Source organism: Leclercia sp. AS011, assembly GCF_037152535.1.
Taxonomy (GTDB): Bacteria; Pseudomonadota; Gammaproteobacteria; order Enterobacterales; family Enterobacteriaceae; genus Enterobacter.
Genome location: NZ_JBBCMA010000005.1, coordinates 113,649 through 228,559, shown reverse-complemented (window position 1 = coordinate 228,559; position 114,911 = coordinate 113,649). Strand labels below are relative to the sequence as shown.

Annotated in this window: 105 protein-coding genes and 1 tRNA gene (2 of these 106 cut by a window edge); 59 read left to right on the top strand and 47 right to left on the bottom strand. The window is 57.2% G+C overall.

The window, feature by feature from the left end:
- A protein-coding gene (locus WFO70_RS18565; protein ID WP_337018240.1) for an acyltransferase crosses the window boundary here: on the top strand, positions 1-742 show its 3' portion. The gene continues 254 nt to the left of window position 1, outside the view; only the last 742 of its 996 coding nucleotides appear in the window; the start codon falls outside the window, past its left edge; the stop codon is at positions 740-742.
- Positions 743-821: 79 nt separating this feature from the next.
- Here WFO70_RS18565 and xylB read toward each other — a convergent pair whose 3' ends face one another.
- Both xylB and xylA read right to left on the bottom strand, forming a co-directional pair.
- Complete coding sequence (gene xylB / locus WFO70_RS18560; protein WP_337018238.1) at positions 822-2,276, bottom strand: xylulokinase; 1,455 nt, start codon at positions 2,274-2,276, stop codon at positions 822-824.
- A 59-nt stretch (positions 2,277-2,335) separates the two neighbouring features.
- Positions 2,336-3,658 carry a xylose isomerase gene (gene xylA, locus WFO70_RS18555; protein ID WP_106995493.1) on the bottom strand — a complete coding sequence of 441 codons (1,323 nt, stop codon included), beginning with the start codon at positions 3,656-3,658 and terminating at the stop codon, positions 2,336-2,338.
- 370 nt (positions 3,659-4,028) lie between these two features.
- On the opposite strand from xylA, the gene xylF reads away from it, so the two are divergent.
- The 4 genes from xylF to xylR all read left to right on the top strand — a co-directional run bounded on the left by xylF (position 4,029) and on the right by xylR (position 9,014).
- The gene (xylF, locus tag WFO70_RS18550) at positions 4,029-5,021 is read left to right on the top strand and encodes a D-xylose ABC transporter substrate-binding protein (protein ID WP_337018236.1); all 993 of its coding nucleotides are present in this window, start codon (positions 4,029-4,031) and stop codon (positions 5,019-5,021) included.
- A gap of 71 nt (positions 5,022-5,092) precedes the next feature.
- A complete protein-coding gene (locus tag WFO70_RS18545) occupies positions 5,093-6,634 on the top strand; it encodes a xylose ABC transporter ATP-binding protein (RefSeq protein WP_337018234.1) in 1,542 nt (513 codons plus the stop codon).
- The gene (gene xylH / locus WFO70_RS18540) at positions 6,612-7,793 is read left to right on the top strand and encodes a xylose ABC transporter permease XylH (RefSeq protein WP_337018232.1); all 1,182 of its coding nucleotides are present in this window, start codon (positions 6,612-6,614) and stop codon (positions 7,791-7,793) included. Before WFO70_RS18545 ends, xylH begins: the two co-directional genes overlap by 23 nt.
- A gap of 42 nt (positions 7,794-7,835) precedes the next feature.
- Entirely contained in the window at positions 7,836-9,014 is a 1,179-nt protein-coding gene (xylR, locus tag WFO70_RS18535; protein ID WP_337018230.1) for a D-xylose utilization transcriptional activator XylR, read from the top strand.
- Positions 9,015-9,050: 36 nt separating this feature from the next.
- Here xylR and WFO70_RS18530 read toward each other — a convergent pair whose 3' ends face one another.
- Positions 9,051-9,875: a protein bax gene (locus WFO70_RS18530; protein ID WP_337018228.1), complete on the bottom strand. Its 825-nt coding sequence runs from the start codon at positions 9,873-9,875 to the stop codon at positions 9,051-9,053.
- Positions 9,876-10,188: 313 nt separating this feature from the next.
- On the opposite strand from WFO70_RS18530, the gene WFO70_RS18525 reads away from it, so the two are divergent.
- Together WFO70_RS18525 and avtA are read left to right on the top strand one after the other, a co-directional pair.
- Complete coding sequence (locus WFO70_RS18525) at positions 10,189-12,219, top strand: alpha-amylase (protein WP_337018226.1); 2,031 nt, start codon at positions 10,189-10,191, stop codon at positions 12,217-12,219.
- Between the two features lie 175 nt (positions 12,220-12,394).
- Complete coding sequence (avtA, locus tag WFO70_RS18520; RefSeq protein ID WP_337018224.1) at positions 12,395-13,651, top strand: valine--pyruvate transaminase; 1,257 nt, start codon at positions 12,395-12,397, stop codon at positions 13,649-13,651.
- A gap of 4 nt (positions 13,652-13,655) precedes the next feature.
- Here the strand turns inward: avtA and WFO70_RS18515 are convergent, their stop codons facing one another.
- Complete coding sequence (locus WFO70_RS18515) at positions 13,656-14,126, bottom strand: 4Fe-4S binding protein (protein WP_337018223.1); 471 nt, start codon at positions 14,124-14,126, stop codon at positions 13,656-13,658.
- Between the two features lie 127 nt (positions 14,127-14,253).
- Positions 14,254-15,072: a helix-turn-helix domain-containing protein gene (locus tag WFO70_RS18510; protein WP_337018221.1), complete on the bottom strand. Its 819-nt coding sequence runs from the start codon at positions 15,070-15,072 to the stop codon at positions 14,254-14,256.
- A gap of 226 nt (positions 15,073-15,298) precedes the next feature.
- On the opposite strand from WFO70_RS18510, the gene WFO70_RS18505 reads away from it, so the two are divergent.
- Positions 15,299-16,699, top strand: coding sequence for an MFS transporter (locus WFO70_RS18505; RefSeq protein ID WP_337018219.1), 1,401 nt, complete (start codon positions 15,299-15,301; stop codon positions 16,697-16,699).
- Positions 16,700-16,709: 10 nt separating this feature from the next.
- The gene (locus WFO70_RS18500; RefSeq protein ID WP_337018217.1) at positions 16,710-18,665 is read left to right on the top strand and encodes a glycoside hydrolase family 127 protein; all 1,956 of its coding nucleotides are present in this window, start codon (positions 16,710-16,712) and stop codon (positions 18,663-18,665) included.
- A 51-nt stretch (positions 18,666-18,716) separates the two neighbouring features.
- Here the strand turns inward: WFO70_RS18500 and WFO70_RS18495 are convergent, their stop codons facing one another.
- Positions 18,717-19,457 (bottom strand): MipA/OmpV family protein, encoded by a 741-nt coding sequence (locus WFO70_RS18495; protein ID WP_337018215.1) that lies wholly within the window; start codon positions 19,455-19,457, stop codon positions 18,717-18,719.
- A 119-nt stretch (positions 19,458-19,576) separates the two neighbouring features.
- On the opposite strand from WFO70_RS18495, the gene WFO70_RS18490 reads away from it, so the two are divergent.
- Complete coding sequence (locus tag WFO70_RS18490) at positions 19,577-20,566, top strand: LysR family transcriptional regulator (RefSeq protein WP_337018214.1); 990 nt, start codon at positions 19,577-19,579, stop codon at positions 20,564-20,566.
- On the opposite strand, the gene aldB is transcribed toward WFO70_RS18490, so the two are convergent.
- Positions 20,536-22,074, bottom strand: a complete 1,539-nt coding sequence (gene aldB / locus WFO70_RS18485; protein WP_337018213.1) for an aldehyde dehydrogenase AldB — start codon at positions 22,072-22,074, stop codon at positions 20,536-20,538. The two genes, WFO70_RS18490 and aldB, sit on opposite strands and share 31 nt — an antisense overlap.
- A gap of 166 nt (positions 22,075-22,240) precedes the next feature.
- On the opposite strand from aldB, the gene WFO70_RS18480 reads away from it, so the two are divergent.
- Entirely contained in the window at positions 22,241-23,128 is an 888-nt protein-coding gene (locus tag WFO70_RS18480; protein WP_337018211.1) for an ROK family protein, read from the top strand.
- On the opposite strand, the gene selB is transcribed toward WFO70_RS18480, so the two are convergent.
- The 5 genes from selB to WFO70_RS18455 all read right to left on the bottom strand — a co-directional run bounded on the left by selB (position 23,125) and on the right by WFO70_RS18455 (position 28,663).
- Positions 23,125-24,981, bottom strand: coding sequence for a selenocysteine-specific translation elongation factor (selB, locus tag WFO70_RS18475; protein WP_337018209.1), 1,857 nt, complete (start codon positions 24,979-24,981; stop codon positions 23,125-23,127). The two genes, WFO70_RS18480 and selB, sit on opposite strands and share 4 nt — an antisense overlap.
- Complete coding sequence (gene selA, locus WFO70_RS18470) at positions 24,978-26,363, bottom strand: L-seryl-tRNA(Sec) selenium transferase (protein WP_337018208.1); 1,386 nt, start codon at positions 26,361-26,363, stop codon at positions 24,978-24,980. The genes selB and selA overlap by 4 nt, the downstream gene beginning before the upstream one ends.
- 102 nt (positions 26,364-26,465) lie before the next feature.
- The gene (locus WFO70_RS18465; RefSeq protein WP_337018207.1) at positions 26,466-27,074 is read right to left on the bottom strand and encodes a glutathione S-transferase; all 609 of its coding nucleotides are present in this window, start codon (positions 27,072-27,074) and stop codon (positions 26,466-26,468) included.
- A 93-nt stretch (positions 27,075-27,167) separates the two neighbouring features.
- Positions 27,168-28,304 carry an HlyD family secretion protein gene (locus tag WFO70_RS18460; RefSeq protein ID WP_337018206.1) on the bottom strand — a complete coding sequence of 379 codons (1,137 nt, stop codon included), beginning with the start codon at positions 28,302-28,304 and terminating at the stop codon, positions 27,168-27,170.
- 2 nt (positions 28,305-28,306) lie between these two features.
- The gene (locus tag WFO70_RS18455) at positions 28,307-28,663 is read right to left on the bottom strand and encodes a DUF3302 domain-containing protein (protein ID WP_337018204.1); all 357 of its coding nucleotides are present in this window, start codon (positions 28,661-28,663) and stop codon (positions 28,307-28,309) included.
- Between the two features lie 660 nt (positions 28,664-29,323).
- Between WFO70_RS18455 and WFO70_RS18450 the strand changes: the two genes are divergently transcribed.
- The 8 genes from WFO70_RS18450 (at position 29,324) to trmL (ending at position 37,980) form a co-directional block, all read left to right on the top strand.
- Positions 29,324-31,231 carry a PTS mannitol transporter subunit IICBA gene (locus WFO70_RS18450; protein ID WP_337018202.1) on the top strand — a complete coding sequence of 636 codons (1,908 nt, stop codon included), beginning with the start codon at positions 29,324-29,326 and terminating at the stop codon, positions 31,229-31,231.
- Positions 31,232-31,331: 100 nt separating this feature from the next.
- Entirely contained in the window at positions 31,332-32,480 is a 1,149-nt protein-coding gene (mtlD, locus tag WFO70_RS18445; protein ID WP_337018200.1) for a mannitol-1-phosphate 5-dehydrogenase, read from the top strand.
- A complete protein-coding gene (gene mtlR, locus WFO70_RS18440) occupies positions 32,477-33,067 on the top strand; it encodes a mannitol operon repressor MtlR (RefSeq protein ID WP_337018198.1) in 591 nt (196 codons plus the stop codon). Before mtlD ends, mtlR begins: the two co-directional genes overlap by 4 nt.
- Positions 33,068-33,126: 59 nt before the next feature.
- Complete coding sequence (locus WFO70_RS18435) at positions 33,127-33,489, top strand: YibL family ribosome-associated protein (RefSeq protein ID WP_337018196.1); 363 nt, start codon at positions 33,127-33,129, stop codon at positions 33,487-33,489.
- A 271-nt stretch (positions 33,490-33,760) separates the two neighbouring features.
- Positions 33,761-35,416, top strand: a complete 1,656-nt coding sequence (gene lldP, locus WFO70_RS18430; protein ID WP_337018194.1) for an L-lactate permease — start codon at positions 33,761-33,763, stop codon at positions 35,414-35,416.
- A complete protein-coding gene (gene lldR / locus WFO70_RS18425) occupies positions 35,413-36,186 on the top strand; it encodes a transcriptional regulator LldR (RefSeq protein WP_337018192.1) in 774 nt (257 codons plus the stop codon). Before lldP ends, lldR begins: the two co-directional genes overlap by 4 nt.
- Entirely contained in the window at positions 36,183-37,370 is a 1,188-nt protein-coding gene (gene lldD / locus WFO70_RS18420) for an FMN-dependent L-lactate dehydrogenase LldD (protein WP_337018190.1), read from the top strand. The genes lldR and lldD overlap by 4 nt, the downstream gene beginning before the upstream one ends.
- Positions 37,371-37,506: 136 nt before the next feature.
- Positions 37,507-37,980 carry a tRNA (uridine(34)/cytosine(34)/5-carboxymethylaminomethyluridine(34)-2'-O)-methyltransferase TrmL gene (trmL, locus tag WFO70_RS18415; RefSeq protein WP_337018188.1) on the top strand — a complete coding sequence of 158 codons (474 nt, stop codon included), beginning with the start codon at positions 37,507-37,509 and terminating at the stop codon, positions 37,978-37,980.
- Here the strand turns inward: trmL and cysE are convergent.
- The 5 genes from cysE to WFO70_RS18390 all read right to left on the bottom strand — a co-directional run bounded on the left by cysE (position 37,977) and on the right by WFO70_RS18390 (position 41,091).
- Positions 37,977-38,795 (bottom strand): serine O-acetyltransferase, encoded by an 819-nt coding sequence (gene cysE, locus WFO70_RS18410; RefSeq protein ID WP_106995462.1) that lies wholly within the window; start codon positions 38,793-38,795, stop codon positions 37,977-37,979. The genes trmL and cysE overlap by 4 nt on opposite strands.
- Positions 38,796-38,873: 78 nt before the next feature.
- Positions 38,874-39,893 (bottom strand): NAD(P)H-dependent glycerol-3-phosphate dehydrogenase, encoded by a 1,020-nt coding sequence (gpsA, locus tag WFO70_RS18405; RefSeq protein ID WP_337018186.1) that lies wholly within the window; start codon positions 39,891-39,893, stop codon positions 38,874-38,876.
- Positions 39,893-40,360 carry a protein-export chaperone SecB gene (secB, locus tag WFO70_RS18400; RefSeq protein WP_032615746.1) on the bottom strand — a complete coding sequence of 156 codons (468 nt, stop codon included), beginning with the start codon at positions 40,358-40,360 and terminating at the stop codon, positions 39,893-39,895. The genes gpsA and secB overlap by 1 nt, the downstream gene beginning before the upstream one ends.
- Before the next feature lie 33 nt (positions 40,361-40,393).
- Positions 40,394-40,645: a glutaredoxin 3 gene (gene grxC / locus WFO70_RS18395; protein WP_103177738.1), complete on the bottom strand. Its 252-nt coding sequence runs from the start codon at positions 40,643-40,645 to the stop codon at positions 40,394-40,396.
- Positions 40,646-40,659: 14 nt separating this feature from the next.
- Positions 40,660-41,091 carry a rhodanese-like domain-containing protein gene (locus WFO70_RS18390; RefSeq protein WP_333852713.1) on the bottom strand — a complete coding sequence of 144 codons (432 nt, stop codon included), beginning with the start codon at positions 41,089-41,091 and terminating at the stop codon, positions 40,660-40,662.
- A gap of 248 nt (positions 41,092-41,339) precedes the next feature.
- On the opposite strand from WFO70_RS18390, the gene gpmM reads away from it, so the two are divergent.
- The 3 genes from gpmM to WFO70_RS18375 are packed head-to-tail and all read left to right on the top strand — an operon-like array spanning position 41,340 to position 45,128.
- Positions 41,340-42,887, top strand: a complete 1,548-nt coding sequence (gpmM, locus tag WFO70_RS18385; protein ID WP_337018184.1) for a 2,3-bisphosphoglycerate-independent phosphoglycerate mutase — start codon at positions 41,340-41,342, stop codon at positions 42,885-42,887.
- Between the two features lie 33 nt (positions 42,888-42,920).
- On the top strand, positions 42,921-44,180 hold the full coding sequence (gene envC, locus WFO70_RS18380) for a murein hydrolase activator EnvC (RefSeq protein WP_337018292.1): 1,260 nt from the start codon (positions 42,921-42,923) through the stop codon (positions 44,178-44,180).
- 3 nt (positions 44,181-44,183) lie between these two features.
- A complete protein-coding gene (locus WFO70_RS18375; RefSeq protein ID WP_337018182.1) occupies positions 44,184-45,128 on the top strand; it encodes a divergent polysaccharide deacetylase family protein in 945 nt (314 codons plus the stop codon).
- A 23-nt stretch (positions 45,129-45,151) separates the two neighbouring features.
- Here the strand turns inward: WFO70_RS18375 and WFO70_RS18370 are convergent, their stop codons facing one another.
- The 3 genes from WFO70_RS18370 to kbl form a co-directional block, all read right to left on the bottom strand.
- A complete protein-coding gene (locus tag WFO70_RS18370) occupies positions 45,152-45,952 on the bottom strand; it encodes a glycosyltransferase family 2 protein (protein WP_337018180.1) in 801 nt (266 codons plus the stop codon).
- Between the two features lie 139 nt (positions 45,953-46,091).
- Positions 46,092-47,117: an L-threonine 3-dehydrogenase gene (tdh, locus tag WFO70_RS18365; RefSeq protein WP_039030152.1), complete on the bottom strand. Its 1,026-nt coding sequence runs from the start codon at positions 47,115-47,117 to the stop codon at positions 46,092-46,094.
- A 9-nt stretch (positions 47,118-47,126) separates the two neighbouring features.
- Positions 47,127-48,323 (bottom strand): glycine C-acetyltransferase, encoded by a 1,197-nt coding sequence (kbl, locus tag WFO70_RS18360; RefSeq protein ID WP_337018178.1) that lies wholly within the window; start codon positions 48,321-48,323, stop codon positions 47,127-47,129.
- 215 nt (positions 48,324-48,538) lie between these two features.
- Here kbl and rfaD point away from each other — a divergent pair, with 215 nt between their 5' ends.
- The 5 genes from rfaD to WFO70_RS18335 are packed head-to-tail and all read left to right on the top strand — an operon-like array spanning position 48,539 to position 53,719.
- Entirely contained in the window at positions 48,539-49,471 is a 933-nt protein-coding gene (gene rfaD, locus WFO70_RS18355; protein WP_337018176.1) for an ADP-glyceromanno-heptose 6-epimerase, read from the top strand.
- A 9-nt stretch (positions 49,472-49,480) separates the two neighbouring features.
- Positions 49,481-50,527: an ADP-heptose--LPS heptosyltransferase RfaF gene (rfaF, locus tag WFO70_RS18350; RefSeq protein ID WP_337018174.1), complete on the top strand. Its 1,047-nt coding sequence runs from the start codon at positions 49,481-49,483 to the stop codon at positions 50,525-50,527.
- A 3-nt stretch (positions 50,528-50,530) separates the two neighbouring features.
- Positions 50,531-51,517, top strand: coding sequence for a lipopolysaccharide heptosyltransferase RfaC (rfaC, locus tag WFO70_RS18345; RefSeq protein WP_337018172.1), 987 nt, complete (start codon positions 50,531-50,533; stop codon positions 51,515-51,517).
- Positions 51,510-52,613: a putative lipopolysaccharide heptosyltransferase III gene (gene rfaQ / locus WFO70_RS18340; RefSeq protein WP_337018170.1), complete on the top strand. Its 1,104-nt coding sequence runs from the start codon at positions 51,510-51,512 to the stop codon at positions 52,611-52,613. Before rfaC ends, rfaQ begins: the two co-directional genes overlap by 8 nt.
- On the top strand, positions 52,610-53,719 hold the full coding sequence (locus tag WFO70_RS18335) for a glycosyltransferase family 4 protein (protein WP_337018168.1): 1,110 nt from the start codon (positions 52,610-52,612) through the stop codon (positions 53,717-53,719). The genes rfaQ and WFO70_RS18335 overlap by 4 nt, the downstream gene beginning before the upstream one ends.
- Here WFO70_RS18335 and WFO70_RS18330 read toward each other — a convergent pair.
- The gene (locus WFO70_RS18330) at positions 53,698-54,801 is read right to left on the bottom strand and encodes a glycosyltransferase family 4 protein (protein WP_337018166.1); all 1,104 of its coding nucleotides are present in this window, start codon (positions 54,799-54,801) and stop codon (positions 53,698-53,700) included. The genes WFO70_RS18335 and WFO70_RS18330 overlap by 22 nt on opposite strands.
- Positions 54,802-55,057: 256 nt before the next feature.
- On the opposite strand from WFO70_RS18330, the gene WFO70_RS18325 reads away from it, so the two are divergent.
- The 7 genes from WFO70_RS18325 (at position 55,058) to coaD (ending at position 62,850) form a co-directional block, all read left to right on the top strand.
- Positions 55,058-56,428 carry an O-antigen ligase family protein gene (locus tag WFO70_RS18325; protein ID WP_337018164.1) on the top strand — a complete coding sequence of 457 codons (1,371 nt, stop codon included), beginning with the start codon at positions 55,058-55,060 and terminating at the stop codon, positions 56,426-56,428.
- Between the two features lie 124 nt (positions 56,429-56,552).
- On the top strand, positions 56,553-57,536 hold the full coding sequence (locus tag WFO70_RS18320; protein ID WP_337018162.1) for a glycosyltransferase: 984 nt from the start codon (positions 56,553-56,555) through the stop codon (positions 57,534-57,536).
- Between the two features lie 8 nt (positions 57,537-57,544).
- Positions 57,545-58,516: a glycosyltransferase gene (locus WFO70_RS18315; RefSeq protein WP_337018160.1), complete on the top strand. Its 972-nt coding sequence runs from the start codon at positions 57,545-57,547 to the stop codon at positions 58,514-58,516.
- An 18-nt stretch (positions 58,517-58,534) separates the two neighbouring features.
- Positions 58,535-60,169, top strand: coding sequence for a sulfatase-like hydrolase/transferase (locus WFO70_RS18310; RefSeq protein ID WP_337018159.1), 1,635 nt, complete (start codon positions 58,535-58,537; stop codon positions 60,167-60,169).
- A 153-nt stretch (positions 60,170-60,322) separates the two neighbouring features.
- Complete coding sequence (waaA, locus tag WFO70_RS18305; RefSeq protein ID WP_337018157.1) at positions 60,323-61,597, top strand: lipid IV(A) 3-deoxy-D-manno-octulosonic acid transferase; 1,275 nt, start codon at positions 60,323-60,325, stop codon at positions 61,595-61,597.
- The gene (locus tag WFO70_RS18300) at positions 61,597-62,367 is read left to right on the top strand and encodes a glycosyltransferase family 2 protein (RefSeq protein ID WP_337018156.1); all 771 of its coding nucleotides are present in this window, start codon (positions 61,597-61,599) and stop codon (positions 62,365-62,367) included. The genes waaA and WFO70_RS18300 overlap by 1 nt, the downstream gene beginning before the upstream one ends.
- Positions 62,368-62,370: 3 nt before the next feature.
- A complete protein-coding gene (gene coaD / locus WFO70_RS18295) occupies positions 62,371-62,850 on the top strand; it encodes a pantetheine-phosphate adenylyltransferase (RefSeq protein ID WP_077226466.1) in 480 nt (159 codons plus the stop codon).
- 49 nt (positions 62,851-62,899) lie between these two features.
- On the opposite strand, the gene mutM is transcribed toward coaD, so the two are convergent.
- The 4 genes from mutM to radC all read right to left on the bottom strand — a co-directional run bounded on the left by mutM (position 62,900) and on the right by radC (position 65,090).
- The gene (gene mutM / locus WFO70_RS18290; protein WP_333852679.1) at positions 62,900-63,709 is read right to left on the bottom strand and encodes a bifunctional DNA-formamidopyrimidine glycosylase/DNA-(apurinic or apyrimidinic site) lyase; all 810 of its coding nucleotides are present in this window, start codon (positions 63,707-63,709) and stop codon (positions 62,900-62,902) included.
- A gap of 72 nt (positions 63,710-63,781) precedes the next feature.
- Positions 63,782-63,949, bottom strand: coding sequence for a 50S ribosomal protein L33 (rpmG, locus tag WFO70_RS18285; RefSeq protein ID WP_003024094.1), 168 nt, complete (start codon positions 63,947-63,949; stop codon positions 63,782-63,784).
- Positions 63,950-63,971: 22 nt separating this feature from the next.
- Positions 63,972-64,208 (bottom strand): 50S ribosomal protein L28, encoded by a 237-nt coding sequence (gene rpmB / locus WFO70_RS18280; protein ID WP_002436699.1) that lies wholly within the window; start codon positions 64,206-64,208, stop codon positions 63,972-63,974.
- Positions 64,209-64,424: 216 nt separating this feature from the next.
- On the bottom strand, positions 64,425-65,090 hold the full coding sequence (gene radC, locus WFO70_RS18275; protein ID WP_337018153.1) for a RadC family protein: 666 nt from the start codon (positions 65,088-65,090) through the stop codon (positions 64,425-64,427).
- Positions 65,091-65,264: 174 nt separating this feature from the next.
- Here radC and coaBC point away from each other — a divergent pair, with 174 nt between their 5' ends.
- The 3 genes from coaBC to slmA all read left to right on the top strand — a co-directional run bounded on the left by coaBC (position 65,265) and on the right by slmA (position 67,626).
- Positions 65,265-66,476, top strand: a complete 1,212-nt coding sequence (coaBC, locus tag WFO70_RS18270; RefSeq protein WP_337018291.1) for a bifunctional phosphopantothenoylcysteine decarboxylase/phosphopantothenate--cysteine ligase CoaBC — start codon at positions 65,265-65,267, stop codon at positions 66,474-66,476.
- On the top strand, positions 66,454-66,912 hold the full coding sequence (gene dut / locus WFO70_RS18265) for a dUTP diphosphatase (RefSeq protein ID WP_337018151.1): 459 nt from the start codon (positions 66,454-66,456) through the stop codon (positions 66,910-66,912). Before coaBC ends, dut begins: the two co-directional genes overlap by 23 nt.
- 117 nt (positions 66,913-67,029) lie before the next feature.
- Positions 67,030-67,626, top strand: coding sequence for a nucleoid occlusion factor SlmA (slmA, locus tag WFO70_RS18260; RefSeq protein WP_106995437.1), 597 nt, complete (start codon positions 67,030-67,032; stop codon positions 67,624-67,626).
- Positions 67,627-67,667: 41 nt separating this feature from the next.
- Here slmA and pyrE read toward each other — a convergent pair whose 3' ends face one another.
- Both pyrE and rph read right to left on the bottom strand, forming a co-directional pair.
- The gene (gene pyrE / locus WFO70_RS18255) at positions 67,668-68,309 is read right to left on the bottom strand and encodes an orotate phosphoribosyltransferase (protein WP_337018148.1); all 642 of its coding nucleotides are present in this window, start codon (positions 68,307-68,309) and stop codon (positions 67,668-67,670) included.
- 70 nt (positions 68,310-68,379) lie between these two features.
- On the bottom strand, positions 68,380-69,096 hold the full coding sequence (gene rph / locus WFO70_RS18250) for a ribonuclease PH (RefSeq protein ID WP_032615700.1): 717 nt from the start codon (positions 69,094-69,096) through the stop codon (positions 68,380-68,382).
- A 124-nt stretch (positions 69,097-69,220) separates the two neighbouring features.
- Between rph and WFO70_RS18245 the strand changes: the two genes are divergently transcribed.
- The 3 genes from WFO70_RS18245 to WFO70_RS18235 all read left to right on the top strand — a co-directional run bounded on the left by WFO70_RS18245 (position 69,221) and on the right by WFO70_RS18235 (position 72,680).
- Entirely contained in the window at positions 69,221-70,084 is an 864-nt protein-coding gene (locus WFO70_RS18245) for a YicC/YloC family endoribonuclease (protein ID WP_337018146.1), read from the top strand.
- 204 nt (positions 70,085-70,288) lie between these two features.
- Positions 70,289-70,906 carry a trimeric intracellular cation channel family protein gene (locus tag WFO70_RS18240; RefSeq protein ID WP_337018144.1) on the top strand — a complete coding sequence of 206 codons (618 nt, stop codon included), beginning with the start codon at positions 70,289-70,291 and terminating at the stop codon, positions 70,904-70,906.
- 121 nt (positions 70,907-71,027) lie between these two features.
- The gene (locus WFO70_RS18235; RefSeq protein ID WP_337018142.1) at positions 71,028-72,680 is read left to right on the top strand and encodes a phosphoethanolamine transferase; all 1,653 of its coding nucleotides are present in this window, start codon (positions 71,028-71,030) and stop codon (positions 72,678-72,680) included.
- Here WFO70_RS18235 and ligB read toward each other — a convergent pair.
- Complete coding sequence (gene ligB, locus WFO70_RS18230; RefSeq protein ID WP_337018140.1) at positions 72,677-74,347, bottom strand: NAD-dependent DNA ligase LigB; 1,671 nt, start codon at positions 74,345-74,347, stop codon at positions 72,677-72,679. The genes WFO70_RS18235 and ligB overlap by 4 nt on opposite strands.
- Before the next feature lie 251 nt (positions 74,348-74,598).
- Between ligB and gmk the strand changes: the two genes are divergently transcribed.
- From gmk to recG, 5 genes are read left to right on the top strand one after another with little or no spacing between them, the layout of a single operon-like run.
- The gene (gmk, locus tag WFO70_RS18225) at positions 74,599-75,222 is read left to right on the top strand and encodes a guanylate kinase (protein WP_337018139.1); all 624 of its coding nucleotides are present in this window, start codon (positions 74,599-74,601) and stop codon (positions 75,220-75,222) included.
- Positions 75,223-75,276: 54 nt separating this feature from the next.
- On the top strand, positions 75,277-75,552 hold the full coding sequence (gene rpoZ / locus WFO70_RS18220; RefSeq protein WP_032615688.1) for a DNA-directed RNA polymerase subunit omega: 276 nt from the start codon (positions 75,277-75,279) through the stop codon (positions 75,550-75,552).
- Positions 75,553-75,571: 19 nt separating this feature from the next.
- Positions 75,572-77,686, top strand: coding sequence for a bifunctional GTP diphosphokinase/guanosine-3',5'-bis pyrophosphate 3'-pyrophosphohydrolase (gene spoT, locus WFO70_RS18215; protein ID WP_337018137.1), 2,115 nt, complete (start codon positions 75,572-75,574; stop codon positions 77,684-77,686).
- 4 nt (positions 77,687-77,690) lie between these two features.
- Positions 77,691-78,380, top strand: coding sequence for a tRNA (guanosine(18)-2'-O)-methyltransferase TrmH (trmH, locus tag WFO70_RS18210; protein ID WP_337018136.1), 690 nt, complete (start codon positions 77,691-77,693; stop codon positions 78,378-78,380).
- A 2-nt stretch (positions 78,381-78,382) separates the two neighbouring features.
- The gene (recG, locus tag WFO70_RS18205) at positions 78,383-80,461 is read left to right on the top strand and encodes an ATP-dependent DNA helicase RecG (RefSeq protein ID WP_337018134.1); all 2,079 of its coding nucleotides are present in this window, start codon (positions 78,383-78,385) and stop codon (positions 80,459-80,461) included.
- Here the strand turns inward: recG and gltS are convergent, their stop codons facing one another.
- Positions 80,462-81,664 (bottom strand): sodium/glutamate symporter, encoded by a 1,203-nt coding sequence (gltS, locus tag WFO70_RS18200; protein WP_337018132.1) that lies wholly within the window; start codon positions 81,662-81,664, stop codon positions 80,462-80,464.
- A gap of 224 nt (positions 81,665-81,888) precedes the next feature.
- On the opposite strand from gltS, the gene WFO70_RS18195 reads away from it, so the two are divergent.
- Positions 81,889-83,280: a nucleobase:cation symporter-2 family protein gene (locus WFO70_RS18195; protein WP_337018130.1), complete on the top strand. Its 1,392-nt coding sequence runs from the start codon at positions 81,889-81,891 to the stop codon at positions 83,278-83,280.
- A 119-nt stretch (positions 83,281-83,399) separates the two neighbouring features.
- Positions 83,400-85,100, top strand: coding sequence for an AsmA family protein (locus tag WFO70_RS18190; protein WP_337018128.1), 1,701 nt, complete (start codon positions 83,400-83,402; stop codon positions 85,098-85,100).
- A 135-nt stretch (positions 85,101-85,235) separates the two neighbouring features.
- Here the strand turns inward: WFO70_RS18190 and yicI are convergent, their stop codons facing one another.
- Complete coding sequence (gene yicI / locus WFO70_RS18185) at positions 85,236-87,554, bottom strand: alpha-xylosidase (protein WP_337018126.1); 2,319 nt, start codon at positions 87,552-87,554, stop codon at positions 85,236-85,238.
- Between the two features lie 12 nt (positions 87,555-87,566).
- On the bottom strand, positions 87,567-88,961 hold the full coding sequence (locus WFO70_RS18180; RefSeq protein WP_337018125.1) for a glycoside-pentoside-hexuronide family transporter: 1,395 nt from the start codon (positions 88,959-88,961) through the stop codon (positions 87,567-87,569).
- A gap of 283 nt (positions 88,962-89,244) precedes the next feature.
- Here WFO70_RS18180 and WFO70_RS18175 point away from each other — a divergent pair.
- The 3 genes from WFO70_RS18175 (at position 89,245) to WFO70_RS18165 (ending at position 92,185) form a co-directional block, all read left to right on the top strand.
- A tRNA-Sec gene (locus tag WFO70_RS18175) sits at positions 89,245-89,339 on the top strand.
- Positions 89,340-89,516: 177 nt separating this feature from the next.
- The gene (locus WFO70_RS18170; RefSeq protein WP_337018123.1) at positions 89,517-91,079 is read left to right on the top strand and encodes a DUF3696 domain-containing protein; all 1,563 of its coding nucleotides are present in this window, start codon (positions 89,517-89,519) and stop codon (positions 91,077-91,079) included.
- A 2-nt stretch (positions 91,080-91,081) separates the two neighbouring features.
- On the top strand, positions 91,082-92,185 hold the full coding sequence (locus WFO70_RS18165; RefSeq protein WP_337018121.1) for a hypothetical protein: 1,104 nt from the start codon (positions 91,082-91,084) through the stop codon (positions 92,183-92,185).
- Between the two features lie 8 nt (positions 92,186-92,193).
- Here the strand turns inward: WFO70_RS18165 and WFO70_RS18160 are convergent, their stop codons facing one another.
- Positions 92,194-92,385: a toxin-antitoxin system HicB family antitoxin gene (locus WFO70_RS18160; RefSeq protein WP_337018119.1), complete on the bottom strand. Its 192-nt coding sequence runs from the start codon at positions 92,383-92,385 to the stop codon at positions 92,194-92,196.
- 125 nt (positions 92,386-92,510) lie between these two features.
- Here WFO70_RS18160 and WFO70_RS18155 point away from each other — a divergent pair, with 125 nt between their 5' ends.
- The 4 genes from WFO70_RS18155 (at position 92,511) to WFO70_RS18140 (ending at position 97,835) form a co-directional block, all read left to right on the top strand.
- Entirely contained in the window at positions 92,511-92,801 is a 291-nt protein-coding gene (locus WFO70_RS18155) for a SymE family type I addiction module toxin (RefSeq protein ID WP_333852639.1), read from the top strand.
- A 278-nt stretch (positions 92,802-93,079) separates the two neighbouring features.
- Positions 93,080-94,441, top strand: a complete 1,362-nt coding sequence (locus tag WFO70_RS18150; RefSeq protein WP_337018117.1) for an MFS transporter — start codon at positions 93,080-93,082, stop codon at positions 94,439-94,441.
- Between the two features lie 17 nt (positions 94,442-94,458).
- A complete protein-coding gene (locus tag WFO70_RS18145) occupies positions 94,459-96,813 on the top strand; it encodes a beta-glucosidase (protein WP_337018115.1) in 2,355 nt (784 codons plus the stop codon).
- 59 nt (positions 96,814-96,872) lie between these two features.
- Positions 96,873-97,835 (top strand): AraC family transcriptional regulator, encoded by a 963-nt coding sequence (locus WFO70_RS18140; RefSeq protein ID WP_337018113.1) that lies wholly within the window; start codon positions 96,873-96,875, stop codon positions 97,833-97,835.
- A 56-nt stretch (positions 97,836-97,891) separates the two neighbouring features.
- On the opposite strand, the gene WFO70_RS18135 is transcribed toward WFO70_RS18140, so the two are convergent.
- The 5 genes from WFO70_RS18135 to galB are packed head-to-tail and all read right to left on the bottom strand — an operon-like array spanning position 97,892 to position 101,799.
- The gene (locus tag WFO70_RS18135) at positions 97,892-98,329 is read right to left on the bottom strand and encodes an acetyltransferase (protein ID WP_337018111.1); all 438 of its coding nucleotides are present in this window, start codon (positions 98,327-98,329) and stop codon (positions 97,892-97,894) included.
- A 60-nt stretch (positions 98,330-98,389) separates the two neighbouring features.
- The gene (locus tag WFO70_RS18130; protein WP_337018109.1) at positions 98,390-99,259 is read right to left on the bottom strand and encodes an NAD(P)-dependent oxidoreductase; all 870 of its coding nucleotides are present in this window, start codon (positions 99,257-99,259) and stop codon (positions 98,390-98,392) included.
- The gene (locus tag WFO70_RS18125; protein WP_337018107.1) at positions 99,256-100,347 is read right to left on the bottom strand and encodes a 4-oxalomesaconate tautomerase; all 1,092 of its coding nucleotides are present in this window, start codon (positions 100,345-100,347) and stop codon (positions 99,256-99,258) included. The genes WFO70_RS18130 and WFO70_RS18125 overlap by 4 nt, the downstream gene beginning before the upstream one ends.
- 1 nt (position 100,348) lies before the next feature.
- Positions 100,349-101,062 carry a 4-carboxy-4-hydroxy-2-oxoadipate aldolase/oxaloacetate decarboxylase gene (locus WFO70_RS18120; RefSeq protein WP_337018105.1) on the bottom strand — a complete coding sequence of 238 codons (714 nt, stop codon included), beginning with the start codon at positions 101,060-101,062 and terminating at the stop codon, positions 100,349-100,351.
- The gene (gene galB / locus WFO70_RS18115; RefSeq protein WP_337018103.1) at positions 101,059-101,799 is read right to left on the bottom strand and encodes a 4-oxalmesaconate hydratase; all 741 of its coding nucleotides are present in this window, start codon (positions 101,797-101,799) and stop codon (positions 101,059-101,061) included. The genes WFO70_RS18120 and galB overlap by 4 nt, the downstream gene beginning before the upstream one ends.
- 127 nt (positions 101,800-101,926) lie before the next feature.
- Here galB and WFO70_RS18110 point away from each other — a divergent pair, with 127 nt between their 5' ends.
- Positions 101,927-103,144, top strand: coding sequence for a LysR family transcriptional regulator (locus tag WFO70_RS18110; protein ID WP_337018101.1), 1,218 nt, complete (start codon positions 101,927-101,929; stop codon positions 103,142-103,144).
- Here WFO70_RS18110 and WFO70_RS18105 read toward each other — a convergent pair.
- The 4 genes from WFO70_RS18105 to WFO70_RS18090 form a co-directional block, all read right to left on the bottom strand.
- Positions 103,141-104,400 (bottom strand): gallate dioxygenase, encoded by a 1,260-nt coding sequence (locus WFO70_RS18105; protein ID WP_337018099.1) that lies wholly within the window; start codon positions 104,398-104,400, stop codon positions 103,141-103,143. The genes WFO70_RS18110 and WFO70_RS18105 overlap by 4 nt on opposite strands.
- Before the next feature lie 13 nt (positions 104,401-104,413).
- Positions 104,414-105,784, bottom strand: coding sequence for an MFS transporter (locus WFO70_RS18100; RefSeq protein ID WP_337018097.1), 1,371 nt, complete (start codon positions 105,782-105,784; stop codon positions 104,414-104,416).
- 158 nt (positions 105,785-105,942) lie between these two features.
- Positions 105,943-106,959 carry a class I SAM-dependent methyltransferase gene (locus tag WFO70_RS18095; protein ID WP_337018095.1) on the bottom strand — a complete coding sequence of 339 codons (1,017 nt, stop codon included), beginning with the start codon at positions 106,957-106,959 and terminating at the stop codon, positions 105,943-105,945.
- Between the two features lie 75 nt (positions 106,960-107,034).
- The gene (locus tag WFO70_RS18090) at positions 107,035-107,559 is read right to left on the bottom strand and encodes a lipocalin family protein (RefSeq protein ID WP_337018093.1); all 525 of its coding nucleotides are present in this window, start codon (positions 107,557-107,559) and stop codon (positions 107,035-107,037) included.
- 115 nt (positions 107,560-107,674) lie between these two features.
- Between WFO70_RS18090 and WFO70_RS18085 the strand changes: the two genes are divergently transcribed.
- The 4 genes from WFO70_RS18085 to WFO70_RS18070 all read left to right on the top strand — a co-directional run bounded on the left by WFO70_RS18085 (position 107,675) and on the right by WFO70_RS18070 (position 111,207).
- Positions 107,675-108,400, top strand: coding sequence for a MerR family transcriptional regulator (locus tag WFO70_RS18085; protein WP_337018092.1), 726 nt, complete (start codon positions 107,675-107,677; stop codon positions 108,398-108,400).
- A 99-nt stretch (positions 108,401-108,499) separates the two neighbouring features.
- The gene (gene uraH / locus WFO70_RS18080; protein ID WP_337018090.1) at positions 108,500-108,913 is read left to right on the top strand and encodes a hydroxyisourate hydrolase; all 414 of its coding nucleotides are present in this window, start codon (positions 108,500-108,502) and stop codon (positions 108,911-108,913) included.
- A 102-nt stretch (positions 108,914-109,015) separates the two neighbouring features.
- Complete coding sequence (locus WFO70_RS18075) at positions 109,016-109,975, top strand: YbgA family protein (protein ID WP_337018088.1); 960 nt, start codon at positions 109,016-109,018, stop codon at positions 109,973-109,975.
- 143 nt (positions 109,976-110,118) lie between these two features.
- Positions 110,119-111,207, top strand: coding sequence for an AAA family ATPase (locus tag WFO70_RS18070; protein ID WP_337018086.1), 1,089 nt, complete (start codon positions 110,119-110,121; stop codon positions 111,205-111,207).
- A gap of 28 nt (positions 111,208-111,235) precedes the next feature.
- On the opposite strand, the gene WFO70_RS18065 is transcribed toward WFO70_RS18070, so the two are convergent.
- From WFO70_RS18065 to WFO70_RS18040, 6 genes are all read right to left on the bottom strand, one after another.
- The gene (locus WFO70_RS18065; RefSeq protein WP_337018084.1) at positions 111,236-112,189 is read right to left on the bottom strand and encodes a GlxA family transcriptional regulator; all 954 of its coding nucleotides are present in this window, start codon (positions 112,187-112,189) and stop codon (positions 111,236-111,238) included.
- Positions 112,190-112,215: 26 nt separating this feature from the next.
- Entirely contained in the window at positions 112,216-112,995 is a 780-nt protein-coding gene (locus WFO70_RS18060) for an MBL fold metallo-hydrolase (protein WP_337018082.1), read from the bottom strand.
- Positions 112,996-113,133: 138 nt separating this feature from the next.
- Entirely contained in the window at positions 113,134-113,937 is an 804-nt protein-coding gene (nlpA, locus tag WFO70_RS18055; RefSeq protein ID WP_337018080.1) for a lipoprotein NlpA, read from the bottom strand.
- Positions 113,938-114,103: 166 nt separating this feature from the next.
- Entirely contained in the window at positions 114,104-114,502 is a 399-nt protein-coding gene (locus WFO70_RS18050; RefSeq protein WP_337018078.1) for a type II toxin-antitoxin system VapC family toxin, read from the bottom strand.
- A gap of 3 nt (positions 114,503-114,505) precedes the next feature.
- Positions 114,506-114,766: an antitoxin gene (locus WFO70_RS18045; protein WP_337018076.1), complete on the bottom strand. Its 261-nt coding sequence runs from the start codon at positions 114,764-114,766 to the stop codon at positions 114,506-114,508.
- Between the two features lie 117 nt (positions 114,767-114,883).
- Positions 114,884-114,911 carry the end of an MDR family MFS transporter gene (locus WFO70_RS18040; RefSeq protein WP_337018075.1) on the bottom strand. It continues 1,472 nt past the right edge of the window, so only the last 28 of its 1,500 coding nucleotides appear in the window; its start codon lies off the right edge, out of view; it ends in the stop codon at positions 114,884-114,886.

The window sequence follows — 114,911 nt, the reverse complement described above, 5'->3', positions numbered from 1 at the left end:
TTACAGCACCGTGGCGTTCCTCTACATCGTGCTGTTTACCTCGATCAACAGCGAGCTGTCCCTGAGATACCTGCTGCAAAAGCCGGTGTTCTATCACCTGTGGTTTTTCTTCGCCATTATCGTCATTTACCTGCTCTCGCCGCTACTGCAGGTGAAAAGCGCCAACGGCAAAATGCTGCTGGCGCTGATGATCGTGATTGGCATTGTGGCCAACCCCAACACCGTCTCGCAAAAAATGGGCGGATTTGAATGGCTACCGATCAACCTCTATATCAACGGCGACACCTTCTATTACGTGCTGTACGGCATGCTGGGACGCGCCCTGGGGATGATAGATACCCGCAAACGCTGGATGAATGGTATTTGCGCCGCACTGTTTATTGCTGCGGTTGCGATTATCTCCCGCGGTACATTGCATGAGCTGCAGTGGCGCGGCACCTTCGCCGATACCTGGTATCTCTACTGCGGTCCGATGGTGTTTATCTGCGCGGTTTCATTATTTACCCTGGTGAAAAACACGCTGAATGCACGCCCCCTGCCGCTGCTGGGGTTAATTTCACGTAACTCGTTGGGGATCTACGGTTTTCACGCGCTGGTGATCCACGCCCTGCGCACGCGTGGTGTGGAGTTAAAAAGCTGGCCGCTGCTGGATATCGTCTGGATCTTCTCGGCCACGCTGGTGGTCAGTCTGCTGCTGTCGATGCTGTTACAGCGGATTGATACGCGCAGGTTTGTCAGTTAAGTGCGGCTTGTTTGCCCGGCGGCGCTTCGCTTGCACGGGCCTACAGATACGTGCAAACGAAATGCCACCCGGCGCTGTTTCACGACATCAGCGGTAAAAGCTGCTGATAGATATTGCGGAACACGTCGCGTTGCGCGGCATAGCGGGCATGACGCCCGGCATCCGGGGTGTGCTGCTGTTCCAGCGCCAGCTGTGGCAGTAACGCCGACAGCGGTTTGCCAGGATTCACCGCGATCTGCGCCAGCCGCGCGGCACCCAGCGCAGGCCCCACGTCCCCGCCGGTACGGTAATCCAGCTGCTGCCCGCTGATATCTGCCAGCATCTGACGCCAGTACGGGCTGCGTGCCCCGCCGCCAATAAGCGTAATGCTGGTTGGTTTAAGCCCGCACTCATGCACCACATCCATGCCATCGGCCAGGGCATAGCCCACCCCTTCCAGCACCGCACGCGCCAGTTCTGCCGGGCCATGCTGATGGGTTAAGCCAAAGAACACCCCTTTTGCCTGGGGATTGTTATGCGGCGTGCGCTCACCGGAAAGATAGGGCAGGAACCAGAGGGTACCCGCGTTTTCATCGGCCTGCTGCGCGGCATCAAGCAGGGCCGGAACAGTGTTTAATCCGGTCAGTTTAGCTGCCCAGTCCAGGCAGGACGCTGCGCTGAGCATCACCGACATCAGGTGCCATTTACCGGGTAATGCATGGCAGAAGCTGTGCACCGCGCTGTCAGGATTACTGCGATAGCCATCGCTCACGGCAAAGTAGACGCCGGAGGTGCCCAGCGACAGCATCGCCTGCCCGGCATCGGCCATCCCGACACCCACCGCGCCCGCGGCGTTATCTCCGCCCCCGGCCACGACCGGAACGGCCGGCATATTCCACTGCTGCGCGACCGACGGCAGCAGCGTGCCGGTCTGCTCACAGCCTTCGAACAGGGCGGGCATATGGTCACGGGTGAGATGGCAGGCGTCGAGCATCGTCTCGCTCCAGTCGCGTTTTGCAACGTCGAGCCACATGGTGCCTGCCGCATCGGACATATCGCTGGCATACTCGCCGGTCATCCGCAGACGCAAATAATCTTTTGGCAGCAATACCTTCGCTACCTGGCGAAAAATCTCGGGTTCATGACGCTGGACCCACAGGAGTTTTGGTGCGGTAAAACCGGGCATCATCAGGTTGCCGGTGATCTCCCGCGATGTCGGCACGCGCGCCTCAAGCAGGGCACACTCTTCCCCGCACCGGCCATCGTTCCATAAAATTGCCGGGCGCAGCACGCGGTCGTTCTTATCCAGCAGCGTGGCGCCATGCATCTGTCCGGCAATCCCCAGGGCTTTGACGTCAATCAGCGCGTGCTGCTCGCCAAGCGCCTTCAGGGCACGATCCGTTGCCAGCCACCAGGCTTCAGGATCCTGTTCTGACCAGAGCGGGTGTGGCCGTGAAACCTGCAATTTTTCTGTTTGCGTTGCCAGCACCTCGCCCTGCTCATTTAACAGAATGGCTTTCACGCCCGATGTGCCAAGATCGATCCCGATATACATTCCCTGGACTCCTTAAAAATTGTGGGCCGGGCAAGCGTAACGCCGCCCGGCGATACCCGTTACTTATCGAACAGGTAATGATTCACCAGGTTTTCCAGCAGCTCCTGATGACCACTCTGGTGCTGCGGTGCCAGGTTATGCTGTTCAGCGTACTTCGCCAGCTCCGTCAGCGATAACTGGCCTTTCAAAATTTGCTGACCCAGCTCACTGTTCCAGCCGCCATAGCGTTTCGCCACGCGCTTATCCAGCTCACCGTCTTCAATCATGCGGGCAGCCACTTTCAGCGACAGCGCCATGGTGTCCATCGCCCCAATATGACCATAGAAGAGATCGTATTTATCGGTACTCTGACGGCGCACTTTGGCGTCAAAGTTCAGGCCGCCGGTGGTGAACCCACCTGCTTTGATGATTTCGTACATTACCAGCGCGTTCTCTTCCACGCTGACCGGGAACTGATCGGTATCCCAGCCCAGCTGCGGGTCGCCGCGGTTGGCATCCACGGAGCCGAAAATACCCAGCGCGATAGCGGACGCGATCTCGTGGTGGAACGAGTGGCCGGCCAGGGTCGCGTGGTTGGCTTCGATATTAACTTTGATCTCTTTTTCCAGCCCGAACTGCTTGAGGAAGCCATACACCGTTGCCACGTCGTAATCGTACTGATGCTTGGTCGGCTCCTGCGGTTTTGGCTCGATCAGCAGCGTGCCCTGGAAGCCGATTTTGTGTTTATGCTCCACCACCATCTGCATGAAGCGGCCAATCTGCTCGCGCTCCTGGCGTAAATCGGTGTTGAGCAGCGTTTCGTAGCCTTCACGCCCGCCCCACAGCACGTAGTTTTCACCGCCCAGCTGATGGGTTGCGTTCATCGCTGTTACCACCTGAGTGGCCGCCCAGCTGAACACTTCCGGGTCCGGGTTGGTGGCAGCCCCTGCGCCATAGCGCGGGTGGGTAAAGCAGTTGGCGGTGCCCCACAGCAGCTTCACGCCGCTCTGCTGCTGTTTCTCGGCCAGCACGTCGACCATCTGCGCGAAGTTATTCAGATACTCTTTCAGCGACGCGCCTTCCGGGGAGACGTCCACATCGTGGAAACAGTAGTACGGCACGTTCAGCTTGTGGAAGAACTCAAAAGCGACGTCCGCTTTACGCTTCGCCAGCTCCAGCGCTTCGCCCGGCTGTTGCCACGGGCGATCGAACGAGCCCACGCCAAACATATCGGCTCCGTTCCAGCAGAAGGTATGCCAGTAGCAGGCGGCGAAACGCAGGTGATCTTCCATGCGCTTACCCAACACCAGCTCGTCCGGGTTGTAATGACGAAACGCTAAAGGATTTGAGGATTTCGGGCCTTCATAACGAACGCGATCGAGTTGATCGAAATAAGCTTGCATATTGAGCTCCATAATCAGGGGTGCGGCGAAAAGTAGATACTGGAGTAATACTGAATAGTGATCGCAGGTTGCTCAATTACGTTATTTCACACTGCTATTGAGAGAATGCACAAACGTGCGCTGGCTCGCAAAATCAATTTGCAGCCAAACGAATTTCGCAGCGTAAATTCCAGATTCATGTGTAATTAATAAGTTATGTAATTTAAAATCAGATCGCGGTCATAAATTCGAAAATAAACCAAATATCATAACGAGAAGATAAAAATCTGTAATTGCCAGTCTGCCGTTCCCCGTTAAGAATTTGCTACGTCTCTTGCAATGATTGTTTCTTTTATCTCAGCAACCTAACCCTACAAAAGGCAATACAATTATGAAGATAAAGAACCTGTGCCTCACTCTTTGTGCATCGCTGCTGCTGGCGAGTACGGCGAGTCATGCAAAAGAAGTCAAAATCGGCATGGCGATTGATGACCTCCGTCTGGAACGCTGGCAAAAAGATCGCGATATTTTTGTCAATAAGGCAGAAGCATTAGGCGCAAAAGTTTTTGTCCAGTCAGCCAATGGCAATGAAGAAACTCAGATGTCGCAAATCGAAAATATGATAAACCGCGGCGTCGACGTGTTGGTTATTATTCCCTATAACGGCCAGGTTTTAAGTAACGTGGTAAAAGAAGCCAAACGCGAAGGCATTAAAGTGCTGGCCTATGACCGCATGATTAATAACGCCGATATCGATTATTATATTTCTTTCGACAATGAAAAAGTCGGTGAATTACAGGCGCAAAGCCTGGTAGCGAAAGTGCCGCAGGGCAACTATTTCCTGATGGGCGGCTCGCCAGTGGATAATAACGCCAAATTATTCCGTGCCGGGCAGATGAAAGTGCTGAAGCCCTATATCGACGAAGGCAAAATTAAAGTGGTTGGCGATCAGTGGGCGGATGGCTGGTTGCCAGAAAATGCGCTGAAAATCATGGAAAACGCCTTAACCGCCAACAATAACAAAATTGACGCCGTGGTCGCCTCTAACGACGCCACCGCGGGCGGCGCTATCCAGGCTCTCAGCGCCCAGGGGCTGGCCGGCAAAGTGGCGATCTCCGGGCAGGATGCGGACCTTGCCGGGGTGAAACGTATCGTGGCCGGTACCCAGACCATGACGGTCTATAAACCGATCACCCAGCTGGCCATCACCGCTGCGGAAATTGCCGTTGAGCTCGGCAACGGCCAGCAGCCTAAAGCGGACGCCAGTCTGAACAACGGCCTGAAAGATGTGCCTTCCCGACTGCTGACCCCTATCGAAGTCAATAAAGAGAACATTGACGCCACCGTGGTGAAAGACGGTTTCCATAAAAAGAGCGAACTGTAATCCATCATCGCCCCTGCCTGGCGGGGGCGCATCGACGTGTACTGTTTTCCTTCGGGTCATGTGGGGCAGTTATGTCTTATCTCCTTGAAATGAAAAGTATCACTAAGGCGTTTGGCGCGGTGAAGGCCGTGGATAACGTCAGCCTGCGCTTAAATCCCGGCGAGATCGTCTCGCTGTGCGGCGAAAACGGTTCGGGCAAATCCACCCTGATGAAGGTGCTGTGCGGCATTTATCCCCACGGCAGCTATGAGGGCGAAATTGTGTTTGCCGGCGAAACCCTGCAGGCCACGCACATCCGCGACACCGAGCGCAAAGGCATCGCCATCATCCATCAGGAGCTGGCGCTGGTGAAGCATCTCACGGTGCTGGAGAACATTTTCCTCGGCGCTGAGATTACCCGCCACGGGGTGCTGGATTACGACACCATGACCCTGCGCTGCGAAAAGCTGCTGGCACAGGTGAGTCTGGCGATCTCCCCCGATACCCGGGTGGGCGATTTAGGTCTGGGACAGCAGCAGCTGGTGGAGATCGCCAAAGCACTCAATAAACAGGTGAGGCTGCTGATCCTCGATGAGCCAACCGCCTCGCTGACGGAACAGGAAACCGCGGTATTGCTGGACATCATTCGTGACCTGCAACACCACGGTATTGCCTGCATTTATATCTCCCACAAACTCAACGAAGTGAAAGCCATATCTGACACGGTCTGCGTTATTCGCGACGGGCAGCATATCGGCACCCGCGAAGCGCAGGGGATGAGCGAGGACGACATCATTACCATGATGGTGGGCCGCGAACTGACTGCGCTCTACCCGAATGAGCCGCACACCCTCGGGGACGAGGTGCTGCGCGTGGAGCATCTCACCGCCTGGCATCCGGTCAATCGCCATATTAAACGGGTGAACGACGTCTCCTTCTCCCTGCGTCGCGGTGAGATCCTTGGCGTGGCCGGGCTGGTCGGTGCCGGGCGTACCGAGGCGGTGCAATGCCTGTTCGGCGTCTGGCCCGGGCGTTGGGAAGGGAGCATCTTTATTGACGGGCAGCAGGTCGACATCAAAAACTGCCAGCAGGCCATCGCCCACGGCATCGCCATGGTGCCGGAAGATCGGAAAAAAGATGGCATTGTGCCGGTGATGGCGGTGGGTAAAAACATCACCCTCGCCGCCTTAGACCAGTTCAGCGGCAAGCTGAGCAGCCTGGACGACGCCGCCGAGCAGCACTGCATTTTGCAGTCCCTGCAACGGCTGAAGGTCAAAACGTCTTCGCCGGACCTCGCCATTGGTCGTCTCAGCGGTGGTAATCAGCAGAAGGCGATCCTCGCCCGCTGCCTGTTGCTCAACCCGCGCATCCTGATCCTCGATGAACCCACCCGTGGGATCGATATCGGTGCGAAATACGAAATCTACAAGCTGATCAACCAGCTGGTTCAGCAGGGGATCGCGGTGATCGTGATCTCCTCGGAACTGCCTGAGGTGCTGGGTCTGAGCGACCGGGTGCTGGTGATGCATGAAGGAAAACTGAAAGCCAACCTGAACAACCAGAACCTGACGCAGGAACAGGTGATGGAAGCCGCATTAAGGAGCGAACGCCATGTCGAAAAGCAATCCATCTGAGTTAAAAGCCACGGCGCCCGCACCGGGTCTGTTTTCAGGGTTAAAGGGGCTTAATCTGCAGGTTTTTGTCATGATCGCGGCCATTGTGGCGATCATGCTGTTCTTCACCTGGACCACTGACGGCTCGTACCTCAGCGCCCGTAACGTCTCCAACCTGCTGCGTCAGACCGCCATTACCGGCATTCTGGCGGTGGGGATGGTGTTCGTCATTATCTCAGCGGAGATCGACCTCTCGGTGGGTTCGATGATGGGCCTGCTCGGCGGCCTGGCGGCCATTTTCGACGTCTGGCTGGGCTGGCCGCTGCCGCTGACTATCGTGGTCACCCTGCTGCTCGGCTTGCTGCTCGGGACCTGGAACGGCTGGTGGGTTGCCTACCGCAAAGTACCGTCGTTTATTGTCACCCTGGCGGGGATGCTGGCCTTCCGCGGCATTCTGATTGGCGTGACTAACGGCACCACCGTCTCCCCCACCAGCGCCTCTATGTCGCAGATTGGGCAGAGCTATCTCTCCAGCGGGGTCGGTTTTAGCCTCGGCGCGATTGGCCTGATGGCGTTTGTGGCCTGGCAGTGGCGGAGCAGAATGCGTCGTCAGAGCCTGGGATTAGCCACGACGCCATCCACCTCGGTTGTCGGACGCCAGGCGCTGACGGCGGTGATTGTCCTCGGGGCGATCTGGCTGCTGAACGACTATCGCGGCGTGCCGACGCCGGTGCTGCTGCTGGTTCTGCTGCTGCTCGCCGGGATGTTTATGGCTACCCGCACCGCCTTTGGCCGCCGTATTTATGCCATTGGCGGCAATCTCGAAGCCGCACGCCTGTCCGGTATCAACGTTGAGCGCACCAAGCTGGCAGTCTTTGCCATCAACGGCCTGATGGTTGCCGTTGCCGGGCTGATCTTAAGCTCGCGCCTGGGGGCGGGGTCGCCGTCGGCGGGGAACATTGCCGAACTCGACGCCATCGCCGCCTGCGTCATTGGCGGGACCAGTCTGGCGGGAGGAATAGGTAGCGTTGCCGGGGCGGTGATGGGGGCCTTTATTATGGCCTCGCTGGATAACGGAATGAGTATGATGGACGTCCCGACATTCTGGCAATATATCGTTAAGGGCGCCATTCTGTTGCTGGCGGTTTGGATGGATTCCGCGACCAAACGTCGCGCCTGAGGATGCTTTATCGTCTGTCACTGATTCTGGAAAAATAGCGCCATGTTTGAGAAGCGTCACCGCATTACGTTGTTATTCAATGCCAATAAAGCCTATGACCGCCAGGTTGTAGAGGGTGTGGGTGAATACTTGCAGGCGTCGCAGTCCGAGTGGGATATCTTCATCGAAGAAGATTTCCGCATGCGTATCGATAATATCAAAGACTGGCTGGGCGACGGCGTCATCGCGGATTTTGACGATGCCGTCATCCAGCAGCTGCTGGTCGATGTCGACGTCCCCATCGTCGGCGTCGGCGGCTCCTACCACAAGCCGGAAAACTACCCTCCCGTTCACTATATCGCAACCGACAACCACGCCCTGGTGGAGAGCGCCTTTCTCCATCTGAAGGAGAAGGGGGTGCAGCGCTTCGCCTTTTATGGCCTGCCCGTGTCCAGCGGCAAAGGCTGGGCGGCGGAACGAGAGCATGCGTTCTGTCAGCTGGTGGCGAAGGAGAAGTATCGCGGTGTGGTCTATCAGGGGCTGGAAACCGCACCTGAGAACTGGCAGCACGCGCAGAATCGTCTCGCCGACTGGCTGCAAACCCTGCCGCCACAGACAGGAATAATTGCCGTCACCGATGCCCGCGCCCGGCACGTGCTGCAGGTGTGCGAGCATCTGCACATTCCGGTGCCGGAGAAGCTGTGCGTTATTGGTATCGATAACGAGGAGCTGACGCGCTACCTCTCACGGGTGGCACTCTCCTCCGTGGCGCAGGGCACGCGTCAGATGGGCTATCAGGCAGCCAAGCTACTGCACCGTTTGCTGGATAACGAAAACCTGCCCCTGCAGCGCCTGCTGGTGCCGCCGGTGCGCGTTGTGGAGCGGCGCTCAACCGATTACCGCTCGCTGAACGATCCGGCGGTGATTCAGGCGATGCACTACATTCGTAACCATGCCTGTAAAGGCATTAAAGTCGATCAGGTGCTGGATGCGGTTGGGATTTCGCGTTCAAATCTGGAGAAGCGTTTTAAAGAAGAGGTGGGCGAGACGATCCATGCGGTTATTCATGCCGAGAAGCTGGAGAAAGCCCGCAGCCTGTTAATTTCGACCTCGCTTTCCATTCACGAGATTTCGCAGATGTGCGGTTATCCGTCGCTTCAGTATTTCTATTCGGTATTTAAAAAAGAGTATGACACCACACCGAAAGAGTATCGCGATCGCTACAGTGAAGTGCTGGTGTAAATAAAAAAGCCTTCCACAGGGAAGGCTTTTTTAATATTACATATGTGCAGCGATTAAACGCTGGTTATCCTGGTACATCGCAAACAGATAGTTGTTATAGCGTTGACCCTGAGTTGAATAACCTTTCAGCTTATGAATCATCGTGCTGGCCGTCACTTCCTGGTCTGCTTTACGCAACTGCGCGCGCGACTTACGGAAGGATTTATACGCCGGGTGCGTGTTCAGATTCACAACATACGCATTCACGGAATCTTTTACCGATTCAAACTGTGAGTAGCCTTTTACTTTGCCCGGTGCATTGTTACAACGACCTTTCGAGCATTTCATGCCGAAGAGGTTGTTATTGCTGCGCGCAAGCTTTGAGGTACCCCAGCCACTTTCGGCTGCAGCCATCGTTGCGACCATGCTGCCTGGGATAATATCCACACGCTCAAGCAAAGTGTTCCAGGGCACACGACGTGTGTTCCCGTTCCAGCTCACTTTGTAGCTTTTGGCAATCTCTTTCAGGCGCGCACGCTCGGACGGCGACCAGCGGCTGTCGTACTGCTTGGAAATAAGCCAGTTACGATCCGCCGTAATCGCGGCATTTTGACTTGTAATGTAAGGCATTACCGTCCGGAGAAACGCTTTTTTCCTTGGTGTCCCGGAAGGGTATTTTCGCAAATCAGGAAGTGAACTACTCTTTGCACTATTGCGAGAATACTCTTGTTTACTGCTAACCTTACTACTTGTCGTCTTTATGACGTGGGCCTTTTTACTCGTTGTGTCCGTGTGCGTCTTCGCAAGCACCTCACCCGAAAATGCCATGGTGAGTAACATGAGTATCGCGGCCCCATATCGTCGGATGGGAGTCGATATCATTAGGTCTCCTGGTCGGATAGAAACATTCCAACACCTTATTTTTTTCGTAAAATGAGAAGTGAATCTCAGATCCTAGCAAAAATAGACGAGAAGAGCATCCAAAGAAATAGTCTAAATCCGAAACCCTGTCATCTGAAAATCGCTCGCTTAAGCATCATTTTCACCAAAATGTGCTCAATATCGCAGTTAAACCGCTCTTTTAGCGTGAGATCACTCATCCTCAGCGCTCCTCCCTGCGCGATAGCGCCAGGGGATGAGGTCGCCTTCTACACTTGAGGGCAAACTGAACAAAATGCTGTGACAGGAAACCGGTATGAAACGTTCCGCTCTCGCTCTTCTCCTCTTGCCTGCCATGGCCAGCGCCGACTGGTCAGCCCCGGGTTTTCCGACCTTTACCGCTGAAGGCTCGGGAGTCTTCACGGCACAGGCAAAGCTGACGAAGGGTACCCGCCCGCTCAGGGTGAATTTTGACAAGACGTGCTGGCAGCCTACAAACGCGATAAAACTCAATGAGATGATGTCACTTAAGCCGTGTGAAGGCGATCCGGTGCAGTGGCGTCTGTTCCGCGACGGCGACTATCAGGCAAGGATCGATACCCGCTCCGGCACGCCCACTCTGATGTTGACCGTTGCCAGCGAGAGCGAAAAAGCGGTGACCAACGTGGTGCGCCAGTGCCCGAAATGGGATGGCACCCCTCTGACGATCGACGTCAGCAGCACTTTCCCGGAGGGGAGCGTGGTGCGTGATTTTTACAGCAAACAGACCGCCACCGTGCAGCAGGGGAAAATTACCCTGCAACCTGCGCCGGGCAGTAACGGCCTGCTGTTACTGGAGCGTGCCGAGACGGACAAACCCGCCCCGTTCAGCTGGCAAAATGCCACCGTCTATTTTGTCCTCACCGACCGGTTTGAGAATGGCGATCCGGCCAACGACAACAGCTACGGACGCCATAAAGATGGCATGCAGGAGATCGGCACCTTCCACGGTGGCGACCTGAAAGGACTCACCAGCAAACTGGACTATCTGCAACAGCTCGGCGTTAACGCCCTGTGGATCAGCTCGCCGCTGGAGCAGATCCACGGCTGGGTCGGCGGCGGTACCAAGGGTGATTTCCCCCATTACGCCTATCACGGTTATTACACCCAGGACTGGACCCGGCTCGATGCCAATATGGGCACGGAAGACGATCTACGCCAGTTAGTGGACGAAGCCCATCGCCGGGGGATCCGCATCCTGTTTGACGTGGTGATGAATCACACCGGTTACGCGACGCTGGCTGACATGCAGGAGTATCAGTTCGGCGCGCTCTATCTGCAGGGTGATGAGCTGAAGAAAACCCTCGGCGAGCGCTGGACCGACTGGAAACCTGCCGCCGGGCAGAGCTGGCACAGCTTTAACGACTACATCAATTTCAGCGATAAAGCGGCATGGGATAACTGGTGGGGTAAAAAGTGGATACGCACCGACATTGGCGATTACGACAACCCCGGTTTCGACGATCTGACCATGTCCCTGGCCTTCCTGCCGGATCTGAAAACTGAAACCACCACCCCCTCGGGCCTGCCGAATTTTTATCGCCATAAGCCTGATACCCGGGCAAAAGCCATCGATGGCTACACGCCCCGGGACTACCTCACGCACTGGCTGAGCCAGTGGGTAAGGGAATACGGGATTGACGGCTTCCGCGTTGACACCGCCAAGCACGTGGAGCTGGCGGGCTGGCAGCAGCTAAAAGATCAGGCCAGTGAGGCCCTGAATGCCTGGAAAGCGGCCAACCCGGAGAAAAAACTCGACGATGCCCCCTTCTGGATGACCGGTGAATCCTGGGGGCACGGGGTGATGCAGAGCGATTACTATCGTCACGGCTTCGATGCGATGATCAATTTTGATTATCAGGAGCAGGCGGCGAAAGCGGTGGATTGCCTGGCCGACATCGACCTGACCTGGCAGCAGATGGCAGAGAAGCTGCAGAGCTTTAACGTCCTGAGCTACCTCTCCTCTCACGATACCCGCCTGTTCCGCGAGGGCGACCAGCGTGCGGCTGAGCTGCTGTTACTGGCCCCGGGTAGCGTGCAGATATTTTACGGCGATGAATCCGCCCGACCGTTCGGCCCGACGGGCTCCGACCCGCTACAGGGCACGCGTTCGGACATGAACTGGCAGGATATCAGCGGCGCGCAGGCGGCAACGGTTGCCCACTGGCAGCAGCTCGGGCAGTTCCGCGCCCGCCATCCGGCGGTGGGCGAAGGGACGCAGACCACGCTGACGATGCCTCAGGGCTACGGCTTTGTGCGAGAGCATCAGGGCGATAAGGTCATGGTGGTATGGGCGGGTAATCGCTGAAGGTGACGTGCAGACTCCCTCTCCCGCACGGAGAGGGAAACGCAGCATAATTTACTGCCTGATGGCAAACCGGCAACACAAAACCACCCTTCTTCGTTTCCACCCTGATTTGCACCCGCGCAGTTGTAGCGTTATGGTGAGCCACACTTAGAACAAGCCCGACAGAACACCTGCTATGACTTTTTCACTTTTCGGCGACAAATTCACCCGCCATTCAGGCATTACCCGCCTGATGGAGGATCTCAACGACGGGCTGCGCACACCGGGCACCATCATGCTCGGCGGGGGTAACCCGGCACAAATTCCTGAGATGAACGCCTATTTTCAGACGCTCCTCGCGGACATGCTGGAAAATGGCAAAGCTACTGATGCGCTGTGCAATTATGACGGCCCGCAGGGGAAAACCGAGCTGCTCGCAGCTCTGGCAGAGATGCTGCGCGACACCCTCGGCTGGGAGATCGAACCACAGAATATTGCACTGACTAACGGCAGTCAGAGCGCGTTTTTCTACTTATTTAACCTCTTCGCGGGCCGACGTGCCGACGGCACCACCAAAAAGGTGCTCTTCCCGCTGACGCCAGAGTACATCGGTTACGCCGATTCCGGCCTTGAGGACGACCTTTTCGTCTCCGCACGCCCGAACATCGAGCTGCTGCCGGAAGGCCAGTTCAAGTATCACGTCGATTTTGAACACCTGCATATTGGCGAAGAGACCGGAATGATCTGCGTCTCGCGGCCCACCAACCCGACCGGGAACGTGATCACCGACGAAGAGCTGATGAAGCTGGATGCGCTGGCAAACCAGCACGGCATTCCGCTGGTGATTGATAACGCCTATGGCGTGCCCTTCCCGGGCATCATTTTCAGCGAAGCCCGTCCGCTGTGGAACCCGAACATTGTCCTGTGCATGAGCCTTTCCAAGCTCGGCCTGCCGGGCAGCCGCTGCGGGATCATCATCGCCAATGAGAAAATCATCACCGCCATTACCAATATGAACGGCATTATCAGCCTGTCTCCGGGCGGGATTGGCCCGGCGATGATGTGCGAGATGATTAAACGCAACGATCTGCTGCGCCTGTCGAATGAGGTGATTAAACCCTTCTACTATCAGCGCGTACAAGAGACGATCGCCACGATTCGCCGCTACTTACCGGAAAATCGCTGCCTGATCCATAAGCCGGAAGGGGCGATTTTCCTCTGGCTGTGGTTTAAGGATCTGCCGATCACCACCGAGCTGCTGTATCAGCGTCTTAAAAAGCGCGGGGTATTGATGGTGCCGGGGGATTACTTCTTCCCGGGGCTGGATAAACCCTGGCCGCACACCCACCAGTGCATGCGCATGAACTACGTGCCGGACCCGGAAAAAATCGAAGCCGGGGTGAAAATCCTGGCCGAAGAGGTTGAGCTTGCGTGGCGGGAAAACGGCCAGTAACGATTTAAGCCAGATATCGCAGCCGTTCGGCGCGTAACCGGGCAGGATCGACGCAGCTTAACGCGTGAGTGGGACAGGCCGCCACACAGGCCGGTCCCGCTTCGCGATGCGCGCAGCGATCGCACTTCAGGGCCTGAACCTGCTCAGCACTTCCCGTCACCTGCATCGCCCCGAAAGGACAGGCGACCATACAGCTTTTACAGCCGATACAACGCGCCTGATCCACCCGCCACACCCCTAACTGCTGCTGGATAGCCTGCGTCGGACAGACGTTGGCGCAGGGCGCGTCTTCACACTGATGACAGGTGACCGCCGTGGTAAAGGTCCCGCCTTTTACCACCCGAATGCGGGAGGTAAAGGTGCTTGCCGTCACCGCCGCACAATTCTGATCTTCCTGATGCGACACCACGCAGGCCACTTCGCAGGTGCGACAGCCAATACATTTCGCCGGGTCGGCAACAATAAAGGGGTTCATCGCCTGCTCCATCCTTGCTGAAAAAAAATCAGGTTGCCAGAGTGTTCGGGGCGAGCGCCTTGATCAGACAGGGTAAAAGGCCCGATTTGTGCACCCTGCCGTTAAAACTGGCCATCTGCCCCAGGACTCAGGCGGAGTTGATATGCTCTTTGCAATACCGGCGTTTCCATACGCCGGGCGTTAACCCCGTATGCTTGCGAAAGATCTGCCGGAAGTAGCCCGCGTCGTTAAACCCGCACCGCACCGCCACCTCTTTCAGCGAGACAGCATCGTTGAGCAGCAGCTTTTCCGCCGCCCGCACGCGCTGGCGGTGGATCGCCTCGGTCAGGGTGAGATTGAAGACCCGCCGGAACACCCGCCCCAGATAGTCCGCATTGCAGTGCAGCTCTTTGGCAAGCGTAGAGGTGGAGAGCGGCAGGTGAAACTGGGTGCCGATCAGCTGCCGCGCCTTCCACGCCAGATTCACTCCCGCCTCATCCGACGGCAGTTCCTGACTGGCCGCCCGGGAGAGCTGTTGCAGGATCAGCAGCAGAATAAATTCCAGCGCCGGGCTGCGCTGAAGCTTCTCCTGCTCGGTCAGAAACTGGCGGAACAGGGCAACCATCGCCTGCGGATCGCCGCTTTTTCCGTGCTGCTGCACCGACAGTAACGTGCTCCAGGCGGAAGGCGAACTCTGCTCGTCGACCTCAAAATGCAGCCAGTAAAAGCGTAAATCGGCGGGAAAATCCTCGATGCCCTTATGCCGACGATGCGGCCAGAGCAGCAGGCTCTCTCCGGCATGTACCTCGAAACCGGTTCCCTCCTCCTGGATCGTTAATGTCCCCTTTTCGACAAAAATCACCTCCCAGGAATCGAGCCTGCGCGCCGGATGTCGTCCCACGCCCCGGGAGATGAAATACCCACCATTCTGAACCCTGATCGGAAGTGCTATGGATAATTCGAGCATCGCTATTCACTTTCCCGCTATTAACAGACAATTTATGAAGCTTTATCACTGATTATTAACAGGTATTCTCCTTTCGTCCCGATCGAAATCACATTTTGAACACGAGGTCGGAATCCTCACCTTTTTATACTTTTCCCTTCCCTTGTTGAGGCCGGGATTCGGTGCAAAATTAATCGGGTACCTGAAAGAACAACATAAAAAATTCGATAACCCGAGGAGTTACCTCATGACTTCCACTCCGATTACACAGACAGAGATTGCCCGACAGGCCGTCAACGATCGCCTCTCGGTGCGAGAAAAAATCGGCTACGGCCTGGGCGACGCGGGCGGGACGGTGATCACCTGTCTGATCATGAATTTTCTTACCTTCTTCTATACCGATGTCTTTGGCTTAACCCCGGCGCTGGTCGGCACGCTGTTTATTGCCCTGCGCATTTTCGACGCCATATCCGACCCGGTGATGGGGATCATTGCCGACCGCACCCAAAGCCGCTGGGGACGTTTTCGCCCATGGCAGCTGTGGGTCGCCCTGCCGATTGGCGTGATCGGGGTACTGACCTTCACCGTGCCGGATGCCGGGATGGGGGTCAAAATCGCCTGGGCGTTCGGCACCTATCTGCTGCTCTCGGTGGGCTATACCGCCATCAACGTGCCGTATTGCGCGCTGATCAACACCATGACTACCCGTCACAGCGAAGTCCTCTCCTGCCAGTCCTGGCGTTTTGTCCTGTGCGGCGTGGCCGGTTTCCTGGTCTCGGTCGGCCTGCCGTGGCTGGTCTCTGCGCTCGGCCAGGGCGACACGGCCCGGGGGTATCAGCTTGGCGTGGGGGTGCTGTGCGCCATTGCGGTGGTGATGTTCCTGTGCTGCTTCTTCTGGGTACGCGAGCGTGTGCCGTTGGCGATGATGGGCAAATTCACCCTTAAGGAGCACCTCGCCGGCCTGCGTCAGAACGACCAGCTGCTGCTGATGCTGGTAATGTCCTTCCTGTTGATTAACGTCTTCAACATCCGTGGCGGCGGCTACATGTATTTCATCACCTACGTGCTGGAGGGCAGCACCGCCTACACCTCGCTGTTCTTCACCATGGTGACCTTTGCCGCCATTCTCGGGGCGGTGATCGTCAACCTGCTGTCGCGCCGCAGCGATACCGTCAGACTCTACTACTACACCAACCTGGTGCTGGCGGTACTGGCGGCGGGAATGTGGTTCCTGCCCGGCGGCCCGGCGCACCAGACCCTGTGGCTGGTGGTGATTCTGGCGAACGGGGTGATCCTCGGCTTTACCCTGCCGCTGCACTTCGCCTTGATGGCTTTTGCCGACGACTACGGCGAGTGGAAAACCGGGGTGCGTTCGTCCGGGATGAACTTCGCCTTTAACCTGTTTTTCATCAAGCTGGCCTGGGCCTCCAGCGCCGGGATCATCAGCCTGGTATTTATCTTTGTCGCCTATCAACCGGGGGCGGGAAACCAGACGGCCGCCTCGCTGCAGGGCATCACCACCATGGAGACCCTGCTGCCTGCCCTTTTCCACCTGCTGCTGGCGCTGGCGATCCGCAAGTGCCGACTCAATAACCCGATGATGGGGCGTATTGCCACCGACCTGCGCCAGCGTCACGCTCACGCCTGAGGAGAACATGATGTCTATAATGGAACCCGACCTGCACAAACTGAAAATCAGCGACCCGTTTCTGGGCCAGTATCAACAGCTGGTGCGGGATGTGGTTATCCCCTACCAGTGGGATGCCCTGAACGATCGCATCACCGAGGCCGAACCGAGCCATGCGATCGCCAACTTCCGCATTGCCGCAGGCCAGCAGAGCGGCGAATTTTACGGGATGGTCTTTCAGGACAGCGACGTGGCGAAATGGCTGGAGGCGGTCGCCTGGTCGCTGTGCCAGAAACCCGACCCGGAGCTGGAAAAGACCGCCGACGAGGTGATCGACCTGGTGGCCGCCGCGCAGTGCGAGGATGGTTATCTGAATACGTACTTCACGGTAAAAGCCCCCAACGAGCGCTGGACAAACCTGGCGGAGTGCCATGAGCTCTACTGCGCCGGGCACATGATTGAAGCGGGTGTGGCTTACTTCCAGGGCACCGGCAAGCGCCGTCTGCTGGAGGTAGTCTGCAAGCTGGCCGACCATATCGACCGCGTCTTTGGTCCAGGCGAGCAGCAGCTGCACGGCTATCCCGGCCACCCGGAGATCGAACTGGCCCTGATGCGCCTGTTTGATGTCACCCAGGAGCCGCGCTATCTGGCGCTGGTGAAATATTTCGTCGAGCAGCGCGGGACCCAGCCGCACTTCTACGATATCGAATATGAAAAGCGCGGCAAAACGTCGTACTGGAACACCTACGGCCCGGCGTGGATGGTGCAGGACAAAGCCTACAGCCAGGCGCACCAACCGCTGGCCGAACAGCAGACGGCCATCGGCCATGCGGTGCGCTTCGTCTATCTGATGACCGGCGTCGCCCACCTGGCCCGCCTGAGCCAGGATGAAAGCAAGCGTCAGGACTGCCTGCGGCTGTGGAACAACATGGCCCAGCGCCAGCTGTATATCACCGGCGGGATTGGCTCCCAGAGCAGCGGCGAAGCCTTCAGCAGCGATTACGATCTGCCGAACGATACCGTCTATGCCGAGAGCTGCGCCTCAATCGGCCTGATGATGTTCGCCCGACGGATGCTGGAGATGGAGGCCAACAGCCAGTACGCCGACGTAATGGAGCGGGCGCTGTACAACACCGTGCTCGGCGGTATGGCGCTGGACGGGAAGCACTTCTTCTACGTCAACCCGCTGGAGGTGCATCCGAAAACGCTGAAGTTTAACCATATCTACGATCACGTGAAGCCGGTTCGCCAGCGCTGGTTTGGCTGCGCCTGCTGCCCGCCGAACATCGCCCGGGTACTGACCTCAATCGGCCACTATATCTATACCGTCCGCGAAGATGCGCTCTTTATTAACCTCTATATCGGCAACAGCATGGCCTTCCCGGTGGGCGAACAGGAGTTGCAGGTGCGGATCAGCGGCAACTACCCGTGGCAGGAGCAGGTCAACATCGAGATCACCTCTCCGGTAGCGATCGACCATACCCTGGCCCTGCGTCTGCCGGACTGGTGCGCCAACCCACAGCTGACGCTGAACGGCGAAGCGGTCACCGGCGAGGTGCGCCAGGGTTATCTCTACCTGACCCGCCGCTGGCAGGAGGGCGACAGACTGCAGTTAACCCTGCCGATGCCGGTCCGTCGGGTTTACGGTAATCCGCAGGTGCGCCAGCAGGCAGGGAAAGTGGCGATTCAGCGCGGGCCGCTGGTCTACTGTCTCGAAGAGGCGGATAACGGCGCCGGGTTGCATAACCTCACTCTGCCTGCCGACAGCGAATTTACGCTCATTGAAGGCAAAGGGATTTTTGCCCACAAGATGCTGATCCAGACCCAGGGGTATGCCCGTCACACCGCAAATGCAGAACAGCAGCCGCTGTGGCAGTACGATCGCGCCCCGACCACGCAGCAGGCGCAGACCCTGACCTTTATTCCGTGGTTTAGCTGGGCGAACCGCGGCGAGGGGGAGATGCGGATCTGGGTGGATGAGGCGTAAGAAGAAAGCGATTGAGGCTGCCCTCGTCCCTGAGGGCAGCGCTCTGGAAACCTAGAACTTCCAGGAGAGGCCGGTCATCAGCGCGAAGCTGTCGTCCCGGTCGATCATCGGGCTGTTTTTCACCTCGTCAGGCAGCACGGTGTAGACCGCGCTGGCGTTGAGATACAGGTTCTGCGTCAGTTGATATTTCGCCGCCACGCCCACGTACGGGGTGACGCTTTCGTCAGCGCTATACTGCTGCAAACCGCTGCGGCGGGACTCTTTCTCCGAGACGCCGTAGTAGTAATCGTTGAAGCTGTCGTCGTAGTAGAACACCCCCACTGACGGGGTAAGGGTCAGGCGTTCCATGCGGATCGGATGGAAGTACGACATCTCGCCCACGACCCCGCCGCTCTCATCCATCGCGTCGGCTGCCAGGGCAAACTTCAGGCTCCCCCAGCTTTCGTGGCGATAATATGCTCCGCCCAGCATCGCGGAGGCTTTACGCTCATCCAGCTGCTTCATGGCGTGGTCGTCATTATCATCCGGGTCGAAATGCAGCGGCATCCAGGAGGCGGTGAGGCTGAGTTCGTTTTTGCCATCTTTCCACAGGATCCAGCCACCGGTGGTCTGACGCACGTAGAAGTGCTCGCCTTCGTAGCTTATTAACGGGACCGCGGAGACGTTTTCGTTATAGCCTTTATAGGGTGATTCATTAAAAACTGCGCCAGCGCCAACTGAAAAGTCATCGGCCATTGCGGAAGTCGCCGTAAATAACGCGGCCGCGATAAGTAAATTCTTTTTAAACTTCATTGTTTGCAATCCATTAAATGTCATACGACCCGGCGCATAATAATGGTTACAAAAATCGCGATGCAATGCGGTTATTTGTATAATATTATATATAAATTCATATAGATGGGCGTCGGGCAATGAACAAGCTGCAAATCAAACCACGAGAATTAAAAATTATTTCTGTTATTGCCGCGACCCACAGCATTGGCGATGCGGCTGCATTGCTGGGGATGGCCCAGGCTAACGTCAGTAAATATCTCGCTGATTTCGAAACCCGCGTCGGGCTGAAGGTTTTTGAGCGCACGACGCGCCATCTGGCGCTGACCCAGTTTGGCGAATCGCTGCTGCCGTTCATCGAGTCATCGCTGGAAAAAAACGAACAACTCATTAATTTTATTGCTGATTACAAGCACGAAAAACGCGGCAGGGTCACTATTTATGGCCCGACCGGGATCGTCACTTATCTTGCCCGTCACGTAGTGCATGAGATCGACAATATTGGCGATATTCGTATTAGCCTGAAAACCTACAACCTGGATAAAAATGAGTTTTTCGAAGGGGTCACGTTTCCCGATGACTGCGATATTTTAATTACCTACGCCCAACCGAAAGATGAAAATCTGGTGGCCAGCACCTTAACGAAATATTCAGTGACCGCTTTCGCTACCCCGGAATATATTAAACAGCACCCTATTAGTCATCCTGATGAGCTTATTAACCACTCCTGTATACTTATCGACTCAATGATAATCGACGATGCTAACATCTGGCGTTTTCGCGTGAATAATAGCGAGCAGGTGCTCGATTATAAAGTCACGGGTAACTATATTTGCGACAACACCCAGACGGCGCTGGAGCTGGCCCGCAATCATCTGGGGATCGTCTTTGCGCCAAAAGAGAGTCTGCTCCGGGAGATAGAGCAGGGCTCAATGGTGCCCTGCTTCACCCATCAGGAGGAGTGGTGGCTGGATCTGGTGGCGATCTTCCGCAAACGTGACTATCAGCCGTGGCGGGTGCAGTTTGTACTGGATGGGGTGCTGAATACCCTGCGCAAACAGATTGGGCAGGCCGCGCTGGGGCGGCCTGCCCTGGACAATCAGAACAGGCCCAACGGTTTATCGGAGTAGCTGACCAGCAGGCATTTCGTCTGCTGGTAATGTTCCAGCATCATTTTGTGAGTTTCACGGCCAATGCCCGACTGCTTGTAGCCGCCAAACGCAGCATGGGCCGGATAGGCGTGATAGCAGTTGGTCCACACGCGTCCGGCCTGGATCCCGCGCCCCATCTGATAGGCCAGATTGCCGTTGCGGCTCCAGACTCCCGCCCCCAGGCCATACTGCGAATCGTTAGCCAGCTCCAGCGCCTCCTCCATGGTTTTGAAGGTGGTCACCGCCAGCACCGGGCCAAAGATCTCCTCCTGGAAGACGCGCATGTTGTTCTTGCCGGACAGAATGGTCGGCTCGAGGTAGTACCCCTCTTTCAGCTCGCCGTCCAGCTGCTTGCGCCGTCCGCCGGTTAAGAGCTCCGCCCCCTCTTTTTTGCCGATATCGATATAGTTGAGGATGGTCTCCAGCTGCCCGTGCGATACCTGGGCCCCCATCTGGGTAACGCTGTCCAGCGGGTTGCCGCTGCGGATGGACTCCACGCGACGGATGGCGCGCTCCATAAAGCGCTCGTAGATCGACTCCTGCACCAGCGCCCGGCTTGGGCAGGTGCAGACTTCGCCCTGGTTGAAGGCAAAGAGGGCAAACCCTTCCAGGGCCTTATCGAAGAAGGCATCCTCTTCGTCCATCACGTCGGCAAAGAAGATATTCGGGGATTTGCCGCCCAGCTCCAGCGTCACCGGAATGATGTTCTGGGTGGCGTACTGCATGATCTGCTGGCCCACTTCGGTGGAGCCGGTAAAAGCGACCTTGGCGATGCGTCTGGAGGTCGCCAGATATTCACCGATTTCGCCCCCGGCACCGTTGACCACGTTGACCACCCCCGGCGGGAGCAGGTCGCCCACCACTTCCATCAGCAGCAGGATCGACAGCGGCGTTAAGCGCGCCGGTTTTAGTATCACGCAGTTCCCGGCCGCCAGCGCGGGCGCCATTTTCCAGGCGGCCATCAGCAGCGGGAAGTTCCACGGGATGATCTGCCCGACCACGCCCAGCGGCTCATGGAAGTGATAGGCGACGGTGTCTTTATCCACCTCGCTGATGCCGCCCTCCTGGGCGCGAATACAGGAGGCGAAATAGCGGAAGTGGTCAATCGCCAGCGGCACGTCGGCGGCCAGGGTTTCGCGGATCGGTTTGCCGTTGTCCCAGGTCTCTGCCGTGGCCAGCAGCTCCAGGTTCTGCTCCATGCGATCGGCAATTTTAAACAGGATAGCGGCGCGATCCTGCACCGAGGTATGCGCCCATTTGTCTTTGATCTTGTGGGCGGCATCCAGTGCCAGATCGATATCGCGCTTCCCGGAGCTGGCGATCTCGCACAGCGGCTGGCCGGTGACCGGGGTCAGGTTCTGGTAGTAATCGCCGTCGGCCGGGGGAACCCAGTCGCCGCCGATAAAGTTGTCATAACGGGCTTTCAGTTTGAGGGGGAAACCATATTCGCCGGGCAGGATACGTGCTGAGGGAGGGTTATTCGTCATGACTGTCTCCTTGCGTGAAGTGTCCTTCAAAGGTAGACCGCGGCGGTGAAAATATCGCCAGTCGTCGCCTGCTTTGCGAGCCCCTTCACGCATTACCTTACTTTACGTTTGGTTTCCCGCCCTGAGCCATACTTAAAGCGCACAACTCTGGCAGAGGGAAGGATAAATGCGGCTTTTTATCGGCTTCGACGTGGGCGGAACCCACATTAAACACGGCGTGATTGACGAGGACGGCAACGAACTCACCACCGATCAATTTGATACGCCGGAGGATGAAGAGAGCTTTAAGCAGCAGTGGCGCGAGGTGGTCGAAGCGTACCAGCAAGAACACGAGATCACGGCGATTGGCGTCAGCATCCCCGGCCACATCAATACCCATACCGGCGACGCCGCAAAGGCAGGCGCGCTGGAGTACCTGGATAACGTCAACCTGTACGAGCTGTTCGCGGAGCTGACCGACCTGCCGCTGGTGGCCGACAACGACGCCAGCTGCGCTGCGCTGGGCGAGCGCTGGCGCGGCGCAGGGCGTGACTATGAGAATTTTGTCTGCATGACGCTCGGCACCGGGATTGGTGGCGGGATTGTGCTCGGGGGCGATCTCTATCGCGGCTCGCACTACCGCGCCGGGGAGTTCGGGGTTATCCCGGTCGGCAAACACGGCGAAGGGATGCATGAGGTGGCCTCTGCCAAAGGACTGATGGAGACCTGCCGCCGGGCATTAGGGGTGTCCGGAGAGGAGATGCCGAAAGGCGAAGAGCTGTTCGAGCGGATGGAGAACGATCTGCACCTGCGCGAAGCGGTGGAAGAGTGGGCCCTGTTTCTGGCCCGCGGGGTCTACAGCGTCATCTCGATGTTCGACCCGCAGGTAGTACTGATTGGCGGCGGCATCAGCGAGCAGGAGAAAATCTATACCCTGCTCGACAGGCACCTGCGAACCTTTGAAGAGTGGGAGTCGCTGCAGGTGCCTATCCTGCCCTGTCAGCTGGGGAACCAGGCGGGCAGGCTGGGAGCCGTATGGCTGGCGAAACAGAAGTTCGCCAGCAAAAAGGATTAACGCGGTTGCCCCTCGTCGGCAAAGAGCAGCGCATCCCGCAGGAGGTGATCGTTACCGCGGCGGCGGGTAAAGCCAACGCGGTTGAAGTACTCAAGGATCTGGATCGCCAGCTTACGCCCGACGTTCAGCCGGTCACGGAAATCCGCCGCGCAGGTGGAGCCGCGCTCGTGGTCCAGGGCGCGGATCAGGTTGGCAAAGGTGACGATCCGGTGGTGACGGTAGTAGCGATCTTTGACGATCGCGGTGATCAGCCCCTGCTGCGCCGCATGCTTCAGCACCTGACGCATGGTCTGCTCGTCGGTGGCGGTTTCACGGGCCAGGTCGCGCACCCACCAGGGTTCATCGCCAAACAGCGCGTCCGCTTTTTCCCAGATGGCCTGCTGCGCCGGGGTAAAGCCCGCCTTGTGATCCGGCAGATGCAGCCAGCCGTGGTAGCTTTGCAGCGCCCCGCTCTCGCGCATCCGCTCGATCAGCAGCAGGACCTGAGCCTCATCCTCCATCGGCAGCGCCATGCGCCGCAGGCGCTCGCGCCCCGGACCGGGTTCATCCTGATGCTGTTGATGATAGGTCGCCAGCACCTCCAGAATCTTACGCTGCCAGCGCGCCGCGACCTCGGTGTTTAACAGGCTGGAACCGGCCTGAATAAACCCCGGCTGTTGGGTGAGCTGACGCAGCCCTTCCCGGCTGAGCTGACGTGCCCAGCCAAACGCCTCCAGATTCACCGCGCCGCGCTCAAGATGGGCCAGCAGGGCGGCGTGGTCATCCGCCGCCGGGGCCAGCGTTGCCAGCCAGTGCAGATACTCCGGCTTACGCTTTCCGCGACGCGGCGGGTTGAGGGTGACGACCCGCGCCCCGGCGAGGGTGACGCGGGCAGAGATATCGCGCAGCACCAGCCGATCGTTGTCGGCCAGCCACAGCGGAGCATCGAAGACCAGCTCCGCCAGGTTGCCCTCCAGCAGCGAGACGCGGCCCGTGACGTGGCTGGCGGCATGGTGAATATGCAGCGGCTGCCACTGGGCCAGCGGCACGTCGCCTTGCAGGGTGACAATCACACGCGTCGTCGGATCCGGCGGCGCATCGGCCAGCAGCCAGTCTCCGCGGTTCAGCGCCGCTTTCTCGGTGTCGCCCACCAGGTTCAGGGCAATGCGCTGGCCGGCGTGAGCCTGTTCAACCGGCTGGTTTTGCGCGTGCAGGCCACGAATGCGTACCGGTTTATTGACCCCGGTCAGCCACAGGCTGTCGCCCACCCGCACTTCACCCGACAACGCCGTGCCGGTAACCACCAGACCGGCCCCTTTTACGGTGAAGGCCCGATCGATAGCCAGACGGAAGCGATGGTGCTCCGCATGGGCGCGGGCCGGGAGCTGTTGCAGATGGGCGCGCAGGGCATCAATGCCCCGCCCCTCGGTGGCAACGGTGACAAACAGCGCCGCATCGGCAAAGCCAAAGTCGCGCAGGGTAGCGAGCACCTCGTCGCGCACCACCTCCACCCGGGCCTCGTCGACGCGGTCGGCTTTGGTCAGGGCCACCGTCAGCTGCGGGTTGCCGGTCAGCTGGAGGATCTGCAGATGCTCGCGCGTCTGCGCCATCACCCCGTCATCGCAGGCCACCACCAGCAGGGCGTGGTCGATCCCGCCGACACCGGCCAGCATGTTGGACAAAAACTTTTCGTGCCCCGGCACGTCGATAAATCCCAGCACCCGGCCATCCGGCTGGGGCCAGTAGGCATAACCCAGATCGATGGTCATGCCGCGCTTTTTCTCTTCCGGCAGGCGGTCGGCGTTGACGCCGGTGATCGCCTGCAGCAGGGTGGTTTTGCCGTGGTCAACATGACCGGCGGTGGCAATAATCATTTCAACAACATCTCCAGAAACTGTGCTTCATCTTCCAGACAGCGTAAATCCAGCCACAGACGTCCGTCCTTTATCCGGCCAAGCACCGGCACAGGCAGGGATCGCCAGCGTAACGCCAGCGCCTCCAGCGGTGCGCCACGTCCATCGTGCGGAGTAAAGGTCAGGGCCGCGCCCGGCAGGCGATCCACCGGCAGCGATCCGCTCCCCGGCTGTGACAGGCAATCTTCCACGCGAACCTCAAAGTCAGGGTAGTGCGGCGCGATTTCGGCCTGCAACCGCTCCCCCTGACGATGGATCGCGGCGGCGTCGCGGCTCAACAGGCGCAACGTCGGTAAGCGTTCGGCCAGCGTCTCCGGATGGAGATACAGACGTAAGGTGGCCTCCAGCGCGGCGAGGGTCATTTTATCCGCGCGCAGGGCGCGTTTCAGCGGGTGCTGTTGCAATCTGGCAATCAGGTCACGCTTGCCGACGATAATTCCGGCCTGCGGACCACCTAATAATTTGTCGCCCGAGAAGCTCACCAGGCTGACGCCAGCGGCGATGAGCGCCTGCGGCATCGGCTCTTTCGGCAGGCCATAGCGGCTGAGATCCACCAGCGAGCCGCTGCCCAGATCGACCACCACCGGCACGCCCTTCTCCTGCCCGATGCGCACCAGATCCGCCTCATCAACGGCATGGGTGAAGCCTTCAATGTGGTAATTGCTGGTATGCACTTTCATCAGCAGGGCGGTGTTGTCATTGATGGCCGCCGCGTAATCCCGGTCGTGGGTGCGGTTGGTGGTGCCCACTTCCCGCAGCAGGCATCCGGCCTGGGTCATCACATCCGGAATGCGAAACGCCCCGCCAATCTCCACCAGCTCGCCCCGGGAGACCACCACCTCTTTCCCGCTGGCGGTGGCGGCCAGCATCAGCAGCACCGCCGCGGCGTTGTTATTCACAATGCAGGCATCTTCCGCGCCGGTGAGCTGGCACAGCAGCGCCGCCAGCGGGCGGTCCCGGTGCCCACGTCCGGCACCATCAAGATCGTACTCCAGCGTCACCGGCGTCTGCATCGCCTGGGTGACTGCGGCTACCGCCTCCCGGGCCAGCAGCGCGCGCCCCAGATTGGTGTGCAGCACCGTGCCCGTCAGGTTGATGACCGGGCGCAGGCCCGGGGCGTCCTCCTTCGCCAGCCGTTTTTCGGTCTCCTGCGCCCAGTCGTCACACCAGGCCGGCAGGCAGTTGTCGGTGCGGATCCCGGCGCGGGCCTCGTCCTGCAACAGGCGTAAGGTCTCCACCGTTCGGCTGTGACCAAAGCGGGCAATAACGGAGGTAAGACGGGCGTCGCGAAGCAGACGATCGGTCGCGGGAAGTTGGCTATAGAGAGCGTGCTGAGTAGTCATGAAAGCGCCTGACGGTTGGGTATCTTCCCCCCTCCCGACGGGAGAGGGAGTCAATGTCAGGCCGATTGTACCGCGTCCGGCAAGGAAGTGTTATCGACGACATCAAGCCTTTGGCGGTTCGGTGCGGGCAAAGCTCTCACGCTGGAACAGGGTTTCCGCCAGCTTGACCAGCAGCGGACGATCGACGCACCAGCCCGGCGAGACGCGACGGAAATTGAGGTAGCCGATGGCGCAGGCAATGGCGATAGTCGCCAGGTTAACGCTGTCGGTGGCAATTTTCCCTTCCCGAATCAGCTGTTCACAGTGATCCAGACTGCGGGTGATTTTCTCCCGCTGACGCAGCAGCTCGTTTTCCGACTGCTGTGCCGCCGGACGCGCCTGCTCGCGCACCGAGGCCAGGGCCGCATCCATGATCCCGTCCGCCAGCGCCTCGATTTGTCGGATCGCCAGCGCGGCCTTAGGCTCGCGGGGGATCATCGCCGGGGCGATATCCAGCAGCTCGATATAGCTGGCAACGATCGGCGAGTCGAACCAGTACTCCCCGTCATCGGTGACCAGCGCCGGGACTTTCCCCAGCGGATTGTACTGCGCGACCCCGGTGTCGGCCTGATAGGGTTGTTCATTCACAAATTCAAAGGTGATGCCTTTCTCCAGCAGGAGAATGGAGATTTTACGCACGAAGGGACTGGTATAACTGCCGATGAGTTTCATTGCCTGCTCCTTTTCCGCCAACAAAAGGATAAGTATGGCTCAGGCAAGGAAAAAAGGCAGGCCTTGCGTATCGCAAGCCTGCCCGGGAGGGGATTAATGATCGAGATAGAGATAGTGCATCCAGCTGGTCATACGCAGCAGGACTTTACGCATCACCGAAACGTGCGCGAAGTGGTCGGAATAGACCGCGACCTGGGCGTAGATACCGTCAGGCAGCGCGTCCACTTCGGCGTTCGGCTCCAGCTCGATGGTACCCAGCACGCCATCGGAACCCGGCACCATTGTCAGGGACTGCAACGCCCCCTGCGCCTGGTAGGAGCCGCCCGGCACTACCGGCAGAATGCTGGTCAGCTTACCCGGGAAGACCTGGCCTGGCAGCGCGCTGAACACCACTTCCGCTTCGTCGCCAGGCTTCAGACGCAGGAGTGAGTTCTGGCGGAACTGGGCTACGATCATCCGTTTCTGCTCAGGGATAAACACCATCACCGGACGCAGCGGCAGCGAGGCGGCGTAGGTCCCCGGGCGAATCAGCACCTGAGTGACATAGCCGTTGCTTGGCGCACGGACGATGGTCTGATCCAGGTTGTAGGTGGCTTCGGCCAACTGGGCACGCAGGGAGGCGATCTGCGACTGCTCACCGTTGACCATACTGTCTAACTGGCTCTGAATCTGCGTCTGTTCAGCAACGGAGCCCTTCACCATGGCATCCTGTGCCAGATAGTTCTGGCGCGCGTTGTCGATATCGCTCTCAGAGAACGGATTGACTTTCGCCTGACTGCCTTTCAGGTAACGCTGATAATCTTTAAACAGTCGGTCACGCTCAGCGGAGACGCGCGTGGTATTGGCTACGGCTTCTGAAAGCTGCGCCTTCAGATTGTCAATATTGTGGGTGGCGGTAACCAGGTCAGCCTTTAATCTGTCGACACGGGCCTTATACCTGCCTGGATCGATTTTAAATAACACCTCGCCCTTTTTAATAAGCTGGTTATTTTTATCCGTCACTTCACTGACCACCCCTGTTACCTGTGGGGTAATAGGAATAGAGATGACCGCTTTTTGCGCCGTGAACGTATAAGGGTGGTTATAGTTCATTAATAGAATGAGCCCGGCCACAAGAAATACGCCGCCCAGCGTCGCGGTTGCCAGCGTCCATTGGTTTACCGGAATACGAAATATTTTAAAGATGGCCCAGGCAAAGGCGACATAGGTCAATACGATCAACAGATCCATGATTATTGCTCCGACGTGTTCTTATCAGCCACGGGGGGCACCGCGGCCAGTTTTTGTTCCAGCTCGGCGACGCGCTTTGCCAGCGCATCAACGTCGGGGTCGCGTTCTGGCGGCTGAATGTGGTTCTGCATTCCCCAGCCACGCTCCGGCTGGTAGAGGGTGGCCCAGATCCACAGAAACGGCCAGATGGCATGCAGCGTAAACAGGCTTATCCATCCCGCCGTATGGATCGCATCGGCATGAGGATGATTGCGCTTTTTGGCCATGTTATAGGGAATATCATGAATAGCGATGATTCCATAAAAAAGAACCACGAAGACAAAGATCAACACACCCAGCGCAAAATAGTTGAGAAACATATTTGCCTCACTAAATAGATCATAAACTCATTAAAATAATTAAATGGTAAGCAGCCATATTAATTCACTGATAAGTACAAGGGGGTTGCACTCATTATTTAAGAGCCGGGGAGTATGATTTTTTCTTATATCTCCATGCAAGTTTATAAGCGTGACAAAATATATCCTGAATAATAATAGACTTAAGTTTACAGTATGAGCTTAATCTACCCTGGCACTTTTCGCCATACCACATTCCCATTTCGATTTTTTAGCTATACGTGTTGCTCACTTACATCCTGGCGTCGAACCGTTAAACAGATGTTGCCGTCGATCACATCCAGAGAATTCCGCATAAAAATATTTTGTGGTTTTGATCACACTCCAGAAACAAACTCACGACAATGAAATGTGATTTATTTCACATTTTAGGGGTCAAACTGCTGCATTTACGGTCATTGTATTTTTTTTACACTTCATTTTTGTGACACATATCACTTCATTCATTGCCAGACCCCCTGCCTTTGCGTGACTCAGATCACACTATTTTTGCCTGTCTGGACAGTTAAAGTATTAAGTGCCAAATTTCACGACATCAGAACAGGGCTGGGCAACCTCTGCCACCGCATTTACAACAAACCTCGGGCCGAAGGCCTGCGTAAACAGAAGAAGGGGTGTTTTATGTCATCCGATTTCAAGATCAAAGTACAAAGCTTTGGTCGATTCCTTAGCAACATGGTGATGCCAAATATCGGCGCGTTTATCGCGTGGGGTATCATCACTGCGTTATTTATTCCGACAGGGTGGTTGCCTAACGAAACGCTGGCGAAACTTGTTGGCCCGATGATTACCTATCTGCTGCCGCTGCTCATCGGTTATACCGGTGGTCGTCTGGTGGGCGGAGACCGCGGTGGCGTGGTCGGTGCGATCACCACCATGGGTGTGATCGTCGGTGCGGATATGCCGATGTTCCTCGGCGCGATGATTGCTGGCCCACTGGGCGGCTGGGCAATCAAGAAGTTCGACGTCTGGGTTGATGGCAAAATCAAATCCGGCTTCGAAATGCTTGTGAACAACTTCTCTGCCGGCATCATCGGCATGATCCTGGCGATTCTGGCGTTCCTCGGCATTGGCCCGGCAGTTGAAGTGCTCTCCAAAATTCTGGCGGCGGGCGTTAACTTCATGGTTGCCCACGACATGCTGCCGCTGGCGTCCATCTTTGTTGAACCGGCGAAAATCCTGTTCCTCAACAACGCCATCAACCACGGTATCTTCTCGCCGCTGGGTATTCAGCAGTCTCACGACCTCGGCAAATCTATCTTCTTCCTGATTGAAGCTAACCCGGGTCCGGGTATGGGCGTCCTGCTGGCGTACATCTTCTTCGGTCGCGGGAGCGCGAAACAGTCTGCTGGCGGTGCGGCGATCATCCACTTCCTCGGTGGTATCCACGAAATTTACTTCCCGTACGTGCTGATGAACCCACGTCTGATCCTCGCCGTTATCCTCGGCGGTATGACTGGCGTGTTCACCCTGAGCGTGCTGGGCGGCGGCCTGGTGTCTCCGGCCTCTCCAGGTTCTATCCTGGCGGTACTGGCGATGACCCCGAAAGGTGCCTACTTCGCCAACCTGGCCGCTATCTTCGCCGCTATGGCCGTCTCCTTCGTGGTTTCTGCCATCCTGCTGAAAACCAGCAAAGTGAAAGAAGAAGACGATATCGAAGCGGCAACCCGTCGTATGCAGGACATGAAAGCGCAGTCTAAAGGGGCGACCCCGCTGGCGGCTGGCGATGTCTCTAACGACCTGAGCCACGTGCGTAAAATTATCGTTGCCTGCGACGCCGGTATGGGTTCCAGCGCCATGGGTGCGGGCGTCCTGCGTAAGAAAGTGGCAGATGCCGGCCTGACGCAGATCTCAGTTACCAACAGCGCCATTAACAGCCTGCCGCCGGATGTTGACCTGGTCATCACCCACCGCGACCTGACCGAGCGTGCGATGCGCCAGGTTCCGCAGGCGCAGCACATTTCGCTGACCAACTTCCTCGACAGCGGCCTGTACACTAACCTGACCGAACGTCTGGTGGCGGCACAGCGTCACGAAGACAACGAAGTGAAAGTGCGTACCAGCCTGCAGGACAGCTTTGACGAGAGCAATGCCCACCTGTTTAAACTGGGTGCGGAGAACATCTTCCTCGGTCGCACAGCGGCGACCAAAGAAGAGGCGATTCGCTTTGCCGGTGAGCAGCTGGTGAAAGGCGGCTACGTGCAGCCGGAATATGTTGAAGCGATGCTGGAACGTGAAAAGCTGACGCCAACCTACCTGGGCGAATCCATCGCGGTGCCGCACGGTACGGTTGAAGCGAAAGATCGCGTCCTGAAAACCGGCGTGGTGTTCTGTCAGTACCCGGCAGGCGTGCGCTTCGGTGAAGAAGAGGACGACATTGCCCGTCTGGTGATCGGTATCGCCGCTCGCAACAACGAGCACATCCAGGTGATTACCAGCCTGACCAACGCCCTGGACGATGAGACCGTTATCGAACGTCTGGCTAACACCACCAGCGTCGAAGAAGTTCTCGCGCTGTTGAACAAATAACTGTACTCCTCCCTCTCCCCTCTGGGGAGAGGGCTGGGGTGAGGGGAAAAAGTTCCTCACCCCAGCCCTCTCGGGTCACAACATTGATAAAGGTAATACGATGAAAGCATTACATTTCGGCGCAGGTAATATCGGTCGTGGTTTTATCGGCAAACTGCTGGCAGACGCGGGCATTACGCTGACATTCGCGGATGTGAATCAGACGGTACTGGATGCCCTGAATGCCCGTCATAGCTATCAGGTGCATGTGGTAGGTGAAAACGAGCAGGTGGAAACCGTGACCGGCGTGAATGCGGTCAGCAGCATTGGCGATGAGGTTATCGACCTGATCGCCAGCGTTGATCTGGTGACTACGGCGGTGGGCCCGGTGGTGCTGGAGCGTATCGCCCCGGCCATCGCCAAAGGGCTGGCAAAACGTAAAGCCCAGGGTAACAACACCCCGCTGAACATCATCGCCTGTGAAAACATGGTGCGCGGCACCACCCAGCTGAAAGGCCATGCGATGGCCGCCGTGGCTGACGAAGATAAAGCCTGGGTTGAAGCGCACGTGGGCTTTGTTGATTCCGCCGTGGACCGCATCGTTCCGCCGTCTGCCTCCGCCACCAACGACCCGCTGGAAGTGACCGTGGAAACCTTCAGCGAGTGGATCGTCGACAAAACCCAGTTCAAAGGCACGCTGCCTGAGATCGCCGGAATGGAATTAACCGATAACCTGATGGCATTTGTCGAGCGTAAGCTCTTCACGCTGAACACCGGGCATGCTATAACCGCCTACCTCGGTAAATTAGCCGGTCATCAGACCATTCGTGACGCCATTCTCGATGAGAACGTTCGCGCCGTGGTAAAAGGTGCAATGGACGAGAGCGGCGCGGTACTGATTAAACGCTACGGTTTTGATGCCGATAAACATGCGGCATATATTCAGAAAATCCTCGGTCGTTTTGAAAACCCGTATCTGAAAGATGACGTTGAGCGCGTAGGCCGTCAGCCGCTGCGCAAGCTGAGCGCAGGCGATCGTCTGATCAAGCCGCTGCTCGGCACGCTGGAATACGGTCTGCCGCACACCAGTCTGGTCAAAGGCATTGCTGCCGCGATGCACTACCGCAGCGAAGAAGATCCGCAGGCGCAGGAGCTGGCGCAGCTGATTGAAGAGAAGGGTCCACAGGCCGCGCTGGCGCAGGTATCCGGTCTGGATGCCAGTAGCGACGTGGTTCTGGAGGCGGTTAACGACTATAACGCAACCAAATGATGCAGGAACTGGCGCAGGTCATCCTGCGCCCGGAAGATAGATTGTCAGAAATGCAGGCAATAATGGAACAAACCCAGGCCTTTGAAAACCGTGTGCTGGAGCGTCTGAATGCTGGCAAAACCGTTCGAAGTTTCCTGATATCAGCCGTCGAGTTATTAACCGAGGCGGTGAATATCCTGGTGCTTCAGGTGTTTCGCAAAGACGACTACGCGGTGAAATACGCAGTTGAACCGTTGCTCGACGGCGACGGCCCCTTGGGCGATTTATCCGTGCGTCTGAAACTGATCTATGGCCTGGGCGTTATCAGCCGTCACGAGTATGAAGACGCCGAACTGCTGATGGCGCTGCGTGAAGAGCTGAATCACGACGGCAACGAGTATGCGTTCACTGACGACGAAATCCTCGGCCCGCTGGGCGAGCTGCACTGCGTGACCGCCCTGCCCCCGACGCCGCATTTTGAAACCAGCGACCCGGAGCTGTACGCGATGCAGAAGCAGCGTTACCAGCAGATCGTCCGTTCCACCATGGTTCTTTCCCTGACTGAGCTGATTTCCCGAATCAGCTTAAAAAAAGCGTTTCAGAAGTAAGCCTGCGCACATTGGTGTATCCTTCCCTGTAATCTCCCCTGTTTTTAGAGCTATTTGTGATGAAAGAAGTCGAAAAGAACGAAATTAAACGCCTGAGCGACCGCCTGGATCTGATCCGCCACCAGCAGGCCAGCCTCTCGCTGGTTGATGCCGCCGAGAAATACGCCGAGCTGGAAAAAGAGAAAGCGACGCTGGAAACCGAAATCGAGCGCCTGCGTAGCGTGAAAGATCAGAAGCTGAGCAAAGAAGCGCAGAAGCTGTCAAACCTGCCGTTCCGCCGTGCGATCACCAAAAAAGAACAGGCCGACATGGGCAAGCTGAAGAAAAGCGTGCGCGGCCTGGTGGTTGTCCACCCGATGACCGAACTGGGTCGTGAAATGGGTCTGAAAGAGATGACCGGCTTCAGCAAGACCGAGTTCTGATTTTTTGCCGGGTGGCGCGACGCTACCCGGCCTGCCGTTCTCCTTCCCCTTTCAAATTGGTCCAACCAATCCTCTGACCAACCCTCCTTTGGTTCACATTTCCATAATCTTTGCTCACAAACCCATTGCCGGCCAATAACATTTGGTTAACCATTTGTTGTCATTAACCCTACATCACACTATTGGCAGGACCACTTTTACACGCAATGTGACGCCGAGATGAGCACAGACTCACCGCGCCGCAGGAAGTGTGGTCCTCAGGAGACCTGCAATGAGCCTCTGGCAACAAAACTACGATCCGGCAGGCAATATCTGGCTATCAAGCCTGATTGCCTCGCTGCCTATCCTGTTCTTCTTCTTTGCGCTGATTAAGCTCAAGCTGAAGGGATACCTTGCCGCGACGTACACCGTGGCTATCGCCCTGATGGTGGCGCTGTTCTTCTACAAAATGCCGGTGGATCGTGCCCTGGCCTCGGTCATCTATGGCTTCTTCTACGGCCTGTGGCCGATAGCGTGGATCATCATCGCCGCGGTCTTCGTCTATAAAATCTCGGTCAAAACCGGGCAGTTCGATATTATCCGCTCGTCGATTCTCTCCATTACGCCGGACCAGCGTCTGCAGATGCTGATCGTCGGCTTCTCCTTCGGGGCGTTCCTTGAAGGGGCGGCCGGTTTCGGTGCGCCGGTGGCGATCACCGCCGCGCTGCTGGTCGGGCTGGGCTTTAACCCGCTGTATGCCGCGGGCCTGTGTCTGATCGTCAACACCGCGCCGGTGGCCTTTGGCGCGATGGGTATTCCGATTCTGGTCGCCGGCCAGGTGACCGGGCTGGACAGCTTTGAGATCGGCCAGATGGTAGGCCGTCAGCTGCCGTTCCTGACCATTATCGTGCTGTTCTGGATCATGGCGATTATGGACGGCTGGCGCGGCGTGAAAGAGACCTGGCCTGCGGTGATGGTTGCAGGCGGTTCGTTCGCGATTGCCCAGTATCTCAGCTCCAACTTCCTCGGCCCGGAACTGCCGGACATTATCTCCTCCCTGGTGTCGCTGGTCTGCCTGACGCTGTTCCTCAGACGCTGGCAGCCGGTGCGGATCTTCCGCTTTGCCGATATGGGCGCCTCGCAGGTTGATATGACCCTGGCCCGCACCCGCTATACCCCGGGACAGATTGTACGCGCCTGGTCGCCGTTCCTGTTCCTCACCGCCACGGTCACCCTGTGGAGCGTGCCGCCGTTCAAAGCCCTGTTTGCCCCGAACGGCGCGCTGTACGACATGGTGGTGAACATCTCCGTGCCGTTCCTCGACAAGATGGTCGCCCGTATGCCGCCGGTGGTGCACGACGCCACGCCGTACGCAGCGGTGTTCAAGTTTGACTGGTTCTCCGCCACCGGTACGGCGATCCTGTTTGCCGCTATCCTTTCCGTGGTGTGGCTGCGCATGAAGCCTGCCGCGGCGGTACAGACCTTTGCAGCGACGATTAAAGAGCTGATGCTGCCGATCTACTCCATCGGCATGGTGCTGGCGTTCGCGTTTATCTCGAACTACTCCGGCCTGTCGTCAACCCTGGCGCTGGCCCTGGCGCACACCGGACATGCGTTCACCTTCTTCTCGCCGTTCCTCGGCTGGCTGGGGGTCTTCCTGACCGGGTCAGACACCTCGTCCAACGCCCTGTTTGCGGCCCTGCAGGCCACTGCCGCCCAGCAGATTGGCGTGTCGGATGTGCTGCTGGTCGCGGCTAACACCACCGGTGGCGTGACCGGGAAGATGATCTCCCCGCAGTCCATCGCCATTGCCTGTGCGGCAGTCGGCCTGGTGGGCAAAGAATCGGATCTGTTCCGCTTTACCGTGAAGCACAGCCTGATATTCACCTGCATGGTGGGGGTGATCACCACCCTGCAGGCCTATGTCTTAACCTGGATGATCCCATGATAGTGATGCCCAGACGCCTGTCCGACGAGATTGCCTCTCGCGTGCGGGCGCTGATTGAAGAACAGCAGCTGGAGGCGGGCATGAAATTGCCCGCCGAGCGCCAGCTTGCCGCCCAGCTTGGCGTGTCGCGCAACTCATTGCGCGAAGCCCTGGCGACCCTGGTCAGCGAAGGAGTACTGCTGAGCCGTCGCGGCGGCGGGACTTTTGTACGCTGGCAGCATGAAGACTGGTCCGGACAAAATATCGTTCAGCCGCTGAAAACGCTGATGGAAAACGATCCGGACTACAGCTTCGACATCCTTGAAGCGCGTCACGCTATCGAAACCAGTACCGCCTGGCACGCGGCGATGCGGGCCACCGAGGCCGACAAAGAGAAGCTCAAAGCCTGCTTTGAGGCCACCCAAAGCAGCGATCCGGATATCGCCTCCCAGGCCGACGTGCGTTTTCACCTGGCGATTGCCGAGGCGTCGCACAACGTGGTGCTGCTCCAGACCATGCGCGGGTTCTTCGACCTGCTGCAATCCTCCGTGAAGCAGAGCCGCCAGCGCATGTATCTGGTCCCGCCGGTGTTTGCCCGGCTCACGGAACAGCACGAGGCGGTGCTCAACGCCATTCTGACCGGGGATGCCGAAGCTGCCCGTCAGGCGATGATGGCGCATCTGGGCTTCGTGCATACCACCATTAAACAATTCGATGAAGATCAGGCCCGACAGGCGCGCATTACCCGTCTGCCTGGCGACAACGACATTTCCAGGGAGAACAAAGCATGATTATTTCCGCCGCCAGTGATTACCGCGCCGCCGCGCAACGCATCCTGCCGCCGTTCCTGTTCCACTACATCGACGGCGGGGCTTACTCTGAGTACACCCTGCGCCGCAACGTGGAAGATCTGTCCCAGGTGGCCCTGCGCCAGCGCGTGCTAAAGAATATGTCCGACCTGAGCCTTGAGACAAAGCTGTTCAACGCAACGCTCTCCATGCCGGTAGCCCTCGCCCCTGTCGGCCTGTGCGGCATGTACGCCCGCCGGGGTGAAGTGCAGGCCGCAGCGGCCGCCGATGCCAAAGGCATTCCCTTTACCCTCTCTACCGTGTCCGTCTGCCCGATTGAAGAGGTGGCTCCGACCATCAAGCGCCCGATGTGGTTCCAGCTGTACGTTCTGCGCGATCGCGGCTTTATGCGTAATGCCCTGGAGCGCGCCAAAGCGGCGGGCTGTTCCACACTGGTCTTTACCGTCGATATGCCGACGCCTGGTGCCCGCTATCGCGATGCGCACTCGGGGATGAGCGGTGCGAATGCGGCGATGCGCCGCTACTGGCAGGCGGTAACCCATCCGCAGTGGGCGTGGGATGTGGGGCTCAACGGCCGTCCGCACGATCTGGGGAATATCTCTGCCTATCTGGGTAAACCGACCGGGCTGGAAGATTACATTGGCTGGCTGGCAAATAACTTCGATCCGTCGATCTCGTGGAAAGACCTGGAGTGGATCCGTGAGTTCTGGGATGGCCCGATGGTGATCAAAGGGATCCTCGATGCGGAAGATGCCCGGGATGCGGTGCGTTTTGGCGCTGACGGCATTGTGGTGTCGAACCACGGTGGTCGCCAGCTGGACGGGGTGCTCTCCTCAGCCCGCGCCCTGCCCGCCATTGCCGACGCGGTAAAAGGGGATATTGCGATTCTGGCGGACTCGGGGATCCGCAACGGTCTGGACGTGGTGCGTATGATTGCCCTCGGTGCCGATACGGTCCTGCTGGGGCGGGCCTATCTCTACGCCCTGGCGACCCACGGCCAGGCGGGCGTGGCGAATCTGCTCAATCTGATCGAGAAAGAGATGAAGGTGGCGATGACGCTTACCGGAGCGAAATCCATCCGTGAGATCAGCAAGGAGATGCTGGTGCAGGAGCTGAGTAAGATCCCTGCCGGGCTGGCACCGCTGGCGCAGGGGGACGCGGCCTAGATTGGTGCGGTCTGATCCCCTCACCCCGGCCCTCTCCCGAAGGGAGAGGGAGAAAAGAAAGTCCCCTCTCCCTCTGGGAGAGGGTTAGGGTGAGGGAAAAATTCTGCTATTCTGCCCGCGAAATTAAGGGGGCAGCATGCTTAACATCGTCTTATTCGAACCAGAAATTCCACCTAATACCGGCAACATTATTCGCCTGTGCGCCAATACCGGTTTCCGTCTGCATATCATCGAGCCGATGGGCTTTACGTGGGACGACAAACGCCTGCGCCGCGCCGGGCTGGATTATCACGAATTCACCGCCGTGGTACGTCATAAGGATCAGGCCGCGTTTATGGACACGGAGAAACCGGAACGGATTTTTGCCCTGACCACCAAAGGTACGCCTGCCCACAGCGCGGTGAGCTATCAGGAAGGCGATTATCTGCTGTTTGGCCCGGAAACGCGTGGCCTACCGGCCACCATTCTTGATGCCCTGCCTGCCGAACAAAAAATCCGTATTCCGATGATGCCGGACAGCCGCAGCATGAACCTGTCAAATGCGGTGTCGGTAGTGGTGTATGAAGCCTGGCGCCAGCTGGGGTATGCGGGCGCCATTATCAAAGGTTAAATCCCGTCGCCATACTCAAAGGTATGGTGACCGTTAAAGAACTGATCCATATCCATCGCCGGTTTATCGCTGTCTGGCCTGCCGACGATACGCGCCGGAACGCCTGCGGCGGTGGTATGTGGCGGCACAGGTTGCAGCACCACCGAACCGGCGCCGATTTTCGCGCCGCGCCCGACTTCAATGTTGCCGAGGATCTTCGCCCCTGCGCCAATCATCACCCCTTCACGGATTTTCGGGTGGCGATCGCCGCTGGTTTTCCCGGTCCCGCCGAGGGTCACGGACTGCAGGATCGACACGTCGTTTTCAATCACCGCCGTTTCACCCACCACAATACCGGTGGCGTGGTCGAGCATGATCCCGCGGCCAATCTTCGCCGCCGGGTGGATATCAACCTGGAAGCTCACAGAGACCTGGTTTTGCAGGAAGATTGCCAGCGCGCGGCGGCCTTCGTTCCACAGCCAGTGGCCGATGCGGTACGACTGCAGGGCGTGGAAACCTTTCAGATAGAGCAGCGGCGTAGAGTATTTATCCACCGCCGGGTCGCGATTGCGTACCGCCTGAATATCATAGGCTGCAGAGGCGATCATCTCAGGGTCGGCCGCGTAGGCCTCTTCCACCACCTCGCGAATGGCGATGGCCGGCATAATCGGTGACGCCAGTTTGTTGGCGAGCATATAGCTCAGGGCGCTGCCGAGGTTTTCGTGCTTGAGTAGCGTCGCATGGTAGAAACTGGCGAGCATTGGCTCACAGTCGGCCAGAGCCCGGGCTTCGGCTTTAATATTGTTCCAGACGATATCCAGTTCTTCACACGGCATTGCTTACTCCAGACGTAATGTAATGACCGGCCAGTTCTTTGCCGGCCGGGTCATTCAGGTGATAACGCTTTCCTGCAGTTAACTGCTGCTACGCTCGTCCTTGCGTGCGCGACCTAATAAGGTCAATGCTGCCTCGCGCGCATTTTTTCCGCAATACAATACCTGATAAATTTCCTCGGTTATTGGCATTTCGACACCAAAGCGGTGTGCCAACTCGCGGACTTCTTTGGTATTACGGTAGCCTTCCACCACCTGACCGATCTTCTCCTGCGCGCCGATGACATCCATGCCCTGGCCGAGCATCATGCCAAAACGACGGTTGCGCGACTGGTTGTCGGTACAGGTCAGCACCAGATCGCCTAAGCCTGCCATCCCCATAAAGGTGGCCGGATCGGCACCGAGCGCCGCGCCCAGACGGGACATTTCGGTCAGCCCGCGGGTGATCAGCGCCGTACGCGCGTTCGCGCCAAAGCCGATACCGTCAGACATGCCCGCACCGATCGCGATAACGTTCTTCACCGCGCCGCCCAGCTGAACACCGATAAAATCGGGGTTGCTGTAGACGCGGAAGCTTTTACCGCAGTGCAGAAGCTGTTGCAGATCGTCGGCGAAGGTCTCATCGGTCGAGGCCAGCGAAATGGCCGTTGGCAGCCCAGCCGCCAGCTCTTTCGCAAAGGTTGGGCCGGAGATCACCGCCAGCGGAATGGTATCGCCCAGCGCTTCGCGGGCCACATCCTGCAGCAGACGGCCGGTCTCGGCTTCCAGCCCTTTGGTCGCCCAGACCACGCGCGCATCATCACGCATCAGCGGTTTAATCTGTCGCAGCACCTGGCCAAACACGTGGCTCGGCACAACGATCAGAATATTACGGCTCGCGGCCAGCGCGGACGCCAGGTCGCTTTCAAGATGCAGTGAGTCAGGGAAAGGTACATCGGGGAGAAACGCAACGTTGCAGCGATCGGCTTCTAACGTTGCGATATGTTTAGGATCGTGGCCCCAGAGAACCACTTCGTGCCCATTTCTTGCCAGGGTGATGGCAAGAGCGGTGCCGTAAGAGCCGGCACCGATCACAGTCATTGACGCATTGACAGTACTCATCAGGCATCCTGATGTTGTTCAGTACCTTCGCCAGCTTGCTGCTGCAGATAGTTCATAAACAGCGCATCGAAGTTCACCGGCGCAAGGTTCAGTTGCGGGAACGTACCGCGGGAAACCAGGCTGGTGATGCATTCACGGGCATACGGGAACAGGATGTTCGGGCAGTATGCACCCAGGCAATGCGCCATCTGATTACCTTCGATGCCGCCGATGGAGAAGATGCCGCCCTGCTGTACTTCGCACAGGAATGCAGTCTCTTCGCCCAGAGAGGCGGTTACGGTAACACGCAGTACGACTTCATACACATCTTCCGCCAGCTGGGTGGAAGCGGTATCCAGATCAAGTTTAACCTCTGGCTGCCAGTCTTTCTGGAAAACATGCGGCGCATTTGGAGCTTCGTAGGAGACGTCTTTGGTATAAATGCGCTGGATCTGGAAAGTCATCTCGGTGTTGTTTTGTTCTGACATGGAAATACCCTTTTTTTATTGTCCTAAAACGCCTTAGCGCAGCAGGGGATCAAGTCCACCACGCGCATCGAGCGCATACAAGTCATCACAGCCGCCAATGTGCTGCGCATCGATAAAAATCTGCGGAACCGTCGTACGGCCACTACGTTTAATCATCTCTTCGCGCTTCGCGGCATCGCCATCAATAGGCAGTTCCTGGAAGGTAACGCCTTTGCTGTCCAGCAGCGCTTTCGCACGATGGCAGAACGGGCAGGTCGCTTTGGTGTAGATCTCGATATTGGCCATGACTCAACTCCTGTTTATTTACCGCGAACCAGAGGCAGATTCTCGCCGCTCCAGCCAGAGATGCCGTCTTTCAGGACAGTGACATTTGCAAAGCCTGCTTTGACGAGGTTATTTGCGGGCTCCTGAGCCTGCATACCGGTGCCATCAACGACAATAACGGGTTTGTCTTTATGCTTTTCCAGTTCGCCAAGGTTATTGGCTTTGATTTCGGTCGGCAGCAGGTTAATCGCACCTGCAATATGGCCTTTACGGAAATCGTCACGCTGACGCAGATCGACTACCACTGCCTCTTCTTTATTGATAAGGCGCGTGGCTTCGCCGCGGGTGATCACCTTCACTTTAGAGGTGAGGCCTTTGAACGTGGTGAAAAGTACGGCTGCCAGTAGACCAATCCACGCGATACAAAGTATGGGGTGGCGGCTGACAAATTGCATAATTTCTTGCATGGGGGGTAACGACTCCCGACTGAGTGAATAAAAAACCAGGACAGGAGTATACCTGTGCGTTGTGGCAAATACAGCCAGCGACAATAAGCTAATCCATTTTCTGCGTGCTGCCACGAAAAAAAAGACCAAAATTCCCCTCTCCTTGCCCTTACCCCGGCGGTTTCTTTGATCTTCTGCGGCTATTTGATCGATTCAGCTGTAGTAAAATTACGCAAATTTTTTGTCTTTTGAGCAAAGAGGTTGTCGCAATGTCGGTTTCTAAAAAACCTATGGTACTGATGATTCTGGATGGCTATGGCTATCGTGAAGATCAGCAGGATAACGCCATTTTCAACGCTAAAACCCCGGTCATGGATGCACTGTGGGCACAACGTCCTCATACGCTGATTGATGCGTCCGGCCTGGAAGTGGGTCTGCCCGATCGTCAGATGGGTAACTCCGAAGTTGGGCACGTCAACCTTGGCGCGGGACGCATTGTTTATCAGGACCTGACCCGTCTGGATGTTGAAATTAAAGAACGCACCTTCTTTGCCAATCCGGTGCTGACTGGCGCGGTTGAGAAAGCCGCCGCGGCAGGCAAAGCGGTGCACATTATGGGTCTGCTCTCCGCCGGTGGCGTTCACAGCCACGAAGATCACATCATGGCGATGGTCGAGCTGGCCGCGGAAAAAGGGGCAGACAAAATTTATCTGCACGCTTTCCTCGATGGCCGCGACACCCCGCCGCGCAGCGCTAAATCTTCCCTGCAGGCCTTTGAAGACAAGTTTGTCGCCCTCGGCAAAGGCCGCGTGGCCTCCATCATTGGCCGCTACTACGCCATGGATCGCGACAACCGTTGGGATCGCGTAGAGCAGGCCTACAATCTGCTGGTTGAAGCCAAAGGCGAGTTCCAGGCCAACAGCGCCGTTGCTGCTCTGGAAGCCGCTTACGCCCGCGATGAAAACGACGAATTCGTAAAAGCGACCGTGATCCGCGCCGAAGGCCAGGCCGATGCCGCGATGGAAGACGGCGACGCGCTGATCTTCATGAACTTCCGTGCTGACCGCGCCCGCGAAATCACCCGCGCCTTCGTCAACGCGGACTTCGACGGCTTTGCCCGTAAAAAAGAGGTCAAGCTGGGTGATTTCGTGATGCTGACCGAATATGCCGCCGACATCAAAGCACCGTGCGCCTATCCGCCGTCATCGCTGGCGAATACCTTCGGCGAGTGGATGGCGAAGCATGACAAGACCCAGCTGCGCATCTCCGAAACCGAGAAATATGCTCACGTCACCTTCTTCTTTAACGGCGGCGTGGAAGAGTCGTTCAAAGGTGAAGACCGCATTCTGATCAACTCCCCGAAAGTGGCGACCTACGATCTGCAGCCAGAGATGAGCTCTGCCGAACTGACCGAAAAGCTGGTTGCAGCCATCGAAAGCGGCAAATACGACGCCATCATCTGTAACTACCCGAACGGCGACATGGTGGGCCATACCGGGGTGATGGAAGCGGCGATCAAAGCGATTGAAGCTCTGGATGGGTGCATTGAGCAGGTGACCAAAGCCGTGGAAGCCGTTGGCGGCCAGATGCTGATCACCGCCGACCACGGCAACGCCGAGCAGATGCGCGATCCGGCCACCGGCCAGGCGCACACCGCGCATACCAACCTGCCGGTACCGATGATTTATGTCGGTGATAAATCAGTTAAAGCAGTGGATGGCGGTAAGCTTTCAGACGTTGCCCCGACCATGCTGACCCTGATGGGGATGGAAATCCCGCAAGAGATGACTGGCAAGCCGCTGTTCATCGTGGAATAATCCTTCCCCATGAGGGGAAAGGCGATTGTTTCAATCACATGGGTCGTGAAGCCGTTACGGTTATCAGTCAGGCCTTTACTTTACGCCAGCGTGCTCAGCGCTGGCGTATTGTTGTGCGCGGCATCCGCCCAGGCGGACGAGCGCGATCAGCTCAAAACCATTCAGGCCGATATCGCGGCTAAAGAGCGGGCGGTACGCCAGCAACAGCAGCAACGCTCTTCCCTGCTTGAGCAGCTCAAAAAGCAGGAAGAGGCGATCTCCGCGGCGGCACGCAAGCTGCGAGAAACCCAGAACACCCTCAGCGTATTGAATAAACAAATAGACGAGATGAATGCGTCTATCGCCAAACTTGAGCTTCAGCGTGCGGCTCAGGAGCGCAATCTTGCCGCCCAGCTAGACGCGGCCTTCCGCCAGGGTGAACACACCGGCGTACAGCTGATCCTCAGCGGCGAAGAGAGCCAGCGCGGTCAGCGCCTGCAGGCCTATTTCGGCTACCTTAACCAGTCCCGCCAGGAGACCATCGCCCAGCTGAAGCAGACGCGGGAAGAGGTCACCACGCAAAAAGCGGAGCTGGAAGAGAAGCAGAGCCAGCAGCAGACCCTGCTTTACGATCAGCAGGCCCAGCAGGCCAAACTGGAGCAGGCGCGCAACGAGCGTAAGAAAACCCTCGCCGGTCTTGAATCCTCCATTCAGCAAGGTCAGAGCCAGCTGAGCGAAATGCGCGCCAACGAATCAAAACTGCGTAACAGCATCGCCCGCGCGGAAGCGGCCGCCAAAGCGCGTGCCGAGAAAGAGGCCCGTGAAGCGCAGGTCGTTCGCGACAAGCAGCAGGAAGCCTCCCGCAAAGGCACCACCTACAAGCCAACCGAAAACGAACGCTCGCTAATGTCGCGAACCGGCGGTCTGGGCTCGCCGCGCGGCCAGGCTTACTGGCCGGTGCGGGGCTCAATTCTGCATCGCTATGGCGAACAGCTGCAGGGTGAGCTACGTTGGAAGGGGATTGTTATCGGTGCATCGGAAGGTAGCGAAGTCAAAGCTATTGCCGATGGCCGGGTGATCCTCGCTGACTGGCTGCAGGGCTACGGCCTGGTGGTGGTGGTTGAGCACGGGAAAGGCGACATGAGTCTTTACGGCTACAACCAGAGCGCCCTGGTCAGCGTCGGCACCCAGGTGCGTGCTGGTCAGGCTATCGCCCTCGTGGGCAGCAGTGGCGGTCAGGGCCGCCCGTCACTCTATTTCGAAATTCGTCGCCAGGGTCAGGCGGTCAATCCACAGCCGTGGTTGGGAAGATAAGTTTTGCTTCAATTTCGTCGTATGGTTCTCCCCTTCGTCAGCGCACTGGCGCTGGCGATGCCGGTTTACGCAGGTAAACTCGCTATTGTCATTGATGACTTCGGTTATCGTCCTCACACAGAAAATCAGGTGCTGGCAATGCCATCCGCCATCTCCGTCGCCGTGCTGCCGAACGCGCCTCACGCTCATGAGATGGCCACCAAAGCCCATAACAGCGGGCACGAAGTGTTGATCCATCTGCCGATGGCCCCGCTCAGTAAACAGCCGCTGGAAAAAGATACCCTTCGCCCGGAGATGAGCAGCGAGGAGATCGAGCGCATCATCCGCGAGGCGTATGGCAAAGTACCTTACGCCGTGGGGCTGAATAACCATATGGGCAGCGCCATGACCTCCAGCCTGTTTGGCATGCAGAAGGTGATGCAGTCCCTGGCGCGCTACAACCTCTACTTCCTCGACAGCATGACCATCGGCAACAGCCAGGCGATGCGCGCCGCGCAGGGCACCGGAGTGAAGGTGATTAAGCGCAAAGTGTTCCTCGATGACACGCAAAACGAAGCCGACATCCGCTTCCAGTTTAACCGCGCCGTGCAGGTAGCCCGCCGATCGGGTTGGGCTATCGCCATTGGTCACCCGCATCCGTCCACCGTTCGCGTGTTACAGCAGATGCTGCCGACCCTGCCCGGGGATATCACCCTGGTGCCGGCGAGCAGCCTGCTCAATGAGCCCCAGGTGGACACCTCCCGCCCGGCCAGCCCGCCACCCGCCGGAACGGCGCCGGGCGCAAAACCGCGTAACCCGTTCCGCGGCGTGACGCTCTGTGCGCCTAAGCAACCGCCAGAGCCGGTCTATGTGACCCGCTACTTCTCGGTGATTGGGGAGAGCATCAGCCAGAGTACGCTGGTGAAATACGTCCAGCTGCAGTGGCAGGGTTGGGGTAAGAAAAGCTAAACCCCGCCGTAAGGCGGGATCGCTTATTCAATGACGTGAGAGTCTGCGTGCTTTTTGTCCGCAGACTCTTTTTGTTCCTGGTGTTGATACCAGGCTTTGAAGTATTTCAGGAAGCTGTAAAAGGTGGCATAGAGACCGGTCACTACTCCCACTCTCCCCTGGCGCCACGCGCCGCTGAACAGATACCACTTGAAGAACGCGCCGATGGCGCTGATCACGCCGCGCGCAATCGAAGGGCGTACGGTCTGGTACTTCACCAGACGGCTGGTGTAGCTGTTCAGCTTGTTGAAGACCTCGTGCAGTGAATAGAAGGTGTCATGGCGCACGCGGCCCGGGATTTTAACCGACTGGATCGCCCCTTCCACTTTGTCGTCCACCGGGCGCTGATTAAACCGCGCCTGAGTACGGTTAAAGAGCCGTACCGGAAAATCGGGCGAGGAGATGGGATAAATCGTCCGCACCTCTTCCCCCAGCACATGCCAGTAGCGGGCGATGCGCCATGCCTGCTGCGGATGAGGTTCCTCACCCGCCTTCAGGCGCAGAATAAAATCGACGGTTTCGGCATCCAGAATTTCATCGCTGTCCATGCACAGCACCCAGTCATTGCTCGCCAGCTCGATAGCGTGGTTCATCTGCACGCCATGCATGGTATAGGGCTGGTGATGGGGCGTGATGCCATATTCCTGGCAAATCGCCAACGTGGCGTCGTGGCTGCCCGAGTCGAGGACGATGATCTCATCGGCAACCACGATCAAGGGAGGCAGGACTTCACGCAGCAGTCGTGCTGAGTTACAGGTCAATAAACAAACGGTGAGCTTGAACATAGGCGCTGTAAAGTTGAGTAAACTTCCCCAAACTCTATAAGCGCAGGCTGAAAAAAGCGAAGGAAACCTGGTAATTATCCACAAGTGGACTGAAAAACGTGAGGCCTGCGTGAAAAAAAGCGCCCGCAGGCGCTCTTTTTTAGTTCCAGCTCAGGATCACTTTCCCTGACTGGCCCGAACGCATCGCGTCAAAGCCCTGCTGGAACTCATCGATGGAGAAGCGATGAGTGATGATGGGCGACAGATCCAGACCGGACTGAATCAGCGCGGCCATCTTGTACCAGGTTTCGAACATCTCGCGGCCATAAATGCCCTTGATAAACAGCCCCTTGAAGATGACCTTGTTCCAGTCGATGGACATATCTGATGGCGGAATACCCAGCATCGCAATACGGCCGCCGTGGTTCATGGTGTCGAGCATGGTGCGGAATGCCGGTGGCGCACCGGACATCTCCAGGCCGACGTCAAAGCCTTCGGTCATCCCCAGCTCTTCCATCACGTCGTTCAGGTTCTCTTTCGAGACATCCACCGCACGGGTCACGCCCATCTTACGCGCCAGCGACAGACGGTATTCGTTGACGTCGGTGATCACCACGTTGCGGGCACCTACGTGTTTGGCTACCGCTGCCGCCATGATACCGATCGGGCCTGCGCCGGAGACCAGCACGTCTTCGCCCACCAGGTCGAAGGACAGGGCCGTGTGCACCGCGTTGCCGAACGGGTCGAAGATAGAGGCCAGATCGTCAGAGATGTTGTCCGGGATTTTGAAGGCGTTGAACGCCGGGATCACCAGATATTCTGCGAAGCAGCCCGGGCGATTGACGCCCACGCCGACGGTGTTGCGGCACAGATGCGTGCGCCCGCCGCGGCAGTTACGGCAGTGGCCGCAGGTGATGTGGCCTTCGCCGGAGACGCGGTCGCCAATTTTAAAGCCTTTCACTTCCTGACCAATGCCCACCACTTCGCCGACATATTCGTGACCGACCACCATCGGCACCGGAATGGTCTTCTGCGACCACTGGTCCCAGTTGTAGATATGCACATCGGTACCGCAGATGGCGGTTTTCCGAATTTTGATCAGCAGATCGTTATGACCGACTTCCGGCTCCGGAACGTCGGTCATCCAGATGCCTTCTTCTGCTTTCAGTTTGGATAATGCTTTCATTACGCGTCCTCAGGCAATCACGCCCAGTTGTTTGCCGATGCGGGTAAAGGCTTCCACCGCACGCTCAATTTGTTCAGGGGAATGCGCCGCCGACATCTGGGTGCGAATACGCGCCTGACCTTTTGGCACCACCGGGAAGAAGAAACCGGTGACGTAAATCCCCTCTTTTTGCAGCTCGCGGGCAAAGTTCTGCGCCACCACGGCATCGCCCAGCATCACCGGGATAATGGCGTGATCGGCACCGGCCAGGGTAAAGCCCGCCGCGGTCATTTTTTCCCGGAACAGGCGAGCGTTAGCCCACAGACGGTCACGCAGTTCGGCACCGGACTCCACCATCTCCAGCACCTTGATGGAGGCGGAAACAATGGCCGGGGCCAGGGAGTTGGAGAACAGGTACGGACGAGAACGCTGACGCAGCCACTCCACCACCTCTTTACGCGCGGCGGTATAGCCGCCGGACGCGCCGCCGAGCGCTTTGCCCAGGGTACCGGTGATAATGTCCACGCGGCCCATCACGTCGCAGTATTCGTGGGAACCACGGCCGTTTTCGCCGACAAAGCCGACCGCGTGAGAGTCATCGACCATCACCAGCGCATCGTATTTGTCCGCCAGGTCGCAGACGCCCTTCAGGTTGGCGATCACGCCGTCCATGGAGAACACGCCGTCGGTGGCGATCAGCACATGGCGCGCCCCGCCCTCGCGGGCCTCTTTCAGACGCGCTTCCAGCTCAACCATGTCGTTGTTGGCGTAGCGGAAACGCTTCGCTTTACACAGGCGCACGCCGTCGATGATCGACGCGTGGTTCAGGGCATCGGAAATAATGGCATCTTCCGCCCCAAGCAGGGTCTCAAACAGACCGCCGTTGGCGTCGAAACAGGAAGAGTACAGAATCGCATCTTCCATGCCGAGGAAGGCGGCTAGCTTGCTCTCCAGCGCCTTGTGGCTGTCCTGGGTGCCGCAGATGAAACGCACGGAGGCCATGCCAAAACCGTGGGTGTCCATGCCTGCCTTTGCGGCAGCGATCAGCTCAGGGTGATTCGCAAGACCTAAATAGTTGTTGGCGCAGAAGTTGATCACGTGGCTGCCGTCGGCAACGGTGATATCCGCCTGTTGAGCGGAGGTAATGATTCGCTCTTCTTTGAACAACCCTTCCGCTCGCGCGGTTTCCAGGTCACTGTTTAACTGTTTGTAAAAATCACCACGCATTGCAATTCTCCAGACTCGGCAAATTTCGGCACATATTACCCAAAGCTATACGTTGATACGAGATGACGCATTAACTGTTCTCGTTTTTGCAGCATAAATCACGTGTACCCCTGCGCGATGTCGGTGAATGGCTGATGGGGAGTCATACTAATGATATGATATGACTATTAGCGTCCGGGATTGTCCCCGGACTCCACACTTCAAAGGTTACAGCTATGATCATCGTTACCGGCGGCGCGGGCTTTATCGGCAGCAATATTATTAAGGCCCTCAATGACAAAGGCATCACCGACATCCTGGTGGTGGACAACCTGAAAGACGGCACCAAGTTTGTTAACCTGGTGGATCTGAACATTGCCGACTACATGGATAAAGAAGATTTCCTTATCCAGATTATGGCGGGTGAAGAGTTCGGTGAGATCGAGGCTATCTTCCATGAGGGTGCCTGCTCTTCCACCACCGAGTGGGACGGCAAGTACATGATGGATAACAACTATCAGTACTCTAAAGAGATCCTGCACTACTGCCTGGAGCGTGAAATCCCGTTCCTGTATGCCTCTTCTGCGGCGACCTACGGTGGACGCACCTCGGACTTTATTGAATCCCGTGAATACGAGCAGCCGCTGAACGTCTACGGCTACTCCAAGTTCCTGTTCGACGAATACGTGCGCCAGGTGCTGCCAGAAGCGAACTCGCAGATCGTTGGCTTCCGCTACTTCAACGTGTACGGACCGCGCGAAGGCCACAAAGGCAGCATGGCGAGCGTGGCATTCCACCTCAATACCCAGCTGAACAATGGCGAAACCCCGAAACTGTTCGAAGGCAGTGATGGCTTCAAGCGCGACTTCGTCTACGTGGGCGACGTGGCGGCGGTGAACCTGTGGTTCTGGGAAAATGGCGTCTCCGGGATCTTCAACCTGGGCACCGGCCGCGCGGAATCTTTCCAGGCCGTGGCTGACGCAACGCTGGCGTATCACAAGAAAGGCAGCATTGAGTACATCCCGTTCCCGGACAAGCTGAAAGGCCGCTACCAGGCATTTACCCAGGCGGATCTGACCAACCTGCGCGCCGCTGGCTATGACAAGCCGTTCAAGACCGTTGCCGAAGGGGTAACGGAATATATGGCCTGGCTGAATCGCAACGCGTAAGAAATAAGCATGAAGATACTGGTGATCGGCCCGTCATGGGTGGGCGACATGATGATGTCGCAAAGTCTCTATCGCACGCTCAAGGCGCGCTATCCCCAGGCGATAATCGACGTGATGGCACCCGCGTGGTGCCGTCCGCTGTTATCGCGGATGCCGGAAGTCAATGAAGCGATCCCGATGCCGCTCGGCCACGGGGCGCTGGAGCTTGCCGAACGCCGCAAGCTCGGCCATAACCTGCGCGACAAGCGCTATGACCGCGCCTGGGTGCTGCCAAACTCCTTTAAATCTGCCCTGGTGCCTTTCTTTGCGGGCATCCCGCACCGTACCGGCTGGCGTGGAGAGATGCGCTACGGCCTGCTGAACGACGCCCGGATCCTGGATAAAGAAGCCTGGCCGCTGATGGTGGAGCGTTACGTGGCGCTGGCCTACGACAAAGGCGTGATGCGCAGCGCGAAGGATCTCCCCCAGCCGCTGCTGTGGCCGCAGCTGCAGGTTAACGAGGGAGAAAAATCCCAGACCTGCAACGCCTTTGGCCTGTTGCCCGATCGTCCGCTGATTGGCTTCTGCCCCGGCGCGGAGTTCGGCCCGGCGAAACGCTGGCCGCACTATCACTATGCTGAACTGGCGAAGCAGCTGATCGACGAAGGCTATCAGATTGTGCTGTTCGGCTCGGCGAAAGATCATGAAGCGGGGAATGAAATTCTCGCCGCGCTGAGCATCGAGCAGCAGGCCTGGTGCCGCAATCTGGCCGGGGAAACCCAGCTGGAGCAGGCTGTGATCCTGCTGGCCGCCTGTAAAGCCGTGGTCACTAACGACTCCGGCCTGATGCACGTTGCCGCGGCGCTGAACCGCCCGCTGGTGGCGCTGTACGGCCCGAGTAGCCCGGACTTTACTCCGCCGCTCTCGCATAAAGCGCGGGTGATCCGCCTCATCACCGGCTACCACAAAGTGCGTAAGGGTGACGCCGCCGAAGGCTATCACCAGAGCCTGATCGACATTACCCCGCAGCGTGTCCTCGACGAGCTTAACGAACTGCTGTTGAGCGAAGAAGGATAACGGATGCGGGTATTGATCGTTAAAACCTCCTCGATGGGCGACGTGCTGCACACCCTGCCCTCGCTCACCGACGCCATGCAGGCGATCCCGGGTATCCGTTTTGACTGGGTCGTGGAAGAGGGCTTCGCGCAGATCCCAACCTGGCACGAAGCCGTAGACCGGACGATCCCGGTGGCGATCCGTCGCTGGCGCAAAGCCTGGTTCTCCGCCCCTATTAAGGCTGAGCGTCAGGCCTTCCGCGACGCGGTCCAGGCCCAGCGTTACGATGCGATCATCGACGCCCAGGGGCTGGTCAAAAGCGCGGCGCTGGTCACCCGACTGGCGCACGGCGTGAAGCACGGCATGGACTGGCACAGCGCTCGCGAGCCGCTGGCGAGCCTGTTCTACAACCGCCGCCACGCGATCGCCAGGCAGCAACACGCGGTGGAACGCACCCGGGAGCTGTTCGCCAAAAGCCTGGGTTATGCAAAACCTGCCAGGCAGGGGGATTACGCGATCTCCCGGCACTTCCTGCACGATGCGGAGCACACAGGCGCGCCTTACCTCATCTTCCTGCACGCCACCACCCGGGATGATAAGCACTGGCCGGAAGCCCACTGGCGCGACCTGATCGGCCTGCTGAGCGGTACGGGTCTGCGCATCAGGCTCCCGTGGGGAGCCCCGCACGAAGAGGCCCGGGCGAAGCGGCTGGCGGAAGGCTTTGATTATGTGGACGTGCTGCCCCGGATGAAGCTGGACGGCGTGGCGCAGCAGCTGGCGGGGGCAGCGGCGGTGGTGTCGGTGGATACCGGCCTCAGCCACCTGACGGCGGCGCTGGATCGTCCTAATATTACGCTTTACGGCCCGACGGATCCGGGTCTGATTGGCGGCTACGGCAAAAATCAATATATCTGCCGCCCGGAACATTCATCGCAGTTGAGCGACCTTTCCGCCGCTGCGGTTTTTGCGCAATTAGAGCCGTTGCTGGCAGCAGAGAGAGCCTATGTCTGATTTTTTCTCAGCGGAGCGCCCACCGAAGCGCGTGCTGATCGTTAAGCTGCGTCACCACGGTGACGTCCTGCTGACCTCGCCGGTGTTTACGGTGTTGAAAAAGAACTACCCCGATGTGGAAGTAGATGCCCTGGTGTATGACGACACCCAGGCGATGCTCACCAGCCATCCGTATATCGATCAAGTACATACCATCGGCCGCAACTGGCGCAAAAAAGGCTGGTTCGCACAGTTCCGCCTGTACCGCGCGCTGCTCACGACCCTGAAGGCGCGTCAGTATGACGTGCTGATCAACCTCACCGAACACTGGCACGGCGCGCGTCTGGCGCGTCGTCTGAAACCGCGCGTTTCCGTCGGCTTTAAGCCCGATAAACGCAGCGGGCTGGCACGTCGTCGCTGGGTGAAATCCTTCACCACCCTCTATCCGGCGATCCAGGATAACAGCCGCCATATGGTGGAGGTGAATCTGGATGCGCTGCGGCGGATCGGCATTCATCCGCAGACCGAGGCCGACAAACATACCCTGTTTGTGCCGGGCGATGCGGCAGAAGCCTCGATTGCGGAAAAACTGGCCGGATTTGGGCTGGCGAGCCAGTCCTACATTCTGGTGCACCCGACGTCGCGCTGGATGTTTAAGGCCTGGGATATCAACAAGCTGGCGGCGACCATTGATACCCTGGCGGCCCGCGGCCTGCCGATTATCCTCTCTGCGGCACCGTCCAAAGAAGAGACCGCTTATATGGATGAGCTGCGTGCCGCACTCACCCAGCCGGTGTTTGACTTAAGCGGTCAGCTAAATCTGAAAGAGCTGGGTGCGCTGATGAAGCACGCGCGGGTCTACTTTGGCGTCGATTCGATGCCGATGCACCTCGCCAGCGCGGTGGGAACGCCAACCGTCGCGATCTTCGGCCCGACCGGGGCGATCAAGTGGGCTCCGTGGGGGGTGAACTACCGGGTGATCGTTGCCGGATTTACCTGCCAGCCCTGCGGTAAAGCGGGCTGCGGCGACAGCGGCGTCTCCGACTGCATTACGGCCATCACCCCGCAAATGGTGCTGAGCGCGATTGATACGCTGCTGCTGGAAAACCCGGCATGAAGCTGGCTATCGTCCGACAGACCTATAACCCCAACGGCGGCGCGGAGCGTTTTGTCTCCCGCGCGCTGAACGTGCTGGCGCAGGATACGGCCCTGGATGTGACGCTGATTGCCCGTCAGTGGGAGGACGCCGCCGGCTGGAAAACCCTGACGGTCAACCCGGCCTTCCGCAACCGTCTGGACCGCGAATCGGGTTTTGCCCACGCCGCGGCGGCGCAGTTTGCGCAGTTCGATATCGTGCAGAGTCACGAGCGTATTCCGGGGGCGACCATCTTCCGCGCCGGCGATGGCGTACATGCCACCTGGCTTGCGCAGTACAACCGCATCCAGTCGCCGCTGGCGCGCTGGGCGCAGTCCCTGAGCCGCTACCATCGCTATATTTTGCAGGCGGAAGCGCAGATGTTTACTCATCCTGCGCTACGTAAAGTGATCTGTAACTCGAAGATGGTGCGGGATGATATCGCCCGCCGTTTTGGCCTGCCGGATGACAAACTGACGGTGATCTACAACGGTGTGGATACCGCCCACTTCAGCCCGCAAGTGCGCTCGCTCTCACAGCGTGATGCGCTGGGGATCCCCCAGGCGGCCCCGGTGCTGGCCTACGTCGGTTCCGGGTTCAGCCGAAAAGGGGTAGCGACGGCGCTGCGCGCCATTGTTCCTCATGCGGATGCCTGGCTGCTGGTCGCCGGTCGCGATAAACACGCGCGCAAATTCGAAAAACTGGCCCAGACCCTCGGCGTGGCATCCCGGGTGCGTTTTCTGGGGCCGGTTGCGGATGTGCGCCAGGTCTACGGCACCGCCGACGCGCTGATCCTGCCGACGCTGTACGATCCCTTCCCGAATGTCTGCGTCGAAGCGCTGGCCTGCGGTCTGCCGCTGCTTACCAGCCCTGGCTGCGGCGCGGCGGAGTGGATTGAAGAGGGCGTTAACGGCTGGGTGCGCGACGCGCTCGACGCCGAAGGGTATCAGCAGGCGATCGGCCTCTGGCTGCAGGGTCGCGAACAGGGAGCGGATTATTCAGCAGCGGCACGCGCCACTGCTGAGCCTTATACCCTGGAACGGATGGCGAAAGAGCTGCAGACGCTCTACCGCGACCTGCTGCGCTGAGCCGCGGTGGAAAAGACCTTTTCCATCGCCTCCAGCATGCACTCACGGGTGAAATGGCTGCACAGATAATCGTACCCCTGCTGCGCCAGCTTTTCGCGTAGCGCGTCATCGCTGTATAACTGCATAATCGCCTCGCGCAGCGCCGTTTCGTCGCGCTGCGCTATCAGGATCCCGGTCTGGCCATTAATCACCGCATCTGCCGTGCCGCCCGCGTCGGTGGCGATAGTCGCAATTCGTGAGGCCAGCGACTGTAGCACGCCCTGCGGAACACCTTCCATATCGTGCGACGGGCTGAGCGCGACATCAAAGGCCGGGAACCAGCGCTCCGGATCGCTGCGGTGTCCCGCCATCACCACCCGCTGCTGCAATCCCAGGTCGATAATCTCCTGCTCCAGCGTCGCTTTATGTGGGCCTTCACCGACGATCGCCAGCCTGATGTGTGGATTATCAATGGTAGCCAGGGCGCGCAGCAGCACGCTATGGCCCTTGTTAGGCCGCAGGTGCGACACCACGCCCAGCCAGAAATCGGCCTGCGACAGGTCGCAGTGCTCACGGGCGGCCTGTTTATCCGCCGGGTGAAAACGCAGGGTATCCACGCCGCTCGGTACGGAGGTGCTCTGCGCCATCGGCACGCCGATATCCGCCATCTGCTGACGCAGCGCTTCTCCGGTGGTGACGATATGGGCGCAGGCTTTGCGAAACAGCCAGCGGGTAGTCCAGTTATTACGCGGAACGCCGGAGGCATGACGGGTACGCACCAGCGGAACCGGATCCGACAGGGTAAGATTAGCCAGCGCCACCAGCCAGGTATCGGCAGAATTATGGCTGTTGATGACATCAATGGACGGGCGGTTCTCTTTCAGCCAGCGGCGTAGCAGTTGCAGGTTACTCAGGTTTTTACGCCGAAGCGGCATAGTCACCACCCTTAACCCGGCATCGCGTGCCAGGCTATGTAGCGGTGCGCTTTCCGGACAAAGTATGGTCACCTGATGGCCGCGTTGAATCATCCCTAAGGACTCATTAATGATGCGTAAGGGCTGTCCTCCCTTACCACCGTCTGCTTCAGTGTGAACAATATGCATACTTTTCCTGTTTATTGTGCAATGACTTGCCATAACAACAAATTATAACCGTTACCGCCCGGGTAATACATAAAGCCTGGCGCCTGAATCCCCGTAACGGATTATTCTTGCTTACAAACATTGTCCTTCTGTAGGTCTGGCATTTGTGATAGTTTTCTCTGGCTTTTTATTTCCCACGGAAAAACCGTGGAGATCGCTCACAGCGTTGTTAACCAGCCGGTCAAGAGCCGAAAAATCTTTAACCAGCCCAAAATATATGACAAATACTCGTAACATTCTGACAGGCCTGTTAGTCCTTGCTGTACTGGCTTTATGTTTTATCTGGCCTATTCCCAACGATCAGCTGCCCTTTCACCGCAATGGATTGATTTATCCTATTGTCGCCGTGGCACTTGGCCTGTTTTTTAGTGGAGTAACAACCAGACAAAGGCTGGATTTAAGCAAAATTAAGTTCGTTCTTATTGTGATATGGGCGTTAACTTTCTTTATTGTGATTAATGGTTTTTTTGTTGCCCCCGACATAAAAGAGATGGTTTCTGCCTGGAGTGGCCAGTGGTTACGCCCGGTATTACTGTTCTGTGCTGGCCTGGTATTATTACCGGCGATCCAGAGAACATTCCCTTCAATGACTGCCGCCCGCTTCTTTACCCTGGTGATCCTCTTCTTCTGGGGCGTGGTCTGCGTACATTTGCTGGATTCAGTCTGGTTATACTGGCGCGACGGTTATATTCACTGGGGTGAAACGCGGATCGTCTATAACCGCACCCGCATGAGCTTCCAGGTCAACATGATTACCGGCTTTATCCTGGCTGAATTACTGGCGCGCGGTCTGCTGCATCAACGCTTCCTGCGCCTGAACACCCCCGTGCTGGCGGTGATGCTAATAAGTAATCTGCTGTGTACCGCGCTGGTGGACACCCGCTGGGGCACCATCGGTCTGGTCGGCAGTCTGTTCTCTACTTTCATTCTGCTGAGCCTGCACAGCATGCGACGTAGCAGAGTCATCGTCACTGGTGGCATTCTGGTAGGTCTTGTTGTTGCTTCTGCGCTACTCGGTTACGCCTCATGGAAAACCGACCCACGCTGGCAAAACCTTGAAAGCGATGCCATCGCGGGCTGGAATGCCCCCTTCACAAGCTTTTGCTACAACAAAACAGACGGAGCGGTACCCGTTAACAGCCTGGGTGTCCCCATGAATCATTCCAACGGCTGTCGGGCCAGCTTCTTCCATCAGGGCTGGAACCTGATTGCCGAGCACCCAGCGGGCGTAGGGGCCAAAAAAGAGGCCTTCCGCTATGTCCTCCGTCGGGATACCCAGGATAACCGTATTAACATTCCTCATAGCCATTACGGTCTGATTGAATTCGGTATTCAGAACGGTGTGATTGGCATTGCGGGCTGGCTGATCCTGCTGGTGGGCTGCTGGTATATCGGCTGGCGGGAGTTCCGCCGCGGCAAAATGATGGTGGGAATGTTCCTGCTGCTCTTTACCATCGGGTTCTTCTGCCGAACCATGGTCGATCACAACCTCAAAGATCACTATCTTGAGCAGTATATGTTACTGACCGGCCTGCTGGTTGGCATGTGCGCTCTGCGCCCTGGAAACACTGAAAAGCAAACGTCCTGATCGCTCTGACGCGCCAGCGGAATAATCACCCTGGCGCGGAACGCTTTAGCCTGTCGGCTGTCGAATTGCCAGCAAATGGCCTCGTTATACCCTTTTTATTGCTGCGTATTTTTACGGAGAAAGCATGTCTGAAACGCCTCAATTAAGCCTCATCGTTGCCGTTTTTAACGGCGAAAAATTCCTGAGCGCTTTTTTTGACAGCATTAAACAGCAGAATTTATCGAGCCTGGAACTCATTATTGTTAATGACGGCTCAACGGATGGCTCCGCTGAAATTATTGCCCGCTATGCCGACGAATTTAGCCATTTCAGGATAATCGATCAGCCAAATGGTGGCGTATCGGCCGCACGCAATACCGGTCTTGCTGTGGCGACCGGCGAATACGTTGCCTTCCCGGATATTGATGACGTTATTTACCCTGGCATGTACCCGCGCCTGCTGGATATCGCCTTCGCGGGTCAGCTGGATGTGGCGACCTGTAACGGCACCTATATTTATGACGACGGCCGCCCGTCGAAAAAGATTTTCCCGTCCGACAAGCTGGCCTCAACAGGCGTGCTCGATGGCCCTGAATGGCTGCAGATGGCCCTGGCCTCGCGCAAATTCCTGCATGTCACCTGGTTGAATATCTACCGCCACGCCTTTATTAAAGCGCAGGGTTTTACCTTTGAACACGGCCTGCGTCATCAGGATATTCCCTGGACCACAGAAGTGCTGCTGACGGCCAAACGCGTGCAGTATATTGACGAAGTCTATTATGACTACCTGATCCACTCCGCGTCGGTATCGCACACGCCTGGCACCGACGACACGCGGATGCGCTCTTCGCGCCACTATATGAAAATCCTCGAAATGCTGGATGCCATCAATAAACGCTATCCAGAACAGGTAAAGCGTGTTCCGGCCTGCCGGTGGCAAATTGCCAAAGAGGGATTAGGGATCCTGCACAGCATTAACAATATTGAAGACAGCGCGAAAAAACGCGAAATCACCCAGGAACTGTTCGATCGCGGCATCTGGTCGATGATCTGGCAAAACGCGAGGGGTTTGCGCCAGCGCTGGCGTCTGGGACGTCGTTACTTCCGCCTTAAAAAAATCATCGGCTAACGAACATTATGAGCAAACTTAAATTACACGCGGTCTCCCGCGCTGATTTCATCGCCAAGAACTATGCAGACTTCCAGACGCTGCTGGATAACCGCGTCAATCCGGATACCATCCCGGAGCGTTTCTACTGCGGCGGACGCGGCGGCTGGACCTTCCAGACCACCCTCGCGCTGAAACACTATTACGGTGACGACATCGAGTGCTCGTTTGGATCGGAGTGTCGCCCGGATGCCATCAACCTGATGCATAACGATGATTTTGGCTCGCGCGTCAAACCCTGGCGTGGCGTGACCGTTGTCGCCCGTGCCGACCGCCCACCGGTGATTGGCGCTGACGTGGTTGTGGATCAGAACCCGGAAGCCGATAACCGTAGCAACGGCGTTTTTGTTCCCTACTGGCCGCAGCCGGGGGTAAAACCGCGTGAGCGTACCGATGAAACCGTTAAAACCGTGGCCTTTTTTGGCCGCGTGGACAGCTTCCCGGAAGCGTTCCGCAGCGAGGCTTTTAAGAAGCGCCTTGCCGAACAGGGCATTGATCTGCGTATCTCCTTCGATAACTGGACCAACTATCAGGACGTGGACGTCTGCATCAGCTTCCGCAAATCGCACGACCACAAACTGGCCCGCAAACCTGCCAGCAAGCTGATTAACAACTGGCTGGGTAAAACGGTAATGATCTGCGATGACGAGCCTTCGTACCGCGCAATCCGCGAAAGCGAGTTCGACTACCTGATCGCCAAAACCCCGGACGAAGCCTTCGATGCCATTATGCGGCTGAAAAACAATCCGGACCTGTATCGCCAGATGCGCGCGCAGGGCGACAAACGTCTGCAGGTTTACTCCCGCGAAGCGGTCGCCGCACGTTGGTTAAGCCTGTTTGAGGATATCTGGCGTAAAGGACTGCATAAACGCCCAACCCTGGTTCGTGCACTGCGTTTTGGTTTCGGTAAAGCCATTCGCCCGCTGACTAAAAAGTTTTAAGTAACCTTGAGTCCGTTCATGTTTAAAACATCCTCACAATCGTCACTCACGCCGCGCCGTAATATTCTGCGTACCGTGATACTCACACTGGTTTTCCTGGTGCTGTTTTCCCTGTGTGAAATCATCATCCTGCTGAAAGACCATGTTTATCAGCCGAAATCCAGCGACATGTCGCTGTATCTGATCATTTCCGTGCTGGCGGCCATCAGCGCCCGCTATTTCCTGACCCGTCTGCTGCTGGCCATCACCTTTATCGTGCAGATATCGGAAGCGGTCTATTACCAGTTCTACGGCCAGTTTTATGGCCCGAGTGAAGTCTGGCTGGCTTTTGTTGAAACCAAAGATATCGCCAGCGGCATCACGGACAGTCTGGGATCGCTTGGGATCTACTTTGCCATCATGGCCGTTGCGGTGATCTTTGCGCTGGTCTTTACCCGTCGTCTGGCGCCGCAGTGGCATAAATGGGTGGCGATGCCGTGCCTGCTGGCTATCGTGGTGATGTTTGCCGGTCAGTTCTATAAAGCTATCGACGGGCAGATGTATAAATTCAACCCGGACCTGCGCCACTCTTTACTGCGCAATGGTCTGTCGGCCATGAGCTACAGCGCCATTCGCCTGATCCCGGAAGCCCTTTCTGGCGAAAACCAGAGCGTTACGCACTATGAGCCCTATAAGGTCACACCGGTGGAGGGCAGCCACGCCGGGAAATACTCCATCATCCTGGCGATTGGCGAAAGCCTCAACCCGCATCATGTCAGCGCCCTGGGTTACGAACGCGACACCACGCCGGAACTGAAAGCGCTGATGCAGCAGTATCAGGGAACCGGCCGCCTGATCGTCTCGAACGCAGTTTCGACCCGTGTGGCGATCCCGATGCTGGTCAACAACCTGCGCGAACCGGACAACTACGCCGCCTATAAGTCGAAGTCGACCAACATCTTTACCAATGCCAAAAAGCAGGGCTACCAGACGGCGTTTATCTCTGCTCAGGGCCTGGAAGGGTTGAGCAACTGGATTGGCATCCATGATATCGACCTGTGGGAAGATACGCAGATCCGCCCGGCACCGGATGTGGGTGCAGACGTGGTGCTGACTCCTTCCGTTGAGCAGGCGAAGCTGGACTGGAACAAACCTTTCCTGATGGTGCTGAACAGCCGCGCGCCGCATATCCCTTATGAGCGCAATATCCCGCAGGGCTTCGCCAAATTCTCTACCCCACGCCTGAGTGACGACGTGGCGCAGAAGAAAAATGAGTACGATGATGCCGTGCGTCTGTACGACAAAGAGCTGGCCTCGGCGATCCGTACCGCGATGGCGAAATCTAAACTGCCGGTGCTGGTGTTTATTACCTCGGATCACGGCGAACGCGTCGGTGATGGCGGGCTGTTCGGCCACTCGATTGTCGAGATGCCGATTGCCCAGGTGCCGTTCCTCTACTTCAGTAACGATCCGGCGTATGCGATGAGCGCTATCAGCCCACAGGTCCCGCTTAACCATTTCCAGATGGCGACGCTGATCAACAGGATGCTGGGGTATGCGGTCAGTAACCCGAACCAGAAGGACGACAGCTACTACATCACCGGGGGGGATATTCGCGGCCTGTCGGAGCGCGTCACCTACCACCTGAACGAACTGCCGGAAGCGGAACGTTAAGCAGAAATCATTAAACGGGCATCTGATGCCCGTTTTTTTATCTGCGAACGCACGTAACGCAGGCAAATGGCTGAGCAAAAGCGCAAAGGGATAGCTTTAAACGGCCTAAATGCTTAGAATTTGCCCGCCGAAACTGAAAAAACGGATAATCGCTTGGAATTGTTGTATACCGCTCTGCTCTACATTATTCAGCCACTGGTGTGGCTACGACTGCTGCTACGTAGCCGTAAAGCGCCCGCCTACCGTAAACGCTGGGCTGAACGCTATGGTTTCTGCCGCAACAAAGTTGCGCCGGACGGTATCCTGCTCCACTCCGTGTCCGTGGGCGAAACGCTGGCGGCTATTCCGCTGGTCCGCGCCCTGCGTCACCGTTATCCGTCGCTGCCGATCACCGTCACCACCATGACGCCAACCGGCTCCGAACGCGCCATGTCCGCTTTTGGCAAAGATGTGCATCACGTCTATCTGCCTTACGATTTACCCTGCGCCATGAACCGTTTCCTCAACACCGTGCGTCCCAAGCTGGTGATCGTGATGGAAACGGAACTGTGGCCAAATATGATTTCCGCCCTGCACAGTCGTAAAATTCCCCTGGTGGTGGCTAACGCCCGCCTGTCGGAACGATCTGCGAAGGGGTATGGCAAGCTGGGCAAATTTATGCGCCGCCTGCTGAGTAAAATCACCCTGATTGCCGCCCAGAATGAAGAAGACGGCGCGCGATTCCTGTCGCTGGGCCTGAAGCGCAACCAGCTGGCGGTCACCGGCAGCCTGAAGTTTGATATTTCGGTGACCCCGGAACTGGCAGCCAGAGCGATTACCCTGCGTCGCCAGTGGGCACCGCGCCGTAAGGTGTGGATCGCCACCAGCACCCACGACGGCGAAGAAGAGATTATCCTCCAGGCGCATCGCCAGCTTCTGGAAAGCTTCCCGGATCTGCTGTTAATTCTGGTGCCACGTCATCCTGAGCGTTTTAAAGATGCCCGTGACATGGTGCAGAAAGGCGGGTTCAGCTTCATTATGCGCAGCAGCGGTGAAATCCCCTCCTCCGGCACCCAGGTGGTGATTGGCGATACCATGGGTGAGCTGATGTTGCTGTACGGCATTGCCGACCTGGCCTTTGTTGGCGGGAGTCTCGTGGAGCGCGGCGGGCATAACCCGCTTGAGCCGGCAGCACACGCCATTCCTGTGCTGATGGGGCCGCATACCTTCAACTTCAAAGATATCTGCGCCAAACTGCAGCAGGCTGACGGGCTGATTACGGTCACCGATGCGAATTCCATCGTGAAGGAAGTGTCGACCCTGCTGACCGACGAAGACTATCGTCTGTGGTATGGCCGTCACGCTGTCGAAGTGCTGCATCAGAATCAGGGGGCATTGACCCGCCTGCTGCAACTGCTGCAACCTTACCTGCCCGTGCGGAGCCATTAATGTCTGCGCGTCTGTCGGTGGTGATGATCGCCAAAAACGCCGCAGACCTGCTGCCGGATTGCCTCGCTTCCGTGGCCTGGGCCGATGAGATCGTCCTGCTCGATTCCGGTAGTAACGACGCCACCCTCGAGGTCGCCCGCGCGGCCGGGGTGCAGGTCCATATCAATACCGACTGGCAGGGTTACGGCATTCAGCGCCAGCGCGCGCAGCAGTTCGCCACCGGCGAGTATGTGCTGATGATCGACACCGACGAGCGCGTCACGCCAGAGCTGCAACAGGCCATCCAGCGCGTGCTGGAAGCACCTCAGCCTGATACCGTCTACAGCATCGCCCGGCGCAACTACTTCCTGGGTCGCTTTATGCGCCACAGCGGCTGGTATCCCGATCGCGTGATGCGCCTGTACCCACGCACGCGCTATCAGTACAACGATAACCTGGTGCATGAATCCCTGGCCTGCGACGGCGCGCACGTGGTTGCCCTCGAGGGCGATCTGCTGCACCTCACCTGCCGTGATTTCGCCAGCTTCCAGCGCAAACAGCTTAACTACGCCACGGCCTGGGCTCAGGAGCGCCATCAGCGCGGTAAGACTACCTCGCTGGCGGGTATCTTCAGCCACACCGTCGGAGCGTTCCTGAAGACGCTGGTGCTGCGTGGCGGCGTGCTGGACGGTAAACAGGGCTGGTTACTGGCGGTGGTTAACGCTCAGTATACTTTTAATAAATACACCGAGCTGTGGGCGCTGAACCGCGGCTACTCAGAGAAAGCGTGAGCCATGAGCACAAAAGCGATCTATCCGGGTACCTTCGATCCCATCACCAACGGTCACATTGACATCGTCACCCGTGCGGCCAGCATGTTTGATACGGTGATTCTGGCGATTGCCGCCAGCCCCAGCAAAAAGCCGCTGTTCGACCTTGAGGAGCGGGTGGCCCTGGCAAAAGCCGCTACCGCGCACCTGCCCAATGTGGACGTGGTGGGCTTTAGCGACCTGATGGCGAACTTTGCCCGCGCTCAGCAGGCCAATATCCTGATTCGCGGCCTGCGTGCGGTAGCCGATTTTGAATATGAGATGCAGCTGGCGCACATGAACCGCCATCTGATGCCCGAGCTGGAGAGCGTCTTCCTGATGCCCTCCAAAGAGTGGTCGTTTATCTCCTCTTCGCTGGTGAAAGAGGTGGCGCGCCACGCGGGTGATGTCACCCATTTCCTGCCTGCCGTGGTGCATCAGGCGTTGATGGACAAGCTGAAGTAGCTCCTGCCTTTTCGCCGGGCGGCGCTGCGCTTGCCCGGCCTACAACACATCACTTCTGGCACTGACGACAGTAGAAGGTGGCGCGCTGAGCGTGCTTCGTCGCCACTATTGGCGCACCGCAGACCCGACATGGCTCATCTTTACGGCCATAGACCTGTAGCTCCTGAGCAAAGTAGCCCGGCTTGCCGTCGCTCTGCAGGAAGTCCTTCAGGGTGGTTCCGCCCTGCTCAATCGAACGCAGCAGCACCGCTTTAATCACCCTCACCAGCAGCTCGCACTCTTGTGCAGAGAGGGAGGAGGCCAGGCGATCGGGATGGATCCCGGCGGCGAACAGCGATTCACTGGCGTAGATGTTACCGACGCCGACCACCAGCTTGTTGTCCATCAGCCAGGGTTTAATCGGGCTTTTCTTCTTCGCGCACTTCGCCTTCAGGTACTCCGCATCAAAATCATCCGAGAGCGGCTCCGGCCCCAGGTGCGCGAGCACGTTATGCCCTTCCAGCTCCTTCGTCCACAGCCAGGCGCCAAAGCGGCGGGGATCGGTATAGCGCAGCACTTTGCCGTTACTCATCACCAGATCGACGTGGTCGTGCTTTTCCGCAGGCAGCTCTTCGCTGAGAATGCGCAGGCTCCCGGACATCCCCAGGTGGATGATGATCCAGCCATCCGGCAGCTCCAGCAGCAGGTACTTCGCGCGACGCTGTACGCTGAGGACGGGTTTATCGCTCAGGGCGTGGATCTCATCAGATACCGGCCAGCGCAGACGACCGTTACGGACAACAGCATGAAGAATGGTCGCACCGACCAGGTGAGGCTCAATGCCACGGCGGCTGGTCTCTACCTCAGGTAATTCAGGCATGGTTCCTCCGTTGAGATGCAGAATGCAAAAAACCCCGCAGATGCGGGGTTTTTCAGTACAAGGAGTCTAAAATTATTTAATTTTAGCTTCTTTGTACAGTACGTGCTGGCGTACAACTGGATCGAACTTTTTCAGTTCCAGTTTTTCCGGCTTAGTACGTTTGTTCTTCGTGGTGGTGTAGAAGTGACCTGTACCAGCAGAAGAAACCAGCTTGATTTTCTCGCGAATACCTTTAGCCATGATTTAGTTCCTCTTTAAGTACTTAGTACTTTTCGCCACGGGCACGCAGTTCGGACAGAACTGTATCGATGCCTTTCTTATCAATAACACGCATACCTTTAGCAGATACACGCAGGGTGACAAAACGCTTCTCGCTCTCAACCCAGAAACGGTGAGAGTGCAGGTTCGGCAGGAAACGGCGTTTAGTCGCGTTCAGTGCGTGGGAACGGTTGTTACCGGTCACCGGACGCTTGCCAGTAACTTGGCAGACTCGGGACATGTCTATTCTCCAAAAATCAAATTAGCTCGAGCTTCGTATGGGGTATCGGCGCCTCGTCAGGCTTTACAGCCCGGTCATCGCAGTTCTAAGTGAACCATCGATTGCCAGGCCCAATTGCCAAACCCGAGATTCTCAAAGGTGGCGTAGTATACGCTGACTCGAGGATGTGCTCAAGTCCCGAACAGACAAAGATCCCGATGGATCGCGAGAAATGGCTTAAATCCATCCACGTTCTGCAAACGAAACGTACTCTCCACGACCTATCACCAGATGATCAAGAACACGAATGTCCATGAATTGACAGCATTTCATGATGCGTGCGGTCACGTCTCTGTCGGCTTTGCTCGGTTCGGCGCGCCCTGAGGGGTGATTATGCGCGAGGATCACGCCAGCGGCATTCACTTTTATCGCTTCGCGTACAATTTCTCGTGGATGCACCTCCACATGACTCAGGGTCCCCGAAAATAACCGGGAATGTTTCAGCACCCGGTTTTGATTATCGAGGAAAATCACCATAAAAATCTCTCGCTCCTCTTCCGCCAGCTGGCTGCGCACAAATTCCCGGGTCATCTCCGGGTTCTCCAGCGGACTTTCTCGTCTTATGCCCGAGCAGTAGTAACGACGGGCAAGCTCTGCAATTCCCCTGAGCTGGGCGAAGGTTGCAATACCGATCCCGTCCACCCGCCTGAAGGCTGGCAACTCGGCGCTCAGCAAGCCATGCAGAGAGCCGAAATGCTGCAACAGGTCTTTCGATAGCGTGAAAACGCTTTTACTTCGCGTGCCGGTTCGCAGGAACAGCGCCAGCAGCTCATCGTCCGTCAGCGTCGTCGCGCCCTCAGCGAGCATTTTTTCCCGCGGCAACTGCGGGGATGATGTGTCCATACTCTCTCCTCCTTGCTGGTCAGGCTATGCTGCCACAGACCCGGACACCTCACGATGACGGATTTCTGGTCTTGCGTAACGCCTCGCAAAGTGGCGGATGGACACCATCCCGATGCATTTCGGATTGTGATAAAATGCCCCCCTCTCAGGTGAACCCAACAGGAAAGAATCATGATGAGCCTGGCCGGTAAAAAAATCGTTCTCGGCGTCAGCGGCGGCATTGCAGCCTATAAAGCGCCGGAACTGGTGCGCCGTTTGCGTGAGCGCGGCGCGGACGTGCGGGTGGCAATAACCGAAGGGGGCAAAGCGTTCATTACGCCATTGAGCCTGCAGGCCGTGTCGGGCTACCCGGTGTCGGACAGCCTGCTCGATCCGGCAGCAGAAGCGGCGATGGGGCATATCGAGCTGGGTAAGTGGGCAGATTTAGTCATCCTCGCCCCGGCCACTGCCGATCTCATCGCCCGCGTGGCTGCCGGCATGGCCAACGATCTGGTCTCCACCATCTGCCTCGCCACCCCGTCCCCCGTCGCCGTGGTGCCTGCCATGAACCAGCAGATGTACCGCAATGCGGCCACCCAGCATAATCTGGCGACGCTGGCCTCTCGTGGCCTGCTGATCTGGGGGCCAGACAGCGGCAGCCAGGCCTGTGGCGATGTCGGCCCGGGCCGCATGCTGGATCCGCTGGCGATTGTGGATCTGGCCGCTGGCCATTTTTCACCTGTCAACGATCTGCAACATCTCAGCATCATGATTACCGCGGGCCCGACGCGCGAACCGTTGGATCCGGTGCGCTATATCACTAACCAAAGCTCCGGCAAGATGGGCTTTGCCATTGCCGCCGCCGCCGCACAGCGCGGCGCCAGGGTCACGCTGGTCAGCGGCCCGGTATCGCTGCCGACGCCACCGCGGGTGCAACGTATCGACGTCACGACCGCGCTGGAGATGGAAGCAGCGGTTCAGGCGCAGGCGCAACAGCAGCAGATTTTTATTGGCTGTGCCGCCGTGGCAGACTACCGCGCAGCCGCCGTCGCGGATGAGAAAATTAAAAAGCAAGGCGATGAAATCACAATAAAAATGGTGAAAAACCCGGATATCGTTGCCGGTGTCGCCGCACTAAAAGATCGTCGACCTTACGTTGTTGGGTTTGCCGCTGAAACGAATAATGTGGAAGAATATGCCCGGCAAAAACGTACCCGCAAAAACCTCGATTTGATTTGCGCGAACGACGTATCGCTGGCCACCCAAGGATTTAACAGCGATAGCAACGCATTGCACCTATTCTGGCAGGATGGAGAGAAAGTCTTACCGCTTGAGCGCAAGGAACTCCTGGGCCAACTATTACTGGACGAGATCGTTACCCGTTATGATGAAAAAAATCGACGTTAAGATTCTGGACCCGCGCGTTGGTCAGGAATTCCCGCTGCCGACCTATGCCACTTCCGGCTCTGCTGGTCTTGATCTGCGTGCCTGCCTCGACGACGCCGTAGAGCTGGCACCGGGCGCCACTACGCTGCTGCCGACCGGTCTTGCCATCCACATTGCCGATGCCTCTCTGGCGGCGGTGATCCTGCCGCGTTCTGGCCTTGGTCATAAGCATGGCATCGTGCTGGGCAACCTGGTGGGCCTGATCGATTCTGACTATCAGGGTCAGCTGATGGTCTCCGTCTGGAACCGTGGCCAGGACAGCTTCACCATTCAACCCGGCGAGCGTGTCGCCCAGATGGTGTTCGTCCCGGTGGTACAGGCTGAATTTAATCTGGTAGAAGACTTCGACGCCACCGATCGCGGCGAAGGCGGCTTTGGCCATTCCGGGCGTAAATAAACCCGGCTAAACGCATCCCACAATCTAATAACGTATTAACACACCGCAAACAGACGTTTGCGGTCGTTGTGTGGATGTCAGCCTGACAAGTGCTTATTTTCAGGGGTATTTTGCAACATGGCAGAAAAACAAACAGCGAAAAGGAATCGTCGCGAAGAAATACTTCAATCTCTGGCTCTGATGCTTGAATCCAGCGATGGCAGTCAACGCATCACCACCGCGAAACTGGCCGCCTCTGTGGGCGTGTCGGAAGCGGCGCTGTACCGTCATTTCCCCAGCAAAACGCGGATGTTCGACAGCCTGATCGAGTTTATCGAAGACAGCCTGATCACCCGCATCAACCTGATTCTGAAGGATGAAAAAGACACCACCGCACGGCTGCGTCTGATTGTTCAGCTGATCCTCGGTTTTGGCGAGCGCAATCCGGGTTTAACCCGTATCCTGACCGGCCACGCGCTGATGTTTGAACAGGACAGGCTGCAGGGGCGCATTAATCAGCTTTTCGAACGTATTGAAGCGCAGCTGCGCCAGGTATTGCGCGAAAAGAAGATGCGTGAAGGCGAGGGTTACAGCATTGATGAATCACTGCTTGCCGGGCAGGTGCTGGCCTTCTGTGAGGGGATGCTCTCCCGCTTTGTGCGCAGTGAATTCAAATATCGTCCAACGGACGATTTTGACGCCCGCTGGCCGTTAGTGGCGGCCCAGTTGCAATAACAATGCAGGCCCGGTAAGCGCAGCGTCACCGGGCAATTCATTTACACGCCAAACTCTTCGCGATATGCACGTACCGCCGCCAGGCTCTCTGCCATCTCCGGCTTCTCTTCCAGATAGGCAATCAGGTCTTTCAGGGTGATGATCGACGTTACTTTGCAGCTGTAGTCGCGCTCCACTTCCTGAATGGCAGAGATGTCGCCACGTCCGCGCTCCTGGCGGTCCAGCGAGATCAGCACACCCGCCAGCGTCGCGTTGTGGGCCTGGATAATCTCCATCGATTCACGAATGGCGGTGCCCGCGGTGATCACATCGTCCACCAGCATGACCCGGCCTTGCAGCGCGCTGCCCACCAGATTGCCCCCTTCACCGTGGGTTTTGGCCTCTTTACGGTTAAAGCAGTACGGCACGTCACGATCGTGGTGCTCTGCCAGCGCCACCGCGGTGGTGGTGGCAATCGGAATACCTTTGTACGCCGGGCCAAACAGCAGGTCGAATTCGATCCCGGAATCAACCAGCGCTTCGGCATAGAAGCGGCCTAACAGTGCCAGATCGCGCCCGGTATTAAACAGCCCGGCGTTAAAGAAATAGGGGCTCTTGCGCCCGGATTTCAGCGTAAATTCGCCAAACTTAAGTACCTGCTTGCTAAGCGCAAACTCAATAAACTGGCGCTGATAGGGTTTCATGGGTTTACTCCTCATCTGACTTTGCTTTTCTACGGACAAAAAAAAGGCGACTCATCAGTCGCCTTTAAAATTAATTTTCTAACGCCGCCTTCTGCGTCGTTACGATAGATTCGATCCCCTCCCGGGCTAGCGCCAGGAGCGCGAGAAGCTCTTCATGGGTAAAGGGCTCACCTTCTGCCGTGCCCTGCACCTCAATGATACGACCGTCTTCGGTCATCACCACGTTCATGTCGGTCTCTGCCGCGGAGTCTTCAACGTACTCCAGATCGCACAGTGCTTCGCCATTGACGATCCCAACGGATACCGCTGCAACCATGCCTTTCAGCGGGTTAGCTTTCAGCTTACCGGCCGCGACCAGTTTGTTCAGGGCATCGGCCAGCGCCACGCAGGCACCGGTAATGGAGGCAGTACGCGTACCGCCGTCCGCCTGGATCACGTCGCAGTCCAGGGTGATGGTGAATTCGCCCAGCGTTTTCAGATCAACCGCAGCGCGCAGCGCACGGGCGATCAGACGCTGGATCTCCATGGTGCGGCCACCCTGTTTACCCTTCGCTGCTTCGCGGGCGTTACGGGTGTGGGTAGAGCGTGGCAGCATGCCGTATTCGGCAGTGATCCAGCCCTGACCCTGGCCTTTCAGGAAACGCGGCACGCCCTCTTCAATGGAAGCGGTGCACAGCACTTTGGTGTCACCAAATTCAACAAGCACAGAGCCTTCAGCGTGTTTTGTATAGTTACGGGTCAGGGTGACGGGGCGCACCTGGTTGGCGCTACGACCTGATGGACGCATGATGATATCTCCGGCTTGAAACGAATGTGGCTGCGCATTATACGGATTAAACGCGCTTATTCCTATCCTGAGAAAGCCCCGAAAGCTATAATCCCCCCATCTCTCCTTAAAAACGGAAATGTCTATGATCCGCAGTATGACCGCCTACGCCCGCCGTGAAATCAAGGGTAGCTGGGGCAGCGCGACCTGGGAAATGCGCTCGGTAAACCAACGCTATCTTGAAACCTATTTCCGTCTGCCGGAGCAGTTCCGCAGTCTTGAGCCTGTGGTTCGTGAGCGTATCCGTGCTCGCCTGACGCGCGGAAAGATTGAGTGCAACCTGCGTTTTGAGCCTGATGCGAGTGCGCAAGGGGAGCTGATCCTCAACGAAAAACTGGCTAAGCAGCTGGTGAACGCCGCTAACTGGGTCAAGATGCAGAGCGACGAAGGCGAAATCAATCCGGTAGACATTCTGCGCTGGCCTGGAGTGATGGCGGCTGGCGAACAGGATCTGGATGCGATTACCGCTGAAATCCTGGCGGCGCTGGACGGTACGCTGGACGATTTCATCGTGGCCCGTGAAACCGAAGGTCAGGCGCTGAAGGCGCTGATCGAGCAGCGTCTGGAAGGCGTGAGCGGCGAAGTGGTGAAAGTGCGTTCCCATATGCCGGAGATCCTGCAGTGGCAGCGTGAGCGTCTGGTTGCCAAACTGGAAGATGCCGAAGTTCAGCTGGAGAATAACCGTCTCGAGCAAGAACTGGTGCTGATGGCCCAGCGTATCGATGTTTCCGAAGAGCTGGATCGCCTGGAAGCGCACGTCAAAGAGACCTACAACATTCTGAAGAAGAAAGAGGCCGTAGGCCGCCGTCTCGACTTTATGATGCAGGAGTTCAACCGCGAATCGAACACCCTGGCATCGAAATCGATCAATGCCGACGTCACCAATTCTGCGATTGAGCTGAAGGTGCTGATTGAACAAATGCGCGAGCAGATTCAGAACATCGAATAATCATCCCGGGTAGCTCAGCTTGAGCTACCCATTACTTTTTCTCATGCTATAAACCATCGTTATATAACAATTGTCTTTTCTACGTTGATAAAAATGCAGTGAATGGATTAGCTAAACTAAGCTAAAAACCTTCGCCTTAGAAAAACTCAATCGTGATCTGCTCCTCAAAAGGCTACTCTGCCGACGTTTTATTTGGGGGCAACAATGCTTTTACACATTCTCTATCTGATTGGTATTACGGCCGAAGCGATGACCGGTGCGCTGGCGGCTGGACGTCGTCGTATGGATACGTTCGGTGTCATCATCATCGCCACCGCAACGGCGCTCGGCGGGGGCTCTGTTCGCGATATGTTGCTAGGGCACTATCCCCTCGGCTGGGTCAAACACCCTGAGTATGTGGTAATTGTGGCTGTTGCTGCTGTGCTCACGACTATTTTCGCCCCTGTGATGCCCTACCTCCGGCGTCTGTTTCTGGTACTGGACGCGTTAGGCCTGATCGTGTTCTCTATTATTGGTGCGCAGATTGCGCTGGATATGGGGGAAGGTCCGATCATAGCGTCTATCGCCGCCGTGGTGACTGGCGTATTTGGCGGCGTTTTGCGCGATATGTTTTGTAAACGTATTCCGCTGGTTTTCCAGAAGGAGCTTTACGCCGGGATCTCATTCGCTTCAGCCTTGCTGTACATCACATTGCAGCATTATGTATCGAACAACGATCTCATCGTGATCGCAACGCTACTCACTGGTTTCAGCCTGCGTATGCTGGCGCTGCGCTTAAAACTTGGGTTACCCGTTTTTCATTACACACACGATTCGCACTAAATTTTGGACGCAGGGATATCCGGTATATGCACAATAAAAAGCACTTTTGCAGACTTAAAATATATCGAAAAGCGAATACAATACCGTTCTGCAATCACTTTGAAAAATATACTGAGAACTGATGTCATTTGCTAAAGCCTCCGTCCTCATCATAGATAAAAAAATCAGCAGCCATTTTTTAATCTTGCTGCTGATCTCTGTATTGTTACAAATATGGCCAGTGTACTTTACGCAACCTGCTCGTTTTATGGTGCGTATTGCGATTTGTAATAGTCTTTTGTTGCTTAGCGCGGCGGCTATCTATCGCTACATTCCTGGTAAAATTATTGCCTTCATTCTTACTGTTTTTTTGACGCTCAATTTTGCGTTTGCGTTCAATACCTGGAATGTTTACCAGAGCGAATTTAACACCGTTTTTGCCATGAGCATTCTGGCAACCCATATTGCTGAAGCTAAAAGCATGTCGGGACTCTATATCAGTAGTCTTCCCGTTATCATGGCCTATTTTTTTATCACCTGGTATGCCATTAAGTCGCTGAGCGAAAATCTGTCGGATCGGGCAAAAACTATCAGTATGGTGTTACTGGTTGGCTACATGGGCTGGTATTCCACCGCAAACTGGCTGAAACAGCGCAAAGACCTGGAGGTCTATTATCCGTTAAGTTCGCGGATCCTGACGAATACGCCATTTTACACCGGTTCGGAATTTATTATCGCTTACCGGGATAGTGCATTGGCGGAAAAAATCAGTCAGCAAAATGTGCATTACCCTGCCCTGCAATACCACCAGACCGGCATTGAAAACTACGTGGTGATCGTCGGTGAATCCGCGCGCCGCAGCAATATGCAGCTTTATGGTTTCAACCAGGAAACCACGCCTGTCGAGTCATCGTTTAAAAAGAACGCGCTGATCTTTACGAATGCCATTGCCCCAGCATCAGCCACAGTGCTCGCAGTCCCGATGATTCTCAGTCAGGCCGACCCGGATAATTTCACTATCGACAAACTCGCCGACAATATTGTGAATATTGCCCGAAAAACAGGCTACTACACGGAATGGATCAGTGCGCAGGGGAGCTCAGGAAAGAGCAACAATTATATTGCGGCTATTGCATCCACCAGCCAAAAGTTGCGTTGGGTAAATACACAATATGATACGGAGCTGTTACCCGCTCTTGAAGAGGCACTGGAAAAACCCGGTAAAAAATTCATTGTTTTGCACATCAATGGCAGTCATGAAATGGCCTGTGACCGCTACCCTGCATCAGCCAGCGTTCTGAATACAGGGAATAAATATGAGGATTGCTATAACAATGCGATTCGTTATACCGATTACTTTATTGGCGAAGTGGCTAAGCGCCTGCAAAACACCCCGTCTTCAATGCTTTATTTTTCCGATCACGGGTTGGAAAAAAATCCGCTGCTGGAATCACTTTATATGCATGGTTCCCGTAATCCCAGTAAAGAGGCTTACCAAGTCCCACAGTTCATCTGGTACAGCCAGCCTGCACTTTCCAGCCAAAAACGACGGTTAGGATGGATTACAGACTACTGGTCCACCGCAAATAACTATTGGCTGATGCTCAACTGGCTTGGCATCTCTACGGGCATTGAAAACTGTCATTCAGTGCTGGGTACCTGCTACCAGAAGTCAACCGCCTTCCCGGTTATGGACGGCGGACGTCATATCTTCGAATATAGCCAGCTACGCGATACCTTTGACTCAGCCGATAAAAAAACGCCCTGGCGGAAAGCACAACCGGGATCCCTTTAAAATCCCCTGATGCCCTGTTCGCCCAGCCAGGCAGCCAGAGTCGTGACCGCGGGATCGTGGAAAAACTCGACCAGTTTTTTCGCTTTTTCCGCGCCGATGCCAGGAAGTTGTTGCCACTTTTTTGCATCTTTATCGCGTAACTGCTGCCACGAATGCTCATAAAGCGCTTTGGCTGCGGCTTTCGGTATGGGAACGCCCAGCGCAGCAACCCACCGAATAAAGGGCTGCTTACGAGCAAACTCAAAACGATGCCATAGCGTTAAGCCCCGCGTGGCATTCAGGCCTGGCGTGTTCTGGAGCTGCTCTTTGGTCCACGCCAGCCAGGAAAAGATGTTTTCCAGCTGATGGGCTTGATGTAATAGCCGCCAGTTCGACTCACCTACCCCTTCAATATCGAGCACTTGTTTCGAACTCAGCCAGGCCAGGCGGGCCATAAACTGCTCGTGGCATTCCGGCGAGGCATAAAAACAGGTGAGCGGCGTAAAGCGCGATTCTGGTGGGACCGGTTTTTGTCGGCTGGTCCCCCGCCAGACGACCTTATCCACCCGCGGGATCCCCTGTCCGGCCAGGCTGATCTGGACCTGATCGCCCGGCGCGATATCCAGTGCCTGCCAGCGACCCACCGACCCCAGATTGACGCGCTGCACCCGTTTATCATCAAGCTGTACGGGCTCGAGGGTGGCGACCACCGCTATCCTGCCGGTGCGTCCCACGGTAAAGGCGATCGCCCGAACCTCAGCGACCCGTGCCGCCGGGGCATATTTCCACGCCACTACCCAACTGCCGTCCCCGGGTAGCCAGCGTTTGCCTGCGGGCTCCTGTGCTGAGCGGATCACAATGCCATCGGTGACAAAAGGCAGCGGCGTGGTTAGCCAGCGGTCGCGCATTTTTTCAGCCTCATCCACCGAACCGATCGGGTGCGTCCAGGGTTCGGTGAGGGTGAAACCTGCCCGGGTTAACGCCTGCAGACGCTCGCCCATCGGGGCGGGACCGTCCGGCCAGGCCCAGATAAAGAGGCCGATGTGATCCAGAGTGGCGCTGGTATCCTGGCGCATCATCGCCCCGGCGACTTTTGCCCGCGCATTCATGCCGCCCATCTGCTGCTGGATATGGCTGTCGCGCTGTAAGAAGAGCTCTCCCTGCAGCACGCTGTTGGCGAGCGGGCCCGTTACTTTTGCGGGCACCGAGGCGATACGCTTTACTTTCGCCGTCCAGTCTTCGCCTTTCAGCCCATCGCCCCGGCTGGTGGCCTGTACCAGCTCCCCCTGGCGGTAGACCAGCGTCACCGCCACACCGTCCACTTTGGGCTGGATCCACAGGTCACGACGCGATCGCATCCACTGCCGGAGTGCCGCTTTATCGGCGACTTTCGCCACACCGGTATGGCTGACCGGATGCCTGACCGAACCGCCCGCAGGTAACAGCACGTCTGGCGTCGGTTCATCGCCAAAGCAGTGCCGCCACTGCTTCAGCCGCGCGGCCAGTTGGTCGTACACCTCGTCGTTGACCTCGCTGACGCCCTGCTGCCAGTACGCTTTATCCCAGCGGGCGATCTGCGCGCTGAGCCGGGCGATCTCCTGCTCTGCCTGCGTGGGCGACCAGACCGGGCATACCGCCAGACCGCAACCGCTCCAGAACCCCATCAACACCGCTAACCCTCGCCACATCGTCACTCCTCCCTGTTTTCCAGAGGGTATAACGCAGTGCGACACCCCACGCGACAGGCAAAACCAGACTTTACGAGCCCGCATCAGGACTTTGTTTCTGTTGCAGCAAACGGCGGAGAAAAGTGGAAAAGGGAGAGCAAAAATCAACACAGAAGCGGAAAAAGTGTGACAAAGGCTACGTCACGAAGCGGCGACGTGTATAATAAGCCCGTATGTAGGACTTTCTTCGCTAACACATACAAAAGACTCTCATGGCTCAAGGCACGCTTTATATTGTTTCTGCCCCTAGTGGCGCGGGTAAATCCAGCCTGATTCAGGCACTGTTAAAAACCCAACCGTTGTACGATACCCAGGTGTCGGTTTCTCACACCACGCGCGCGCCGCGTCCGGGTGAAGTGCACGGTGAACACTATTTCTTTGTCGATCACGACGAATTCAGAACGATGATTGGCAGAGATGCGTTTCTTGAACACGCGGAAGTCTTCGGTAATTACTACGGCACCTCGCGTGAAACCATCGAGCAGGTACTGTCGACCGGCGTAAACGTGTTCCTGGATATCGACTGGCAGGGCGCCCAGCAGATTCGCAAGAAAATGCCTGAGTCGCGCAGTATCTTTATTTTACCGCCGTCGAAAGATGAGCTGGATCGCCGTCTTCGTGGCCGCGGCCAGGATAGCGAAGAGGTTATCGCAAAACGTATGGCCCAGGCAGTTGCGGAAATGAGCCATTACGCCGAATATGATTACCTGATTGTGAATGATGATTTTGACGCCGCCCTGAGCGATCTCAAAACTATCCTTCGCGCCGAACGTCTGCGTATGAGCCGCCAGAAGCAGCGACATGACGCATTAATCACCAAACTGTTGGCAGACTGAACCCACATTCAGTATCATGCCCAGTCATTTCTTCATCTGTGGAGCATTTTAAGTATGGCACGCGTAACTGTTCAGGACGCTGTAGAGAAAATTGGTAACCGTTTTGACCTGGTGCTGGTCGCCGCGCGTCGCGCTCGTCAGATGCAGTCAGGCGGTAAAGATCCACTGGTACCGGAAGAAAACGATAAAACTACCGTTATCGCATTGCGTGAAATCGAAGAAGGTCTGATCAACAACCAGATCCTTGATGTTCGTGAACGCCAGGAGCAGCAAGAGCAGGAAGCCGCAGAACTGCAGGCCGTTACCGCCATTGCTGAAGGTCGTCGTTAATTAAACCTGCGGGTCGCCCTTGTATCTGTTTGAAAGCCTGAATCAACTGATTCAAACCTACCTGCCGGTAGACCAGATTAAGCGTCTCCAGCAGGCGTATCTCGTTGCACGTGACGCTCACGAGGGCCAGACACGTTCAAGCGGTGAACCCTATATCACGCACCCGGTAGCGGTGGCCTGTATTCTGGCCGAGATGAAACTCGACTATGAAACGCTGATGGCCGCCCTGCTGCATGACGTGATCGAAGATACCCCCGCCACCTACCAGGATATGGAACAGCTGTTTGGCAAAAGCGTTGCCGAGCTGGTGGAAGGGGTCTCTAAGCTTGATAAGCTGAATTTCCGCGACAAGAAAGAGGCGCAGGCCGAAAACTTCCGCAAAATGATCATGGCGATGGTGCAGGATATCCGCGTCATTCTGATCAAACTCGCTGACCGTACCCACAATATGCGCACCCTGGGCTCATTGCGCCCGGACAAACGTCGTCGCATTGCCCGTGAAACCCTCGAAATTTACAGCCCGCTGGCGCACCGTTTAGGTATTCATCACATTAAAACCGAGCTGGAAGAGCTGGGTTTTGAAGCCTTGTACCCGAACCGTTTCCGGGTGATCAAAGAGGTGGTGAAAGCCGCACGGGGTAACCGTAAAGAGATGATTCAGAAGATCCTTTCTGAAATCGAAGGGCGTTTGCAGGAAGCCGGTATTCCCTGCCGCGTCAGCGGTCGCGAAAAGCATTTGTACTCGATTTACCAGAAGATGGTGCTCAAGGAGCAGCGTTTTCACTCGATCATGGATATCTACGCGTTTCGCGTGATCGTCCACGACGCCGACACCTGCTACCGCGTACTTGGCCAGATGCACAGCCTGTACAAACCGCGTCCGGGTCGGATGAAAGACTATATCGCCATTCCGAAAGCGAACGGATATCAGTCTCTGCACACCTCGATGATTGGCCCGCACGGCGTGCCCGTTGAAGTGCAAATTCGTACCGAAGACATGGATCAGATGGCGGAGATGGGTGTTGCCGCGCACTGGGCTTATAAAGAGCACGGTGGCGAAAGCAGCACCACCGCACAAATCCGCGCCCAGCGCTGGATGCAGAGCCTGCTGGAGCTGCAACAGAGCGCCGGTAGCTCGTTTGAATTTATCGAGAGCGTTAAATCCGATCTCTTCCCGGATGAGATTTACGTTTTCACGCCAGAGGGGCGCATTGTCGAGCTGCCTGCTGGCGCAACTCCGGTCGACTTTGCTTACGCCGTGCATACCGATATCGGTCATGCCTGCGTGGGCGCGCGCGTCGATCGCCAGCCGTACCCGCTGTCACAGCCGTTGACCAGCGGCCAGACGGTGGAAATCATTACCGCACCTGGCGCCCGTCCGAACGCGGCGTGGCTCAACTTTGTGGTGAGCTCGAAAGCCCGCGCCAAGATCCGCCAGCTGCTGAAAAACCTCAAACGCGACGACTCCGTCAGCTTAGGCCGTCGTCTGCTCAACCACGCGTTGGGCGGTAGCCGTAAGCTGGCAGAGATCCCGAAAGAGAACGTGCAGCGTGAAATCGAGCGCATGAAGCTCGCCACGCTTGACGATCTGCTGGCGGAAATCGGTCTGGGTAACGCGATGAGCGTGGTGGTGGCGAAGAACCTGCAGCAGGGCGAAACCTCTGTGCCGCAGCCGTCATCAACCAGCCATGGCCATCTGCCGATCAAAGGCGCCGACGGCGTATTGATCACCTTTGCCAAATGCTGCCGACCGATCCCGGGCGACCCGATTATTGCCCACGTCAGCCCTGGTAAGGGCCTGGTTATCCATCACGAATCCTGTCGTAACATCCGTGGCTACCAGAAAGAGCCCGAGAAGTTTATGGCGGTTGAGTGGGATAAAGAGACCGAGCAGGAGTTCATCACCGAAATCAAGGTGGACATGTTCAACCACCAGGGTGCGCTGGCGAACCTGACCGCGGCAATCAACACGGCCTCTTCCAACATTCATAGCCTGAATACGGAAGAGAAAGATGGCCGTGTCTACAGCGCCTTTATTCGTCTGACCGCGCGGGACCGTGTGCATCTGGCGAACATCATGCGCAAAATTCGCGTGATGGCCGACGTGATCAAAGTCACCCGTAACCGAAACTAGCTTTATGAATTCAACACGTTATGCACGTATCTGTGAGATGCTCGCCAGGCGTCAGCCCGATCTGACGGTCTGCATGGAGCAGGTGCATAAACCGCATAACGTGGCTGCTATCGTCCGTACCGCCGACGCCGTCGGTGTGCATGAAGTGCACGCCGTCTGGAAGGGCACGCGGATGCGCCCGATGGCCTCTGCTGCCGCAGGCAGCAACAGCTGGGTGCAGGTTAAAGCCCACGATAATATTGCCGACGCTATTGCGCATCTGAAAGGGCGCGGCATGCAGATTCTGGCGACCCACCTTTCCGACAAAGCCGTCGACTTCCGCGAGATTGATTACACCCGCCCGACCTGCATTCTGATGGGTCAGGAGAAGACGGGGATCACCCAGGAAGCGTTAGATCTGGCGGATCAGGACATCATCATTCCGATGATCGGCATGGTGCAGTCCCTCAACGTCTCCGTGGCTTCCGCGCTCATTCTGTATGAAGCCCAGCGCCAGCGACAAAATGCCGGGATGTACAAACGCGAGAACAGCATGCTGCCGGAAGAGGAACAGCAGCGCCTGCTGTTTGAAGGCGGTTATCCGGTGCTGGCCAACGTGGCGAAGCAGAAAAGATTACCTTACCCCCACGTGAATATGCAGGGCGAAATTGAAGCCGATGCAACGTGGTGGGCCACCATGCAAGCGGCGAAGTAGTCATGCAAGGCCGCCTGCTGGATGCTGTGCCGCTCAATTCCCTGACGGGCGTTGGCGCGGCCCAGAGCAGCAAACTGGCAAAAATTGGCCTGCATACCGTGCAGGATCTCCTCCTGCACCTCCCCCTGCGTTACGAAGACCGCACCCAGCTCTATCAGATTGGCGACCTGCTGCCGGGCATTTATGCCACGGTGGAAGGGGAAGTTCTGAACAGCAACATCACCTTCGGCGGACGCCGGATGATGACCTGCCAGATCAGCGACGGCTCCGGCATTCTGACCATGCGCTTCTTTAACTTCAGCGCGGCGATGAAAAACAGCCTCGCTCACGGACGTCGGGTGCTGGCCTACGGCGAAGCCAAACGCGGGAAATACGGCGCGGAGATGATCCACCCGGAGTACCGCGTGCAGGGCGATCTCAGCACCCCGGAGATGCAGGAGACGCTCACCCCGGTCTACCCGACCACCGAAGGCATCAAGCAGGCGACGCTGCGCAAGCTGACCGATCAGGCGCTGGAGCTGCTCGACACCTGTGCCATTGCCGAACTGCTCCCACCCGAGCTGGCACAGGGAATGATGAGCCTGCCGGAGGCATTGCGCACCCTGCACCGCCCGCCGCCAACATTGCAGTTAAGCGATCTGGAGAGCGGGCAACATCCGGCGCAGCGCCGTCTGATTCTGGAAGAGCTGCTGGCGCATAACCTGAGCATGCTGGCGCTGCGCGCCGGTGCCCAGCGTTTTCACGCCCTGCCGCTCCCGGCCCAGGATGAATTAAAAGATAAGCTGCTGGCCTCACTGCCCTTTAAACCCACCGGAGCCCAGGCTCGGGTGACCGCCGAGATCGAGCGCGACCTGGCGCTGGACGTGCCAATGATGCGTCTGGTGCAGGGCGACGTCGGCTCCGGTAAAACGCTGGTGGCCGCGCTGGCTGCACTGCGCGCCATTGCCCACGGCAGACAGGTGGCCCTGATGGCGCCGACCGAACTGCTGGCCGAGCAGCACGCGAATAACTTCCGCAGCTGGTTTGCCCCGCTGGGGGTTGAAGTAGGCTGGCTGGCCGGAAAGCAAAAGGGCAAGGCGCGACAGGCGCAGCAGGACGCCATTGCCAGCGGGCAGGTGCAGATGATTGTCGGTACCCACGCCATCTTCCAGGAGCAGGTGCAGTTCCACGGCCTCGCGCTGGTGATCATTGATGAGCAGCACCGGTTTGGCGTGCATCAGCGCCTGGCGCTGTGGGAAAAAGGACTCCAGCAGGGGTACCATCCCCACCAGCTGATCATGACCGCCACCCCAATCCCGCGCACCCTGGCGATGACCGCCTACGCCGATCTCGACACCTCCACCATCGATGAACTGCCGCCGGGCCGTACGCCGGTGACGACCGTGGCGATTCCGGACACGCGCCGCAGCGACATCATCGATCGGGTGCGCAACGCCTGTCAGGAAGGGCGTCAGGCCTACTGGGTCTGTACCCTGATTGAAGAGTCGGATCTGCTGGAAGCCCAGGCGGCGGAAGCCACCTGGGAAGAGTTAAAGCTGGCCCTGCCGGAGCTGAACGTTGGCCTGGTCCATGGCCGGATGAAGCCTGCCGAGAAGCAGGCGGTGATGCAGGCCTTCAAGCAGGGCGATCTGCATCTGCTGATCGCCACCACGGTGATTGAAGTGGGGGTGGACGTGCCTAACGCCAGCCTGATGATCATCGAAAACCCGGAGCGTCTGGGCCTGGCGCAGCTCCACCAGCTGCGGGGTCGCGTCGGACGTGGCGCGGTGGCCTCGCACTGCGTATTGCTCTACAAAGCCCCGCTGTCGAAAACCGCCCAGAAGCGTCTGCAGGTGCTGCGCGACAGCAACGACGGCTTTGTGATTGCGCAACAGGATCTGGAGATCCGCGGCCCCGGCGAGCTGCTCGGCACCCGCCAGACCGGTAACGCCGAGTTTAAAGTGGCCGATTTGCTGCGCGATCAGGGGATGATCCCCGAAGTTCAGCGTCTGGCACGCCATATCCATGAACGCTACCCCGACCAGGCGGCAGCGTTAATCGAGCGCTGGATGCCCGAGACCGAGCGCTACTCCAACGCCTGATCAGCCAAACATCGGCAGCATCAGGTACAGCTTGATCACCAGCGCGTTAACGATATCAATAAAGAACGCCCCCACCATCGGCACCACCAGAAACGCCATGTGCGATGGCCCGAATCGTTCGGTGATCGCCTGCATATTGGCAATCGCCGTCGGGGTTGCCCCCAGACCAAACCCACAGTGACCCGCCGCCAGCACCGCTGCGTCGTAGTTTTTACCCATCATCCGCCAGGTCACGAACACCGCGTAGAACGCCATAAACAGGGTCTGTACCGCCAGAATGGCCAGCATCGGCAGCGCCAGCGAGGCCAGCTCCCACAGCTTGAGGCTCATCAGCGCCATCGCCAGGAACAGGGACAGGCAGACGTTGCCCAGCACCGATACCGCCCGTTCAAAGACGCGATAAAAGCCCATCAGCGCCAGGCCGTTGCTGAGGATCACCCCCACGAACAGCACGCAGACAAAGGTCGGTAGCTCAAAGGCAGACCCCGCCAGCAGTTGCGCAATGACCTTACCCACCGTCAGGCAGATGGCAATCAGCGCAATGGTTTCGATCAGCACCAGGGAGGTAATAATGCGCCCGACGTCCGGCTTCTCGAACGCCGACGGCACCGCTTCATCTTCCGGGCAGCCGTTCGGGGTGGCGGAGTGCTTCACCAGATAGCGCGCCACCGGGCCGCCGATCAGGCCTCCCAGCACCAGGCCAAAGGTGGCGCAGGCCATCGCCACTTCGGTGGCATTCTGGAAACCATAGCGCTCGATAAACAGCTTGCTCCACGCCGCCCCGGTCCCGTGTCCGCCGGAAAGCGTAATGGAGCCGGCCAGCAGGCCCATCAGTGGATCCAGCCCCAGCAGGGAGGCCATGCCGATACCGATGGCGTTCTGCATCACCAGCAGCCCGACCACCACAATCAAGAAGACGCCCAGCACTTTGCCACCGGCCCGCAGGCTGGCGAGATTGGCGTTCAGGCCGATGGTGGCGAAAAACGCCAGCATCAGCGGGTCTTTCAGGGACATATCAAAGTTGATTTCCCAGCCCATGCTTTTTTTCAGCACCAGCAGCGCAACGGCGGCCAGCAGCCCGCCCGCGACGGGCTCCGGGATGGTGTATTTTCTGAGAAGGGGGACACTGTGAACCAGTTTACGGCCAAGCAGTAAAACCAGCGTTGCCGCAACGAGGGTCGACAACGTATCGAGATGAATCATAGCGAGCTCCTTATATGGCACGTACTCCATCAACATGCGCGTTTTCCTGTGCCGTTTGCGCGACTTAAGCGCAATCGGGAGCAGGAGTGTAATGAACTTTGCCGTGGCGTGACAGAAAAGCCGCACTAAGCAGGGGGTTTTCTCTGCGATTTTTGCGAGCAATCGTTTGCTTTTCTCATCCACTCGGCTAAAATGCCCGCTTTTCTTCCTGGGGATCGCAGCAGATGTCCGTTAACGCCGTAGAACAGCAAGATGCGCAACCGATTGCGCAGCCGCATAACAGTGAACTGATTTACCGTCTTGAAGATCGCCCCCCGCTGGCGCAGACCTTGTTCGCCGCCTGTCAGCATCTGCTGGCAATGTTTGTGGCCGTCATCACCCCTGCCCTGCTGATCTGCCAGGCCCTCGGCTTACCGGCGCAGGACACCCAGCACATCATCAGCATGTCGCTGTTTGCCTCGGGCGTGGCCTCCATCATTCAGATTAAAGCCTGGGGTCCGGTAGGCTCCGGCCTGCTGTCGATTCAGGGCACCAGCTTTAACTTTGTCGCCCCGCTGATCATGGGCGGTACGGCGCTGAAAACCGGCGGCGCGGATGTGCCAACGATGATGGCGGCGCTGTTCGGCACCCTGATGCTGGCCAGCTGCACCGAGATGGTCATCTCCCGCGTCCTGCACCTGGCGCGCCGCATTATTACCCCGCTGGTCTCCGGCGTGGTGGTGATGATTATCGGCCTGTCGCTGATTCAGGTCGGTTTAACCTCCATTGGCGGCGGTTACGCGGCGATGGCCGACCATACCTTCGGTGCCCCGAAAAACCTGCTGCTGGCGGGCGTGGTGCTGGCAATTATTATTCTGCTCAACCGTCAGCGTAACCCGTACCTGCGCGTCGCCTCGCTGGTGATCGCCATGGCGGCAGGCTATCTGGCGGCCTGGGCGTTGGACATGCTGCCGCAGTCTGCCGCGTCGACCGACAGCCCGCTGATCGTGGTCCCGACCCCGCTCTACTACGGCCTGGGCATCGACTGGAACCTGCTTCTGCCGCTGATGCTGGTGTTTATGATCACCTCCCTGGAAACCATCGGGGATATCACCGCCACCTCTGACGTCTCTGAGCAGCCGGTCTCTGGCCCGCTGTACATGAAGCGCCTGAAGGGTGGCGTGCTGGCTAACGGCCTGAACTCCTTTGTCTCCGGCGTGTTTAACACCTTCCCGAACTCCTGCTTCGGCCAGAACAACGGCGTGATCCAACTGACCGGCGTCGCCAGCCGCTACGTGGGCTTTGTTGTGGCGCTGATGCTGATTGTGCTCGGCCTGTTCCCGGCGGTCAGTGGCTTTGTCCAGCACATTCCTGAGCCGGTTCTGGGCGGCGCAACGCTGGTGATGTTCGGCACTATCGCAGCATCGGGCGTGCGTATCGTCTCCCGCGAGCCGCTGAACCGCCGCGCCATTATGATTATCGCCCTGTCGCTGGCGGTGGGTCTGGGTGTGTCTCAGCAACCGATGATCCTGCAGTTTGCCCCGGACTGGGTGAAAAACCTGCTCTCTTCCGGCATCGCCGCGGGCGGGATCACTGCTATCGTCCTGAACCTGATTTTCCCGCCAGAAAAGAACTGATCCCCTTTCACGGCAGCAGGCAACTGCTGCCGTAACCCAGAATTCCGCCCTTCCAGCCTTGAGCAATGCGTATAAATCGTGCATAACTCCTTTATGTGCGTTTTACGTGATGGAAGACCATGAAATTTATTGGAAAGCTTCTCGTCGGTATTCTGGCCGTTCTGCTTATTGCGATCCTCGCGCTCTATATCCTCGTTCAGACCCGCTGGGGCGCGGCGCAGGTCAGCAGCTGGATCACGGTAAACACCGACTACGAACTCAATTTCGACCTGATGGATCACCGATTCTCATCGCCCACGCACCTGGTGCTGAAAAACGTCACCTTCGGGCGCGACGGTCAACCTGCGACCCTGGTCGCAAAAATGGTCGATATCGGGGTGAGCAGCCGCCAGCTCACCGATCCGCTGCACATGGATACCATCACCCTGTTCGACGGCACGCTGAACCTTTCGCCGCAGACCGCTCCTCTTCCCTTCCAGGCCGATCGCCTGCTGCTGAACAATATGGCCTTTAACAGCCCTAACACCGCGTGGGATCTGAGCGCGCAGAAGGTGACCGGCGGCGTGCGCCCGTGGCAACCCGAGGCGGGCAACGTGCTGGGTAAAAAAGCCAATATCCAGATTAGCGCCGGGTCGCTGACCCTGAACGGCGTTCCGGCCAGCAACGTGCTGATCGAGGGCGAGCTGACCGACAAAGAGGTTGTGCTGACCACCATCGGCGCGGATATGGCGCGGGGCTCGCTCACCGGCACCGCGCGCCGCGACGCCAACGGCGGCTGGAAGGTGGATAACATGCGCCTGAACGAGATCCGCCTGCAGAGCGATAAATCCCTGTCCGACTTTTTTGCCCCCATCATCACCCTGCCGTCGTTGCAGATTGGCCGTCTTGACGTAACCGACGCCCGCCTGCAGGGGCCGGACTGGGCGGTGACCGATCTCGATTTAAGCCTGCGCAACCTGACCCTGAGCCGCGGCGACTGGCAGAGCGAGGACGGTCGCCTGTCGATGAACGCCAGCGAGTATATCTATGGCTCGCTGCACCTGTTCGACCCGATCCTCAACGCCGAATTTTCCCCGCAGGGGATCGCCCTGCGCCAGTTCACCTCCCGCTGGGAAGGCGGGATGGTGCGCACCTCCGGCAACTGGTTGCGCAGCGGTAAAGCGCTGGTGCTGGATGATGTCGCCGTCGCCGGGCTGGAATATACCCTGCCGGAAAACTGGAAAACCCAGTGGATGGAGACCCTGCCGGAGTGGCTGCGCAGCGTCACGCTGCGCAAATTCGGCCTGAGCCGCAACCTGGTGATCGACGTTGACTCCACCTTCCCGTGGCAGGTCACCGCCCTCGACGGCTACGGCACCAACCTGCAGCTGGCGAAAGATCGCCAGTGGGGCGTCTGGGCGGGCACCGCCACCCTGAACGGCGCGGCGGCGACCTTTAACCGGGTGGACGTGCGCCGTCCGTCACTCTCCCTGACCGCTAACGCCTCGACCATCGCCATCAATGAGCTGAGCGCCTTTACCGAGAAAGGCATTCTTGAAGCGAAGGCCAGCGTCTCCCAGACGCCGGTGCGGCAGACCACCATAAACCTGACCGGGCGCGGCGTGCCGTTGAACCTGATCCAGCAGTGGGGATGGCCGGCGTTGCCGGTGACGGGCGATGGCAACTTCCAGCTCACTGCCAGCGGCAACGTACAGAAAGATACGCCACTGAAGCCGACGGTCAGCGGCAGGCTGAATGCGGTGAATATGGATAAACAGCAGGTCACGCAGACGATGACGGGCGGGGCGGTGAGTACGGTTGAACAACCGCCCGCACCATAATGTAGGCCCGGTAAGTGTAGCGCCACCGGGCATCAGGCCGCAGAGACGCCGGGTGGCGGCTTCGCCTTACCCGGCCTACAACATCAAAACCGTAGGCCCGGTAAGCGCAGCGCCACCGGGCGTTTTACAGACGGCTCAGAGATGAATAACTACCTCTTCCCCTTCGGCTTTCACCACCACGCCCGACTCGCTTCCCGTATGTGATGCGCCTTTCACGCCGCTAATCTGGTGCACATTGCGCAAACAGACCGACCAGTCCCGCGCCTCGCCGTTGCCTTTGAGGGTGAGGGTATTGCCGTTGCGCGTCGCAGTCAGGGTAAAGGCCACGGCACCGTTCGCCGCAGGCACCTCGCTCACCGCCGTGGCCCCATCGTCGAGGTTAAACAGCTGGAAGGCGGTGCCTTCGTTCCACGCATAGTCCGGCTTCTGGTCGTTGTTGCCCAGCGCCAGCAGGGTGTTATCGCGCACGTATACAGGCAGGCTGCGGAAGTCGTGCTGCTGTTTGTGCCAGCGGCTACCCCGGAGTTCGTCGTTGTGCCACAGATGCGTCCAGCGCCCTTCCGGCAGGTAAAACTGCACGTCGCCCGCCTCGCTGAACACCGGAGCCACCATCACTGAATCCCCCAGCATGTACTGGCGGTCGAGGTAGTCGCAGGCCGGATCGTTCGGGAACTCGAGCATCATCGCCCGCAGCATCGGCGTACCGAACTCACGGGCCAGGGCCGCCTGGCGATAGAGATACGGCATCATCCGGCATTTCAGCTGCGTGAAGTGACGCACCACGTCGCAGGACTCGTCATCGTATGCCCACGGCACCCGGTAGGATTTGCTGCCGTGCAGTCGGCTGTGGCTGGAGAGCAGCCCGAACGCGCACCAGCGTTTATAGACATGCGCCGGGGCGGTGTTTTCGAACCCGCCGATATCGTGGCTCCAGAATCCGAACCCGGAGAGCCCAATCGACAGCCCGCCGCGCAGGCTTTCGGCCATCGATTCGTAGTTGGCGTAGCAGTCACCGCCCCAGTGCACCGGGAACTGTTGTGCCCCGACGGACGCGGAGCGGGCAAACAGCACCGCCTCTTCCTCGCCCACCGTCTCTTTCAGCACGTTCCACACCAGCTCGTTGTAGAGGTAGGCGTAGTGGTTGTGCATCTTCTGCGGGTCAGAGCCGTCGAACCACTGCACGTCGGTGGGTATGCGCTCGCCGAAGTCGGTTTTGAAGCAGTCGACACCGATATCCACGAGGCCTTTCAGCTTGTCGGCGTACCATTTGCAGGCTTCCGGGTTGGTGAAGTCGTAGATCGCCAGCCCCGGCTGCCACTTATCCCACTGCCACAGGGAGCCGTCCGGGCGTTTCAGCAGATAGCCCTTCTCTTTCAGCTCCTTAAAGATCGGCGATTTTTGCCCGATGTACGGGTTGATCCACACGCAGACCTTGAGTCCTTTCTCCTTCAGGCGGCGGATCATCCCTTGTGGATCCGGGAAGGTCACCGGGTCCCACTCGAAGTCGCACCACTGGAAGGCCTTCATCCAGAAGCAGTCGAAGTGGAAGACGTGCAGGGGCAGATCGCGCTCAGCCATGCCGTCGATAAAGCTGTTTACCGTCGCTTCGTCGTAGTTGGTGGTGAATGAGGTGGTGAGCCACAGGCCGAACGACCAGGCCGGGGGCAGCGCCGGACGCCCGGTGAACTGGGTATAGCGGTTGAGCACCTCTTTCGGCGTCGGGCCGTCGATGACGAAATACTCCAGGTACTCGCCCTCGACGCTGAACTGCACTTTCGACACCTTCTCGGAGCCGATTTCAAAGGAGACGTTTTCCGGGTGATTCACCAGCACACCATAGCCGCGGTTGGTGAGATAGAACGGGATATTTTTGTAAGACTGCTCGGTGCTGGTACCGCCGTCGCGGTTCCAGGTCTCGACCGTCTGGCCGTTGCGCACCAGGGCGGTAAAGCGCTCGCCGAGGCCGTAGACGGTTTCGCCCACGCCCAGATCCAGACGCTCGAACATGTAGTTGCGATCGCTGTTGCCGTCCTGCACGTAGCCGTTGTTTTTCAGCTGGCTGCCGGTGATGCGCTGGCCGTTCCTGAGGAAATCCAGCGCCCAGAACTCGCCTTTGGTAACGCGCACGCTGACGTTGCCGCTTTTCAGTTCGGCATACTCCGCGTTGTTTTCAATCTGCACGTTGACGTCTTTCAGGACGTTGAGCGGATAGTGCGGGCCGTTATCCAGTGCGCCCTGGAAGTGCTCGAGGCGCACCCCGACAATCCCCTCCTGCGGCGCAAACAGGCGCACCGTGAACATCAGGGTGTCGAGCTGCCAGGTGCGCTCGCGCACGTCGCGCGGGGCGACATAGATCACCAGGTCGTTGCCCTGCTGCTCCACATCGAACACCTGCACCGGATACGTTACGTTCAGGCCCGGTTGAATGAGCCAGTTTCCGTCACTGATTTTCATGCTTTCGTCCTCTTAGTTCTGCAATTCTTTGCTGACCGGCAGGGTGTTGAACTCCTGCTGATTACGACGCGCGCCCTGCGCCAGGTCGTTCATGATTTTCATCAGGAATGGCGTTTTCAGGCTGTAGTAGCGTTTGGCGATCACCGCGCTCAGCAGGTAGCACGCCGCCGGGACCAGGGTAAACAGGGCAATGATGATGCTGATGGTGGCGCTGTTCTGGGTTTTGGCTGCGGCATCGTAGCCGCCGCCTGCCAGCATCCAGCCGATTAACGCTCCGCCCAGGGCCAGGCCCAGCTTGAGGACGAACAGCGTGCCCGCAAAGCTGATGCCGGTGAGGCGTTTGCCGTTGGTCCACTCGCCGTAATCGACGGTGTCGGACATCATCACCCACTGGATCGGCGTCACCAGCTGGTGCAGCACGCCAATCACGAAGATAAAGCCGAACATGGTGATGCTGGCCTGCATCGGCACGAAGAACATCGCTACGCTTGCCACCGCCAGCAGGGCGTTGGTCCACCAGAAGACGCTGACTTTGCATTTCCAGTCGGTGAGCGGCTTCGCCAGCGCGGAGCCAATCAGGTTGCCGACGCAGTAGGTGGTGAGGAAGGCGACGAACAGCTCCGGCGAGCCCATGATCCAGGTGACGTAATACATCATCGCGCCACCGCGCACGCAGACCGCCAGAATGTTGAGGATGGTGAGCAGCCCGACGATGCGCCACTGGTCGTTGCGCCAGATGTCGCGCAGATCTTCGCGCATGCCGGTGGTGCTCGGCGGCACCTGGATGCGCTCTTTGGTGGTGAAGAAGCAGAACGCCAGCATCAGGAAGGCCACCACCGACAGCACCGCAATGCCGCCCTGGAAGCCGAACGCTTTATCCTCGCCGCCGATCAGGTTCACCAGCGGCATCATCAGCACCGTGGAGAGCATGCCGCCCGCGGTCGCCAGCACAAAGCGCCAGGACTGGAGGGAGATACGCTGCGTCGGGTCGTTGGTGATCACCCCGCCCAGCGCGCAGTAGGGGATGTTGACCACGGTATAGAGCAGGGTCAGCATGGTGTAGGTGACGGCGGCGTAGATCATTTTGCCGTTCAGGCTGAGGTCCGGCGTGGTGTAGGCCAGCACGCAGACCAGGCCGAACGGGATGGCACCGAACAGGATCCACGGACGGAATTTCCCCCAGCGGCTGCGGGTGCGGTCGGCAATCAGCCCCATGCAGGGGTCGGAGATGGCGTCCAGCGCGCGCGCCAGCAGGAACATGGTGCCGACAAACCCGGCGGGGATACCGACGATATCGGTGTAGAAGAACATCATGTAAAGCATGACGTTGTCGAAAATGATGTGACTTGCGGCGTCACCCATGCCGTAACCAATTTTCTCTTTGACGGACAAGACTTCGCTTTTCATTGTTTTTCCTTCACGCGTAGGGCGCTGAGACCGGTTACATGTTTTGTAAACCTTCCCTTCGCAGGCAGGTATTGCGTTTTCTGGTTACGTTTTTACGTTTCTTGTTTTTTGTGATCGCGGTAAAAGTACGGAGGCGAAGATCGTAAGGTGAGGATTTTCTTAAGGTTTAGTCTGGAGGGGTTAATGCAGGTCAAAAAAGGGGTGAAATAAGTGAGGGAAAAGATGGGGTAAATGATTGAAAGTAGCTATAATGCGCCCCGCCTCCATGTAGCAATCGAGGCGCGGAAGATCGTCATCTCCGGTGAGGTGGCTGGACTTCAAATCCAGTTGGGGCCGCCAGCGGTCCTGGGCAGGTTCGACTCCTGTGATCTTCCGCCAAAATTCACCAACCTCTGAAATTGTTAGTATTCTTTTAAGCTGTTTTGTTATATATATTACTACTAGATGTAGTGTTTGAAGTTTAAGATATCATTTGCAATAATTATAGCTTGATATTTTTAATATATTTAATCCCAATATATGCTAACATTATATTTATCATTCAAAGGAGTATTTATGATAAATGGAATTGGAGTAGCTAACTTCCGAAGTTTCAAAAAAAAGACACTTATAGAACTAAAACCGATAACTGTTTTCGTAGGAAAAAACAGCAGTGGTAAAAGCTCTTTATTAAGAACATTTCCTTTGTTCCGACAATCTGTTGAAGAGAATACTACAGGTCCCGTCTTATGGTATGGGAGATATGTTGACCTTGGGGATTTTGATGAAATAAAATCAAATGGTAGTGAAAGTAATAATATAAATTTTACTTTTAATCTCACTATAAGTGAACAAAGCCAAAATAGATATTCTCATTATCGATACTGGAACACCCCATTATCATCGATGAACTTGTCAGTTGACTTAACTGTTTATTCAAAAGATCGAAAAACTAAAACGAGAGAAATAGTAATCAGCCATTCTGATTTTTCAATATCCTTATACATCGATGATAATGAAAATGCCAAACTCACTATTCATTCTGGGGAAGTTCATTTAGAAAGAGAGGGACTTGCAGTTAGAAATCTTGGTCAATTTATTCCTAGCATAATACAGAAGAAAAACAAAGAAGACCAAATACTAAACACAAATAAAAGATATATGTACGGCCCAAGTATTGATCGAGCTCTCGAGATTTCTTTTTTAGAATCAGCAACAAGAACAATACAAACACATTTCCATAGCAAAACAGATGTTACAAGAATAACACATACACTGAGTAGGTTGACGTTCCTTCCATTTGAAACCACAAAAATCATGCTTGAGGCGTTATTTAAGGAACAAAAAACATTTATAAAACATTTTCAGCAAAATGAAAATGAAATAACTGAAAATATTTACCCCTATATTTTAGGATATAATATAAACTTATTGACCGATCTTATTAATCGTACTCTAGCTGAAACATTCAATAAAATTAAATATATAGCACCTTTACGCGCCACCTCCGAAAGATTTTATCGTTTTCAAGACTTACAAATCAATGAGATAGATCATACTGGTTCTAACCTAGCGATGTTGCTAAATTCATTAAAACCCCACGAAAAAAATAGATTTGAAGATTGGACTAAAGAAAATTTTGATTTTGTCGTTAAAGTAAAACAAGTTGGTGCGCATTTTGCTGTAACTATATCCACAAATAGTAAAGATGAATTTAATATTAGCGATATGGGATTTGGGTATTCTCAAGTATTACCGATTGTGACTGCAATTTGGCTGGAAACAGAAAGACGGGTGAATAATCTTCCCAAAACTCCAATTACCTTCATTATAGAACAACCTGAACTGCATCTTCATCCATCGTATCAATATAATCTTGCAAAAACATTTGCAAAAGTAGTAGCTAAGGCTAAAAAAAGCGAACTTGATCTTAAAATCATATTTGAAACCCATAGTCAAAATATGATCGAGGCCTTAGGAGAGTGTGTTGAAGATGAAAATTTAGCTTTTAAAGCAGATGATATTTCAATATTAGTCTTTGATAAAGATGAAGAGAATAGTACTAAAGTAACAAAATCATATTTTGATGACAATGGTTATCTAGAAAACTGGCCGATTGGCTTTTTCTCAGGGCAATAACCATGCTTATTCAATTAAAAAATTATAATTCCGAACATATATTATCTACTGAAACATCAATTTCAGTAGATAATCTTCTTCGCTCGTTTCAAGAAAGAAAACATATATTACTTTCGAACCGTTCTTTCTTTAAGCAAATCATTGATGAAAAAAAGAGAGTTTATAGTCATAACGCAAAGCAAGTAGCTTTTGAAGCAATGAGAGGCCAGACTGAATATTCTTCATTAATTAATCTAGTTAGCTTTTACATTATAGTTGATTTCAATATAATTGATAACACTACAAAATGGACAGAAAATGGAAGCACAGTTAATTTTACTGTTGGCCCTAATTATTTTAAAGACTCATCCAGATTGCAGGCATCAAATATAATATTCGAAAACATTACTGATAATGATTTTTATCAAATAATAGTCAACTATTTTTCACGTAAATACAAGGCAAATTTATGTAATATAAATTGTAACCCTATCAACGGGGGAGGTGGAACCACAAAAGAAGTTTTCGAAAGATGTATTCAGAATGAAAATCTTGTATTGTGTTTATTAGATAACGATAAAAAACACCCAAAAGGACCTTTTGGAAGTACATCAAAGGCCTTTGGAAAAGAAAAATTTAGTAAAACTGGAATGGTCAAAATCCTAGACGTACATGAAATAGAATCCTTGATCCCTTTAGAAACACTTGAGTTTTCCACAACAAATAGTGTGACTAGAAGTAAGACTATAAATTTCCTAAAATCATCTTTAAAAAATCATGAAGAAATAAAATTTTACTTTGACCATAAGAAAGGTTTAGAACTCAAGACTGCTTTTGAGCTAGATAAACTGCATGGTCCATTTTGGATTCCTCTTTTAAAACAATCTCGCGATATTGAAAGATCAGATTGTTTAGATGAAGAAAAATGTGTCTGCAAGGAATCATGTATGAAAGTAGACGGACTGGGGGAAAATATACTCTCCAAGTCAATAGAGTTTATCCAAAAAGGCAATTTGCAAATATATACACCACAACTGCCTCCTTTATTAGAAAGTCATTGGATAGAAATAGGTAAGCTGTTATTTAGTTGGTGCTGTGGGCCATCCAAAAAAACCAGATTAACTTGAGAGTTTAATCACCCATTGGGATGTATGCCCTTTTTTCTCAATGCCTCCCTCGCCAGCTCCTTCAACCAGCTGGCGAGACTCACTCCTTCCTCCGCCGCAACAGCATCCAACTGTTCCTTCAATGCCGGATCAATACGCATTTTAAACTGCGGGGATTGCCCACCGCCCTTTGGTTTTTTTTCGCGCGCTATGATTGACATGGGGCCACCTATCCATCTACTCTAAATCACATTAGGAGGCCACCTAAACCTCCATTTTTATCAACGCTCCAGTGTGCAGGAACACACCGGAGCGTCTAACCTCACCAACTATCAAGGAGTTGATTATGGCTGATTCGCATTCTACCCCAGACACCACCGCAACCGGAACTGAGCGTACATTAATTGTGGGATATCGCCCGCAAGGTCTCGATCGCAGTACGCCAAACCTGATCCTTTCCGGCAAATGGCTGCGGGCGGCGGGGTTTGATACCGGGGATAAAGTCACGGTGAAAGTTATGGATGGCTGCATCGTGGTGATGGCGCATAGCCCGCATGAGAAGGCCCTGCTGGCTGAATTAAAGCAGGCGCAGCAGAAGCTGAAAGGGATTGAAGGGGCGCTGGCGCTGGCTTCATAACAGCGATTAAACCAGGTGCGGTATGCTCCCCCTCACCCCAACCCTCTCCCTCCAGGGAGAGGGAGAAGTTCATGCCCGCATGTTCCCCCTCTCCCTAAGGGAGAGGGAGTTTACCGTGCCAATCTTTTTTTCCTCAGCCCCTGTGACCCCCTTCACAACTTCACCGCAAACTCCCCGCCGCGCAAAAAATGGGAACTCTGTGAACAAAGGCTGGCAAGCCGCTCTTTAGCGCCCCGGTATACTCAGGACGACACAAATCAGAATGAGTACCCTACAACATGAAAACAACAGACATCGCCTCGGGCAGCTACGTTAAAGTCAGCGTTCGGGAAAAGATTGGCTACGGGTTTGGCGATCTGGCTTCTAACCTGTCGTTTGGGTTTGTTTCGCTGTTCTTATTGTTCTTCTACACCAACATCTACGGCATCACCGCCGTTCAGGCGAGCCTGATCTTTGTTATCGCCCGCGTGCTGGACGCCCTGTTCAATATCTTTATCGGCTACGTGATCGATAAAACCAATACCCGCTACGGCAAGCTGCGCCCTTATTTGCTGTTCGGTGCCGTACCGCTGGGGCTGCTCACTATCCTCTGCTTCAGCACCCTGGGCGACGAGTTCAAGTTTTACTACGCCCTGATCTCCTACACCCTCTATTGCCTGGCCTATACCGCGGTCAATACCCCCTACTCCGCGATGACCAACATGCTCACCCAGCATGAAGGCTCCCGCGCGTCGCTCTCGGTCTACCGCATGGTGCTGGCGATTGTCGGGTATCTGATTGTCTCCACCACGGCGGATATGCTGATTTCCCAGTTCACTGATAAAAAGCTGGGCTACGTGTTCGCCGTCAGCTGCTTCAGCCTGCTCGCCACCATCTTCTTCCTTGCCTGCTTTGGCATGACCAAAGAGCGCGTTAAAAGCCAGCCAGAGCAAAAAGCCCCGACGCTGAAAGAGATGATCGCCGCGGTCTCCGGCAACCTGCCGTTAATCAACCTCTCGGCGTTCACCGTCTTCTTCTACGTCGCCTACACGGTGTGGATGGCAATTGCGATTTACTTCATCAAATACACTCTGGGCGATGAGGCCTTTACCGCCAAATTCTTTATGATCCAGTCGGCGGCGTACGTGGCAGGTACCGTGGTCTCCGAAAAACTGATCGCCATGATGGGCAAAAGGCGCATGGTGCAGTTCGCGCTGCTGATCGGCATCCTCGGCATGCTGTTCCAGTATTTCCTCGCGGGCAGCAACGGTACCCTGATCATGACCGGCGTCTGCCTGTTCAGTATTACTCTGGGCATGGGCTTCGTGGCGATGTGGTCGATGATTGCCGACACCGTCGAGTACGCCGAATGGAAACAGGGCGTGCGTGCCGAAGGGGCGATCTACGGCTTCTTTAACTTTATTACCAAAATCGCGATGGCTATTGGCGGCGGCTGCGCCGGGCTGATGCTCGACTATTTTGACTACTCTTCCGACCATCTCAGCGCCAGCGCCCTGGACGGCATCAACCTGATGATGACCCTGTTCCCGGCCCTGATGTTTGCCCTGAGCATGGTGTTCATCTTCTTCTACACCCTCGATGAACACACCTACCGAAATATCATCAAAGACATTGCGTTACGCAAAGCTAACGCGCTGTGATCTCAAAGGACATAAACATGAAAACTGACTTCCACACCCTGATTGCAGCGATGAGCGCCGAAGACAAAGTTGCCCTGCTTACCGGCAGCGGCCTGTGGCGCACCGCCACTCTGCCACAGCACGGCATTGAAGATATCGTGATGACCGACGGCACCTACGGCGTGCGCTACAGCACCAGCCAGATCGAACAGGGCGAAAGCTGGAATATCACCGATTTTCTCGACGTGATCGCGCAAAGTGCCGGTGATGTAGAGAACGAAGAGCAGAAAGGCGGCTCCGAGGCGCTGTTCAGCAAATCCCGACCGGCCACCTGCTTCCCGAACGGCTCGACTCTGGCCTGTAGCTGGGATATCTCGCTGGTGTATCAGATGGGTGAGGCGCTGGCGAAAGAGTGTCAGGAGATGGGCGTCGGGATCCTGCTCGGGCCGGGCATCAACATCCGCCGCACGCCGCTGGCCGGTCGCGGATACGAATACTACGCCGAGGATCCGGTAGTGAGCGGCGATATTGCCGCCGCGCTGATCAATGGCCTGCAGGATAACGGCGTGGGTGCCAGCCTGAAACATTTTGCCGCCAACAACTCCGAATACCACCGCACCGAGATGGACTCGGTGATTGAAGAGCGGGCGCTGCGTGAGATCTACCTCGCAGGCTTTAAGCGCGCCATCGATAAATCCAATCCGTGGACGGTGATGTCCTCCTACAACCTGCTCAACGGCGTGCAGACTTCGCAAAACCGCTGGCTGCTGACCGACGTGCTGCGTAACGAATGGCAGTACGACGGCCTGGTGATGTCCGACTGGTACGGGATCAAAAACCGCCCGGCCTCCCTGCTGGCGGGCAACGATCTGGCGATGCCGGAAACCCGCCGCGATAAGCAGGAGCTGCTTGAGGCCATCAACCGGGGCGAAATCCCTGCCGGGATCCTCGACAGCGCCTGCCTGCGGATGCTGACCCTGATTGAAAAAGTGCAGCGCCACCGCAGGCCGGGCTTTAAGGCCGATTTCCACCAGCATCACCAGCTGGCGCAGCGTCTGGCGGCAGAGTCCATCGTCCTGCTGAAAAATGACGACGCCATCCTGCCGCTGCAGAAAGGCAAACAGCGCACAATCGCGGTGCTGGGCAAGCCTGCCCAGGAGCCGGTGATCCAGGGCTCCGGCTGTGCCACCACCGTGCCCTATATGCTCGACCGCCCGCTGGACGAGATTTTTGAGGTCGCCGGAAATGATTTCAACATCGAGTACGCAGTGGGCACCCCGGAGGATAACGCCACTGATGAACAGGCCCTGGCGCAGGCCGTTGCGGTGGCGAAAAACGCCGATGTCGCAATCCTGTTTGTCAGCACCGCCATCGGTGAAGACGGGGAAAACGGCGATCGCAAAGACCTGGCTATTTTGCCTGGGCATGAGGCGCTGATCCGCGCCGTCGCCAGGGTGCAACCCAACGTAGTGGTGGTACTGGCCAACAGCGATGCGGTGGTAATGCCGTGGCTCGGGGAGTGCAAAGCCCTGCTGGAAACCCATTTTGGCGGCCAGGGCATGGGCCGCGCCGTGGCGGACATCCTGTTTGGCCGCGCTAACCCGTGCGGCAAGCTGACGGTCACGGTGCCCAATACCCTGGAAGAGACCCCGGCCTGGCTCAGCTATCCCGGCGAAAACCTGCGCCACCATTACAGCGAAGGGCTGTTCGTGGGGTATCGCTACTACGATCGCCGCAAACTCACGCCGCTGTTCCCGTTTGGTTTTGGTCTGAGCTACACCACCTTCGCCTACAGCAATCTGACCACCTCGGTGAGCGAGCTGGACGAGGGCCAGACGTTAACCGTCAGCGTGGACGTGACCAACAGCGGCAGCGTGGCGGGGAAAGAGGTGGTTCAGCTCTATCTGTCTGCCCCGGCGGGCGAACTGCTGCGTGAAGAGAAGGCCCTGAAAGCCTTTGCCAAAGTGCATCTTGAGCCCGGTGAAACCAAAACCGTGACCATGACGCTGACCCGGGACGACTTCGCCTGTTACCATCCGGGCATTGGCGACTGGATTGTTGATGCCGGAGAGTATCAGCTGCAAGTGGCGCGATCGTCCCGGGATATCGCCTTAAGCACCGCCATTATCGTGCGGGCCACGCCACGCTATGCCCCGCTGGAGATCAATAATTCGTTGACCCAGCTGATCAACAACCCACCGGCCTTCGCCCGGGTGGTGAAGCTGGTCGCCAGCAAAAATGGGGTCCCAGAGCAGCGGGTACGCGAGAAACTCTGTGCGATTGCGCCCGATCTGGTCTTCGGTCTGTTTATCTCCTTAACCGAATTCCTGACGATAGATATTACGCGTGAAGAGCTGGCGGAAGCCCTTGCCGGACCCGCACCGCAGCAGTAAAGTCCGATCGCGCCCTCTTGCTCTGGCAAGAGGGCCTTCACTCGACGGAGAGCCAGCCGATGTTTCCATTTTCTGTCACCCGGCATCCAGGGATTAGCTCGCCGCAGCAGACCGGGACCGCGATCCATGAGGGCAGCGGCTACGAACTGATCTCCTTTGATGCGGAGAAGCTGAACGTGTTTGCCGCCGAGGTGTACTACTGTGAACCGCACTGGCACTCGGCCCCGGAGCTGATCTGTATTCTGACGGGGGAGTTTTCCGTCACTCTGGGGCATAGCACCTCGGTCTTTACCGCTGGCGACATGCTGTGGATCAACCCAGATGAGATCCACTCCCTGGAGGCACGCGCCCCGAACAGTCAGCTGCTGACCATTCAGTTTGCGCCGAACCTGTTTGATGAGACCCATCCGGCACCGCTAATGGAGAACGGCTCCCTGACCAGCCAGCAGGAGAGTCAGATCAGAAGCAGCGTGATTGCGCTGGTGGAGCATCTGGTACATGCCCGGCCCTCTTTCAGCCGCATCGCCCTGATTTATCAGCTGTTAGGCACGCTTTCCGCCGCGGGCAGCGGTCAGGAGGACCGCCAGCAGGTCACCATCAGAAAAAAGGATCAGCAGCTGGTGAAGTACGGCATTGAGTTTATCAACCAGCACTTTGATGATGAGCTGAGCCTAAGCACTATCGCCGATAATGCCGGCGTCAGTTACCACCACTTCTCGCGCATTTTTAAGAAGATCAGCGGCTACAACTTCAAAGAGTATCTGACCATGATCCGCATAAATAAGGCCAAGCGGCTGCTGAAGGATACTCAGATTCCGATCACCGACATCAGCTACAGCTGCGGGTTTAGCGGCCATAAGCAGCTGATTTTCGCCTTCAACAAATACTGTCGCATGACGCCAACGGCTTTCCGGAAGCGCTATATCACGGCGATTAATGCTGCCGAAGCGTTGCAGGTGATGACCGACTCACGGTTTTTGCCGCTGGATGAAGGGGTGATTGCGCAACTGCGCGGGTTTTGAGCAGGTAGTTTTGTAGGCCGGGTAAGGCGAAGCCGCCACCCGGCAATACGCAGAAGTTAACCCTCGTACCGCATATGCAATAACGGGAACGGATTGCCCTGCCCGTCCAGCTCAGAGCGCCCGGTCTGCACAAATCCCATATGCTGATAAAACCCCACGCCCTGCGGGTTTTGCTCGTTGACGTCCACCTCGTTTGCACCGAAATGGTCAATGGCGTACTTCAGCAACAGCGAGCCGACGCCTTTTCCCCGGCTCGCATCGTCGACAAACAGCATTTCAATACGGTTTTCATCGACGCCCAAAAAGCCGTGGATCGCACCAGCGTCATCCCGGGCAATCACGACGGTTAAATTTGGCAGATAAGCGTTGAGCAACAGCGGGCGTAATGCCGCAATATCGCTCTCCTGCAGAAAATGGTGAGTGGCGCGAACAGAGGACTCCCAGATCGCGACGAGACGTTCAAATTGTGAGGGAACTGCGATTTCGATTTTCATGATGCGATCATTGCCGGGAAACGAATCTACATCAAGCATTAGCATGTGCGATTCACAGCCCTACCCCTTCACCTTCCCCGCCAGCACCTGCCACACAAACGGCGTCAGCGCGGCATAACTCACCCCACGCTCCGCCATCTTCTCGGGCAACTGGCGTTGTGCCTGCACGGTAGCCTGGCTCATCACCCCATCGCCACCTACATCACGCAGGGTTTTGACAACCTCTTCCATCTCTTCGCTGCGGCGGATGCCGTGCTCGGCGACGCGGCTGATCAGATAGCCGGGGAACTCTCCGTTCCAGCCCAGCGACGGGAAGCTCGCATGCAGCGAGGCCAGCACTGCTTCTTCGACACCGTATTCACGGGCAGCGAACAGGCATTCGGTGGTAAGGGCTTCAAGCCCTTTGATCATCACGCTGCGGCACATTTTGATGGCCGAAACTTTACCGATCTCGTTTGCGCCAACGCGGGCGTTTAACCCCATAGCACGCAGTACCGGCGCGATTGCCTCTGCCTGCGGGCCGCCGATAAGCAGCGGCGTTTTGCATCGCGCAGGGGGAACCGGTGCCATTACCGCCACATCCACATACGCGCCAGGGAGGAAATGGCGGGCGGCATGGCGTTTGGTCTCAGGTGCCACTGAATTGAGATCGAGAAAAGATTGCCCTGCCGTTAACAGCGGCGCGGCCTGCTGCGCCACCTCCAGGGCCGAACCCGCGGTGACGGTCGAGAATACCAGTGCCGCACCTTCAAGAGCTTCTGCCAGCGATCCGGCGGCGCGAACACCAGCCTGACGGGCTTTAGCCTGCATCGGTTCGCGCTCTGCGCCTCTGAATTTGCAGTCCCAGACGGTGACGGCATGATCCCGTGCCAGTTCACTGGCGAAAATGCCGCCTGCCTCGCCAAAACCAATAAACGCTATTGCCGTCATGTTGACTCCTTACGTGGCCAGATGCTGGCCGGGATACAAACCTCACCTGCAAACAGCAGGCGGGCAGTGCGCAACAGGCCGCAGCCTGCCAGCTCGCCAGCGGCATTGCGTTGCAGCGCCACGCTGAATTCCCCGCTGGGATGTTCGACGCTCAGAACCGGCGCGTTTCCGCCAGCCACCTGCGCCAGCCCGGCGGTGACGGTGCCGGGGATCAGACAGGCGCTGGCGACGCTCACCGCTCCAAAGACGCCAATCGAGGCATGGCAGCGATGAGGAATAAAGGTGCGGCTGCCGATCGCGCCTCCGGCACGCGGGGCTGCGATCAGCGTCATTTTGGGAACCGTGCGTTGCGACACGTCGCCCAGGTTCATGCGCGGCCCGGCCTGCAGGCGGATCGACTCCAGACGCTGCTTCAGTTCAGGGTCATTATCCAGCTGCTCACGGGTCTCGTAGCCGCTGCGGCCCAGATCGCTGGCGCGCAGCAGAACCACCGGCATGCCGTTATCAATACAGGTGACGTCGATGCCGTCAAAACGGTCAGTGGCCTTGCCGGTTGGCAGTAAAGCGCCGCAGCTCGAGCCCGCCACATCCAGGAAGTTGAGGACGATTTTGCTGGCGGTGCCCGGCACGCCATCGATGCGGGTATCACCCGCATACTCCACGCCGTCGTCACTACAGGGCACATCGGCAATCGCCAGCTGTCCGGTGTTTTCCATATAGATCCGCACCTGGGTCAGGGGCGTGGCGGGGGCAACTAATCCGCGCTCGATGGCGAACGGGCCGACGGCAGCCAGGATATTGCCGCAGTTCTGGCCGTAATCGACCGTCGCGCTATCCACGTTCACCTGGGCAAACAGGTAATCGACATCAGCATCCGGGCGGGCGGAGCGGCGAACAATCGCCACTTTACTGGTAAGCGGATCGGCCCCGCCGATGCCGTCGATCTGCCGGGCATCCGGCGACCCCATTACCGCGAGCAGGACCGCATCGCGCCGGGTGATATCAGCAGGCAAATCTTCCGCCAGAAAGCAGGCGGCCTTCGAGGTGCCTCCGCGCATCATCAGGCAGGGAATTCTGCGTTGCGCCATCTTAGCCCTCCACATCATCCGCATTGTCGTAGTAGCGCAGCCCTTTTTCTGCCAGCCGCGGGCGCATGGCATAGATGTCCAGCCCCAGCTCGCCGTTGCGCATCCGATCGCGTTTCGCCTCTTCGTTGGCGACGCGGGTTTCCGCTTTCGCCAGGACAGATTGGGCGTCAGCATGAGGTACCACCACCACGCCATCATCATCGGCAACGATCACATCGCCGGGAGTGACCAGTTGGCCGCCGCAAATCACCGGCACATTTACCGAGCCGAGCGTCTCTTTCACCGTGCCCTGGGCATAGACCTGGCGCGACCAGACGGCAAACCCCATTTCACGCAGGGTCTGCGAGTCGCGGATCCCGATATCGCCCACCAGCCCGACTACGCCGCGTGACTGCAAGGAGGTCGCCAGCAGATCGCCGAAAAAGCCGTCGCCGCAGGGAGAGGTGGGTGCCACCACCAGAATATCTCCCGGATGGCACTGCTCTACCGCCACGTGGAACATCCAGTTATCGCCGGGCGTCACCAGAACGGTAACGGCATTACCGGCGCGGCTTACCCCCTGCTGAATGGGGCGAATAGCCGGGTTCATCAGCCCCTGACGTTCAAAGGCTTCATGCAGGGTCGCCACGCCCGCGGCGGCAAACAGGCGCAGGGTAGCCTGGTCATGGCGCGGCAGGTTGCGCACCACAATTCCTTTTTTATTCAACAGGTTCATGCCAGGTTCTCCGTCACACGTGGGAAGATGCTCTGGAAGCCTTCGGCATAGACGATATCGCGCGCGGCGGTGATGCCGATATTACGTTTCGCCTGCACGCCACGCTGAAGCGCCACCCGGGTGTAGTACTCCCACAAATGCTCCTGGCCCTGCATGCACTGAATGGCCTGGTATTTTTTCTCCCACGCGCTGGTGATATCCAGCAACACGTCCGGTTTCCAGTTGCACTGTTCCGGCTGGTGCGGTTCAAAGCAGTAAACCGGCGGCGCCTGCACCACCGGCTCTCCCGGGCGGTAGCCTTCCGCCTGGGCGATAATCCGCGCTTCCTGGGCCAGATTCGAGGCCAACGGGTGATCGTAGTTGTAGGGATCGTGCATCGAGTGGGTCAGCACAAAGTGCGGCTGCACGCGGCGGTAGACATCGGCCAGGCGGAACAGAGTGGCGTTGTCGGCGCGCAGCGGATAGTCGCCAATATCAAAAAACTCAATGCTGGCGCCGAGGATATCGGCGGCGGCCTGCGCTTCTTCCCGGCGGTGATGCTTCACCGTCTCTTCTGTCATGTTGCCTTTGCGCCACAGTTTGGCCGACTCCCCACGCTCACCGAACGACAGACACACCACATGAACCTGATAGCCTTGCTGGGTATGCAGGGCGATCGCGCCGCCCGCACGCCAGACGAAATCGGCAGAATGAGCGCTGACAACAAGGGCACTTTTTGGCTTAACCGGATGAGACATGATGACTTCCTCTGCTGTTTTTTTCAGCTTGTCATGTCCGGGCGCGGGCGGGTAATTCGTTAACTTGCGAATGCTATGATTTTTATTTATGTTGTCGATAAATTCACATTTCGGGGCGGGACGGATCATGGCGACAGAAAAACGCAATAACACGATAAATATCATGCAACTGCGATTTTTCTGCCGGGTCGCTCAGCGCGGCAGCGTTTCGCGTGCAGCCGATGATTTATTTCGTACTCAGTCGGCTATCACCCGGGCGATCCGGGACCTCGAAGAGGCCCTGAATGTCACTCTTTTTGAACGTCATCACAGCGGTATGGTGCTGACGGAATACGGCAAATGCATTCTGCCCCGCGCACAGCGCGCCATCGACGATTTACAGGCCGTTCCCGCGCTGATGCATAAGCTGAAGGCCCGCGCGACGGCGGTGCCGGATGCGGCCTGGCTGTTTAACACCCGACGGCTGGAGATTTTTATTCAGCTCTACCATGTCAACCATACTCAGACCGTCGCCACCCAGTTGGGCGTGACCCAGCCCGCAGTCAGTGCGGCGTTAAAAGTGCTGGAAAAGGGGGCCGATACAGCGCTGTTTCGCCGCACCGCAGAAGGTGTACGCCCCACCCCGGCGGCGGATTTGCTCTATCCCCCTGTCAGCCGGGCGTTGAACGAACTGGAGAATATCTGGAGCGATCTGGCGGCGCGGCGCGGGGTGCTGGAGGGTAGCGTGCGCATCGGCGCGCTGCCGCTGAGCCGTACCCGGCTGTTGCCGGTGGCGATCGGCGCGTTTCTGGCGCGTCACCCGGGTATCCGGGTGATCACCAATGAAAGCCCGTATGAGTCCCTGGTGTCGGACATGCGGGCCGGCAATATTGATTTTATTATTGGTGCGCTGCGGCAGGATGAGGATCTCCCGGACCTCAGCAGCGAAGCGCTGTTTGAAGAAGATATGCTTATTTTGCTGCGTAATGACCATCCGTTGCTGCACGATCCCGATCCGCGCAGCAAACTGGCCGACGCGCAATGGGTGTTACCGCGTTCCAATGCCCCGGCGCGTCATCTGCTGGATCGGGCCTTCCTGACCCTGCATTTGCCGCTGCCGCAACCGACCGTCGAAACCGGCGATGCCGCCATGGTGCGCGGGTTACTGCGTGACTCCGACATGCTGGCGGCGGTATCGGCCAGCCAGATGCGCTTTGAAATTGATAATGGCCTGCTCACCGTGCTGCCGGTGAGTCTGCCAGATACCACCCGCCGCATCGGGCTGACCTTCCGCGAGGGCAGCCTGCCCTCCCCGGCAACCCAGGCGCTGCTGGGGTTTATCCATCAACAGGTGGCGCAGGGCTAGCGGCGCGCCACGGAGTACGTCACCTGCTGATTACGCGTCTGCTGGAACTCCTCCAGCGTTTGACCACGCATCGCCGCGTAAATGTGCAGGTTAGAAACCCCGACCACCGCCCCCATTTTCTCCAGCAGGAAGAAGCTGGCGCCGTACTGGATCAGGCCGCGCCAGTCGCGGCTATCCAGCAGCCGTTGCTCCTGCTCGCTCAGCCCCGCCTCGGCGTACAGCGCCTGAGGCGCATTCAGGAAACGCTCGCGCCAGGCCGGCTGCGTCAGCTGGTGCAGGAAGCTGTTCAACCGCAGGCCGTTCAGGCTCCGCTCGTGGGTAAACGGATAGGTACCCGGCAGATTTTCCACCCCGGCAAGCTGCTGCGCCATGTGCTGGCGGTGGCGGCTAAGGGTATCGACAGGCGGCGTGCGGGCGTGGTTTTCGAGGATCAGGGTGGCAATGCCGGTCATCGACGGCAGATAGTAATCGCGCCAGGTTTCGGTGACGTTCGCCGACAGCGCACCACGCATCACCAGCCACATGATCACCTCTGAGCCCTCCATACCGCCCAGCGTCGCGTATTCACCCAGGGTCATTTCGGTCAGTTTTTCCGGGTCGTTCACCAGCATATCGACAAACTGTGCGTCCCAGTCGGGATTGTTAAACCCGCAGCGCTCACCATGTACCTGATGCGACAAACCTCCGGTGGCGACGATCGCCACGTCGATGTCCTCCGGGTAGCTCTCGATAGCCCGACGCAGCGCCTGGCCCAGCTTGTAACAGCGTCGGGCGCTGGGGACCGGAAATTGCAGCACGCCGATTTGCAGCGGGATCACTTTTGTCGGCCAGCCGGTCTCTTGCTCCCAGGGCAGCAGCGCCGAGAGCGGCGAGAACAGCCCGTGATCGAGTTTTTTATTCATAAAGAACGACATATCAAACTCGTCGGCCATCAGGCTGGCACCGATATGGCGCGACAAGGCCGCATCGCCTTTCACCGGCGGTAAATCGCGCGCGCCGCCGCCTTCATCCGCCACGCCGTACTCATGGTCAATCCCGAGGGTAAAGGCGGAATAGTGATCAAAGAAAAAGGCGGTGACGTGATCGTTAAAGATATAGACCAGCGCATCGGGCTTTTTCTCGTCCAGCCAGCGGTTCAGCGGTTCAAAGCTCTGGAAGATTGGCGCCCAGGCCGCCTCCTGCTGTTTATGATGATCGACGGCAAAGCCGATGGTCGGGGTATGCGAGACGGCGATCCCGCCGAGTATTCGGGCCATGAATTCACTCCACTTATCGGTTATGCACGGTTTGCGACAGTGCGTTTAATTCCGCCTCTGTTTCCCGAGGCTTAATACGATTCATACGATGCAGCAAAATAGCGATCCCCGCCAGACAGGCCGGTAATGCCAGCACCAGAAAGATGGAAGAGTGCCCGGGCACCGCCAGCATGATCACCCCACCCAGCGTTGAGCTAAGGATGGCCCCTGTACGACCGATACCGTGCATCCAGCTTACGCCAGTCGCGCGGATTTCCGTCTGGTAAAAGGCGGGTGAGTAGGCCTGCAGACCGTTCTGTGCGCCGTTGATACACATGCCACTGATAAAAATCAGTACCGCCAGCGCCAGCGAGCCGAAGTCCATCAATCCCTGCGACAGCAGACACAGACAGCCGAGGAAATAGGTTACGGCAATCACTTTTTTCGCGGCTGTGCGGTCCATCATGTAGCCGACAATGATGCCGCCCAGCGGGCCGCCGAGCTGGAACAGACCGGTGATGATTGCCGCCTGCTGCAACGACAGCCCGCCAGAGCGCAGGATAGTAGGCAGCCAGCCATTGAGCAGATAGATAACAAAAAGCCCCATAAAGTAGGTCAGCCACAGGGCCACCGTACCGCGGCCATAGCCGTTGCGGAACAGCTGCACGACTTTACTGCGGCGGGAGATTTCCGGGGTATTGAGTGTGAACCGGGTGTCAGCGGTGAACGTCCCACCCAGCCGGTTGAGGACCCGGGCAATCTGCTCATGCGGAACGCGGCGCGCCACCATGCTCATCGCCGACTCCGGCAGCATGGCAAACATAAAGGGCAGCAGAACAAGGGGCAGCACGCCGCCAAAAATCAGCGCCGAGTGCCAGCTGTAGTGCGACAGCAGCCCCGCGGCAATAAATCCGCCCAGCCCGGATCCGACGTTGAAGCCGCTGTACATCAGGGTAATCATCAGCCCCTTGCGACGCTCCGGCATATATTCCGCCACCAGCGTGACGCAGTTGGGCATGACGGCCCCCAACCCAAGCCCGGTCAGGAAGCGAATCAGCGCCAGTTGGGTCGGGCTTTGTGCCAGCGCGGCGGCAAGGCTGAAAATGGCGAAGAGTGCCACCGACCACAGCAGAACCTGTTTGCGGCCATAGCGGTCCGACAGCGGTCCGGCGACCAGCGCGCCGATGGCAACCCCAAACATCGCCGCCCCGAGGATTGGGCCGAGTTCAGCCCGGCTGATGCCCCAGTCTTCGATTAACGCCGGGGCGATGAACCCCATGACGGCGGCGTCATAACCATCAAGCATAATGATGACAAAACAGAGCAGCAGGACCTTCCACTGGAAGCGCGAGACAGGCCGGGCATCGATCCATGCCTTCACATCGACAACATAAGTCTGATTCATAGGGTGACTTCCTTAAGCAGGCGATACGAATGTTCTGGTTAGTGTTATGTGTTGAACGTTCGCAACCAACTTAAGGCAGACGGGGGGCGCTGTCCGGTTCAAAAAACCCGCGCCAGGTATGAGTTCTGTTTATATTGTGATGAGGCCTACGAAATACGTCAGGCCTGAACGCCCTGGCCTGCACGGATCTCCATCACCGCATACACCCCGTCTTTCGGCACGATCACCGTGACGTTTTCCGCAGCGATACCCGCGGCCAGATGGATATCCTGTAACTGCTGCAAGGTGCGCGGAAAGATGGGCGTCCAGCCGATACAGCGCAGGGCAAAATCAATCTGCGGGCTGCTGGTGAGCATGTTCGAGATAATCAGCGCGCCGCCGGGTTTAATCAGGCGCAGGACATGTTTCAGGAAGATCACCGCGTCGGTGTCGTTGAAGTACTCGAAGATCCCCAGCGCGTCCACCAGCTCGACCTTACCTTCGCCCAGCTCCTGTATCAGTTTGTCGCTGTGGATCAGGCTCTCTTTCAGATCGCGCTGCAATATCCTGACCTGTTCCCCGACTCTCAGCCCTTCGGCAGCGGCCATTTTCTCGGCCCAGCGCAGGGAGACGGGATCGTAATCCACCAGGGTGAGATGTACTTTTTGCCCGTCGAGATGAGCATCGCGCAGCGCCTCCAGCACCGGGACGGCGGCGCCGCTGGCGAGGCTGACCCAGACATTTTCGATGTCGTTTTGCAGATACTGTTCTGCGAGGACGGAGAGCACCTTCGCCCGGGAACGGATGCCGATGGCATCGTTGGCGTGGATAAACCACTGGCGGCTGCGGCTGTCCATCCGGGTGCCGTCGGGGAGATGTTCATCCAGCGGGTTCTGGATGGCGTAGAGGGCCAGCGCGGTGGGCACCAGCCGGGTACGCCAGGCGACAACCGCCGGGCGTGCGGTGAAAGCCTCTTCAGACCAGCGGTGCTGGCACTTTATCGTCTTCTCGCCACTGGCATCCTTTTCAATCAGCGGCGGCATCAGCTGCGGGTCCGCTTTTAACGCCCGATCCACGGCGTTGAGCTCGCGCGTCACCTCGTCCTTCATCGGCCAGTTGTCGCTGACATCGGGGAAGGACGCGCTGTAGAGGGTCATGTTGGCCGGCGCAGTGCCGCGAAAGGGTTGCCAGTGCATATGTCATCTCCCGTGAGCCCATGACGCAAGTCTAGCCACTCGCCCGCACATTGCCCCAGGAAGAAAGCACGATCTTTACTGCTTGACCCATACCAGCTCATCCACCCGGAAGCCCAGGCTGCGCGCGGTATTGAGGTAATCCTGCTTCACCGCATCCGGAATGGTTGGCGTACGCGACAGGATCCACAGATAGTCGCGGTCCGGGCCGCTGACCAGCGCATACTGGTAGTCATCGTCCAGCTTGATCACGTTATAGCCGCCGTAGAACGGGCCGAAGAACGAAACCTTCAGCGCTGCGGTGGTCGGTTCGCCGGTGTAATAGGCTTTGCCTTCGCTCTCATTCCATTTGCGCTTCAGCGGATCATAGCCCCGGTTGAGCACGCTGATCCCGCCGTCGCTGCGCTTGCCATAGGTGGCAGTCACCTGCTGCATCCCGCGCTCGAAACGGTTTTCCAGACGGGCGATTTCGTACCATTTGCCCAGATAGCGGCTGGCATCAAAGTTGGTGATCGGCTGCACGCCTTTTGGCGGCGTAGGGGATTTGCAGGCCACCAGGGTCAGGGCGATGGCAACACCGGTCACAACGGGCCATAGTTTCATGAGAACTCCTGTCATTTTGCACGGTTGGAATTAAAGTGTAGTGCAGCGCTCTGGTGCTTCATCCCGTCGGAAAATATTCGTAGAATATTGAGACTAATCCTCTTCGGACGCAGACATGGCATACTCCATTGGCGAATTCGCCAGACTCAGTGGGATCACCCCCACCACGCTGCGGGCGTGGCAGCGCCGCTACGGTTTACTCAAGCCGCTGCGTACCGAAGGCGGCCATCGCCAGTACAGCGACGAGGATGTCCAGCAGGCGTTAAAAATCCTCGACTGGGTGAAAAAAGGCGTCCCCATCGGCCAGGTGAAGCCGCTGCTGGAGCGCCCTGCTACGGGCCGCACTAACAACTGGCAAACCCTGCAACAGAAGATGCTGGAACGTCTGCAGGCGGGCAAAATCGAATCCCTGCGCCAGATGATTTACGAGTCCGGGCGGGAGTATCCACGTCCGGAGCTGGTCGCGAACGTGTTACGCCCCCTGCGCAGCCTGGTCTCGGCCAACGTTGCCGCCGCCATGACCCTGCGCGAGATCCTCGATGGCATCATCATCGCCTACACCTCGTTTTGCCTTGAGGCCGATAAAAAAGCCCCGGGCGATAACCTTCTGCTCAGCGGCTGGCACCTGAACGACCCTTGCGAAATCTGGCTCGAAGCCTTAGCCCGGACCGGCCAGGGGCACCGCATCAATCTGCTGCCCATTCCCCCTGCCGCGCTGGCACCGGAGATCTTCCCGGACCGCCAGTGGCTGCTGGTCACCAGCGGTAAACTTACCGCCGCGCGCAGAAAACAGGTGGAGCAGTGGCAGCAGCAGGTTGCCCTTGAGGTCATTATCCTCTGATTATTTTCTCCTGCGGGAATCTTCACGAAAAGTTGAATATTTTCCCGCGCGGCAAATGCTAACGTTTTCCTGTGACTTACCACTCCACAGGAAACGATGATGAAAAAAACTGCCCCTCTGCTGATCCTGGCCTCCATGGCCTTTGCTCCTGCCGCCTTTGCCGCCGCCCCTGCCGGCACCCTGAGCGTGCATATTCTTGACCAGCAAACCGGCACGCCACCGCCGGGCGTTACCGTCACGCTGGAAAAGCAGCAGCAGGATAAATGGACCCCGCTTGCCAGCGGCAAAACCGACCAGGACGGGCGCATCAAGTCGCTCTACCCGGTCGATCAGGATATGCAGCCAGGGGTCTATAAAGTGACCTTCAAAACGGCGGAGTACTTCCACGGTAAAAAGCTGGAGTCGTTCTTCCCGGAGATCCCGGTGCTGTTTACCGTCACCCGCACCAACGAAAAACTGCACATTCCGCTGCTGCTGAGCCAGTACGGTTACTCGACCTATAAGGGCAGCTAAAACCTGCTGATATTGCTACAAAATAAAAAATAGATCCGCCAATACTTGGACAAAATTATCATTTTGTGTAACTTTTAAAGAGTGACTCTGGAGGTGCATATCATGACAACGAAACCTGTGCTGGGTATTAGCGGATGCTTGACCGGTTCCGCCGTTCGCTTCGACGGCGGCCATAAGCGTATGGGCTTTGTCATGGATGCGCTGGCGGAGTGGGTTAACTTCCGGCCGGTTTGCCCGGAAATGGCGATCGGTCTGCCGACACCACGTCCGGCACTGCGTCTGACGAAGACCCCCCGTAATGAGATAGAGATGCGGTTCAGCAAAGCGCCTCACGAAGAGGTCACCCAGAAAATGACCGACTTTGCGGCAGGCTATGTGCCGAAAATGGGCGATCTCTGCGGATTTATCGTTTGTGCCAAATCCCCAAGCTGCGGCATGGAGCGCGTGCGGTTGTACGATGAAAAGGGTAATGCGGGCCAAAAGGAGGGTGTCGGGCTGTTCACCGCCGCCCTCCTTGAAGCCTGGCCGTGGCTACCGGTGGAGGAGGATGGACGCCTTCACGACCCGGTGCTGCGGGAGAACTTTGTCGAGCGGGTTTTCGCGCTCCATGAGCTGAATACGCTGCGGGCCCAGGGCCTGACGCGCCGCGGCTTACTGGACTTCCACAGCCGTTACAAACTCCAGCTGCTGGCGCACCATCAGGCGGGCTACCGTGAGATTGGGCCGTTTGTCGCTTCCCTGCACGAGTGGGAAGATCTGGAGGCCTTCTTCGAGGTATACCGCGAAAAGCTGATGGCGATCCTCAGGAAACCCGCATCGCGGAAAAACCACACCAACGTGCTGATGCATATTCAGGGCTATTTCCGTACCCAGCTCAACAGCCGCCAGCGCGGCGAACTTCGCGACGTGATCCTGCATTATCGCGACGGATTGCTGCCCATTCTCGCGCCGCTCACGCTGCTGAAACACTATCTGGCCGAATATCCCGACCGCTATCTGATGACGCAAAACTACTTTGATCCCTATCCCAATGATTTGGGTTTGCGTCTGGCCGTGATCTGAACATCTAATGCGAGGCCCCATTGACCCTGAAAGGCCCGAAGTAGTACCCCGCTTAGACGACACCTCACTGTCGTCTTTTTTTTGCACTTTGCGGAGAACACTGTAACTCTGAACAGGTTTAGTCCGTAAAAGTGGGCCCGTCGATGATCAACACCCTGCACATTCAAAACTACCGCTCGATTCGCGATCTGTCGCTGGATCTGCAGCAGCTCAATATCGTTTTCGGCCCGAACGGCACCGGAAAATCCAATATCTACAAGGCGATCCACCTGATGCACAGCGCCGCGCAAGGGCAGTTTTCCCAGGCGCTGGCCAACGAGGGCGGCATTCTGAAGGTCTTCTGGGCAGGCAAAACCCGCAGCGACCAGCTGCGGCGCATGAACCTGGCGGTAGAAACCGAGACCTACGACTACGAGCTGCAGGTCGGGTTTGTGGAGAAGCTGCCTTACCCCTCGCAGTTTCAGCTCGATCCGGTGATCAAAGAGGAGTCCATCTGGCTGAGCGGCCAGCATCGACGCCCGTCGTCACAGCTGATGAAGCGCAAGAATCAGGCCGTGTTTCTCAATAACGTGCATCACGAAAAAGTGACCCACAGCGGCACGCTGTATGAGAACGAGTCGGTGTTCGGCCAACTGGGGGAGCCACACCTCTATCCGGAGGTATCGCAGATGCGTGAGTCCCTGCGTAACTGGCGCTTTTACCACGAGTTTTCCGTCTCCTCCGGCTCGGCCATCCGCGCCCCGCAGGTGGGGTTCCGCTCCCCGGTGCTGGCCAGCGACGGCGCCAATCTGGCGGCGGCCTTTCAGACCATCGTCGAGATCGGCGACGAGCTGCTGCTGATGCGCATCCTCGATCAGGCCTTCCCCGGCTGCGTGTTTTACAGCGACAACACCGGGGGGCGTTTTCGCATGATGATGCAGCGCGAAGGCTTAAGCAGACCGCTGGAGCCCGCGGAGTTTTCCGACGGCACGCTGCGTTTTCTCTGTCTGGCGGTGGCGCTGTTAAGCCCGCGCCCGCCCGCCTTTATCGCCCTCAACGAACCAGAAAACAGCCTGCATCCGCAGATGCTGCCCGCGCTGGCGAGCCTGATTGCCGAGGCCAGCCGTTACTCGCAGATCTGGCTCACCAGCCACTCGCCGGAGCTGGCGAAGCTGATAGAAAAGCACCGGTCGTTTTCGCTGTATCAACTGTCGATGGTGGAGGGAGAGACGCGGATGGAGAAGCTAGGGTAAATGCCGGGTGGCGCTGCGCTTACCCGGCCTACGATCGCAGACGAAAGGTTTTGCGCCACTCCGCCGGGCTGACGCCAAAGCGGGCCTTAAACTGCTGACGCCAGGTCACGGCGGAAAGATACCCCACCTGCTCTGCCACCGCCTCGATCGGTAGATTGCTGCTCTCCAGCAACAGCTGGCTACGCCGCAGGCGTTCGGCGGCGATCCACGAGACAACACTCATCCCGGTAGCTTTCATAAAATGACGGGTCAGCGTGCGACGACTCATCGCCACGCTGGCTGCCAGCGCATTCAGGTTCAGCGGCTGGCTGATGTTACGCTGGAGATAATCGATCAGGTTGTTGATCCGCGCATCGCGGGTCGTTTCCGGTACCGGCTGGGCGATAAACTGTGCCTGCCCGCCCTCGCGGTGCGGCGGAACGATCATCCGCCGGGCAATCTGGTTGGCGACCTCGCTGCCAAAGCGCTGGCAGATAATATACAGGCAACAGTCCAGCGCGGCGGCGGTGCCGGCCGAGGTGATGATGTTGTCGTCATCGACGTACAGGGCGTTGATATCCAGCGCTACCGCCGGGAACAGCGACTGGAACTGGCGTTCAAACTCCCAGTGCGTTGCCGCCCGTTTGCCGTCCAGAATGCCCGCATAGCCGAGAACGAATGATCCCAGGCACAGCCCGACGATTTGCGCCCCCTTGTCTCTGGCCTGCACCAGGCTGTCGAGTAAGGTCTGGGGTGGCCGTTCAAGCACATGCTGCCAGTAAGGCACCACCACGATATCCGCTTGCCCGATGGCGGAATAATCCTGTGCGGCATTGAGCGCAAAGCCGTCACGGGAGGTCAGTAACCCCGGCTTTTCGGCGCAGATCGTCACTTCAAAGCGCTTTTTACCGGATACGGTATCGCCGAACAGAATGCAGGGCACAGAGTAGTGAAAGGGGCTGAACCCGTCGACGGCGACAATCGCCACTGTTGTTAGCTTCACACTGTTCTCCTTTGCCCTGATGCTGCTCAGACTATAACGCTTTCCCCGTCCTGGGGAATAATGACCGCCTCGCCAATCTGGTTGGCATCCACGTACTCCCGCAGCGCGCTGCGGGTGAGCAGGCAGTGGTTGATCGCCTCCATATGGACGGCGACGATTTTTGCCTGTGGCAGCATGAAGTGCACATTCAGCACATCCTCCGCGCCCATAATGATCGGCCCGAAGCCGATCACGTGCGCGTACCCGGCGTTGAGCACCACCACATCCGGCTGATGCTTTTGCAGTTCGGCCGCCACCTGGGGGCGCAAAATGGTGTCGCCCGCAATCAGCAGCGTTTTTTCATCGGGATGGCGAAACACCACGCCGCAGGCCTCACCGAGCCGCTCCGCCAGCTCCGGCACGGCGTAGGCGCGGTCGGTGCCGTGCTGCCCGCCGTGGGTTTTGCTCAGCCGGATGTCGCCAAACGCCGTGTTGTCCGTCAGCACGGTCAGATTGTGAAAACCCTGGCTGCGCAGCAGCCGCGCGTCATCGTCGTGCTGGACAAAGATCGGCATCTCTTTGGCGATCAGTTCGATGGCGTGCTGATCCCAGTGATCGGCATGAGTATGGGTGACGATCACCGCATCCACATCCAGCAGGCTTTCCACCGCACAGGGCAGCTCCACCGTCGGGTTGCGAAGTTCCGCCCGGGCGGTGCCGGGGAAACCAGGCCAGGCCTCTTTGGGTGCCAGCATCGGGTCAATCAGGAAGCGTTTTCCGGCGTAGGTGATGCGCTGCGTCGCGTTGCGAATATGGGTGATGTTCATAGGCTGTTCTCCGGTTGGTATGCGGAAAGCATAGCCGGAGGCATGACCACAGGATGTGGGCAAAAGGGCATTCAGCGATGGGATCGGGCCAGTTTATTTCTGGCCGCGACGAAAGGTCTCGTCGCGGCATGATTTATGTTATTCCCAGCCCGGCACTGCCCCGCCGTTAAAGATGGTCTCGGCCGCCTTCGCCACTTCTGGCGACTGATACGACTGAATAAATTCCTTCACGTTTTCCGCATCTTTGTTGTCTTCCCGCGTGACGACAATGTTCACGTACGGCGAGTTTTTATCTTCGATAAAGACGCTGTCATGCACCGGCGACAGCCCGGTTTGCTGGAGATAGGTGGTGCTGATAATCGCCACATCCACTTTCGGATCGTCCAGCACGCGCGGCAGCTGCGCCCCTTCCAGCTCCATGATCTTCAGGTTTTTTGGGTTAGCGGTGATATCCAGCGCCGTCGGCAGCAGGCCCACGTCCGGTTTGAGAGCGATCAGCTCTTCGTTTTGCAGCAGCAACAGGGCGCGGCCCAGGTTGGTCGGGTCGTTCGGGATGGCGATGGTCGCCCCGTCCTTCAGCTCCGTCACCGATTTAATCTTGCGGGAATAACCTGCCATCGGGAACACAAAGGTATTGCCGACGGCCACCAGCTTGTAGCCGTGGGCTTTGTTGTCTTCCGCCAGGAATGGTCGATGCTGGAAGACGTTGGCATCCAGCTCCCCGTGGTCGGTGGCGTCGTTTGGCAGCAGCGAGCCGCTAAAGCCCACCAGCTCAACATCAAGGCCGAACTTCTCTTTCGCCACTTTTTTAGCGACTTCCGCCACGTCCTGCTCGGCACCGTTAATCACGCCGACCTTAATATGTTTGGCATCGCTGCCGCTTTGGTCACAGCCCGCCAGCAGCAGGCCAGCGAGAAGAAGCGCACCCAATCGAAGTTTCACCGGTCATATCCTTTTGATAACTGTTTTAGCGACTATATCGGTAACGCAGCGGCAGGCTAAAAAACGAAATGGCATCAATAAGAAGGATAAGTTATATGCGGGTTTTGCCAGTAAAGTGACGAGCTGTTGTAGGCCCGGTAAGCGTAGCGCCACCGGGCGTTGTGGCTCAGGCCGCGGAAGTCCAGTCCTCGATAGTTAGCTCCTGCACCATCCCGAATGCACGATCGTTAGTCACAATCGTCGTGCCCCGGCTGAGAGCATGTGCAGCAATAAGCTGATCGAGATCGCCCATCACTTTCCCTTTCTTTTCCATTGCAGCGCGAAGTTTGCCGTAGATTGCCGCGGCGTCACTGTCCCAGTCGCAAATGGTGATGGTCTTAAGAAATTCCGAGATGGTTTCATGCAATGCATGGCTTTGCTTTTTGGCAACGCCGTAAAGCAGTTCAGCCTCCGTGACGCTTGAAATGCACATCTCTTCAGGTGCTATTCGAGAATAATGATCTACCACTCTGGGGTGCTGCCTCACGAGGTGGCTTACTATGTTAGTGTCCAGCATATGCAGCATGTTCTATAACCCTTCAAGAGGATCTCTTTTCGTATAGCTCTGATTACGCTCCTCCTTACTCAGGAATGAATCAGGTACCTGCGTCTGCTTCAGTAAACGCAAAAAATTCTCCCTGTGCCGTTCTTTCTCTGACATAGCCCTCAAAACAACATTTCCCTCCTCATCCCGCCGGATCCAGACGCTCTCCGTATCAAACGCGAACTCCGCAGGCAGTAACACCGCCTGATTCCGCCCTTTTTTAAACAGTTTTGCTTTACGTTCCATCGCAACCTCTGCTGGTTTATTGACCAGGCCAAAGGATGCGCTAACGCCTGCGAGAAAGACAAGACTCTCTCTTCAGATTCGGAAAGCGACTCGCAACAAATAGCAGAACCGCTAACCTTACGCCTCCCGCTTGCGCAGCGGTGCC

Bases quoted from the DNA above. Each gene is read 5' to 3' on its own strand.
- xylB (WP_337018238.1), bottom strand. From the start codon at position 2,276: ATGTATATCGGGATCGATCTTGGCACATCGGGCGTGAAAGCCATTCTG.
- xylA (WP_106995493.1), bottom strand. From the start codon at position 3,658: ATGCAAGCTTATTTCGATCAACTCGATCGCGTTCGTTATGAAGGCCCG.
- xylF (WP_337018236.1), top strand. From the start codon at position 4,029: ATGAAGATAAAGAACCTGTGCCTCACTCTTTGTGCATCGCTGCTGCTG.
- WFO70_RS18545 (WP_337018234.1), top strand. From the start codon at position 5,093: ATGTCTTATCTCCTTGAAATGAAAAGTATCACTAAGGCGTTTGGCGCG.
- xylH (WP_337018232.1), top strand. From the start codon at position 6,612: ATGTCGAAAAGCAATCCATCTGAGTTAAAAGCCACGGCGCCCGCACCG.
- xylR (WP_337018230.1), top strand. From the start codon at position 7,836: ATGTTTGAGAAGCGTCACCGCATTACGTTGTTATTCAATGCCAATAAA.
- WFO70_RS18530 (WP_337018228.1), bottom strand. From the start codon at position 9,875: ATGATATCGACTCCCATCCGACGATATGGGGCCGCGATACTCATGTTA.
- WFO70_RS18525 (WP_337018226.1), top strand. From the start codon at position 10,189: ATGAAACGTTCCGCTCTCGCTCTTCTCCTCTTGCCTGCCATGGCCAGC.
- avtA (WP_337018224.1), top strand. From the start codon at position 12,395: ATGACTTTTTCACTTTTCGGCGACAAATTCACCCGCCATTCAGGCATT.
- WFO70_RS18515 (WP_337018223.1), bottom strand. From the start codon at position 14,126: ATGAACCCCTTTATTGTTGCCGACCCGGCGAAATGTATTGGCTGTCGC.
- WFO70_RS18510 (WP_337018221.1), bottom strand. From the start codon at position 15,072: ATGCTCGAATTATCCATAGCACTTCCGATCAGGGTTCAGAATGGTGGG.
- WFO70_RS18505 (WP_337018219.1), top strand. From the start codon at position 15,299: ATGACTTCCACTCCGATTACACAGACAGAGATTGCCCGACAGGCCGTC.
- WFO70_RS18500 (WP_337018217.1), top strand. From the start codon at position 16,710: ATGTCTATAATGGAACCCGACCTGCACAAACTGAAAATCAGCGACCCG.
- WFO70_RS18495 (WP_337018215.1), bottom strand. From the start codon at position 19,457: ATGAAGTTTAAAAAGAATTTACTTATCGCGGCCGCGTTATTTACGGCG.
- WFO70_RS18490 (WP_337018214.1), top strand. From the start codon at position 19,577: ATGAACAAGCTGCAAATCAAACCACGAGAATTAAAAATTATTTCTGTT.
- aldB (WP_337018213.1), bottom strand. From the start codon at position 22,074: ATGACGAATAACCCTCCCTCAGCACGTATCCTGCCCGGCGAATATGGT.
- WFO70_RS18480 (WP_337018211.1), top strand. From the start codon at position 22,241: ATGCGGCTTTTTATCGGCTTCGACGTGGGCGGAACCCACATTAAACAC.
- selB (WP_337018209.1), bottom strand. From the start codon at position 24,981: ATGATTATTGCCACCGCCGGTCATGTTGACCACGGCAAAACCACCCTG.
- selA (WP_337018208.1), bottom strand. From the start codon at position 26,363: ATGACTACTCAGCACGCTCTCTATAGCCAACTTCCCGCGACCGATCGT.
- WFO70_RS18465 (WP_337018207.1), bottom strand. From the start codon at position 27,074: ATGAAACTCATCGGCAGTTATACCAGTCCCTTCGTGCGTAAAATCTCC.
- WFO70_RS18460 (WP_337018206.1), bottom strand. From the start codon at position 28,304: ATGGATCTGTTGATCGTATTGACCTATGTCGCCTTTGCCTGGGCCATC.
- WFO70_RS18455 (WP_337018204.1), bottom strand. From the start codon at position 28,663: ATGTTTCTCAACTATTTTGCGCTGGGTGTGTTGATCTTTGTCTTCGTG.
- WFO70_RS18450 (WP_337018202.1), top strand. From the start codon at position 29,324: ATGTCATCCGATTTCAAGATCAAAGTACAAAGCTTTGGTCGATTCCTT.
- mtlD (WP_337018200.1), top strand. From the start codon at position 31,332: ATGAAAGCATTACATTTCGGCGCAGGTAATATCGGTCGTGGTTTTATC.
- mtlR (WP_337018198.1), top strand. From the start codon at position 32,477: ATGATGCAGGAACTGGCGCAGGTCATCCTGCGCCCGGAAGATAGATTG.
- WFO70_RS18435 (WP_337018196.1), top strand. From the start codon at position 33,127: ATGAAAGAAGTCGAAAAGAACGAAATTAAACGCCTGAGCGACCGCCTG.
- lldP (WP_337018194.1), top strand. From the start codon at position 33,761: ATGAGCCTCTGGCAACAAAACTACGATCCGGCAGGCAATATCTGGCTA.
- lldR (WP_337018192.1), top strand. From the start codon at position 35,413: ATGATAGTGATGCCCAGACGCCTGTCCGACGAGATTGCCTCTCGCGTG.
- lldD (WP_337018190.1), top strand. From the start codon at position 36,183: ATGATTATTTCCGCCGCCAGTGATTACCGCGCCGCCGCGCAACGCATC.
- trmL (WP_337018188.1), top strand. From the start codon at position 37,507: ATGCTTAACATCGTCTTATTCGAACCAGAAATTCCACCTAATACCGGC.
- cysE (WP_106995462.1), bottom strand. From the start codon at position 38,795: ATGCCGTGTGAAGAACTGGATATCGTCTGGAACAATATTAAAGCCGAA.
- gpsA (WP_337018186.1), bottom strand. From the start codon at position 39,893: ATGAGTACTGTCAATGCGTCAATGACTGTGATCGGTGCCGGCTCTTAC.
- secB (WP_032615746.1), bottom strand. From the start codon at position 40,360: ATGTCAGAACAAAACAACACCGAGATGACTTTCCAGATCCAGCGCATT.
- grxC (WP_103177738.1), bottom strand. From the start codon at position 40,645: ATGGCCAATATCGAGATCTACACCAAAGCGACCTGCCCGTTCTGCCAT.
- WFO70_RS18390 (WP_333852713.1), bottom strand. From the start codon at position 41,091: ATGCAAGAAATTATGCAATTTGTCAGCCGCCACCCCATACTTTGTATC.
- gpmM (WP_337018184.1), top strand. From the start codon at position 41,340: ATGTCGGTTTCTAAAAAACCTATGGTACTGATGATTCTGGATGGCTAT.
- WFO70_RS18370 (WP_337018180.1), bottom strand. From the start codon at position 45,952: ATGTTCAAGCTCACCGTTTGTTTATTGACCTGTAACTCAGCACGACTG.
- tdh (WP_039030152.1), bottom strand. From the start codon at position 47,117: ATGAAAGCATTATCCAAACTGAAAGCAGAAGAAGGCATCTGGATGACC.
- kbl (WP_337018178.1), bottom strand. From the start codon at position 48,323: ATGCGTGGTGATTTTTACAAACAGTTAAACAGTGACCTGGAAACCGCG.
- rfaD (WP_337018176.1), top strand. From the start codon at position 48,539: ATGATCATCGTTACCGGCGGCGCGGGCTTTATCGGCAGCAATATTATT.
- rfaF (WP_337018174.1), top strand. From the start codon at position 49,481: ATGAAGATACTGGTGATCGGCCCGTCATGGGTGGGCGACATGATGATG.
- rfaC (WP_337018172.1), top strand. From the start codon at position 50,531: ATGCGGGTATTGATCGTTAAAACCTCCTCGATGGGCGACGTGCTGCAC.
- rfaQ (WP_337018170.1), top strand. From the start codon at position 51,510: ATGTCTGATTTTTTCTCAGCGGAGCGCCCACCGAAGCGCGTGCTGATC.
- WFO70_RS18335 (WP_337018168.1), top strand. From the start codon at position 52,610: ATGAAGCTGGCTATCGTCCGACAGACCTATAACCCCAACGGCGGCGCG.
- WFO70_RS18330 (WP_337018166.1), bottom strand. From the start codon at position 54,801: ATGCATATTGTTCACACTGAAGCAGACGGTGGTAAGGGAGGACAGCCC.
- WFO70_RS18325 (WP_337018164.1), top strand. From the start codon at position 55,058: ATGACAAATACTCGTAACATTCTGACAGGCCTGTTAGTCCTTGCTGTA.
- WFO70_RS18320 (WP_337018162.1), top strand. From the start codon at position 56,553: ATGTCTGAAACGCCTCAATTAAGCCTCATCGTTGCCGTTTTTAACGGC.
- WFO70_RS18315 (WP_337018160.1), top strand. From the start codon at position 57,545: ATGAGCAAACTTAAATTACACGCGGTCTCCCGCGCTGATTTCATCGCC.
- WFO70_RS18310 (WP_337018159.1), top strand. From the start codon at position 58,535: ATGTTTAAAACATCCTCACAATCGTCACTCACGCCGCGCCGTAATATT.
- WFO70_RS18300 (WP_337018156.1), top strand. From the start codon at position 61,597: ATGTCTGCGCGTCTGTCGGTGGTGATGATCGCCAAAAACGCCGCAGAC.
- coaD (WP_077226466.1), top strand. From the start codon at position 62,371: ATGAGCACAAAAGCGATCTATCCGGGTACCTTCGATCCCATCACCAAC.
- mutM (WP_333852679.1), bottom strand. From the start codon at position 63,709: ATGCCTGAATTACCTGAGGTAGAGACCAGCCGCCGTGGCATTGAGCCT.
- rpmG (WP_003024094.1), bottom strand. From the start codon at position 63,949: ATGGCTAAAGGTATTCGCGAGAAAATCAAGCTGGTTTCTTCTGCTGGT.
- rpmB (WP_002436699.1), bottom strand. From the start codon at position 64,208: ATGTCCCGAGTCTGCCAAGTTACTGGCAAGCGTCCGGTGACCGGTAAC.
- radC (WP_337018153.1), bottom strand. From the start codon at position 65,090: ATGGACACATCATCCCCGCAGTTGCCGCGGGAAAAAATGCTCGCTGAG.
- coaBC (WP_337018291.1), top strand. From the start codon at position 65,265: ATGAGCCTGGCCGGTAAAAAAATCGTTCTCGGCGTCAGCGGCGGCATT.
- dut (WP_337018151.1), top strand. From the start codon at position 66,454: ATGATGAAAAAAATCGACGTTAAGATTCTGGACCCGCGCGTTGGTCAG.
- slmA (WP_106995437.1), top strand. From the start codon at position 67,030: ATGGCAGAAAAACAAACAGCGAAAAGGAATCGTCGCGAAGAAATACTT.
- pyrE (WP_337018148.1), bottom strand. From the start codon at position 68,309: ATGAAACCCTATCAGCGCCAGTTTATTGAGTTTGCGCTTAGCAAGCAG.
- rph (WP_032615700.1), bottom strand. From the start codon at position 69,096: ATGCGTCCATCAGGTCGTAGCGCCAACCAGGTGCGCCCCGTCACCCTG.
- WFO70_RS18245 (WP_337018146.1), top strand. From the start codon at position 69,221: ATGATCCGCAGTATGACCGCCTACGCCCGCCGTGAAATCAAGGGTAGC.
- WFO70_RS18240 (WP_337018144.1), top strand. From the start codon at position 70,289: ATGCTTTTACACATTCTCTATCTGATTGGTATTACGGCCGAAGCGATG.
- WFO70_RS18235 (WP_337018142.1), top strand. From the start codon at position 71,028: ATGTCATTTGCTAAAGCCTCCGTCCTCATCATAGATAAAAAAATCAGC.
- ligB (WP_337018140.1), bottom strand. From the start codon at position 74,347: ATGTGGCGAGGGTTAGCGGTGTTGATGGGGTTCTGGAGCGGTTGCGGT.
- gmk (WP_337018139.1), top strand. From the start codon at position 74,599: ATGGCTCAAGGCACGCTTTATATTGTTTCTGCCCCTAGTGGCGCGGGT.
- rpoZ (WP_032615688.1), top strand. From the start codon at position 75,277: ATGGCACGCGTAACTGTTCAGGACGCTGTAGAGAAAATTGGTAACCGT.
- trmH (WP_337018136.1), top strand. From the start codon at position 77,691: ATGAATTCAACACGTTATGCACGTATCTGTGAGATGCTCGCCAGGCGT.
- recG (WP_337018134.1), top strand. From the start codon at position 78,383: ATGCAAGGCCGCCTGCTGGATGCTGTGCCGCTCAATTCCCTGACGGGC.
- gltS (WP_337018132.1), bottom strand. From the start codon at position 81,664: ATGATTCATCTCGATACGTTGTCGACCCTCGTTGCGGCAACGCTGGTT.
- WFO70_RS18195 (WP_337018130.1), top strand. From the start codon at position 81,889: ATGTCCGTTAACGCCGTAGAACAGCAAGATGCGCAACCGATTGCGCAG.
- WFO70_RS18190 (WP_337018128.1), top strand. From the start codon at position 83,400: ATGAAATTTATTGGAAAGCTTCTCGTCGGTATTCTGGCCGTTCTGCTT.
- yicI (WP_337018126.1), bottom strand. From the start codon at position 87,554: ATGAAAATCAGTGACGGAAACTGGCTCATTCAACCGGGCCTGAACGTA.
- WFO70_RS18180 (WP_337018125.1), bottom strand. From the start codon at position 88,961: ATGAAAAGCGAAGTCTTGTCCGTCAAAGAGAAAATTGGTTACGGCATG.
- WFO70_RS18170 (WP_337018123.1), top strand. From the start codon at position 89,517: ATGATAAATGGAATTGGAGTAGCTAACTTCCGAAGTTTCAAAAAAAAG.
- WFO70_RS18165 (WP_337018121.1), top strand. From the start codon at position 91,082: ATGCTTATTCAATTAAAAAATTATAATTCCGAACATATATTATCTACT.
- WFO70_RS18160 (WP_337018119.1), bottom strand. From the start codon at position 92,385: ATGTCAATCATAGCGCGCGAAAAAAAACCAAAGGGCGGTGGGCAATCC.
- WFO70_RS18155 (WP_333852639.1), top strand. From the start codon at position 92,511: ATGGCTGATTCGCATTCTACCCCAGACACCACCGCAACCGGAACTGAG.
- WFO70_RS18150 (WP_337018117.1), top strand. From the start codon at position 93,080: ATGAAAACAACAGACATCGCCTCGGGCAGCTACGTTAAAGTCAGCGTT.
- WFO70_RS18145 (WP_337018115.1), top strand. From the start codon at position 94,459: ATGAAAACTGACTTCCACACCCTGATTGCAGCGATGAGCGCCGAAGAC.
- WFO70_RS18140 (WP_337018113.1), top strand. From the start codon at position 96,873: ATGTTTCCATTTTCTGTCACCCGGCATCCAGGGATTAGCTCGCCGCAG.
- WFO70_RS18135 (WP_337018111.1), bottom strand. From the start codon at position 98,329: ATGAAAATCGAAATCGCAGTTCCCTCACAATTTGAACGTCTCGTCGCG.
- WFO70_RS18130 (WP_337018109.1), bottom strand. From the start codon at position 99,259: ATGACGGCAATAGCGTTTATTGGTTTTGGCGAGGCAGGCGGCATTTTC.
- WFO70_RS18125 (WP_337018107.1), bottom strand. From the start codon at position 100,347: ATGGCGCAACGCAGAATTCCCTGCCTGATGATGCGCGGAGGCACCTCG.
- WFO70_RS18120 (WP_337018105.1), bottom strand. From the start codon at position 101,062: ATGAACCTGTTGAATAAAAAAGGAATTGTGGTGCGCAACCTGCCGCGC.
- galB (WP_337018103.1), bottom strand. From the start codon at position 101,799: ATGTCTCATCCGGTTAAGCCAAAAAGTGCCCTTGTTGTCAGCGCTCAT.
- WFO70_RS18110 (WP_337018101.1), top strand. From the start codon at position 101,927: ATGGCGACAGAAAAACGCAATAACACGATAAATATCATGCAACTGCGA.
- WFO70_RS18105 (WP_337018099.1), bottom strand. From the start codon at position 104,400: ATGGCCCGAATACTCGGCGGGATCGCCGTCTCGCATACCCCGACCATC.
- WFO70_RS18100 (WP_337018097.1), bottom strand. From the start codon at position 105,784: ATGAATCAGACTTATGTTGTCGATGTGAAGGCATGGATCGATGCCCGG.
- WFO70_RS18095 (WP_337018095.1), bottom strand. From the start codon at position 106,959: ATGCACTGGCAACCCTTTCGCGGCACTGCGCCGGCCAACATGACCCTC.
- WFO70_RS18090 (WP_337018093.1), bottom strand. From the start codon at position 107,559: ATGAAACTATGGCCCGTTGTGACCGGTGTTGCCATCGCCCTGACCCTG.
- WFO70_RS18085 (WP_337018092.1), top strand. From the start codon at position 107,675: ATGGCATACTCCATTGGCGAATTCGCCAGACTCAGTGGGATCACCCCC.
- uraH (WP_337018090.1), top strand. From the start codon at position 108,500: ATGAAAAAAACTGCCCCTCTGCTGATCCTGGCCTCCATGGCCTTTGCT.
- WFO70_RS18075 (WP_337018088.1), top strand. From the start codon at position 109,016: ATGACAACGAAACCTGTGCTGGGTATTAGCGGATGCTTGACCGGTTCC.
- WFO70_RS18070 (WP_337018086.1), top strand. From the start codon at position 110,119: ATGATCAACACCCTGCACATTCAAAACTACCGCTCGATTCGCGATCTG.
- WFO70_RS18060 (WP_337018082.1), bottom strand. From the start codon at position 112,995: ATGAACATCACCCATATTCGCAACGCGACGCAGCGCATCACCTACGCC.
- WFO70_RS18050 (WP_337018078.1), bottom strand. From the start codon at position 114,502: ATGCTGCATATGCTGGACACTAACATAGTAAGCCACCTCGTGAGGCAG.
- WFO70_RS18045 (WP_337018076.1), bottom strand. From the start codon at position 114,766: ATGGAACGTAAAGCAAAACTGTTTAAAAAAGGGCGGAATCAGGCGGTG.